111 protein-coding genes, 1 tRNA gene, 1 other RNA gene and 1 pseudogene (2 of these 114 cut by a window edge) are annotated in these 110,608 nt (G+C 64.1%); 53 read left to right on the top strand and 61 right to left on the bottom strand.

The genetic code is table 11. The annotated features are described in order from the left end of the window. The 5 genes in view from cobN to ACVWWD_RS24370 are tightly spaced (at most 2 nt apart) and all read left to right on the top strand, a layout consistent with a single transcriptional unit that may run on beyond the window. On the top strand, nt 1–924 hold the 3' portion of the coding sequence (gene cobN / locus ACVWWD_RS24350) for a cobaltochelatase subunit CobN (protein WP_457103457.1). It extends 2,442 nt beyond the left edge of the window; the window shows 924 of its 3,366 coding nt (coding positions 2,443–3,366); its start codon lies beyond the left edge, outside the window; the stop codon is at nt 922–924. Continuing rightward, nucleotides 921–2,318, top strand: a complete 1,398-nt coding sequence (gene cobG, locus ACVWWD_RS24355; protein WP_352553370.1) for a precorrin-3B synthase — start codon at nt 921–923, stop codon at nt 2,316–2,318. Before cobN ends, cobG begins: the two co-directional genes overlap by 4 nt. A 2-nt stretch (nt 2,319–2,320) precedes the next feature. Beyond that, nucleotides 2,321–2,953, top strand: a complete 633-nt coding sequence (locus tag ACVWWD_RS24360) for a precorrin-8X methylmutase (protein ID WP_352553372.1) — start codon at nt 2,321–2,323, stop codon at nt 2,951–2,953. Continuing rightward, a complete protein-coding gene (locus ACVWWD_RS24365; RefSeq protein WP_023769774.1) occupies nt 2,950–3,708 on the top strand; it encodes a precorrin-2 C(20)-methyltransferase in 759 nt (252 codons plus the stop codon). The genes ACVWWD_RS24360 and ACVWWD_RS24365 overlap by 4 nt, the downstream gene beginning before the upstream one ends. Further along, complete coding sequence (locus ACVWWD_RS24370) at nt 3,705–4,469, top strand: precorrin-3B C(17)-methyltransferase (RefSeq protein ID WP_352576594.1); 765 nt, start codon at nt 3,705–3,707, stop codon at nt 4,467–4,469. The genes ACVWWD_RS24365 and ACVWWD_RS24370 overlap by 4 nt, the downstream gene beginning before the upstream one ends. Here ACVWWD_RS24370 and ACVWWD_RS24375 read toward each other — a convergent pair. Beyond that, nucleotides 4,433–5,200 (bottom strand): cobalt-precorrin-6A reductase, encoded by a 768-nt coding sequence (locus ACVWWD_RS24375; protein WP_352553379.1) that lies wholly within the window; start codon nt 5,198–5,200, stop codon nt 4,433–4,435. The genes ACVWWD_RS24370 and ACVWWD_RS24375 overlap by 37 nt on opposite strands. A 1-nt stretch (nt 5,201) precedes the next feature. Here ACVWWD_RS24375 and ACVWWD_RS24380 point away from each other — a divergent pair, with 1 nt between their 5' ends. The 7 genes from ACVWWD_RS24380 to cobT are packed head-to-tail and all read left to right on the top strand — an operon-like array spanning nt 5,202 to nt 11,542. Continuing rightward, entirely contained in the window at nt 5,202–6,443 is a 1,242-nt protein-coding gene (locus ACVWWD_RS24380; protein ID WP_023769771.1) for a bifunctional cobalt-precorrin-7 (C(5))-methyltransferase/cobalt-precorrin-6B (C(15))-methyltransferase, read from the top strand. Continuing rightward, nucleotides 6,440–6,826 carry a cobalamin biosynthesis protein gene (locus tag ACVWWD_RS24385; protein WP_352551374.1) on the top strand — a complete coding sequence of 129 codons (387 nt, stop codon included), beginning with the start codon at nt 6,440–6,442 and terminating at the stop codon, nt 6,824–6,826. Before ACVWWD_RS24380 ends, ACVWWD_RS24385 begins: the two co-directional genes overlap by 4 nt. Then, nucleotides 6,823–7,587 carry a precorrin-4 C(11)-methyltransferase gene (cobM, locus tag ACVWWD_RS24390; RefSeq protein WP_457103458.1) on the top strand — a complete coding sequence of 255 codons (765 nt, stop codon included), beginning with the start codon at nt 6,823–6,825 and terminating at the stop codon, nt 7,585–7,587. Before ACVWWD_RS24385 ends, cobM begins: the two co-directional genes overlap by 4 nt. Then, nucleotides 7,584–8,402 (top strand): uroporphyrinogen-III C-methyltransferase, encoded by an 819-nt coding sequence (gene cobA / locus ACVWWD_RS24395; protein WP_023769768.1) that lies wholly within the window; start codon nt 7,584–7,586, stop codon nt 8,400–8,402. Before cobM ends, cobA begins: the two co-directional genes overlap by 4 nt. Beyond that, nucleotides 8,399–9,712 carry a cobyrinate a,c-diamide synthase gene (locus ACVWWD_RS24400; RefSeq protein ID WP_352551371.1) on the top strand — a complete coding sequence of 438 codons (1,314 nt, stop codon included), beginning with the start codon at nt 8,399–8,401 and terminating at the stop codon, nt 9,710–9,712. The genes cobA and ACVWWD_RS24400 overlap by 4 nt, the downstream gene beginning before the upstream one ends. Nucleotides 9,713–9,716: 4 nt before the next feature. After that, entirely contained in the window at nt 9,717–10,493 is a 777-nt protein-coding gene (gene cobS, locus ACVWWD_RS24405) for an adenosylcobinamide-GDP ribazoletransferase (protein ID WP_352551369.1), read from the top strand. A gap of 38 nt (nt 10,494–10,531) precedes the next feature. Then, complete coding sequence (gene cobT / locus ACVWWD_RS24410; protein ID WP_352551367.1) at nt 10,532–11,542, top strand: nicotinate-nucleotide--dimethylbenzimidazole phosphoribosyltransferase; 1,011 nt, start codon at nt 10,532–10,534, stop codon at nt 11,540–11,542. A 516-nt stretch (nt 11,543–12,058) separates the two neighbouring features. Here the strand turns inward: cobT and ACVWWD_RS24415 are convergent. After that, a tRNA-Lys gene (locus ACVWWD_RS24415) sits at nt 12,059–12,134 on the bottom strand. A 106-nt stretch (nt 12,135–12,240) separates the two neighbouring features. Continuing rightward, nucleotides 12,241–13,149, bottom strand: coding sequence for a PhzF family phenazine biosynthesis protein (locus ACVWWD_RS24420; RefSeq protein ID WP_352551365.1), 909 nt, complete (start codon nt 13,147–13,149; stop codon nt 12,241–12,243). 100 nt (nt 13,150–13,249) lie between these two features. Between ACVWWD_RS24420 and ACVWWD_RS24425 the strand changes: the two genes are divergently transcribed. From ACVWWD_RS24425 to ACVWWD_RS24440, 4 genes are all read left to right on the top strand, one after another. After that, complete coding sequence (locus ACVWWD_RS24425; protein ID WP_457103459.1) at nt 13,250–14,536, top strand: efflux RND transporter periplasmic adaptor subunit; 1,287 nt, start codon at nt 13,250–13,252, stop codon at nt 14,534–14,536. Nucleotides 14,537–14,540: 4 nt separating this feature from the next. Then, nucleotides 14,541–15,248 (top strand): ABC transporter ATP-binding protein, encoded by a 708-nt coding sequence (locus ACVWWD_RS24430; protein WP_023791982.1) that lies wholly within the window; start codon nt 14,541–14,543, stop codon nt 15,246–15,248. Continuing rightward, nucleotides 15,245–16,462 carry an ABC transporter permease gene (locus ACVWWD_RS24435; RefSeq protein ID WP_352551361.1) on the top strand — a complete coding sequence of 406 codons (1,218 nt, stop codon included), beginning with the start codon at nt 15,245–15,247 and terminating at the stop codon, nt 16,460–16,462. The genes ACVWWD_RS24430 and ACVWWD_RS24435 overlap by 4 nt, the downstream gene beginning before the upstream one ends. A 129-nt stretch (nt 16,463–16,591) precedes the next feature. Beyond that, nucleotides 16,592–16,831 carry a hypothetical protein gene (locus ACVWWD_RS24440; RefSeq protein WP_023769761.1) on the top strand — a complete coding sequence of 80 codons (240 nt, stop codon included), beginning with the start codon at nt 16,592–16,594 and terminating at the stop codon, nt 16,829–16,831. Here the strand turns inward: ACVWWD_RS24440 and ACVWWD_RS24445 are convergent. Both ACVWWD_RS24445 and ACVWWD_RS24450 read right to left on the bottom strand, forming a co-directional pair. Next, nucleotides 16,828–17,544, bottom strand: a complete 717-nt coding sequence (locus ACVWWD_RS24445; protein ID WP_457103460.1) for a hypothetical protein — start codon at nt 17,542–17,544, stop codon at nt 16,828–16,830. The two genes, ACVWWD_RS24440 and ACVWWD_RS24445, sit on opposite strands and share 4 nt — an antisense overlap. A 79-nt stretch (nt 17,545–17,623) precedes the next feature. After that, nucleotides 17,624–18,736, bottom strand: a complete 1,113-nt coding sequence (locus ACVWWD_RS24450) for an endonuclease/exonuclease/phosphatase family protein (protein WP_352551357.1) — start codon at nt 18,734–18,736, stop codon at nt 17,624–17,626. 191 nt (nt 18,737–18,927) lie between these two features. Here ACVWWD_RS24450 and ACVWWD_RS24455 point away from each other — a divergent pair, with 191 nt between their 5' ends. After that, complete coding sequence (locus tag ACVWWD_RS24455) at nt 18,928–19,509, top strand: BA14K family protein (protein ID WP_352551355.1); 582 nt, start codon at nt 18,928–18,930, stop codon at nt 19,507–19,509. A gap of 78 nt (nt 19,510–19,587) precedes the next feature. On the opposite strand, the gene ilvC is transcribed toward ACVWWD_RS24455, so the two are convergent. The 3 genes from ilvC to ACVWWD_RS24470 form a co-directional block, all read right to left on the bottom strand. Beyond that, nucleotides 19,588–20,607 carry a ketol-acid reductoisomerase gene (ilvC, locus tag ACVWWD_RS24460; RefSeq protein ID WP_013531065.1) on the bottom strand — a complete coding sequence of 340 codons (1,020 nt, stop codon included), beginning with the start codon at nt 20,605–20,607 and terminating at the stop codon, nt 19,588–19,590. A 24-nt stretch (nt 20,608–20,631) separates the two neighbouring features. Further along, nucleotides 20,632–21,285 (bottom strand): TetR/AcrR family transcriptional regulator, encoded by a 654-nt coding sequence (locus ACVWWD_RS24465; protein WP_457103461.1) that lies wholly within the window; start codon nt 21,283–21,285, stop codon nt 20,632–20,634. A gap of 148 nt (nt 21,286–21,433) precedes the next feature. Beyond that, nucleotides 21,434–21,892 carry a MarR family winged helix-turn-helix transcriptional regulator gene (locus ACVWWD_RS24470; RefSeq protein ID WP_352551350.1) on the bottom strand — a complete coding sequence of 153 codons (459 nt, stop codon included), beginning with the start codon at nt 21,890–21,892 and terminating at the stop codon, nt 21,434–21,436. Nucleotides 21,893–21,992: 100 nt separating this feature from the next. On the opposite strand from ACVWWD_RS24470, the gene ACVWWD_RS24475 reads away from it, so the two are divergent. Then, nucleotides 21,993–22,727: a glutathione S-transferase family protein gene (locus ACVWWD_RS24475; protein ID WP_352551348.1), complete on the top strand. Its 735-nt coding sequence runs from the start codon at nt 21,993–21,995 to the stop codon at nt 22,725–22,727. Here ACVWWD_RS24475 and ACVWWD_RS24480 read toward each other — a convergent pair. Then, entirely contained in the window at nt 22,675–23,940 is a 1,266-nt protein-coding gene (locus tag ACVWWD_RS24480; RefSeq protein ID WP_457103462.1) for an FAD-dependent oxidoreductase, read from the bottom strand. The two genes, ACVWWD_RS24475 and ACVWWD_RS24480, sit on opposite strands and share 53 nt — an antisense overlap. A gap of 41 nt (nt 23,941–23,981) precedes the next feature. Beyond that, complete coding sequence (locus ACVWWD_RS24485) at nt 23,982–24,404, bottom strand: winged helix-turn-helix transcriptional regulator (protein ID WP_023769753.1); 423 nt, start codon at nt 24,402–24,404, stop codon at nt 23,982–23,984. Between the two features lie 135 nt (nt 24,405–24,539). Here ACVWWD_RS24485 and ACVWWD_RS24490 point away from each other — a divergent pair, with 135 nt between their 5' ends. After that, nucleotides 24,540–25,430, top strand: coding sequence for an SDR family oxidoreductase (locus tag ACVWWD_RS24490; RefSeq protein WP_023782648.1), 891 nt, complete (start codon nt 24,540–24,542; stop codon nt 25,428–25,430). A gap of 34 nt (nt 25,431–25,464) precedes the next feature. On the opposite strand, the gene ACVWWD_RS24495 is transcribed toward ACVWWD_RS24490, so the two are convergent. The 4 genes from ACVWWD_RS24495 to ACVWWD_RS24510 all read right to left on the bottom strand — a co-directional run bounded on the left by ACVWWD_RS24495 (nt 25,465) and on the right by ACVWWD_RS24510 (nt 31,402). Continuing rightward, nucleotides 25,465–26,505 (bottom strand): SDR family oxidoreductase, encoded by a 1,041-nt coding sequence (locus ACVWWD_RS24495; protein WP_352551344.1) that lies wholly within the window; start codon nt 26,503–26,505, stop codon nt 25,465–25,467. Between the two features lie 31 nt (nt 26,506–26,536). Then, on the bottom strand, nt 26,537–28,456 hold the full coding sequence (locus tag ACVWWD_RS24500; protein WP_457103463.1) for a potassium transporter Kup: 1,920 nt from the start codon (nt 28,454–28,456) through the stop codon (nt 26,537–26,539). Nucleotides 28,457–28,649: 193 nt separating this feature from the next. After that, the gene (locus tag ACVWWD_RS24505) at nt 28,650–30,563 is read right to left on the bottom strand and encodes a potassium transporter Kup (RefSeq protein WP_352551340.1); all 1,914 of its coding nucleotides are present in this window, start codon (nt 30,561–30,563) and stop codon (nt 28,650–28,652) included. 98 nt (nt 30,564–30,661) lie between these two features. Continuing rightward, complete coding sequence (locus ACVWWD_RS24510; protein ID WP_352551376.1) at nt 30,662–31,402, bottom strand: pyridoxine 5'-phosphate synthase; 741 nt, start codon at nt 31,400–31,402, stop codon at nt 30,662–30,664. A 160-nt stretch (nt 31,403–31,562) separates the two neighbouring features. Between ACVWWD_RS24510 and ACVWWD_RS24515 the strand changes: the two genes are divergently transcribed. After that, nucleotides 31,563–31,991 carry a SpoIIAA family protein gene (locus ACVWWD_RS24515; protein WP_023769748.1) on the top strand — a complete coding sequence of 143 codons (429 nt, stop codon included), beginning with the start codon at nt 31,563–31,565 and terminating at the stop codon, nt 31,989–31,991. Between the two features lie 30 nt (nt 31,992–32,021). On the opposite strand, the gene ACVWWD_RS24520 is transcribed toward ACVWWD_RS24515, so the two are convergent. Then, complete coding sequence (locus ACVWWD_RS24520; protein ID WP_023769747.1) at nt 32,022–33,149, bottom strand: ATP-dependent DNA helicase; 1,128 nt, start codon at nt 33,147–33,149, stop codon at nt 32,022–32,024. A 208-nt stretch (nt 33,150–33,357) separates the two neighbouring features. Between ACVWWD_RS24520 and ACVWWD_RS24525 the strand changes: the two genes are divergently transcribed. Continuing rightward, nucleotides 33,358–33,681 (top strand): hypothetical protein, encoded by a 324-nt coding sequence (locus ACVWWD_RS24525; protein WP_023769746.1) that lies wholly within the window; start codon nt 33,358–33,360, stop codon nt 33,679–33,681. Between the two features lie 29 nt (nt 33,682–33,710). Here ACVWWD_RS24525 and ACVWWD_RS24530 read toward each other — a convergent pair whose 3' ends face one another. From ACVWWD_RS24530 to ACVWWD_RS24565, 8 genes are all read right to left on the bottom strand, one after another. Next, nucleotides 33,711–34,094: a nitrile hydratase accessory protein gene (locus ACVWWD_RS24530; protein WP_352551336.1), complete on the bottom strand. Its 384-nt coding sequence runs from the start codon at nt 34,092–34,094 to the stop codon at nt 33,711–33,713. After that, nucleotides 34,081–34,740, bottom strand: a complete 660-nt coding sequence (nthB, locus tag ACVWWD_RS24535; RefSeq protein WP_352551334.1) for a nitrile hydratase subunit beta — start codon at nt 34,738–34,740, stop codon at nt 34,081–34,083. Before nthB ends, ACVWWD_RS24530 begins: the two co-directional genes overlap by 14 nt. Next, complete coding sequence (nthA, locus tag ACVWWD_RS24540) at nt 34,737–35,342, bottom strand: nitrile hydratase subunit alpha (RefSeq protein ID WP_023769743.1); 606 nt, start codon at nt 35,340–35,342, stop codon at nt 34,737–34,739. The genes nthB and nthA overlap by 4 nt, the downstream gene beginning before the upstream one ends. 78 nt (nt 35,343–35,420) lie before the next feature. After that, nucleotides 35,421–38,582 (bottom strand): efflux RND transporter permease subunit, encoded by a 3,162-nt coding sequence (locus ACVWWD_RS24545; protein WP_352551332.1) that lies wholly within the window; start codon nt 38,580–38,582, stop codon nt 35,421–35,423. Beyond that, entirely contained in the window at nt 38,579–39,853 is a 1,275-nt protein-coding gene (locus ACVWWD_RS24550) for an efflux RND transporter periplasmic adaptor subunit (RefSeq protein WP_352551331.1), read from the bottom strand. Before ACVWWD_RS24550 ends, ACVWWD_RS24545 begins: the two co-directional genes overlap by 4 nt. 242 nt (nt 39,854–40,095) lie before the next feature. After that, nucleotides 40,096–40,692, bottom strand: a complete 597-nt coding sequence (locus tag ACVWWD_RS24555) for a LysE family translocator (protein WP_023769741.1) — start codon at nt 40,690–40,692, stop codon at nt 40,096–40,098. A 112-nt stretch (nt 40,693–40,804) separates the two neighbouring features. Then, the gene (gene ilvN, locus ACVWWD_RS24560) at nt 40,805–41,380 is read right to left on the bottom strand and encodes an acetolactate synthase small subunit (RefSeq protein ID WP_013894763.1); all 576 of its coding nucleotides are present in this window, start codon (nt 41,378–41,380) and stop codon (nt 40,805–40,807) included. A gap of 78 nt (nt 41,381–41,458) precedes the next feature. Continuing rightward, the gene (locus ACVWWD_RS24565) at nt 41,459–43,255 is read right to left on the bottom strand and encodes an acetolactate synthase 3 large subunit (RefSeq protein WP_352551328.1); all 1,797 of its coding nucleotides are present in this window, start codon (nt 43,253–43,255) and stop codon (nt 41,459–41,461) included. A gap of 446 nt (nt 43,256–43,701) precedes the next feature. Here ACVWWD_RS24565 and ACVWWD_RS24570 point away from each other — a divergent pair, with 446 nt between their 5' ends. Beyond that, complete coding sequence (locus tag ACVWWD_RS24570; RefSeq protein ID WP_352551326.1) at nt 43,702–45,510, top strand: NAD(P)/FAD-dependent oxidoreductase; 1,809 nt, start codon at nt 43,702–43,704, stop codon at nt 45,508–45,510. On the opposite strand, the gene ACVWWD_RS24575 is transcribed toward ACVWWD_RS24570, so the two are convergent. The 3 genes from ACVWWD_RS24575 to tmpA are packed head-to-tail and all read right to left on the bottom strand — an operon-like array spanning nt 45,498 to nt 47,461. Then, entirely contained in the window at nt 45,498–45,698 is a 201-nt protein-coding gene (locus tag ACVWWD_RS24575; RefSeq protein WP_023769738.1) for a hypothetical protein, read from the bottom strand. The two genes, ACVWWD_RS24570 and ACVWWD_RS24575, sit on opposite strands and share 13 nt — an antisense overlap. A gap of 30 nt (nt 45,699–45,728) precedes the next feature. Next, a complete protein-coding gene (gene tmpB, locus ACVWWD_RS24580; RefSeq protein WP_352551324.1) occupies nt 45,729–46,313 on the bottom strand; it encodes a (R)-1-hydroxy-2-trimethylaminoethylphosphonate oxygenase in 585 nt (194 codons plus the stop codon). Then, nucleotides 46,310–47,461 (bottom strand): 2-trimethylaminoethylphosphonate dioxygenase, encoded by a 1,152-nt coding sequence (gene tmpA, locus ACVWWD_RS24585; RefSeq protein ID WP_352551323.1) that lies wholly within the window; start codon nt 47,459–47,461, stop codon nt 46,310–46,312. The genes tmpB and tmpA overlap by 4 nt, the downstream gene beginning before the upstream one ends. Nucleotides 47,462–47,579: 118 nt before the next feature. Between tmpA and ACVWWD_RS24590 the strand changes: the two genes are divergently transcribed. Next, nucleotides 47,580–48,461, top strand: a complete 882-nt coding sequence (locus ACVWWD_RS24590; protein ID WP_457103464.1) for a LysR substrate-binding domain-containing protein — start codon at nt 47,580–47,582, stop codon at nt 48,459–48,461. An 11-nt stretch (nt 48,462–48,472) separates the two neighbouring features. Here ACVWWD_RS24590 and ACVWWD_RS24595 read toward each other — a convergent pair whose 3' ends face one another. From ACVWWD_RS24595 to ACVWWD_RS24605, 3 genes are read right to left on the bottom strand one after another with little or no spacing between them, the layout of a single operon-like run. Further along, nucleotides 48,473–49,003 (bottom strand): N-acetyltransferase family protein, encoded by a 531-nt coding sequence (locus ACVWWD_RS24595; protein ID WP_457103465.1) that lies wholly within the window; start codon nt 49,001–49,003, stop codon nt 48,473–48,475. Nucleotides 49,004–49,044: 41 nt separating this feature from the next. Then, entirely contained in the window at nt 49,045–49,353 is a 309-nt protein-coding gene (locus tag ACVWWD_RS24600) for a hypothetical protein (protein WP_023769733.1), read from the bottom strand. A 4-nt stretch (nt 49,354–49,357) separates the two neighbouring features. After that, the gene (locus ACVWWD_RS24605) at nt 49,358–49,921 is read right to left on the bottom strand and encodes a helix-turn-helix domain-containing protein (protein ID WP_023782662.1); all 564 of its coding nucleotides are present in this window, start codon (nt 49,919–49,921) and stop codon (nt 49,358–49,360) included. A 152-nt stretch (nt 49,922–50,073) separates the two neighbouring features. On the opposite strand from ACVWWD_RS24605, the gene ACVWWD_RS24610 reads away from it, so the two are divergent. After that, nucleotides 50,074–51,903 (top strand): ATP-binding protein, encoded by a 1,830-nt coding sequence (locus tag ACVWWD_RS24610; RefSeq protein WP_023769731.1) that lies wholly within the window; start codon nt 50,074–50,076, stop codon nt 51,901–51,903. Between the two features lie 287 nt (nt 51,904–52,190). On the opposite strand, the gene ACVWWD_RS24615 is transcribed toward ACVWWD_RS24610, so the two are convergent. Both ACVWWD_RS24615 and miaA read right to left on the bottom strand, forming a co-directional pair. Further along, nucleotides 52,191–52,985, bottom strand: coding sequence for a GGDEF domain-containing protein (locus tag ACVWWD_RS24615; protein WP_352548664.1), 795 nt, complete (start codon nt 52,983–52,985; stop codon nt 52,191–52,193). Nucleotides 52,986–53,091: 106 nt separating this feature from the next. After that, the gene (gene miaA / locus ACVWWD_RS24620) at nt 53,092–54,057 is read right to left on the bottom strand and encodes a tRNA (adenosine(37)-N6)-dimethylallyltransferase MiaA (protein ID WP_352548663.1); all 966 of its coding nucleotides are present in this window, start codon (nt 54,055–54,057) and stop codon (nt 53,092–53,094) included. Here miaA and serB point away from each other — a divergent pair. Both serB and ACVWWD_RS24630 read left to right on the top strand, forming a co-directional pair. Then, nucleotides 54,047–54,934, top strand: coding sequence for a phosphoserine phosphatase SerB (serB, locus tag ACVWWD_RS24625; protein WP_352548662.1), 888 nt, complete (start codon nt 54,047–54,049; stop codon nt 54,932–54,934). The genes miaA and serB overlap by 11 nt on opposite strands. Continuing rightward, on the top strand, nt 54,931–55,503 hold the full coding sequence (locus ACVWWD_RS24630; protein ID WP_352548661.1) for a GNAT family N-acetyltransferase: 573 nt from the start codon (nt 54,931–54,933) through the stop codon (nt 55,501–55,503). Before serB ends, ACVWWD_RS24630 begins: the two co-directional genes overlap by 4 nt. Before the next feature lie 30 nt (nt 55,504–55,533). Here the strand turns inward: ACVWWD_RS24630 and ACVWWD_RS24635 are convergent, their stop codons facing one another. From ACVWWD_RS24635 to ACVWWD_RS24660, 6 genes are all read right to left on the bottom strand, one after another. Further along, nucleotides 55,534–57,051 (bottom strand): DegQ family serine endoprotease, encoded by a 1,518-nt coding sequence (locus ACVWWD_RS24635; protein WP_352548659.1) that lies wholly within the window; start codon nt 57,049–57,051, stop codon nt 55,534–55,536. A gap of 144 nt (nt 57,052–57,195) precedes the next feature. Further along, complete coding sequence (locus tag ACVWWD_RS24640; protein WP_352548658.1) at nt 57,196–57,384, bottom strand: DUF2065 domain-containing protein; 189 nt, start codon at nt 57,382–57,384, stop codon at nt 57,196–57,198. A 6-nt stretch (nt 57,385–57,390) separates the two neighbouring features. After that, nucleotides 57,391–58,350 (bottom strand): protease modulator HflC, encoded by a 960-nt coding sequence (gene hflC, locus ACVWWD_RS24645; RefSeq protein WP_352548657.1) that lies wholly within the window; start codon nt 58,348–58,350, stop codon nt 57,391–57,393. Beyond that, nucleotides 58,350–59,465, bottom strand: a complete 1,116-nt coding sequence (gene hflK, locus ACVWWD_RS24650; protein WP_023769725.1) for an FtsH protease activity modulator HflK — start codon at nt 59,463–59,465, stop codon at nt 58,350–58,352. Before hflK ends, hflC begins: the two co-directional genes overlap by 1 nt. Before the next feature lie 155 nt (nt 59,466–59,620). Then, entirely contained in the window at nt 59,621–60,139 is a 519-nt protein-coding gene (locus ACVWWD_RS24655) for a dihydrofolate reductase (RefSeq protein ID WP_352548654.1), read from the bottom strand. Beyond that, nucleotides 60,139–61,152 (bottom strand): DUF4424 domain-containing protein, encoded by a 1,014-nt coding sequence (locus ACVWWD_RS24660; protein WP_352548653.1) that lies wholly within the window; start codon nt 61,150–61,152, stop codon nt 60,139–60,141. Before ACVWWD_RS24660 ends, ACVWWD_RS24655 begins: the two co-directional genes overlap by 1 nt. A gap of 198 nt (nt 61,153–61,350) precedes the next feature. On the opposite strand from ACVWWD_RS24660, the gene cobF reads away from it, so the two are divergent. Next, the gene (cobF, locus tag ACVWWD_RS24665; RefSeq protein ID WP_023769722.1) at nt 61,351–62,112 is read left to right on the top strand and encodes a precorrin-6A synthase (deacetylating); all 762 of its coding nucleotides are present in this window, start codon (nt 61,351–61,353) and stop codon (nt 62,110–62,112) included. Nucleotides 62,113–62,157: 45 nt separating this feature from the next. Here the strand turns inward: cobF and ACVWWD_RS24670 are convergent, their stop codons facing one another. From ACVWWD_RS24670 to modA, 4 genes are all read right to left on the bottom strand, one after another. Then, complete coding sequence (locus ACVWWD_RS24670; RefSeq protein ID WP_023769721.1) at nt 62,158–62,499, bottom strand: winged helix-turn-helix domain-containing protein; 342 nt, start codon at nt 62,497–62,499, stop codon at nt 62,158–62,160. 74 nt (nt 62,500–62,573) lie between these two features. Continuing rightward, nucleotides 62,574–63,686 carry a molybdenum ABC transporter ATP-binding protein gene (gene modC / locus ACVWWD_RS24675; RefSeq protein WP_352548650.1) on the bottom strand — a complete coding sequence of 371 codons (1,113 nt, stop codon included), beginning with the start codon at nt 63,684–63,686 and terminating at the stop codon, nt 62,574–62,576. Next, nucleotides 63,683–64,387: a molybdate ABC transporter permease subunit gene (gene modB, locus ACVWWD_RS24680; protein WP_457103466.1), complete on the bottom strand. Its 705-nt coding sequence runs from the start codon at nt 64,385–64,387 to the stop codon at nt 63,683–63,685. Before modB ends, modC begins: the two co-directional genes overlap by 4 nt. 41 nt (nt 64,388–64,428) lie before the next feature. After that, nucleotides 64,429–65,223 carry a molybdate ABC transporter substrate-binding protein gene (gene modA / locus ACVWWD_RS24685; RefSeq protein WP_023782670.1) on the bottom strand — a complete coding sequence of 265 codons (795 nt, stop codon included), beginning with the start codon at nt 65,221–65,223 and terminating at the stop codon, nt 64,429–64,431. A 153-nt stretch (nt 65,224–65,376) separates the two neighbouring features. On the opposite strand from modA, the gene ACVWWD_RS24690 reads away from it, so the two are divergent. Next, nucleotides 65,377–65,538 (top strand): TOBE domain-containing protein, encoded by a 162-nt coding sequence (locus ACVWWD_RS24690; RefSeq protein ID WP_031247587.1) that lies wholly within the window; start codon nt 65,377–65,379, stop codon nt 65,536–65,538. A 52-nt stretch (nt 65,539–65,590) separates the two neighbouring features. Here ACVWWD_RS24690 and ACVWWD_RS24695 read toward each other — a convergent pair whose 3' ends face one another. Together ACVWWD_RS24695 and ACVWWD_RS24700 are read right to left on the bottom strand one after the other, a co-directional pair. After that, nucleotides 65,591–66,385: a thymidylate synthase gene (locus ACVWWD_RS24695; RefSeq protein WP_023782671.1), complete on the bottom strand. Its 795-nt coding sequence runs from the start codon at nt 66,383–66,385 to the stop codon at nt 65,591–65,593. Nucleotides 66,386–66,557: 172 nt separating this feature from the next. Further along, nucleotides 66,558–66,869, bottom strand: coding sequence for a DUF2853 family protein (locus ACVWWD_RS24700; protein ID WP_015317265.1), 312 nt, complete (start codon nt 66,867–66,869; stop codon nt 66,558–66,560). Between the two features lie 168 nt (nt 66,870–67,037). On the opposite strand from ACVWWD_RS24700, the gene ssrA reads away from it, so the two are divergent. Both ssrA and ACVWWD_RS24710 read left to right on the top strand, forming a co-directional pair. Next, nucleotides 67,038–67,398, top strand: a transfer-messenger RNA (tmRNA) gene (ssrA, locus tag ACVWWD_RS24705). A 189-nt stretch (nt 67,399–67,587) separates the two neighbouring features. Next, entirely contained in the window at nt 67,588–68,025 is a 438-nt protein-coding gene (locus ACVWWD_RS24710; RefSeq protein WP_352548671.1) for a VOC family protein, read from the top strand. A 103-nt stretch (nt 68,026–68,128) separates the two neighbouring features. Here the strand turns inward: ACVWWD_RS24710 and ACVWWD_RS24715 are convergent, their stop codons facing one another. Continuing rightward, on the bottom strand, nt 68,129–69,334 hold the full coding sequence (locus ACVWWD_RS24715) for a multidrug effflux MFS transporter (RefSeq protein ID WP_023782672.1): 1,206 nt from the start codon (nt 69,332–69,334) through the stop codon (nt 68,129–68,131). A gap of 184 nt (nt 69,335–69,518) precedes the next feature. Here ACVWWD_RS24715 and ACVWWD_RS24720 point away from each other — a divergent pair, with 184 nt between their 5' ends. The 4 genes from ACVWWD_RS24720 to ACVWWD_RS24735 all read left to right on the top strand — a co-directional run bounded on the left by ACVWWD_RS24720 (nt 69,519) and on the right by ACVWWD_RS24735 (nt 71,320). After that, on the top strand, nt 69,519–70,208 hold the full coding sequence (locus ACVWWD_RS24720) for a TetR/AcrR family transcriptional regulator (RefSeq protein ID WP_352548647.1): 690 nt from the start codon (nt 69,519–69,521) through the stop codon (nt 70,206–70,208). Between the two features lie 146 nt (nt 70,209–70,354). Beyond that, a complete protein-coding gene (locus ACVWWD_RS24725; RefSeq protein WP_352548645.1) occupies nt 70,355–70,891 on the top strand; it encodes an SspB family protein in 537 nt (178 codons plus the stop codon). A 10-nt stretch (nt 70,892–70,901) separates the two neighbouring features. Continuing rightward, nucleotides 70,902–71,099 carry a DUF4169 family protein gene (locus ACVWWD_RS24730; protein ID WP_023769711.1) on the top strand — a complete coding sequence of 66 codons (198 nt, stop codon included), beginning with the start codon at nt 70,902–70,904 and terminating at the stop codon, nt 71,097–71,099. Then, nucleotides 71,096–71,320: a ribbon-helix-helix domain-containing protein gene (locus ACVWWD_RS24735; protein ID WP_015317259.1), complete on the top strand. Its 225-nt coding sequence runs from the start codon at nt 71,096–71,098 to the stop codon at nt 71,318–71,320. The genes ACVWWD_RS24730 and ACVWWD_RS24735 overlap by 4 nt, the downstream gene beginning before the upstream one ends. Nucleotides 71,321–71,322: 2 nt before the next feature. On the opposite strand, the gene ACVWWD_RS24740 is transcribed toward ACVWWD_RS24735, so the two are convergent. Continuing rightward, on the bottom strand, nt 71,323–73,119 hold the full coding sequence (locus ACVWWD_RS24740) for a chloride channel protein (protein ID WP_352548644.1): 1,797 nt from the start codon (nt 73,117–73,119) through the stop codon (nt 71,323–71,325). Between the two features lie 166 nt (nt 73,120–73,285). On the opposite strand from ACVWWD_RS24740, the gene ACVWWD_RS24745 reads away from it, so the two are divergent. The 3 genes from ACVWWD_RS24745 to ACVWWD_RS24755 all read left to right on the top strand — a co-directional run bounded on the left by ACVWWD_RS24745 (nt 73,286) and on the right by ACVWWD_RS24755 (nt 75,069). Beyond that, nucleotides 73,286–73,714: a MarR family winged helix-turn-helix transcriptional regulator gene (locus ACVWWD_RS24745; protein ID WP_031247585.1), complete on the top strand. Its 429-nt coding sequence runs from the start codon at nt 73,286–73,288 to the stop codon at nt 73,712–73,714. Nucleotides 73,715–73,821: 107 nt separating this feature from the next. After that, nucleotides 73,822–74,127 carry a hypothetical protein gene (locus tag ACVWWD_RS24750; RefSeq protein WP_023769707.1) on the top strand — a complete coding sequence of 102 codons (306 nt, stop codon included), beginning with the start codon at nt 73,822–73,824 and terminating at the stop codon, nt 74,125–74,127. Nucleotides 74,128–74,151: 24 nt separating this feature from the next. Then, nucleotides 74,152–75,069 (top strand): sigma-70 family RNA polymerase sigma factor, encoded by a 918-nt coding sequence (locus tag ACVWWD_RS24755; RefSeq protein ID WP_457103467.1) that lies wholly within the window; start codon nt 74,152–74,154, stop codon nt 75,067–75,069. Between the two features lie 9 nt (nt 75,070–75,078). Here ACVWWD_RS24755 and ACVWWD_RS24760 read toward each other — a convergent pair whose 3' ends face one another. After that, entirely contained in the window at nt 75,079–79,047 is a 3,969-nt protein-coding gene (locus ACVWWD_RS24760) for an AsmA family protein (protein ID WP_352548641.1), read from the bottom strand. 130 nt (nt 79,048–79,177) lie between these two features. Between ACVWWD_RS24760 and ACVWWD_RS24765 the strand changes: the two genes are divergently transcribed. Continuing rightward, complete coding sequence (locus ACVWWD_RS24765; RefSeq protein WP_352548638.1) at nt 79,178–80,164, top strand: Dyp-type peroxidase; 987 nt, start codon at nt 79,178–79,180, stop codon at nt 80,162–80,164. Between the two features lie 102 nt (nt 80,165–80,266). Here ACVWWD_RS24765 and ACVWWD_RS24770 read toward each other — a convergent pair whose 3' ends face one another. Further along, nucleotides 80,267–81,682 (bottom strand): FAD-binding oxidoreductase, encoded by a 1,416-nt coding sequence (locus ACVWWD_RS24770; RefSeq protein WP_352548636.1) that lies wholly within the window; start codon nt 81,680–81,682, stop codon nt 80,267–80,269. Nucleotides 81,683–81,845: 163 nt separating this feature from the next. Here ACVWWD_RS24770 and ACVWWD_RS24775 point away from each other — a divergent pair, with 163 nt between their 5' ends. Beyond that, nucleotides 81,846–82,325, top strand: a complete 480-nt coding sequence (locus ACVWWD_RS24775; protein WP_352548634.1) for a thioesterase family protein — start codon at nt 81,846–81,848, stop codon at nt 82,323–82,325. A gap of 236 nt (nt 82,326–82,561) precedes the next feature. Next, nucleotides 82,562–82,759, top strand: a complete 198-nt coding sequence (locus tag ACVWWD_RS24780; RefSeq protein ID WP_015317249.1) for a hypothetical protein — start codon at nt 82,562–82,564, stop codon at nt 82,757–82,759. Here ACVWWD_RS24780 and ACVWWD_RS24785 read toward each other — a convergent pair. Next, a complete protein-coding gene (locus ACVWWD_RS24785) occupies nt 82,756–83,235 on the bottom strand; it encodes an Lrp/AsnC family transcriptional regulator (RefSeq protein WP_023769701.1) in 480 nt (159 codons plus the stop codon). The genes ACVWWD_RS24780 and ACVWWD_RS24785 overlap by 4 nt on opposite strands. A gap of 89 nt (nt 83,236–83,324) precedes the next feature. On the opposite strand from ACVWWD_RS24785, the gene ACVWWD_RS24790 reads away from it, so the two are divergent. The 3 genes from ACVWWD_RS24790 (at nt 83,325) to ACVWWD_RS24800 (ending at nt 85,968) form a co-directional block, all read left to right on the top strand. After that, nucleotides 83,325–84,233 (top strand): EamA family transporter, encoded by a 909-nt coding sequence (locus ACVWWD_RS24790; RefSeq protein WP_023769700.1) that lies wholly within the window; start codon nt 83,325–83,327, stop codon nt 84,231–84,233. A gap of 185 nt (nt 84,234–84,418) precedes the next feature. Continuing rightward, nucleotides 84,419–85,525 (top strand): histidine kinase dimerization/phosphoacceptor domain -containing protein, encoded by a 1,107-nt coding sequence (locus tag ACVWWD_RS24795; RefSeq protein ID WP_352548631.1) that lies wholly within the window; start codon nt 84,419–84,421, stop codon nt 85,523–85,525. Further along, nucleotides 85,522–85,968, top strand: coding sequence for a response regulator (locus ACVWWD_RS24800; protein WP_023782682.1), 447 nt, complete (start codon nt 85,522–85,524; stop codon nt 85,966–85,968). Before ACVWWD_RS24795 ends, ACVWWD_RS24800 begins: the two co-directional genes overlap by 4 nt. 9 nt (nt 85,969–85,977) lie before the next feature. On the opposite strand, the pseudogene ACVWWD_RS24805 reads toward ACVWWD_RS24800, so the two are convergent. Further along, nucleotides 85,978–86,866 (bottom strand): annotated as a pseudogene (locus ACVWWD_RS24805) (dienelactone hydrolase family protein). 254 nt (nt 86,867–87,120) lie between these two features. On the opposite strand from ACVWWD_RS24805, the gene ACVWWD_RS24810 reads away from it, so the two are divergent. Together ACVWWD_RS24810 and ACVWWD_RS24815 are read left to right on the top strand one after the other, a co-directional pair. Then, nucleotides 87,121–87,282: a hypothetical protein gene (locus tag ACVWWD_RS24810; RefSeq protein ID WP_457103468.1), complete on the top strand. Its 162-nt coding sequence runs from the start codon at nt 87,121–87,123 to the stop codon at nt 87,280–87,282. Nucleotides 87,283–87,286: 4 nt separating this feature from the next. After that, the gene (locus tag ACVWWD_RS24815; protein ID WP_023782684.1) at nt 87,287–87,724 is read left to right on the top strand and encodes a hypothetical protein; all 438 of its coding nucleotides are present in this window, start codon (nt 87,287–87,289) and stop codon (nt 87,722–87,724) included. Nucleotides 87,725–87,755: 31 nt separating this feature from the next. Here the strand turns inward: ACVWWD_RS24815 and ACVWWD_RS24820 are convergent, their stop codons facing one another. Next, nucleotides 87,756–90,071, bottom strand: coding sequence for a glucose/quinate/shikimate family membrane-bound PQQ-dependent dehydrogenase (locus ACVWWD_RS24820; protein ID WP_352548624.1), 2,316 nt, complete (start codon nt 90,069–90,071; stop codon nt 87,756–87,758). Between the two features lie 256 nt (nt 90,072–90,327). On the opposite strand from ACVWWD_RS24820, the gene ACVWWD_RS24825 reads away from it, so the two are divergent. Beyond that, a complete protein-coding gene (locus tag ACVWWD_RS24825; protein WP_457103469.1) occupies nt 90,328–92,994 on the top strand; it encodes an ATP-dependent helicase in 2,667 nt (888 codons plus the stop codon). A gap of 31 nt (nt 92,995–93,025) precedes the next feature. Here the strand turns inward: ACVWWD_RS24825 and ACVWWD_RS24830 are convergent, their stop codons facing one another. The 3 genes from ACVWWD_RS24830 to ACVWWD_RS24840 form a co-directional block, all read right to left on the bottom strand. Continuing rightward, entirely contained in the window at nt 93,026–93,340 is a 315-nt protein-coding gene (locus tag ACVWWD_RS24830) for a ferritin family protein (RefSeq protein WP_015317239.1), read from the bottom strand. Nucleotides 93,341–93,462: 122 nt separating this feature from the next. Continuing rightward, entirely contained in the window at nt 93,463–95,019 is a 1,557-nt protein-coding gene (locus tag ACVWWD_RS24835) for a trimethylamine methyltransferase family protein (protein WP_457103470.1), read from the bottom strand. 13 nt (nt 95,020–95,032) lie between these two features. Continuing rightward, complete coding sequence (locus ACVWWD_RS24840) at nt 95,033–95,254, bottom strand: glycine cleavage T C-terminal barrel domain-containing protein (protein WP_352548618.1); 222 nt, start codon at nt 95,252–95,254, stop codon at nt 95,033–95,035. A gap of 281 nt (nt 95,255–95,535) precedes the next feature. Between ACVWWD_RS24840 and ACVWWD_RS24845 the strand changes: the two genes are divergently transcribed. Beyond that, nucleotides 95,536–97,005, top strand: coding sequence for an esterase-like activity of phytase family protein (locus ACVWWD_RS24845; RefSeq protein ID WP_457103471.1), 1,470 nt, complete (start codon nt 95,536–95,538; stop codon nt 97,003–97,005). Nucleotides 97,006–97,284: 279 nt separating this feature from the next. Then, a complete protein-coding gene (locus tag ACVWWD_RS24850; protein WP_352548614.1) occupies nt 97,285–98,757 on the top strand; it encodes an MATE family efflux transporter in 1,473 nt (490 codons plus the stop codon). 33 nt (nt 98,758–98,790) lie between these two features. Here the strand turns inward: ACVWWD_RS24850 and ACVWWD_RS24855 are convergent, their stop codons facing one another. After that, nucleotides 98,791–99,999, bottom strand: coding sequence for an MFS transporter (locus ACVWWD_RS24855; RefSeq protein ID WP_352548612.1), 1,209 nt, complete (start codon nt 99,997–99,999; stop codon nt 98,791–98,793). 499 nt (nt 100,000–100,498) lie between these two features. On the opposite strand from ACVWWD_RS24855, the gene ACVWWD_RS24860 reads away from it, so the two are divergent. Then, the gene (locus ACVWWD_RS24860; protein WP_023769686.1) at nt 100,499–101,074 is read left to right on the top strand and encodes a TMEM175 family protein; all 576 of its coding nucleotides are present in this window, start codon (nt 100,499–100,501) and stop codon (nt 101,072–101,074) included. Nucleotides 101,075–101,129: 55 nt separating this feature from the next. On the opposite strand, the gene ACVWWD_RS24865 is transcribed toward ACVWWD_RS24860, so the two are convergent. Next, nucleotides 101,130–101,411 (bottom strand): hypothetical protein, encoded by a 282-nt coding sequence (locus ACVWWD_RS24865; RefSeq protein ID WP_023769685.1) that lies wholly within the window; start codon nt 101,409–101,411, stop codon nt 101,130–101,132. A gap of 135 nt (nt 101,412–101,546) precedes the next feature. Here ACVWWD_RS24865 and ACVWWD_RS24870 point away from each other — a divergent pair, with 135 nt between their 5' ends. Continuing rightward, nucleotides 101,547–102,413, top strand: coding sequence for an SDR family NAD(P)-dependent oxidoreductase (locus ACVWWD_RS24870; RefSeq protein ID WP_457103472.1), 867 nt, complete (start codon nt 101,547–101,549; stop codon nt 102,411–102,413). A 77-nt stretch (nt 102,414–102,490) separates the two neighbouring features. Here the strand turns inward: ACVWWD_RS24870 and ACVWWD_RS24875 are convergent, their stop codons facing one another. The 3 genes from ACVWWD_RS24875 to ACVWWD_RS24885 form a co-directional block, all read right to left on the bottom strand. Beyond that, nucleotides 102,491–102,934 carry a low affinity iron permease family protein gene (locus ACVWWD_RS24875; protein WP_031240724.1) on the bottom strand — a complete coding sequence of 148 codons (444 nt, stop codon included), beginning with the start codon at nt 102,932–102,934 and terminating at the stop codon, nt 102,491–102,493. 402 nt (nt 102,935–103,336) lie between these two features. Beyond that, a complete protein-coding gene (locus ACVWWD_RS24880) occupies nt 103,337–103,978 on the bottom strand; it encodes a transferase hexapeptide repeat family protein (protein WP_352548606.1) in 642 nt (213 codons plus the stop codon). Nucleotides 103,979–104,430: 452 nt separating this feature from the next. Continuing rightward, nucleotides 104,431–104,925: a CreA family protein gene (locus ACVWWD_RS24885; protein ID WP_023782695.1), complete on the bottom strand. Its 495-nt coding sequence runs from the start codon at nt 104,923–104,925 to the stop codon at nt 104,431–104,433. Nucleotides 104,926–105,181: 256 nt separating this feature from the next. Here ACVWWD_RS24885 and ACVWWD_RS24890 point away from each other — a divergent pair, with 256 nt between their 5' ends. From ACVWWD_RS24890 to ACVWWD_RS24900, 3 genes are all read left to right on the top strand, one after another. Beyond that, complete coding sequence (locus ACVWWD_RS24890) at nt 105,182–105,760, top strand: SCO family protein (protein WP_023782696.1); 579 nt, start codon at nt 105,182–105,184, stop codon at nt 105,758–105,760. An 11-nt stretch (nt 105,761–105,771) separates the two neighbouring features. Continuing rightward, nucleotides 105,772–106,644: a 50S ribosomal protein L11 methyltransferase gene (locus ACVWWD_RS24895; protein WP_023782697.1), complete on the top strand. Its 873-nt coding sequence runs from the start codon at nt 105,772–105,774 to the stop codon at nt 106,642–106,644. Nucleotides 106,645–106,875: 231 nt separating this feature from the next. Next, complete coding sequence (locus ACVWWD_RS24900) at nt 106,876–108,720, top strand: aminopeptidase P family protein (protein WP_352548602.1); 1,845 nt, start codon at nt 106,876–106,878, stop codon at nt 108,718–108,720. 140 nt (nt 108,721–108,860) lie between these two features. Here the strand turns inward: ACVWWD_RS24900 and ACVWWD_RS24905 are convergent, their stop codons facing one another. The 3 genes from ACVWWD_RS24905 to ACVWWD_RS24915 all read right to left on the bottom strand — a co-directional run. After that, nucleotides 108,861–109,157, bottom strand: coding sequence for an AzlD family protein (locus ACVWWD_RS24905; RefSeq protein ID WP_352548600.1), 297 nt, complete (start codon nt 109,155–109,157; stop codon nt 108,861–108,863). Further along, nucleotides 109,154–109,882 (bottom strand): AzlC family ABC transporter permease, encoded by a 729-nt coding sequence (locus tag ACVWWD_RS24910; protein ID WP_352548599.1) that lies wholly within the window; start codon nt 109,880–109,882, stop codon nt 109,154–109,156. The genes ACVWWD_RS24905 and ACVWWD_RS24910 overlap by 4 nt, the downstream gene beginning before the upstream one ends. A gap of 111 nt (nt 109,883–109,993) precedes the next feature. Further along, a protein-coding gene (locus ACVWWD_RS24915) for a DUF2461 domain-containing protein (RefSeq protein ID WP_352548598.1) crosses the window boundary here: on the bottom strand, nt 109,994–110,608 show its 3' portion. The gene runs 81 nt beyond the window's last position; 615 of the gene's 696 nt are visible here — the last part of the coding sequence; the start codon falls outside the window, past its right edge; it ends in the stop codon at nt 109,994–109,996.

Here is a 110,608-nt window from a genome sequence, read left to right on the forward strand (position 1 = left end):
ATCACCGGCATCGAGGTGCTGCCCCCGGCTGCGCTCGGCCGCCCGCGTGTCGACGTCACCTGGCGCATATCAGGTCTGTTCCGCGACATGTTCCCGACCCAGATCGCGCTGATCGACGCCGCCGCCAGGGCCGTTGCCGCGCGCGACGAGGACGATTCGGAAAACCCGCTCGCCGCCAAAACCCGCGCCGACGGCAAGGTCAGCCCACGGATCTTCGGCACTTCGCCCGGCACGTACGGCGCCGGCGTCGAGGACATGCTGTCGAGCGGCTACTGGACGGCGCGGGAAGAGATCGGCCGCGCCTATCTCGACGCGACCTCGCATGCCTATGGCGGTGCCGGCGGCGAAGGCGTCTCGGCACCGGGAGCGTTTGAAGGCCGCATCGCCGAGGCCGATCTTCTCGTCCACACCGGCGATGACCCCGGCCGCGACATTCTCGAAGGCTCCGCCGACGTCGCCTTCATCGGCGGCTTCTCGGCCGCCTTGGCCGCACTCGGCAGGAACGCCGACGTCATCGTGCTCGACACCACGGATCCGCGGAAGCCGAAACCGCGATCGGTCGGCGAGGCGGTGTCGCGCGTGGTACGCGCCCGTGCCGTCAATTCACGTTTCATATCGGGCCAGATGCGGCACGGCCCGCGCGGCGCCTCCGAATTCGCCGAAACCGTCGACCGGCTGGTCGGCTTCGCCGAGACCACCCATGCCATTTCAGGCGCGCTGATCGAGGCTGTGCACGATGCCTATCTTGGCGACGCGGACGTCCGCGCCTTCATCCTGCGCGAAAATCCCGCAGCCGCCAAAGTCATTGCCGAGCGCTTCCTGTCGGCGCGCCGGCGCGGCCTCTGGCATCCCGTGCGCAATTCCATCGACGACGATCTCGCCGCGCTGATCGCCGAGGCCAACGCGCTCGGGGTCGCGGCATGAACGCCTTCTCGCGCCGTGGCGCCTGCCCTGCCTTGTCGGCGCCGATGCAGACAGGCGACGGCCTGCTGGTGCGGCTCAATCCGATCGCCGGAGGCACATCTTCCGGAGGCACATCTTCCGGAGGCCCGCCTTCCCGAGGGTTGTCGCCGAAGCTGTTGATCGCCCTTGCTGAGTCCGCCTCGCGGCACGGCAACGGCATCATGGAAGTGACGGCGCGCGGCAGCCTGCAGATCCGTGGCTTGACGACGGAAAGTGCCGCGTTGCTGGCAACGGAGGTCGATGCGCTGGGCATCGCGGTGCGCACCGGCGTACCGGTCGAGACCGGCCCGCTGGCGGGTATCGACCCACACGAGATCGCGGATCCCCGGCCAATGGCTGAGCGGATCACGGCGGCGATCGAAGGTGCAGGACTGGCGCCAAGGCTTGGGCCGAAGGTTTCGGTGGTCGTCGACGGCGGCGGGCAACTCACGCTGGATGCGGTGACGGCCGATGTCAGGTTGAAGGCGGTTGGGGTCAGCGCTGGCACTCTTTGGGCCATATCAGTTGCCGGTGACAGCCAAAGTGAGAAGCGACTTGCGACGGCTGACGAAGATGCGGCGCGCGACATTGCTGTCGCGGCGCTTCGGATGGTCGCCGAGAAAGGTCGGGACGCACACACACGGGATTTGTCGGAGCGGCAGTTGGCCGCTCTCGCAGGTTGGCACTCCACGCCGCCCCCCTCTGTCCTGCCGGAGATCGGCGGGACAGAGGAGGGCGCCGTGGAGCATAGTTGCCTGCCGGTTGGCCTCTTCGACTTGAACAACGGCCACGCCTTCGGCATCGGCCTCCCCTATGGCAGCATGCCGGCGGACAAGATCATCGGCCTCGCGCAAAGCTCCCTCGCCCTCGGCACGTCAGAAATCCGCCTCGCCCCCGGCCGCGCCTTGCTTTTCCTCGGTCAGCCGGCGAATGCGAATCAATCCCTTCACCACACCGCCGCCACCCTCGGCTTCGTCACCTCTCCCACCGACCCGCGCACGCGCATCGCGGCTTGCCCCGGCGCCCCGGCCTGCGCTTCCGGCCGGATCGCGACGCGCGACATCGCCGAGGCGATCGCCACCGAAAACGCCGACATCCTTGACTTCACGCTGCACGTCTCCGGCTGCGCCAAGGGCTGCGCCAATCCCGGCCCGGCAGCGCTCACAATAGTCGGCGGCGAAAATGGAGCCGGACTTGTCGTGAACGCGACGGCAAAGGCTCTTCCTGCCGGCTACAGGCCGGGCTATGACGCCGCGCGCGGCTTCAGCCGCGTCGCGGCGATGATCCGCGGTGCACGATATCAGGGCGAAACCGCCGCCGCTTGCCTGACAAGGGTTGGGACGGCTGGTCTTGCCCAGACGTATTTACAGGAATGAGCATGGCCGCCTACGACTATATTCACGACGGCACGGCGATCTACGAGCGTTCCTTCGCCATCATCCGCGCCGAGGCCGATCTCTCGCGCTTTTCCGAGGCCGAGGCGGATGTCGCCATCCGCATGATCCATGCCTGCGGCCAGGTCGAGGCGGCGAGTCATTTCGTTTTCTCTCCCGACTTTGTCAGCGCCGCGCGCAAAGCCCTGGCCGCCGGCGCGGCGATCTTCTGCGACGCCGAAATGGTCTCGCATGGCGTCACGCGCGCCCGGCTGCCGGCCGGGAATGAGGTGATCTGCACGCTGCGCGACCCGCGCACGCACGACATCGCCAGGGAGATCGGCAACACCCGCTCGGCGGCCGCCATCGACCTGTGGGGCGAGCGCATGGCCGGTTCGGTGGTCGCCATCGGCAACGCGCCGACCGCGCTCTTTTATCTCCTGGAGAAGCTGCGCGACGGCGCGCCCAGGCCGGCCGCCATCATAGGCATGCCGGTCGGCTTCGTCGGCGCTGCCGAATCCAAGGACGCACTGGCCGAGAATTCCTATGGCGTGCCCTATGCCATTGTGCGCGGCAGGCTCGGCGGCAGCGCCATGACCGCCGCCGCACTCAATTCACTGGCGAGGCCGGGCTTGTGAACGCGCTCCCCAAAGGCCGTCTCGTCGGCGTCGGCACCGGTCCCGGCGACCCAGAATTGTTGACGCTGAAGGCCGCGCGGGTGCTGGCCGAGGCCGATGTCGTGGCGTATTTCGCCAAGCGCGGCAACAACAGCAATGCACGCGCCATCGTCGAGGCGCGCTTCCGGCCTGACATGCTGGAACTGCCGCTGCTCTATCCCGTGACCACCGAGATCGACAAGGATCACGACGACTACCGGTCGCAGATCACCGGCTTCTACGAGGAGTCGGCGGAACAGGTCGCCGAGCACCTCGACGCTGGCAGGTTGGTTGCCGTGCTGTCCGAGGGTGATCCGCTGTTCTACGGCTCCTACATGCACCTGCATGTCCGCCTTGCCCATCGTTTCCACACCGAGGTCATCCCGGGCATCACCGCAATGTCCGGCTGCTGGTCGCAGACCGGTGTGCCGATCGTCCAAGGCGACGACGTGCTGACCGTGCTGCCCGGCACGATGAGCGAGTTCGAGCTGACGCGCCGCCTCGCCGACACCGATGCCGCCGTCATCATGAAGGTCGGCCGCAACCTGCCCAAGATCAGGCGCGCGCTTGAGGCGACCGGCAAGCTGACGCGCGCCGTCTATGTCGAGCGCGGCACCATGGCCGGCAGCGTCTCGATGAAACTTGCCGATAAGCCGGACGACAAGGCGCCCTACTTCGCCATCGTGCTGGTTGCCGGCTGGTCCGGTCGGGCAAGCGCGGCTGGAGCCCAGATATGAGCGGCCGTCTCACCGTCATCGGCCTCGGGCCCGGCAATGCCGACCAGGTCACGCCGCAAGCCACCCACGCTATCGCCGAGGCAAAATTCTTCTATGGCTACAAGCCCTACCTCGACCGGCTCGAGCTGCGCCCGGACCAGACCCGCGTCGCTTCCGACAACCGCGAGGAACTCGCCCGCTCCAAGGATGCCCTGACCAAGGCTGCCGAGGGCCACGACGTTGCCGTGGTGTCCGGCGGCGACCCCGGCGTCTTTGCCATGGCCGCAGCGGTCTGCGAGGCCATCGAGGCCGGCCCGGCCGAATGGCGCACGGTCGACGTCGCCGTCGTGCCTGGCGTCACCGCCATGCTCGCGGTCGCCGCCCGCATCGGCGCGCCGCTTGGCCACGACTTCTGCGCCATTTCGCTGTCCGACAATCTGAAGCCTTGGGATCTGATCGAACTGCGCCTCCTGGCGGCAGCCGGCGCCGGCTTCGTCATCGCGCTCTACAATCCGATCAGCAAGGCGCGCCCCTGGCAGCTTGGCCGCGCGTTCGAATGCCTGGCCGCCATCCTGCCCGGAACGACGCCGGTGATCTTCGGCCGCGCCGCCGGCCGGCCGGATGAACGCATCGAGGTCTATCTGCTGGCCGATGTCGACGCCGAAAAGGCCGACATGGCGACCTGCATCATCATCGGTTCGCCGGAGACTCGGATCATCAAGCGCGGCGAAAAGCCGGCGCTGGTCTACACGCCGCGCTCGGCCTCGGGCTCGACCAAATGACGCACCATCCCGGCCAGCGCTTCGACGGTTTCAGCCGAAGGCACATCCGGCAGGACGGGCCTGCGAACCATCATCACCTCGATGCCGAGCCCCCTGGCAGCGGCAATCTTCCCGTATGTCGCCGCGCCGCCGCTGTTCTTCGACACCACGACATCGATACGATGCTTTTCGAGCAACACGCGCTCGTCGGTCTCGCCAAACGGCCCGCGCGCCAGCAGATAGTCGGCATCGGGCACAACCAGCTTCGGCTCGACCGGATCGACGCTGCGGATGAGGTAGTGGTGCTGGGGTGCGGCCTCGAAGACGGCGACCTCCTGCCGGCCAAGCGCCAGAAACACGCGGCGCGGCACATCGCCAAGCGCCCGCGCCGCCCCGGCAACGCTGTCGATCTCAAGCCAGCGGTCACCCTGGGCAGCTTCCCAGCCTGGACGCCGCAAGGCAAGGATCGGCATGCCGGTGGCGCGTGCTGCTTGCGCGGCATTGGCGGAGATACGCGCCGCGTAGGGATGCGTGGCGTCGATCAGCAGACCAGTGCCTGCCTCCCTGAGATAAGCGGCCAAACCGTCGGCACCGCCGAACCCACCACTTCGCACGGGCACGCCTTGCGCGACGGGGTTTCCCGTACGGCCGGCCAGCGACAGCGTGACCGAGCAATCGGCGCGCGCCGCCAGTTTTCCGGCCAGTTGCCGGGCTTCGGTGGTGCCGCCGAGGATCAGAATACGGTGGGTCATCATGCCTGCTGAGGGTCCCCGCGCCGCCAAGCCCAACCCGAGATGGCTCACAATCATCGGCATCGGCGAGGACGGTTTAGCGGGTCTCGGCGACGAGGCCAAGCGGCGGATCGCCGAGGCGGAGTTCATCTTCGGCGGCAAGCGGCACCTGGCGCTCGTCGCTTCCTTCGCCAAGGGCAAGCCGCGTCCCTGGCCGGTTCCTTTCGATGCAGGGATGACCGATGTCCTGGCGCTTGCCGGCAGGAACGTCTGCGTGCTCGCCTCCGGTGACCCGTTCTTCCACGGGGTCGGCGCCACCCTCGCCCGCAAGGTCAAGCCGCGCGAGATGAATGTCATATCAGCGCCGTCCGCGATGTCGCTGGCCGCGGCGCGGCTTGGCTGGGCCCTGCAGGATATCGAGACCATCTCACTGCACGGCCACCCGATCGACCTCATCCGCCCGCTGCTGCAGCCCAACGCCCGCATCCTGGCGCTGACATCCGATGGCTTTGCTCCGGCGGCAATTGCCCGGCTGCTCGCCGAACTCGACTTCGGGGCTTCGCGCCTGACGGTGCTGGAGGCGTTGGGCGGGCCGAAGGAGACATTGCGCTCGGCTCGCGCCGATGCCTTCGACCTCCAAAACATCAATCCGCTCAATGTCCTGGCTATCGAAATTGATTCGGCCACGCAGGCGCGTGTGCTGCCGCTCACATCCGGCCTCGCCGACCATCTGTTCGAGCATGACGGCCAGATCACCAAGCGCGAAATCCGCGCTATCACCCTGTCGGCGCTGGCGCCGAGGCGCGGCGAATTGCTGTGGGATGTCGGCGCCGGCTCGGGCTCGATCGGCATCGAATGGATGCTCGCCCACCCTTCGCTGCGCGCCATCGCCATCGAGGCCGACCCGGCTCGCGCCGCCCGCATCGCCCATAACGCCGTCGCCTGCGGCGTTCCCGGCCTCGTCATTGTGGAAGGCAGCGCGCCCAAGGTCCTGGCCAGACTGGAGACACCTGATGCCATCTTCATCGGCGGCGGCGGCAGCGACGCCGGCGTCTTGAATGCCGCCATCAGAGCCTTGCGCGCAGGCGGCCGTCTTGTCGCCAACGCGGTGACGTTGGAAATGGAAGCCCTGCTCCTCGCCCAGCACACAAAGCGCGGCGGAGACCTCACCCGCATCGGCATCTCCCGCGCTTCGCCGGTCGGCTCCATGCAGGCATGGCGGCCGGCCATGCCCGTCACGCAATGGAGTTGGGTGAAGCCATGATGGTCGCGGGCATCGGCAGCCGAAGGGGCGTCACCGTCGAGGACGTGCTCGCGGCGATAGAAACAGCGCTCGAAGCGCATGGCCTGGCGATGTCGGCTCTTTCGGCACTGGCCACCGCGGCGCTCAAGAAGGATGAGGAAGCCATCGCCGCCGCAGGTCGCAAGCTGAACCTTCCCGTCATCATCGTTGATGACGCAGCCCTACAGGCCGCCTCGCCGGGGACGCTCACCAGCTCCAGCCTCTCGCGGGAGCTGGCGGGCACACCATCCGTCTCGGAAGCCTCGGCCCTTGCCGTCGCTGGCAAAGGCGCGACGCTGCTCGGTCCCCGCACCGTGCTCGGTCCGGTCACCTGCGCCATCGCCATCAGCGGAGACGCGCCATGACCGTCCATTTCATCGGCGCCGGGCCAGGTGCGGCCGACCTCATCACGCTGCGTGGCGCAAGGCTCTTGGCGCGTTGCCCGGTCTGTCTCCACGCCGGCTCCATCGTCGCGCCGGAATTGCTGCAGCATTGCGCGCCGGGAACGAAGCTGATCGATACCGCGCCGATGTCGCTCGACGAAATCGAGGCTGAATATGTGGCCGCCGACATGGCCGGCCATGATGTTGCCCGCCTGCATTCCGGCGACCTGTCGGTGTGGAGTGCCGTCGCCGAGCAGATCCGCCGGCTGGAAAAGCATGGCATCCCCTACACGCTGACGCCGGGCGTCGCTTCCTTCGCGGCCGCCGCCGCCGCACTTCGCCGCGAGCTGACCATCCCCGAAGTCGCGCAAAGTCTGGTGCTGACCCGCGTGTCAGGACGTGCGTCGAAAATGCCGCCCGGCGAAACGCTGGCCGGTTTCGGCCGCACCGGCGCCACGCTGGCCATCCACCTTGCCATCCACGCCATCGACCGCGTCGTCGCCGAGCTGACGCCGCACTATGGTAGCGATTGCCCGGTGGCGATCGTCTTCCGCGCCTCCTGGCCGGACGAGCGCGTGCTGACCGGCACGCTGGAAACGATCGAGGCGCTACTGGCCGCCGATCCAATGGAGCGCACGGCGCTCATATTCGTCGGCCGTTCGCTGGCGGCACAAGATTTCGGCGAGAGTTCATTGTACGACGCCCATTACCAGCGGCGTTTTCGCGGACGGGACGGATTGTGAGCGCCAGCACTGGAAATAACGGCGAAAACGCCACGCTCGAACAGGCGCTGGCACGGCTGAACTTCAAGCCGCGTCCGCTGGAGCCGGGCCATGTCTGGCTGGCCGGCGCCGGTCCCGGCGATCCCGGCTGCCTGACGCTGGAGGTGCTGGCGGCACTGGCCGAGGCGGATGCGCTGGTCTACGACGCGCTGGTTTCGCCCGATGTGGTTGCTATTGCCGGAAGCGCCGAGCTTTTCTTCGCGGGAAAACGCGGCGGCCAGCCATCGATGAAGCAGGACGACATCACCGCTCTGCTGGTGCGGCTGGCGCGCGAAGGCCGCCGCGTCGTCAGGCTGAAAGGCGGCGATCCCTATATTTTTGGCCGTGGCGGCGAAGAGGCGCTGGCGCTGGCGCGTCAAAACATCCCTTTCCGGGTGCTGCCCGGCCTGACCTCAGGTCTCAGCGCGCTCGCCGCGACCGGCATTCCAGCCACCATGCGCGGCATCAACAAGGCTGTCATTCTGGCGACCGGCCACGCCGCCGGCACCGATGACGATCTCGACTGGGCGGCGATCGCCCGCACCGGCCAGCCGGTCGTCGTCTATATGGGCATGGCAAATCTGCCTCTCATAGCAGCCGCCCTGCTCGACGGCGGACTGGCGCCATCGACACCGGCGGCCATAATCGTCGCCGCGACGACGCCGCGGGAAAGGACCGTCATAGCCACGCTCGCCACCATTGCCGGGGCAGCGGCGGCGGCCGGGCTCGCCTCGCCGGCATTGATCGTCGTCGGCGGCATCGTCGCCATGCGCGCGGCACTGGCGGGCGGGGCATGACGGCCCGGGCGATCATCATCGGCGCGCCGCGCTCCGGTTCGGGCAAGACCAGCGTCACCATCGGCATCCTGCGCGCACTCACCCGGCGCGGCCTGAAAGTGCGCGGCGCCAAATCCGGCCCTGACTATATCGATCCAGGCTTCCACACCGCCGCCACCGGCCTGTCCGGCGTCAATCTCGACAGCTGGGCGATGTCGCCGTCGCTGCTCAATGCGCTGGCCGCACAAGCAGCCGACGACACCGATTTCGTCATCCTCGAAAGCGCCATGGGCCTGTTCGACGGCATCCCGGCCTCGCCTGGCCGCACCGGTTCGGCTGCCGATCTGGCCCGGCTTTACGGCCTGCCGGTGCTGCTGGTGCTCGACGTCTCCGGCCAGTCGACGACGGCTGCGGCCGTCGCCAAAGGTTTCGCCACTTACGACCCTGATGTCCGCATGGCCGGGGTCGTGCTCAACCGGCTGGGCAGCGAGCGCCATCGCAAGCTGTCCGGCGACGCCATCGAGGCGATCGGCCTGCCTGTCGTCGGCGCCATTTTACGCGACCCCTCGCTTAATTTGCCCGAACGCCATCTCGGTCTCGTCCAGGCCGGCGAATATGAAGACCTGATGGCGCACCTCGACCGGCTCGCCGACATGGCGGAAAAGTCGCTCGACCTCGACGCGGTCATAGCGCTGGCAACACCTCTCGTCCCGGCGGTCGGCGATTTCGCCGACGCGCTGCGGCCGCCTGGCCAACGCATCGCGCTTGCCGAGGATGCCGCCTTCACCTTCCTCTACCCGCACGTCGCCGCCTATTGGCGCAAGGCCGGCGCGGAAATCGTCCCGTTCTCGCCGCTCGCCGACGAAGCGCCGGACGGGGATTGCGACGTCTGCTGGCTGCCCGGCGGCTATCCCGAGCTTCATGCCGGCAAACTCACCGCCGCCGTGAATTTCCATGCGGGGATGGCACGTTTCGCCACGACAAAGCCGATCCATGGCGAATGCGGTGGCTTCATGGTGCTTGGTGAAGCGCTGGAGGATGCATCAGGCGAAACGCATCCCATGCTCGGCCTGCTCGGCCATTCCACCAGCTTCGCCAGGCGCAAGATGAACCTTGGCTACCGCGAGGCACGGCTGCGCGCCGACTGTCCGCTGGGTTCGCAGGGCGCGCTGATCCGAGGTCACGAATTCCACTATGCGCAGATGACGGCCACCGGCAATGACGAGCCTTTGGCCGATCTCGCCGATGGCCAGGGCAATCCGCTCGGCGCCTCCGGCTACCGGCGCGGCCATGTCAGCGGCACCTTTTTTCATGCCATTGCGAGGAGCTAGGGCGATGAAGCTCCCGAAAATCACCCTGTCGCCCCGGCAAGTCCTCGACGACATCGCGCTCTGCCTGGTTTTTTTCACCCGCCTGCCGCTGCCAGTGTTCGATTTTCGTGGCCGGGGCCTCGCCGCCGCGATCTGGGCCGCCCCGATTGCCGGCCTTGTCGTCGGCTTGATCAGCGCCATCGTCTTTGCCACGGCGGAACGGTTTGGCCTTGCCATTGGCTCGTCGGCCGCCCTTGCCCTTGTTGCAACCGTGGCTACCACGGGCTGCCTGCATGAGGATGGATTGTCGGACGTCGCCGACGGCTTCGGCGGCGGCAAGTCGCGCGGGCGCAAGCTCGAGATCATGCGCGACAGCCGCATCGGCGCTTATGGCGCCGTGGCGCTGGCGCTATCGCTGCTGATCCGCTGGAGCGCGCTGTCGCAAGTGGTCGAACCCACACAGGCCCTGTTTGCTCTCGTCGCGGCGCACGCAGCCTCGCGTGGCGTGCTCGGCGCCTTCATGCATCTCTTGCCACCGGCGCGGTCCGACGGCCTATCGGCTGGCGCCGGCACCGTTTCGCTCGAAACGGCAATAGCCGGAGCCGTGCTCGGCGCGATTCCGCTGCTCCTGCTGGGGCTTGGCGGCGCCACTGCCGCGCTCATCCTGCTCGGCCTGTTCTTTGCCGCCTTCCACGCCCTTTGCCTCAACCAGATCGAGGGCCAGACCGGCGACACGGTTGGCGCCTTGCAACAGTTGAGCGAAATCGCGGTGCTTCTCATCGCTTCCGTCGCCCTTTCCTGACCCCCTTGACCTGATTCCCTTCCGGAGACCTTCCCCCCATGCCCTTCAAATCCCTCGATGAATTGCGCGCCGCCTGCCTCGATCTGCCCGCCGGCAGCGATACCGCTGCAAAGGCCGTTGCACACCGCCAGGACACGCTGACCAAACCGCAAGGCAGCCTCGGCAAGCTCGAAACGATCGCCGCCTGGCTGGCGCGCTGGCAAGGCCGCGACATGCCCAGGCTCGACCGGGTGAAAGTATTCGTCTTCGCCGGCAACCACGGCGTCACCGCGCAGGGCGTGTCGGCCTACCCCTCCGAAGTCACCGTGCAGATGGTGGCGAATTTTGCCGGCGGCGGTGCCGCCATCAACCAACTCGCCCGCATCGCCGGCGCCGAACTCGACGTCATCCCGCTCGATCTCGATCATCCAAGCGGCGATTTCACGCAAGTGGCGGCAATGGATGAGAAGGCCTTCCTCGCCGCTGTCTCGGCGGGCTATGACGCCATAACGAAAGACCTCGACCTGGTCTGCTTTGGCGAAATGGGCATCGGCAACACCACGCCGGCGGCCGCTATTTCGGCGGCGCTATTCGGCGGTGGGGCGGAAAAATGGACGGGGCGCGGCACCGGCGTCGACGATGCCGGCCTGAAGCGCAAGGTGGTCGCCATCGAAGCCGGCCTGAAGCGCCATGCCGCTGCCCTTGCCGACCCGTTGGGGGTCGCTGCCAGCCTCGGCGGACGCGAACTCGCCGCCATCTTCGGCGCCACGCTCGCCGCCCGTCACCTCGGCATACCCGTGCTGCTCGACGGCTTCGTCTGCACCGCCGCCGCCGCGCCGCTGGCGAAGCTGCACCCAACTGGCCTCGCCCACACGATTGCTGCTCACGTCTCAGCCGAATCGGGCCACCGCGGCCTGCTCGAAGCGCTCGCCCTGCCGCCGCTGCTCGATCTCGGCATGCGGCTAGGCGAAGGTTCCGGTGCATGCCTCGCCGTCAACATCGTCCGCTCGGCGCTGGAGTGCCACGCTCGCATGGCGAGCTTTGCCGAGGCGGGCGTGTCTGAGAAGTAGTCACCAGCGTCAACCGTGGATAAAAGCTTTTCCGGGCGGCGATCTTCCGTTTCTTGCAGTTATTCAGTAACTCTGGTGGATGAAAAACTTGATCCCCTCGCTGCTGCCGCCACTATCGCCGTGCTGCTTGCCGGTATAATTTGGCGTAGCGGGTTTTCGGGTGACGGACCCGGAGACATCCTCCTTGTCCTCTTCCTCATATTGGTCCGGTGGCTCATCAGGGACTTTTCACGAGGAAAGGCCAGCGTTGATGCTGGTCGTCAGAACGCGCACAACGGCATTGGTTTCCGTTTCGGCAAGTTTCTGAATCGCGTTTTTCGGTCGCGGCAATCGCGGTCTTTGACCAACTCGGCTGCCCAACTCGGCTGCCCCAACTCGGCTGCCCCAACTCGGCTGCAAAGTCCGACGGCTCGCCCCACAGGCGGCCCGGCTGCGAAGGCAGCCGAATAGTGACGAAACGAGCGCGGCTATTGAACCGGCTTATTCCAAGGTCTTTCCACCAAATCCAAGGATTTTTGGTGGGTGCGCACAGGATTGAACTGTGGACCCGCTGATTAAGAGTCAGCTGCTCTACCAACTGAGCTACGCACCCACTCGACCGGCAAAAACCGGCGTTGGCGGGCATATAGCCGCCGATACCGGTCCTGTCCAGCCCTGCTGGAATCATTTCCCGACAAATCGAGCGGGGCTTTCTCCAATCAGACGAAAAGCTTGCCTTCCGCCACCTTGATCGCATGCCCGCCAATGCGCGCGGACGCCAGTTTTCCGCCTTGCACTGTCAGTTCGAGGCGGATGCGCGACGGCCGGCCCATCTCCAGTCCCTGTTCGATCCATAGCTGCGAAACCCCGTCCGTCGGGCCGTCGAAATGCATGATGGCGCCGGCGAAGGCCGCCGCCGCCGAACCGGTCGCCGGGTCCTCGTAGGAAGGCGTGCCGGGAACGATCATGCGGACATGGAAAGCGCTTTCGTGGTTCACCGTTTCGCGGCAATAGACGTACGGGCTGGCGAAGGCCCATTCGCTCTTGCGCGGCGCCAGTTCGGACCACGCCTGGTTGTCCAGCCGGATGCGGCCCGCCGCTTCGAGATTGGCGACCGGAATAGTCACATAGGGCACGCCGGCCGACCAGAAGGCGACGCGGTGATTCTCGAAGCCGATCTCGTGCGGCGCCAGGCCAAGGGCAGCGCCGATCGCCTCCGGATCGGCCTCCAGCTTCAGCGGCTCCGGCAATTTCGCCAGGTCGAACTCGGCGAAGGTGGCGCCATCGTGCGTGCTGACCGCGCAACGCACCGGGCCGATGTTCTCTTCGAGCACGAAGATGCCGGCGCCGCCCTCGCCCGCCAGTTCGGCTAGCGCGATCGCCGAGCCCACCGTCGGATGGCCGGCGAACGGCATTTCATAGTCGGGCGTGAAGATGCGGATGCGGTTGCGGTGCTTGGGATTGTCCGGCGGCAACACGAAAACCGATTCGGACAGGTTGAACTCGCGCGCGATGGCCTGCATCGCGGCCGTGTCCAGACCCTTGCAATCCAACACCACCGCCAGCGGGTTGCCGGCCAGTCGCTCGGTCGTAAACACATCGTAAAGCAAGTAATTCCGGGTTTGCATCCTTGCCTCAATCCCAACATGGGCGAAATTTAATTTGATATTCGAACCGGTAAGCCTGATCTGTGCACAGACAGGGACATACGCATCATAGGGGTCCGACGTGGACCAGATTGTCAATCTGCCAAAGGCGGAATCGGATTCCGCCATCGAGACGGCGCTTGGGCTAGACCAGACCGGTCGACGCAGGACGCGCCGGCGTGGCTGGCTCTATGCGTTGCTGACCCTTGTCGTGCTTGCCGCCGGCCTTGGCCTCTATCAATGGTATGCGGGCACGCCGACCAGGACTGACTATACCACGGTGCCGGCCGCCAAGGCCGACCTCACCGTCCAGGTGTCGGCGACAGGCACGCTGCAGCCGCTCACCCAGGTCGACATATCAAGCCAGCTCTCAGGCATCATACGCTCGGTCGCCGTCAACGAGAACCAGCAGGTCAAGAAGGGCGACGTGCTGGCGGCCCTCGACACCGCCAAGCTGCAGGTCCAGATCGAACGCGCCGAAGCGTCCGCGAAGGGGGCGGCCGCCAATGTGGAGGACGCCAGGGTGACGCTCGCCGAGAACGAGAGTGCGCTTGTCCGCGCCGCGGCCCTGACCAAGCGCGGCATGGCAACCGACCAGTCGCTCGAGGCAGCGACCGCGGCGCGCGACCGTTCCAAGGCGGCGCTCGAAAGCGCCGAGGCCAATCTCGCCATCGCCAATGCCGATCTCAAGTCGCAGCAGACCGACCTTGCCAACAGCACCATCTACGCGCCGATCGACGGCATCGTGCTGACGCGTTCGGTCGACCCCGGCCAAACGGTCGCCTCCTCGCTGCAGGCGCCGGTCCTGTTCATCATCGCCGCCGATTTGAGGAACATGGAACTGGTAGCGGCGGTCGACGAAGCCGATATCGGCGCGGTCAAGTCGGGCCAGCATGCCCGCTTCACCGTCGATGCCTTCCCGGAGCGGCCGTTCGATGCCGAAATCCGCGACATCTCCTATGCCTCGGTCACCACGGACGGCGTCGTCACCTACAATGCGCGGCTCGAGGTCGACAACAATGAGCTTCTGCTGCGTCCCGGCATGACCGCCACCGTTTCTGTGGTCACGCGGGAAGCCAAGGGCGTGCTCACCGTGCCCTCGTCCGCTTTCCGCTATCGCCCGGCGCAGCAAGCGGCGCGCGGCTGGAGCCTGAGCGACCTGTTCACCGGCCGCATGGGCCGCGGCAATCGCCAGCGCCAGGCGGCGAAGGCCCCGACCGATGGGTCCCGTACGCTCTATGTGCTGGAGAACGGCCGCCCGCGCCCGGTCAACGTCAAGATCGGTTCGACCGATGGCGAACTGACCGAGATCACCTCCGGCCTGGAGGAAGGCGCGCAGATCATCACCGCTTCGCAGTCGCGGAGCTGAGCCAGTGGCCGCGGGCGCCCCCCTCATCACCTTCGACAAGGTTTGGAAAAGCTACGGCCAGGGCGAAGCCAAGGTGCATGCGCTGGCCGGAGTCGACCTTGCCATCCAGCGCGGTGAATTCGTCGCCATCATGGGACCATCGGGCTCCGGCAAGTCGACGGCGATGAACATCATCGGTTGCCTCGACACGCCGACGGCCGGGACCTATTCCTTCATGGGCGTCGATGCCGGCCGGCTCGACCGCAACCGCCGTGCCATGCTGCGCAACCTCTATGTCGGCTTCGTCTTCCAGGGCTACAATCTGTTGGCGCGCACCACCGCGGCCGAAAATGTCGAGCTGCCGCTGATCTATCGCGGCGTCGCCGCCCGCGAGCGCCGCGACCTTGCCATGCAGGCGCTGGCCGAGGTCGGCCTTGTCGGCCGGGAGCATCATACGCCAGCCGAATTGTCGGGCGGCCAACAGCAGCGCGTGGCGATCGCACGCGCCATCGTCACCAGGCCGACGCTGCTCGTCGCCGACGAGCCGACCGGCAATCTCGACACCGCACGCACGCATGAGATCATGGAGTTGCTGACGCGGCTCAACAAAGAGCTTGGCCTGACCGTCACCATGGTCACCCACGAAGCCGATGTCGCCGAATATGCCGAGCGCACCATCCGCTTCCTCGACGGCCATGTCGCTTCCGACACCATGAATATGGAGATGGCATGATCTGGGAAACCGTCCGCCTCTCGATGCGCTCGATCCGCCGCAACGTGCTGCGCTCGTTCCTGACCTTGCTCGGCATCGTCATCGGCGTCGCCGCCGTGATTGCCATGCTGACCATCGGCTCCGGCACCACGCAAAAGGTTAAGTCCGACATTTCCAAGCTCGGCAGCAATCTGCTGGTCGTCCGAGCCGGGCGCCCGGCCGGCCCCGGCGGTCCGGGCGGGCTCGACCAGGCGGTGCGGCCGCTGGCGGAAAAGGATCTGGCGGCGCTGGTTGCGCATCTCACCGGCGCCCGCGCCATCTCGCCGGCCGCGCAAAAGCAGGTGCGCGTCATCTTCGGCACCGAGAGCCTGACCTCTGGCGTCACCGGCACCGACAGCGCCTATCTCGACGCACGCGACTGGAAACTGGTGTCCGGCCGCCCCTTCAGCGATTCCGAAACCCGCTCGGGAACCGGCGTCTGCCTGATCGGCGAGACGGTGCGCCAGCAGTTCTTCGGCGCCGGCGATCCCGAGGGTGAGATCATCCGCGTCAACCGCACCTCCTGCAGGATCATCGGCCTGCTCGAGCCGAAAGGCTACACCGGCTTCGGCCAGGACCAGGACAATGTCGTGTTGATGCCGCTCGCCGCCTATCAGCGCCGCATCGCCGGCAATCGCGACATCGACAACATCTACATCGCCGCCGACGACCGCACGCCGACCAGCGAGTTGCAGCCGCGCGTCGAGGATATCCTGCGCGATGCGCGCCGTATCACGCCCGACCGCGAGAGCGATTTCGGCATCCGCGACATGACCCAGATCGCCGACGCCATGGCCAGCGCCACCACCACCATGACCGGCATGCTGGGCGCGGTCGCCGGCGTCAGCCTGCTGGTCGGCGGCATCGGCATCATGAACATCATGCTGGTGTCGGTCACCGAGCGCACGCGCGAGATCGGCATCCGGCTCGCCATCGGCGCGCACGAAAAGCACATCCTCATCCAGTTCCTGGTCGAGGCGACGGTGCTGTCGCTGCTTGGCGGCATCATCGGCATCCTGATTGGGCTGGCGCTGGCCGGCCTTGCCTCGGTGACGCTCACCATACCTTTCGCGCCAAGCCCGGCCGTCATTCTGCTTGCCGTCGGCTTCTCGGCGCTGATCGGCATGGTCTTCGGCTTCTTCCCGGCGCTGCGCGGCGCCAGGCTCGATCCTATCGACGCCTTGCGGCACGAATAGCGGCCGAGCCACTCCGCCGCGATCAACAGCTTTCCCCAAGCTTGCACGCTTGCCTGCACCGGCACCGACAGCACTGTCGCGCGCCGGTCGATGATGCTAAGGCAAGACATTTCCAGTCGAGGGACATGCATGAGCAAGAAGGCACGTCTAACCCTGGTGATGGTGATCATCGAGGCCGCCCTTGCAGGCATATGGTGGTACCTCGCCCGCTACGGCATGGCCAATCCCGATCGGGTCACATCGGATTTCCAGGCGGTCGTCGGCCAGACGATGGGCATGGCGATGGGTGGGCTACTGGGCATCGGTTTCATCTTGTTTTTCGTCGCCGCCCGCAACGACAGCAAGGCAGCGCAAGACAAGATGCGTTAGCCCTCGCGCGCGAAATGCCACTCGATCAGCGGCTTCATGTGCGGCGACAGGCCGTCCGGCAGGTCGCCGGCATGGCGGATGATCACCGGCCCCTCGATCTCCGGGTTGGCTTCGGTGGCGACGAAGGCCGAGATTCGTCGCGCGATCTCATCGGCGGGCGCGTCGACATGATAGCGGCGGAAGATGACGGTGCCGCTTGCCGTCGACAGGGCGTGCCAGCGCACACCACGCCTGGCGTTCGACAGGTTTAGGCCGGTCTCCTCGCGCACCTCCCGCATCATGTTGAAATCGACATCGACGAGACCGTCGCGGAAATCGATCGGCTCGAAGGAACCGGCGGCGAAATAGACCCGGCCGGCATTGACGGTTCGCGGTCCCATGCGGATCGCCACCAGCGCGTTGTCGCCGGCCACCAGCACGGCATGGGCATAGGCGTGTTCGGCGCCGGAATTCTCGCGCCGCTTCCGCCATAGCATGAAGGTCGAGTAGTTGACCGCATGGCAGCTGCCGATGAGGCTGCGGTCGCGATAGGCAAGTTCGGAAAGCAGCACCACAGTGCCGTCGAACAGCGCCGGATTGGCCTCGATCTCACTCTGCCAGTTCTCGGCAATCGCCGCCAGATTGTCGACAGCGAATGGATGCGGTGCGGCATCGAGACGGACGTCGATGGCGTCGACAGGCAGGATGACATTGCGCGGAAGATCGAAGCTCATGCGGATCAGGCCCCGATCCTGCCCATCAGGTCCATACTCCTCATCAGCCCCATACTCGTCATCAGGCCCATACTCGTCATCAAGCGATGTCCAGCGTGATCGCCACCGGGCAGTGATCCGAAGCCTTGGGCCGATCCCAGCCGGCGCGCGGGAAGCGCTCGACTTCCTGCCCCGCGGGAAAGATCGTGCGCCAGGGCTGGCCGTTGCGGATGATGTCGGGAACGGCGGTGGCGTTCTTCGCCGCCAGCCCCTTTGACAGCAGGATATAGTCGAGCTGGCACAGATGCCGCTCTTGCGGCCCGCGTGTGTGATAAAAGGTCCAGCGGTTCATTTCCGGCCGCCGCTCGACCACATTTTCACAGAAGCCGCCCGCCGTCAGCACATTGACGCAGGACAGGTTCTCGTCGACCACCTCGAAACGGTAGCCGTCGACCTCATCGCCGGCGACCTTCACCCGCTGGCGGTAATCGTTCATGTCGCCGCAGATCGCCCAGCGCTTGTCGGCCGCGTACTCCGCCCCGAAACGCTCCTCGATGATGCGCCGCACGGCCTTCGCCTCCGCGACGCGGACCGGCATCGTCGCCTCGCGTCCGTCGAGCCCGTTGCGGGGCGAGCCCATGGACTTGAAATGCACGAGATAGAGCGTCAACGGCACGCCGCCCACCGTGATGTCGACCTCCAGGCAGTCGCGCCGGTAGATGCGTTCATTGGGCTGGTTGCCGAGGGCCGCCAGCTCCGGCGTATGCAACCCGAACTGCTCGTAGGTGACATAGGCGTGGCTGGTCATGCGCACGAATTCGATCGGCTGTCCCTGCGCGGTCTCGTTGCGCATCATCACCGCGACATCGATGCCGCGCGAATCATTGCCCGACGTGGTGTATTTCTGGCGGTAGCCCTGCCCCACCATCTTGAACAGATAGCCGTACTCGAAGGCCTTCAAGGCCTCGATGTTGTCGACCTCCTGCATGCAGATGATGTCGGCACGGGCGGCGGCAATCGCCAACGCCGTCAGCTGCCGCGTGTCGTCGGATTGCGCGATGGCGCGCGCCTGTTCCAGCATCTTGTACTCGGCCTCGCTCTGGATATCGAAGAGCGCCAGCGTGCGATCCTCGTTGAGCTGGTTGCGAAAGCCGGAAAAATCGAACCTGTTCATCAGGTTCTCGACATTGAAGGTGGCAAGGCGCAGCGACATGCGCTGACCTTTGCCTGCAAGAGCGGCGGAAGACAAGATCGCGCGGGACCACAAGCAGGGATCCCTTGGTCCTGATGGCCTTCGCGCTGTGGTTGACGGAACCTTTCCGTTCATCCGCCGTTCAGACGCAAAGGTCCACGGTAAGCCCATTGCCAGGGTAGGCGTGGGGCCTGTTCTCTTGGAGAAGTGCAATGAACGCGCTCTTTTCTTCCACTGTCAAATCCGGGCTGATAGCGCTCGGTATTGTCTCCGGCATCACGGCGCCATCCGCTGCCGGGCCGATTCTGCAGCCGGATGTGTCGATCCCGGCCAGCACCTCCGCGCCCACGGTCACCCCGGTCCGCGAGGGCTGGGCTGGCGGCAACAACGGCGGCGATTGGAGATGGCGCCGGTCAGGCAATTGGAACGGCCGCCACTGGAATGGCGGAGATAACTGGAGCGGCCGCCACTGGAACGGTGGTGGCAACTGGAACGGCGGCGACAACTGGCGCTGGCGCCATGGCCGCCATCATTATCGTGGCGGGCGCTACTACGATGATGGCGCTGCCGCAGTCCTCGGTCTCGGCCTGGGGCTCGGCCTCGGCAGCATGTACAACAACTACAACAACTACGATTACTATGCGCCGGCGCCGCGCCGCTATTATCGCGCCGGCCGGCTGTCGAACGCCCATGTGCAATGGTGCTACAACCGCTACCGCTCGTATCGCGCCTACGACAACACGTTCCAACCCTATAACGGCCCGCGCCAGCAGTGCTGGTCGCCCTATAGCTGAGCTGCCTGCGGCCGATACCAGAAATGAAAACGGCGCCACGTGGCGCCGTTTTCATTATTGATCGCGAAGCGCGAATCCTCAGTTCTTGGCCTTGTCGACCAACTTGTTCTTGGAAATCCACGGCATCATGGCGCGCAGCTTGGCGCCGACTTCCTCGATCTGGTGGCTGTCGTTGTTGCGGCGGATGCCCTTGAAGCGCGACATGCCGGCGCGGTATTCCTGCATCCATTCCGAGGTGAACTTTCCCGTCTGGATGTCCTTCAGCACGCGCTTCATCTCGGCTTTGGTCTCGGCGGTGATGATGCGCGGACCCGACACATATTCGCCCCACTCGGCGGTGTTCGAGATCGAGTAGTTCATGTTGGCGATGCCGCCTTCATAGATCAGGTCGACGATCAGCTTGACCTCGTGCAGGCACTCGAAATAGGCCATTTCGGGCGCGTAGCCCGCTTCCACCAGCGTCTCGAAGCCGGCGCGGATCAGTTCGACCAGGCCGCCGCACAGCACGACCTGTTCGCCGAACAGGTCGGTCTCGCATTCCTCGCGGAAATTGGTCTCGATGATCCCCGAACGGCCGCCGCCGACGCCGCAGGCATAGGACAGCGCGAGATCGAGCGCGTTGCCTGAGGCGTCCTGATTGACGGCGACCAGGCACGGCACGCCGCCGCCCTTCTGGTATTCGCCGCGCACCGTGTGGCCCGGGCCCTTCGGCGCGATCATAACGACGTCGACGGTCGACTTCGGCTCGATGAGGCCGAAATGCACGTTGAGGCCATGCGCGAAGGCGATCGCGGCGCCGTCGCGGATGTTCGGCGCGATCTCGTTCTTGTAGATGTCGGCCTGCAATTCGTCGGGCGTCGCCATCATCATCAGGTCGGCCCATTTGGCGGCGTCGGCGACGCTCATCACCTTGAGCCCGTCGGCCTCGACCTTCTTGGCGGTCGCCGAGCCGGCCTTGAGACCGATTGCGATCTCCTTTGCGCCGGAATCCTTGAGGTTGAGCGCATGCGCCCTGCCCTGGCTGCCATAGCCGATGATGGCAACCTTCTTGCCCTTGATCAGGTTGAGATCGGCATCACGATCGTAATAGACACGCATTTTACTTCCTTCCCGTTTTGAAGATCAAAAGCCTTGAGGCCCGTTTTTTGCTCCGAAAAGAGCGAGAAACTGATGCGTCGCGCGGATGGCATCGCCGCCGATCGCCGCCTCAGTCAATTCCAGCCGGTCGCCGAGCAGCAGGCGGATCTGCACATCCCGGCCAACCAGCCCGAAAAAGGTACGGAAGGCCGTCTCGGCATCCGCAAATTCAAGCAGCCCGGCCTGCCGGCCGGCTTCCAGCACCGGCTTCAGCCGCTTGGCCAGTGCAAAGCGCCCATTCTCCAGCACGACGGCGCCGAGATTGTCCTTCCCCGAACCGGCATGGCCGACCGCCACCCTATTGAGCGCGATCGACGTATCGCTGGAGATCACCTTCAACCAGTCGGAGGCAAAGCGCTCCAGGCTCGCCATGAGCGAGGCAAGGTCAAGCCCCTTGCCGTCGACCGAAGCCACCCGCACTTTCGAGGCCTGCCACTGCACGGTCGCCGTCAAGAGCCCGTCGCGGTCGCCGAACCATTTGTAGAGGGTTTCCTTGGAACAGCTCGCGCGGCGCGCCACGGCGGTCATGGTCAGATGATCGCCCTCCTCGACCAGCAGCCGCAAAGCCGCATCCAGAACGGCCTGCTGCCGCTCCGTAAGCGCCTCGCTGTTGTCAATGTCGGGCACGCCTTGCAACACGCTCTTCCCTCGGCAGGACAAAGCAGGCGTGAATTCGACCTGCCGTACCGTACGTTACGGTTCGGCATATTGCGCAATCCGGTGAGCAGCGCAAGGGCAAAGAAGAAAAATCCGCCGATGTTCCGCGCAGCCGCGCAAATCCGGATGCTCAGTCCGTAGTAGGCGGATGACGCAGGCGGCCCAGAAGTGCCGAGATCATGCTCAGTTCATCCGGCGAGAGTTTGGCACCAACCAGTTCCTCGATCGACCTGCCGTAGATCGCCCACATGCGGCGGCGCGTCTCACGTCCCTTGGCCGAGACGCGGATGGTCTGGCCGCGGCCATCGTCGGCCACCGGCAGTTTCTCGACCAGCCCGTCGGCCTCGAGCCGGGCCAATAGCCGCGAGATGTTGTACTGCGCGAACAGGGTGCGTTCAATCAATTGAAACGGCCGCAACCCGCCCTCTCCGGCCTCCGCAAGCTCATGCAGCACGTCGTACCAGGCGAGCGGCGGCAGGCCGCCCTCCTTCAGCGCGTCTTCGGCCCGTTCCATTAGTTGGCGCGAAACCCGCATCAGGCGGGCCCAGGCCTTGATGGTTTCAGGCGAAGGCTTGGCTTTTTCCGTCATGGCTTACCATAGGCGATAGATGCAGATGCATCAAGCTTGACGTTCAATGCACATGCATCTACATAAATGCAATTGCATCGACCTCGAAAGGCACATTCCTATGGAACCCGCCGACACCCTCGTTCTCATCAGCCATTTGCTCTGCCCCTATGTCCAGCGCGCCGCGATCTCGCTGGCCGAGAAAGGTGTGCCCTTCGAGCGGATCGACATCGACCTTGCCGACAAACCGGACTGGTTCAAGGCGATCTCGCCGCTCGGCAAGGTGCCATTGCTGCGCGTACGGCAAAATGGCGACGAGACGATAATCTTCGAATCCGCGGTCATCCTCGAATTCCTCGAGGAAACGCAGGCCAATCCCCTCCACCCCGCCGACCCCTATGCACGCGCCCGGCACCGTGCCTGGATCGAGTATGGCTCAGCCATCCTCAACGCCGTCGGCCGGTTCTATTCAGCGCCGAGCGAGGCCGGCTTCCTCGCCGAATCCAGCGCGCTGTCGGCGATGTTCGACCGTATTGAGGCTGAACTGCCGGGCGGCTTGCCGAGTGGGCCATGGTTCGCTGGCAGGCGCTTTTCCCTCGTCGATGCCGTTTACGGTCCGGTCTTCCGCTACCTCGAAGCCTTCGATCGGATCGGCGATTTCGGCATTCTTGACGGCAAGCCGCTTGTCCAGGCCTGGCGCGGAGCGTTGAGTGACCGCCCGTCGATCAGGCAGGCCGTGGCGCCGGACTGTCCGCAGCGCCTGCATGCCTTCCTGCGGGCGAAGCCATCCTTTCTATCGAGCCTCATTCGGCAAGGCGATCCGGCCATCGCGCTTCGGCAAGCCCAGCCGGCGTGAACGGATCGATCACCGTGCCGGCGACCATCGCGGCCAGCAACCGCGGCGCCGGCGGGATCTTGGCGATCGTCGCCACCAGCCTGTCGCGGATGAAGGGCAGCGCCACCGAATCCGACTGGTAGAAGGGCGTGAACGCCAGCGACAGCGCCTGAAAGACCCGCACATGCCGGCGCCGGGCTCGCGCATAAGCTTCCAGCGCTGTCTCCAAGCCGTCCGCTCGCGCCAGCGCATAGTTAAGTGCCGCGGCGTCGAGCAGCGCCATGTTGGCGCCCTGGCCAAGCTGCGGGCTGGTGGAATGGGCGGCGTCGCCGATCACGGCCAGCCGCCGGCCAACCGGAAACTTCATCGTGTGATGGCCGTAGCGGGCCAGCGAGAGCTGGTCGAAACTGTCGATCTGACTGGTGAACGCCTCGGCCTGCGGCCACAGCCGCACCACCCTCTCCTTCCAGGTGTCGAGACCGCTGGCGCGCACCGCGTCGGCATCGGCCGGCTTCAGGCTCCAGAAGAACGCCGCCGTCTTCTCGGCGCCCGGCTGGGGCCGCCCGATCGGCAGCACGCCGATCATCACGTTGGCCTTGTCGTAGCGCTGCAGAAGCGCGTGCTCGTCGAAGCCCTCGCCGCGCCAGCCGAGCGATGCCCAGAACGCGCCATAGGTGAGTGGCCTTGGCTCGTCTTGATTGCCGATGCTCTGCCGCAGCTTGGAGCGCGCGCCGCTGGCGTCGACAATCAGATCGAACGGCCCTGCCTTTCGTCCATGACCTCTGATCAGGGTGACCCGCTCGCCGGTCTCCAGGGTCTCGATTTCGACGCCGGTCTCTATGGGGATCGCCTCGCGCCGGGCAGCGCGAAAGAGTACGCCGAACAGGGCGGCCCTGTGCACCGCCAGGCCGAAACGGTTGCCGCGCTCGGCATCGTAGCGGACATCGAGGACGGTGCGGCCGCTCGAGGCATCGACGCCATGCAACCGATCGATCCTGCTGCCCAGCGCCATGATGTCGTCGAGCAGGCCGAGTTCGGCGAGCACCGTCAGCCCAGTCGGCTGCAGGATCAGCCCGGAGCCTACCGGCCTCGGTTCCTCGAAGCGCTCGAAGATGGTGACGCGGTGGCCGGCGCGCTTGACATAGAGCGCCGCGGCGAGCCCGGCCGGACCGGCGCCGGCGATTGCGATATCGTAGGAAATGCCGCTGCCCCCAAGCCGAACTGGCCGGGACAATCCTTCAGCCGCCGGATGAAATCAAGTCGCGACGCCGAGCGCTACCCGGCTGGTAAAGCCTGCGTCGAATCGAAGGCAGTGCGCGCGCCGCGCACAGCATCATGGTTGTTTTCGGCCCACTGCAGCAGATACTGCAAAGCGTCGAACATCGATCGCCCAAGGTCGGTCAGGCTGTATTCGACACTGGGCGGCTTGGTCGCAAACACCTCGCGGCGCACATAGCCGTCGCGCTGCAGATCGTGGAGCGTCTGGGTCAACATGCGCTGTGAGATATCGGGAACCAGCCGCCGCAGCTCGCCGAAGCGATAAGGCTGCTCGGCCAGCGCTGCCGTCAGCAGCGAACTCCATTTGCCGTTGAGTCCCTGGATGACATCGCGGACCGGGCAATCGGCAATGTTTCCGCCGTCGGTCATCGCTTTGTAGACTTCGAGTTTGGATTTCAGATTGACGGTCCGGCTGTCCATGGCTGGTTCCCTGCGTGTGCCTACCTCCCCAAAAACTGCCTTCTTTACGGCATCGGGTCAATTCCTATTTTAGTGCTGGTCTCTTTTTGAGACCACCACCCGAACCGCCCTTCCGGCGCAATGTCAGGATTCCCCATGACCGCAACTCTTCTCGTCACCGGCGCGTCCGGCCAGCTCGGCCGCAGCGTCATCAACCATCTGCTGGACACGTTCGAGGTGCCGGCGGCCCGGATCATCGCCACGACCCGCACGCCCGCCAACCTTGCCGACCTGTCGGCGCGCGGCGTCACTGTTCGCGAGGCCAATTTCGACGATCGGGCCTCGCTTGCCAAAGCCTTCGCGGGCGCCGACCGGGCGCTCATCATCTCGACCAACGAACTCGCGATCCAGGGAAAGCGTCGCGAGCAGCAGCTTGCCGCCGTCGCGGCGGCCCGGCAGGCTGGTGTCGGCCACCTGCTTTACACCTCGTTGCCCAACACCGAACCTGGTTCCGCCGTGCTCTTTGCTCCCGACCACTACGACACCGAACAGGCGATCAAGGCCAGCGGCATTCCCTACACCATCTTCCGCAATGGCTGGTACGACGAGAACCTGTTCATGGCGATGCCCCAAATCCTCGCATCGGGCCAATGGTATACGTCGGCGGCCGACGGCGCTATTTCCTATGGCGCCCGTGACGACCTCGCCGCGGCCATAGCCGGGGGGCTGGCTTCGGATAACACCGAAAGCACGACTTACACGCTGACTGGCCCCAAGGCCTATACATCAGCCGAAGTTGCCGTGCTCGTCACCGAAGTCACAGGCAAGCCGATCCAGGTCGTCCAGCTCTCCGATGAAGCGCTGACCGAGGGCATGAAGGCAGCCGGACTTCCCGAGCCGATTGCCAGGCTCCTGGTGTCCTTCGACGCCGCCACGCGCGCCGGCGACCTTGGCATGGTAACGGACTCGGTAGAGACACTTTCCGGTCGGAAATCGGTACCGCTGAAGCAGTTCCTCGAGGCCAACAAGGCCGCACTGGCGGGTTGATATCAGCGCGGCGGGAAGTCTTTCTCCCGCCGCGCTATTTCAGGGTCTTGACCAGCCCGAGCCGGACCAGGCTTTCTGCGGTGGCGGCCAGCGCGTCTTCGCGCGAGCGCGGCGCCCAGCCGAGCATGCGCGCCGCCTTGGCGTTGGTGGCGTTCTTGACCTTGCCGAGTTCCGTCACGAGTTGCGCGGCTTCCGCGTTGAACAGCCCCACTACCCGCACCAACCAATCGGGAAGCTCCCGCGTAGTGACCCGCGAGGCGGCCGCGCCGAGCCGCGTTTTCACCGTCTGGGCGATCTCCCTCACGGTCATGAAATCGCCGGCAACGGCCAGGAAGCGCTCGCCACTGGCGGCGGGATTGGTCATTGCGCGCACATGCAGGTCCGCCACGTCGCGCGCGTCGACCACGCCGAAGGACAGGCGTGGCAACCCGGGCATCGCACCGTTCATCATGCGCTGAACAAATTCGGTGGAGGTAGAATGGTCGGCCCCGAGCACGGGTCCGAAAATGCCGACCGGATTGACGACGGCCAACTCCAACCTGCCGCCCTCGGCGGCGATGAAATCCCAGGCCGCGCGCTCGGCAAGCGTCTTCGATTTCACATAGGCGCTGACCTTGGCCGTCGGATCTGTCCAGCTCTCCTCGTTGAAAGGCCGGTCGCCGGGCGGCATCTTGCCATAGCCTATGGCGGCGAAGGACGAGGTCAGCACAAGGCGTTTGACGCCAGCGTCTCGCGCCGCCCTGAGTACGCGCAACGCGCCTTCGCGAGCCGGGATGATCAGGTCGTCCTCATGCTTCGGCACGCCGGGCGGAAATGGTGACGCGACATGCAGGACATAGTCGCAGCCGGCGACAGCGTCGGGCCAGCCCGCATCGCTCATGAGGTCGGCGATGGCAAAGGAAAGCCTGTCGCCCGGCTCGCCGCCGCCGGCCTTGAGCATGGCGATAACGTCGGCTTCACGCTTGGCGAAGCGCACCGTCGTGCGCACGCGATAGCCCGCCTTCAACAGGGCAAGAATACAGTGCGCCCCGAGGAAACCCGATCCGCCGGTGACAAGCACCAATTCGCCGCCCATGGCCGCCTCCCCGTTCAGGCGATCCAACTCGTCAGATCGCCACCTGCGTGCCGATTTCTACCACACGTCCGGTCGGGATCTGAAAATACTCCGTCGCATCGGCCGCCGAGCGCGCCAAGCCGATGAACAGCCTGTCCTGCCACACCGGCATGCCTGAATTGGGCGAGGCCTTGAGCGACCGCCGCGAAAGGAAGAAGGACGTCGTCATGATGTCGAACTTCCAGCCTTGCTTGCGGCAGATCGCCAGCGCTCGTGGAATGTTGGGCTGTTCCATGTAGCCGAAGGTCAGCGTCACCCGCATGAACAACTCGTTGACCGTCTCCATCTTGACGCGTTCGCTGTCGGGCACGACGGGCTGCGGCGCGGTCACCACCGAAAGGATGACGTTCTGCTCGTGCAGCACCTTGTAGTGCTTGAGGCTGTGCATCAGCGCGGTTGGCGCGCTGAGCGGATCGCTGGTCAGGAACACCGCGGTGCCGGACACCAGCTGCGGCTTCTTCTTCAACAGATTGCCGGCGAGGAAATCGAGCGGGATTTCGTTGCGCCGGGTCTTGTCGAAGAGATAGCGGCTGCCACGCACCCAGGTCCACATGCCCAACACGATCGTGAAGGCCACCACCAGCGACGCCCAGCCGCCTTCGAACACCTTGACGATGTTGGAGGCGAAGAAGCCGACGTCGATGAAAGCGAACAGTACGGTCAGCGGGACCGCGACCGACAGCTTCCATTTCCAGATACGGGTCATGACCACATAGAGCAGGACCGTCGTCACCAGCATGTTGCCGGTCACCGAGATGCCGTAGGCGGAGGCCAGCTTGCTGGACTCGCCGAAACCGACCACCAGCATCATCACCACCAGCGCCAGCAGCAGGTTGACGCGCGGCATGTAGATCTGGCCGGACTGCTTTTCCGACGTGTGCAGGATTTCGAGCCTTGGCAGCATGTTGAGCTGCACGGCCTGTCGGGTCAGCGAAAAAGCCCCTGAAATGACCGCTTGGCTGGCAATGACCGTCGCCGCCGTCGCCAGCACCACCATCGGGATCAGCACCCAACCCTCGTTCATTTCGAAGAACGGATGGCCGACCACGCCGTTCTTCGCCAGCACGAACGCGCCCTGCCCGGCATAATTCAACAGCAGGCAGGGGAACACGATCCATAGCCAGGCGAGCACGATGGGTTTGCGTCCGAAATGGCCGAGATCGGCGTAAAGCGCCTCGGCGCCGGTGACGGCAAGGAAGATGGCGCCGATGGTGACGAAAGCCACATCGGGCGAATGGATCAGGAAGGCGACGATATAGTGCGGGCTGACCGCCCACAGGATCTCCGGATCGGCGATGATGTGCTTGAGACCGGAAAGGCCGATGGCCAGGAACCATATCGCGGTCACCGGGCCGAAGACCAGCCCGACGCCACCGGTGCCGAAACGCTGAACCGCGAACACCATGGCGAGGATGACCAGCGTCAATGGCACGACATAGGGCTGGAAGGTGGGGGTGACGACATTCATGCCCTCGACCGCCGACAGCACCGAAATCGCCGGCGTGATGACGGCGTCGCCGAAAAACAGCGAGGCGCCGACGATGCCGATGCCGAGCATCAGCGCCGAGCGTTTCGGAAAACTGCCGCGCGCCAGCGCCATCAGCGACAGCACGCCGCCCTCGCCGCGATTGTCGGCACGCAGCACGAACATGATGTATTTGATGGTGACGATGATCGTCAGTGACCAGATGATCAGCGACAAAACGCCAAGAATGTCGCCACGGTCGGCAACTTGCCCGCCCGACGACGCGACCAGCGCCTCGCGGAACGCATAGATCGGGCTGGTGCCGATATCGCCATAGACCACGCCGAGCGCGCCCAGCATCAACACCTTGGCGCTGTGCTGTTCGATTTCGGGATGGCTCGATTGGTCGACGGGTTCTGCCTCACTACCAGCACTGGCAAGGGCCATGTACGACACTCCGATAAACGCGCGGTGCTCTACGCTTGCTGCAATGCAATATCAAGTGCCGTAACGTTATGGCACTCATGTCTGCAGCGCGCGGCTTCTTGTGGGCGACGTCGAGCGAATGCCGGTCGATGCGACATTCGCGGGCTCATGTCCGGATCCATGGAAAAACTGCGGGCCGGCGAGCACGTGTCTGTTAAATGGCGACCTGCGTGCCGATTTCAACGACGCGGCCGGTCGGGATCTGGAAATACTCCGTCGCATCGGCCGCCGAGCGCGCCAGTCCGATGAACAGCCTGTCCTGCCACACCGGCATGCCTGAATTGGGCGATGCCTTGAGCGACCGCCGCGAAAGGAAGAAGGACGTCGTCATGATGTCGAACTTCCAGCCTTGCTTGCGGCAGATCGCCAGCGCTCGTGGAATGTTGGGCTGTTCCATGTAGCCGAAGGTCAGCGTCACCCGCATGAACAACTCGTTGACCGTCTCCATCTTGACGCGTTCGCTGTCGGGCACGACGGGCTGCGGCGCGGTCACCACCGAAAGGATGACGTTCTGCTCGTGCAGCACCTTGTAGTGCTTGAGGCTGTGCATCAGCGCGGTTGGCGCGCTGAGCGGATCGCTGGTCAGGAACACCGCGGTGCCGGACACCAGCTGCGGCTTCTTCTTCAACAGATTGCCGGCGAGGAAATCGAGCGGGATTTCGTTGCGCCGGGTCTTGTCGAAGAGATAGCGGCTGCCGCGTATCCACGTCCACATGATCAGCCCCATTAGGCAGGCAACGGTGATCGAGACCCAGCCGCCTTCCACGATCTTCACGACATTGGCCAGGAAGAAGCCGCTGTCGATGATGCCGAACAGCAAGGTCAGCGCCAGGGCGAGCGCCAGCTTCCATTTCCACATCTTGCGCATCACCACGAACAGCAGGATCGTCGTCATCAGCATTTCGCCGGTCACCGAGATGCCGTAGGCGGACGCCAGCGAACTCGAACTGCCGAAACCGACCACCAGCAGCATCACGCCCATCGCGATGAGCAGGTTGACGCGCGGCATGTAGATCTGCCCGGACTGCATCTCCGACGTATGCTGCACCTCGATGCGCGGCAGAAGATTAAGCTGCACCGCCTGTCGGGTCAGCGAAAAAGCCCCTGAAATGACCGCTTGGCTGGCAATGACCGTCGCCGCCGTTGCAAGCCCCACCATCGGCATCAGCGCCCAGTCAGGCAGCATCTGGAAGAACGGGTTGGTCGGTTTTCCGTCATTGGCGAGCACAAAGGCGCCCTGCCCGAAATAGTTGAGCAGCAGGCAGGGGAAAACCACGGAAAACCATGCCAGCACGATCGGCTTGCGTCCGAAATGGCCGAGATCGACATAAAGCGCCTCGGCCCCGGTTACCGCCAGGAACACGGCGCCGACGGTGACAAAGGCGGCGGTCGGTGTGCTGGCCAGATAAGCGACCGCGTAATAGGGATTGATGGCAAGCAGGATCGATGGATCGTCCAGCAAGTGATAGACGCCGGCAACGCCGATGGCCAGGAACCACAGCGCCGTCACCGGCCCGAACACCGCCGCCACCTTTCCCGTGCCGAAGCGTTGCACGGAGAACAGGATGGCAAGGATGACCAGGGTGATCGGCACGACATAGGCGTCCAGCGTTGGGGTCACCACCGTGAGGCCTTCGACCGCCGACAGCACCGAGATGGCCGGCGTTATGATCGAATCGCCGAAAAACAGCGCCGCGCCGCAAAGACCGATCACCAGAATCAGTCGAGCGCCTTTGGGATAGGCGCTGCGTGCCAACGACATCAGTGACAGCGTGCCGCCTTCGCCCTTGTTGTCGGCACGAAGCACGAAGGCAACGTATTTGACGGTCACGATGATCGTCAGCGCCCAGACGATCAGCGACAGCACGCCAAGCACGTGAACGCGCGTATCGATGCCGGGCGAAGCGTGAAGCGCCTCGCGAAAGGCGTAGATCGGACTTGTGCCTATGTCGCCATAGACAACGCCGAGCGCGCCCAGCATGAGAACCTTGGTGCTGTGCTGCTCGACCCCGGCATGGCCCGATTGCTCGACGGTTTCAGCCTCGCTCCCGCTATTGGCAAGGGCCATCGACCACTCTCCGACAAGCGCGCGGTGCTTTATGCATGCTGCGATACGATATCAAATGCACGCGATGGCTGCCATACCAATACGAAGTATTACCACCCCTACCAGCCGCATGCCCTGAGGAACCGGCCCACTGTGCCGGCCATGCCATACTCCAACGCGTCGGCTGTCAACCCATGTCCGATCGACACTTCGGCCAATGCCGGAACACGCCTTGCCAGCGCGGGCAGATTGACCACCGTCAGATCGTGCCCGGCATTGACCTGGAGACCGGCGGCAAATGCCGCGTCAGCCGTTTTCCCCAATCGTTCCAATTCTTTGGCCGCCTTACCGGAATCGGAATGATAGCTGCCATAAGGACCGGTATAGAGTTCGATACGATCGGCGCCAGTGTCGCGCGCGGCCGCCATGCCGGCGGGATCGGCATCGGAAAACAGCGAGACCCTGAAACCGCCCTTCTTTAGACGTCTGACGATCGGCGTCAGAAACGCCGCATCGGCGATGAAGTTCCAGCCATGGTCGGAGGTCGCCTGGGAGGGATCGTCGGGCACAAGCGTCACCTGTTCGGGCTGATGTTTCTCCACCAGCGCCAGGAAATCCTCGCTTGGGTAGCCCTCGATGTTGAATTCCGCCCGTGGGAACTCGTCGTCGATCAGCGCCCTGATCTCGGGCAGGTCGGAATGCCTTGTATGACGTTCGTCGGGGCGCGGATGCACCGTCAGCCCATGCGCTCCGGCGGCAAGCGCGAGGCGGCCGACACCGATCACATCGGGCCACGGCAGGTCGCGCCGGTTGCGCAGCATGGCGATGGCGTTGAGGTTGACGGAAAGCTTGGCGGGCATGGTTTGGCGTCCGTGAAACAGGCGATCGAGGCGCGCCGCGCTCATTCGTTCCGGCACGGCGCATTTGAGACGGCGCATCTATAGCGTCTTTGACTGGAACAGATAGGGCCTTTCCGGTGTTCCAGAAGACCAACATACTCCACGAAAGGGAGGCACCACCTTGAATTTCCTCCAATCCGTGCCGGCGATCCGCCGCATCGAGACCAGCCGCGACGACCTCTTTGCCATCGACGTGGTCGGCCATGTCTCGGCCGCCGATGCCGAAAACCTGTTCGGTCTGCTGGAGGCGGCCTATTTGCTCCATCAGAAGATCGACGTGGCCGTGCGCATAGTCGATCACGAGGGCGTCGACTGGGCCGACATCTCGGACGAGACCATCAAGAAGGGTGCCATCCATGCATTGGAACATGTTGGCCGTTGCGCGGCGATCGGCGCACCTGACTGGACGCCGAACGCACGATACGCCTTGCCCGCTTCCTCGCCCGTCGAATTCAGGCATTTCAAGATCGAGGACGAGGCAGCTGCCTGGGAATGGCTCGGCGCGCGGCCGACGAGTGAGGAGGCGACCGCCGCTCCAGAAAGAGGATGAAAAGGTTCTCCCGGCCATCCGCCGAGCCTTCTACCTGACGATGGTCAGGCGTTCGGCGGCCCGGGTGATGGCTGTGTAAAGCCAGCGCTGGCGCGTTTCCTTGAAGGCCCAGCTCTCGTCGAACAGCACGATCTCGTTCCACTGCGAGCCCTGTGCCTTGTGCACCGTCAGCGCATAGCCATAGTCGAAATCGTCGAAGCGCTTCTTCTGCTGCCAAGGGATTTCGGCGTCCGGATCCTCGAACGCCGCCTTCAGCAACTTGATCTTGGCGACGCCGCGATCCGGATCGTCCTCCTCGGGCGAAACCAGAAGATTGATGCCGGGCTTGACCGTCTCGCGCGACGAGGTCATCACCTTCCACAGCGATCCGTTGAGCAGGCCCTTGGCTGGGTCGTTGCGCAGGCACACCAGCTTGTCGCCGGCTTGTGGGTAATCGGCATTGAAGCCCTTGAGCTCGCGCAGGCGCTGGTTGTAGCGCCGCCGCGTGCGGTTGGTGCCGACCAGCACCTGGTCCGCCCTCAGCACCAGTTCCTGATTGACGTCTTCCTTGCCGATCACCTTCGCTGTGCCATAGTCGCCGCGCATGAATTCGCGGCCCTCGCGCACATCGAGCGCCAGCCGCAGGATCGGATTGTCGCGCGCCTGCCGGTGGATTTCGGTCAGCAAGAAGTCCGGCTCATGATCGGTGAAGAAGCCGCCACCCGAGATCGGCGGCAACTGGCCGGGGTCGCCCAGCACCAGGATCGGCGTGCCGAAACTCATCAGGTCGCGGCCGAGCTGCTCGTCGACCATCGAACATTCATCGATGACGACCAGTTTCGCGCGCGAGATCGGGCTCTGCCGGTTGAGTGAGAAGGTTGGCGACATCGAGGTCTTGCCGGTGACCTCGTCGGCCACCGATTCCTCGCCCTTGGGCCTGTAGATCAGCGAATGGATGGTGCGGGCGTTGACCGCGCCCTTGGAGCGCAGCACCTGGGCGGCCTTGCCGGTGAAGGCTGCGAACTGCACCTGGCCGTCGACATGTTCGGCGAAATAGCGCGCCAGCGTCGTCTTGCCGGTGCCGGCATAGCCGAACAGCCGGAACAGCTGCGGCTTGCCGGTCTTCAGCCAGCGGGCGACCGCTTGCAGCGCCTCATCCTGTTGGGGTGAAAATTCCATCTGATCGTGTGACCGGATTCGCGAGAGAAAGACAAGATAGCCGCCATGCATCGACGCTACCGGCGCCGAACGCCCCTGCCACAGATTATCAAGCGAAGACAAGAACGTAAAGGGAACAAAAATCCATGTCTCGATTTGAAGCGACAGTGGGAACTAGAGGTTAAGGCGCCTAAGTTAGCAAGGCAGCACTACCAAGGATTGAGAGCACATGAAGTTGGTCATGGAAGGACAACCACTACTCGTCCACCTTGCGGTGTGGGCGTGTGTTGCCGTGTTTCTCGTCAGCTTTTTGGGAGTGCTTTGCGGTATCTATCTCGCCCTGACCAGGACGGAAGCGCTTGTAACCAAGGTCGATGAAAGAGCTCTGCCATATTGGGAGCGGGCTGCACGCAAGAACAGTCGAGTGAGCAGCATCTTGGTCCAAAGTGAATTTGAATACCTGCGCCGACTCATGTTCTCTGCAATAGCCGGTAGTCTCGCCTCCTTCGGCAGTCTTCTCCTTATTATCCGTGTTTTTGGTACGCGCACGTAGGTCCATTCGGGTCGCGGGCCACGGCGACCTTAATCGGTGTGGCCACCACCTACGGTCGGCCCGGGATCGTTCTCCAGCAGGATCGGCTTGCCATGCGGCGTGGCGTGCGCGGCGCGCTCCCAGGCCCGCGCCATCGCGTCGACATCGGGTTTGGCGGCCAGCGCCTTGGAGGCGAGCAGCCCTTCCAGCGCCGCCAGCCAATGCTCGTAATAATCGTGGCCGTCCGCCGCGGCATCTGGCTTCTTCACCTCGGCTGACAAGGCATCCGCCCATTCGTTCCACGAAAACAGGCCCTTACGGTGCAGCGCCATAGTCATGGCGAAGGCTTCGGCCTGCCATGGCTCGGCGAACACCGGTGCGTCGAAGCCGGCGGGCAAACTGGCGGCGGATCCCTTCGCTTCAGGCCGGCTCAAGATAACTCTCCCAGGCATCGATCGAGACGACAAGCGTCGGGTCGGCGCCCTCGCCCCAGATTTCCGTGCCGTCGAAAACGACGGTGTAGACCCATTGCGGATTCTCGCCCTGCCCATGCGCGTTGCTGTCGGGAAAGACGAAGCCGTCGCGCACTGCCTCGATGGTGCCCTGCTTGTCGCGCGCATAGCGCGGCAGCCTGGTGTGGCCGGTCGGGTTGAAGTTTTTCGTACGCACAGAATCCCCGGCCTTGAACCGCGGCGCTGTCTCCACCGGCCGATCGCAAGGACCGCCCTTGGCCAGCACAGCGGGAACGTTTTCCGCCTTCAGCACTCTTTTGGGCTTCGCCGCCGGATCGATCGCCTCGCCCGCCCCGAGGTCGCGCTCGCTGACGAAACCATGCCGCTTGAGCAAGATCTCAAGCGCCTTGATCCAGATCTGATAGTAGCTGGAGCCATAATAATCGGCCGGATGCAGCGATTCCCGCGCGTGCCGGCTCTCGTCGATGTTCCAGGCGCCCATGCCGCCGGCGCAGAGCGTCACGCCGAGCGCCCGCCTCTCCCATTCGGCATGGAAATACGGCTCATCCCGTTCGGGCGCGACCGGCCCGAAACCCATCTGTCCGCCGAGATCCTGCGGCCCGTTCATGCGGGGTGACTTGCCAGAGCCGTGCCGATCATGGCATCGCGGCTCACCAGCTCGGACAGCCGCTCCTCGCTCCAGCCTTCGGTGCCCTCCGGTCGCATCGGCACGACGAGATAGCGCAGTTCCGCTGTCGAATCCCAGACGCGTATCTTCGTCCCGGCCGGTAGCACCAGCCCGAACTCCTCGAGCACGCCGCGCGGATCGATCACCGCGCGCGACCTGTAGGGCGGCGCCTTGTACCACACCGGCGGAAGGCCAAGCACGGACCACGGATAACAGGAGCACAATGTGCAGACGACGAGGTTGTGGGTATCCCCGGTATTGAACACCGCCTGCATATGCTCGCCTTGCCGGCCGGTATAGCTCAGCGATTCGATCGCCGCCGTCGCGTCGCGCTTCAGCCACGCGGCAAAAGCGGGATCGCTCCAGGCCTTGGCCACTACCCGGGCGCCGTTGCGCGGACCGATCTTCGTCTCGTAGGTATCGACGATGACGTCGATCGCGGCCGGATCGATCAGCCCCTTGCGGGTCAGGATGGTTTCCAGCGCGCGCACCCGCGCGGCAAACGGATCGAGTTCGTTGTCGTGGTCATGATCGTGGGACATGACGGCAAACTAAAGTTCCGATCCGCCTGCCGCAAGTATTACGGCTTGGGCCAGCGGAACTCGGCGCGTGCCTGCCTGCTACTCGGCGGCAGTCTTCTGCGGCTCACCGGGGATGTCGTCATTTGTGCCGAACAGCGAGGGCTGGTCGCCCTCTTCGACTAGGTGCAAATCGGCCTTGCGCTTCGGCATGAGTCCGACCAGCCAGCCCGAGAAATTCTCCATGTAGACGTAGATTACCGGTGTCACGAACAGGGTCAGCGCCTGCGAGGCGAGCAGGCCGCCGACGACGGCAACGCCCAGCGGCTGGCGCAGTTCCGCGCTGGCGCCGGTGCCGAGCGCGATTGGGAACGTGCCCAACAGTGCTGCCAGCGTCGTCATCATGATCGGCCTGAACCGCATCAGGCAGGCTTTGTGGATGGAATCGGTGGCCGACATGCCCTCTCGTCGCAGTTCAAGCGCGACGTCGACCATCATGATGCCGTTCTTCTTCACGATGCCGATCAGCATCAGGATGCCGATCACCGCGATGACGGACAGATCCATGCCGGCGAAGCGCAAGGCGACAACCGCCCCGAGCACAGCCGACGGCAGGCCGGTCAGAATGGTGAGTGGGTGGATGAAGCTCTCATACAGAATGCCGAGCACGATATAGATGGTCAGGATGGCGCCGCCGACCAGCAGGCCCTGGTTGGCAAGCGAATCCTGGAAGGTCTTGGCGGTGCCGGCGAAGGTCGTCGAGATCGCCGTCGGCATGCCGATCTGCTCTTTCAGCGCATCGATGCGTTTCACGCTGTCGCCCAGCGCCACGCCCTGCGGAAGGTTATAGGAGATGGTCACCGCCGGAAGCTGACCGAGCTGGTTGACCGTCAAGGCGCCGGCCGTGCGGTCGACCCGGGCGAAGGCGCCGAGCGGCACCAGGCTGCCACTCGCCGTCCGCATCTGGATGGCAAGCATCCGCTCCGGCGACCATTCGATCTTGGGATCGAGTTCGGCGATGACTTCGTAACTGTCGGCCGAGCCGAAGATCGTTGAAACCTGGTCGGTGCCGAACCCGCCATAAAGCGCCGAGCGCAGCGTGTCGGTGTCGATGCCGAGTTGGGCGGCCTTGTCGCGGTCCACCACCAGCGTCGCCTGCAAGGCGTTGTTCTGCAGGTCGCTGGTGACGTCGGTGAAGGTCGTGCGGTCGGCCGCCATCGCGTCATTCAGTTTCTGCGCCCACTGATCTGTCAGGCCGGTGTCGAGGCCCTGAACCACGAGCTGGTAGGCACTGGCCGACGAGCGTGAGCCGAGCCGCAGATTCTGCACCGGCTGCATGTAGGTCTCGATGCCCGCCACGCCGGCCAGTTGCTTGCGCAGATCCGAAAGCACCTTCTCGATATCGGGACGCTGGTCCTTGCCCTTGAGCTGGACGAAGAGCTGTCCCTGGTTCAGCGCATTGTTACCGCTGCCGGCCGACCAGGCCACATGGTCGACATAGGGCGACTTCGAGAACACGCTCGCCACCTGCCCCTGCAGCTTGGCCATGGCGTCGAACGAAATGTCCTGGCGCGCGATGGTGGTCACTGAAATCTGGCCGATATCTTCTTGCGGGAAAAAACCCTTCGGCGAAACCTCGATCAGCCACACCGAGGCTGCCGCGGTGCCTATGAAGACGAGGAACACCAGGAAGGTGTGCCGCAGGCAGAAGCTCAGAATCCGGTCGTAGCCGCGCGTGATGAAATCGCGCTTGTGGCCGGAACCATGTGCCTCGCGGTCGGCCTTGCTGACTGACAGCAGCCGCGAGCACAGCATCGGCGTCAGTGTCAGCGACACGAACATGGAGGCCAGGATGGCGACGGTCACCACGACAGCGAACTCGTTGAAGATGCGCCCGATCACGCCGCCCATCAGAAGCACCGGGATGAACACCGCCACCAGCGAGATCGAGATCGAGATGATGGTGAAACCGATTTCGCGCGCGCCCTTCAGCGACGCGTCGAAGGCTGAAAGCCCATCCTCCTCCATGTGGCGGAAGATGTTTTCGAGCATCACAATGGCATCGTCGACGACGAGGCCGACGGCGAGCGTCAGGCCCATCAGCGATATGTTGTCGATGGAAAAGCCGAACAGGAACATCGCGCCGAGCGTGGCGATCAGCGAGATCGGCACCGCCACGGCCGGGATGATGGTCGCCGTCACGCGACGCAGGAACACGAAGATCACCATCACCACCAGCGCGATGGTCAAGAGCAGCGTGAACTGTACGTCGTCGACCGCCTGGCGGATCGAGCTTGAGCGGTCGTTGAGCAGCTTGATCTGGGCTGCGGCCGGCATCTGGTCCTGGAAGGACGGCAGCATCGCCTTGACCTTGTCGACGACGTCGACCGTGTTGGCGTCCGGCTGGCGCTGCACCGCCATGATGATCGCGCGGGTACCGTCATACCAGCTTGCGGTCGTGGTGGTCTGCACCGAATCGACGACACGGGTCACCTCGCCCAGCCGCACCGGGTGGCCGTTCTTGGTGGCGATGATGAGGTTTGAGAAACCGGCCGCGTCGGTAAGCTGCGTGTTGGCGGTGATGGTGAGCTGCTGCTTGTTGTTCTGCAGCACGCCGAGCGGCGTGTTGCTGTTGGCGGATGCGACCGCTGCCTGCAGCTGATCGATCGAGATGCCGCGCGCGGCAAGCGCGGTCGGATCGATCTGAATGCGCACCGCGTATTTCTGCTGGCCGAAGATCGAGACCTGCGCGACGCCGTCGATGGTCGACAGCGATGGCGAGATCACGTTTTCGGCGAAGGCATCGAGGTCGGTCAGCGGAACCGTGTCGCTGACCAGCGACATTAGCAGGATCGGCGCATCGGCCGGATTGACCTTGCGATAGCTCGGCGGCGCCGTCATCTGCGGCGGCAGCGATTTCTGCGTGCGCGCGATAGCCGCCTGGACGTCCGCGGCGGCCGCGTCGATGTCGCGGTTGAGCACGAACTGGATGGCGATCGAGGTCTGGCCGAGCGAATTGGTGGTCGAAATGGAATCGATGCCGGCGATGGTTGCGAACTGCTTGATCAGCGGCGTCGCCACCGACGTGGCCATGGTTTCCGGCGAGGCGCCAGGCAGCGAGGCCGAGACGTTGACGACAGGGAATTCGGCGCTGGGCAGTGCCGCCACCGGCAGGAATTTATAGGCAAACAGTCCGCCCAGCACGAGGGCGAACGACATCAGAAGGGTGGCGACTGGCCGGCGGATGCAGAATTCGGAGATCATTGGGCCGCCTCGCCGGCGCTGGTCGCCTCGGCCACCTTGGGCGCGGCCGCCTTGCCTTCATGCACCGCGGCGCCGTCCTTCAGCCTTGTCTGGCCCTCGGTGACAACCTTCTCGCCGCTTTTCAGCCCCTGGCTGATGGCGCTGTTTGCGCCTTCGGTCAGCGCCACCTGCACCGGCCGCATCTCCACGGTGTTGTCTGGCTTGACCACATAGACGAACGGCCCCTTCTGGCTGGGCTGCACCGCCACGGTCGGAACGGAGGTCATCCGCGGCATGATGCCGGCGTCGAGCACGACATTCACATACTGGCCAGGCCAAAGGGAAAGATCGGCATTGGGAATGCTTGCCCGCGTTGCGATCGTGCCCGATGCGGTGTCGACGCTGGAATCTACGAAATCGAGCGTGCCCTTGCCAATCGGCGTCGGGTCGCCGTTCTGGGTCAATGTCACGGCGTTCTGCCGTGGATTGGCAAGCGCCTTGTGAAGCAGTGCAAGGTTGCTTTCCGGCAGATTGAAGTTGACCTGCAGCGGGTCCATCTGGGTGATGGTCACCAGTGGCGTCGCCGTGCTGCTGTTCCCGTTGCTGACGGTGACGAGGTCGCCTACGGCGACATTCACGGCGCCCAGCCTGCCGTCGATCGGCGCGGTGATGCTGGCAAAGCCAAGCTGGACGTTGTCGGCGTCGATCGTCGCCTTGTCGGCCTCGACCGTCGCCGCCGCCGCCTTCTGCGCGGCAACGGCCTGATCGTAGGTCTGTTGCGTACCGGCCTGCTTGGCGACAAGGTCCTTGGCGCGCTGAAGATCGGAGTTCGAGCTGGCGAGCAGCGCCTGGTCCTTGGCAAGCGCCGCCTGGTCCTTGGCGAGTTGCGCCTTCAGCGCCCGGTCGTCAAGCGAGAACAGGAGGTCGCCAGCCTTCACCATCTGCCCGTCCTTGACGTCGATCGACACGATCTGGCTGGAGACGCGCGCGTTGATGTTGACCACGGCCGGAGAGGAAACGAACCCGATGGCATAGCGGCGGATCGGGAAATCCGCGGTTGTAGCCGTCGCCGAAACGATCGAGGTCGAACGGGCACTGTTGCCGCTACCCGCCGCCTTGTCCCCCGCCGGCTTGTCGGCCGCTGGCTTGTCGGCCGCCGGCTTGCCCGTCGCGGCGACCTGCTTTGCTCCGAGGAACTGCTGAGCCTTATTCAGCGCGTCCGGCGACAGATAAAGCCAGGCCGCGCCGACACAGGCGACCGCCAGCAATGAAAGAACGACTTTTCCACGCATCGACAAAAGACCTCTCCGTCCGACGCGCCGTAGCTAGGTGGTCGTATTCTAGCGCAATTCCGGCTCGTTGCCGCGATTTCGCCGAATAGATAGGACGCGGGTTTGTCGGAAAAGGGCCAAAACACGGCATTACGAAGATTTAATGTGCACTGCACAATAGCTGTGCAGCCGGCTATCGCTAAAAACCGGAGGTAGGGTGGGCTCCGAAAATAGCTTCGAGGGGGCAGATGGAGGCTTATGATCTAGCGCAGCATCGGCCAAAGCGTCGCCGCCAGCAGCACGCCCATGGCGATGTTGAACCATTTCAACCGCACCGGATCGGACAGGAAGCCGCGTAGCGCTGTGCCGAATCCGGCCCAGACCGAGACACTGGGGAGATTGACCACCGTGAAAGCCACGCCGATCAGAATGACGGACAAGAAAGGTCGTTCGGAATTGGTGTAGACGGCCATCGCGGTGATCGCCATCACCCAGGCCTTGGGGTTGACCCACTGGAAGGCCGCGGCATCGATAAAGCGCATCGGCCGCGCATCCGTGTCGCCCTTGCCGCTGAGCGAGCGCGACATGGCAATCTTCCAGGCGAGGTAGAGCAGATAGACGGCGCCGGCAATCTTAAGTCCGGTGTGCAGCGCGGGGAAGGCGGTTAGCACCGCCCCAAGCCCGAAGCCTACGGCAAGCAAGAGGACGAGAAAGCCGAAGCTGATCCCCAGCATGTGCGGCACGGTCCTGCCGATGCCGAAATTCACGCCGGAGGCCAGCAGCATGAGGTTGTTCGGCCCCGGCGTGATCGAGGTCACGAAGGCATAGACGAGCAGTGCGAGGAACGCGTCGAGTGACATGATATCCTCCCAGATACGTCAGCACTATTGTCTTTTCCGACGGTGCACAAAGGCCAGTGCCGACCGTTGGTCACGCCAGTCCCTACACTCATGGAAATTCAGACAGGTCGGCCTACATGCCCTGCGGGCCGCGGTTCATGGCCGCCACGCCGGTGCGGCAGATCTCGACCAGGCCGAGCGGCTTCATGATGGCGATGAACTGGTCGAGCTTGGATCCCTTGCCGGTGATTTCGAAGATGAAATGTTCGGTGTTGGCGTCGATGACGCTGGCGCGGAAAGCGTCCGCCAGGCGCAACGCCTCGACTCGAGCCTCGCCGGTGCCGGCAACCTTGACCAGCGCCAGTTCCCGCTCCAGCGGCCGCTCCTGTCCGAACTCGTGCGAACGAACGGTGAGATCGACCACGCGATGCACCGGCACGATACGCTCGAGCTGATGCTTGATCTGCTCCAGCACATGCGGTGTGCCGCGCGTCACGATGGTGATGCGCGACAGGTGCTTCTCATGCTCGGTCTCCGAGACGGTCAAGCTCTCGATATTGTAGCCGCGGCCGGAAAACAGGCCGATGACCCGGGCAAGCACGCCCGGTTCGTTGTCGACCAGCACGGATAGCGTGTGGTTTTCCGGCCTCTCCGTCTCCTTGGCGATGAAGTAGGCGGAACCGGTGGGTTGAAGGTGCTGTGCGTTCATGACATGAATCTCAAATTCTTGATCTAATTACCTGTTTTCGCACGGCTTCTTTTGACAAGCCCTGCCCCGGCTCGTCGTCTACACCAGTTCCCTGCCCTTGGCGTCGATTGCATTGGCCACGACCTCGTCGGTAGCCTCGTCCGGCAAGAGCATCTCGTTATGCGCCTTGCCTGACGGGATCATCGGGAAGCAGTTGGCGAGCGTCGCGACGCGGCAGTCGAACAGCACCGGCTTCCTGACCGAGATCATCTCCTTGATCGCGTCGTCCAGTTCGTCTGGCTTGTCGCAACGAATACCGTGGCCGCCATAGGCCTCGGCCAGCTTGACGAAATCGGGCATCGCTTCGGTGTAGGAATGCGACAACCGGTTGCCGTGCAGCAGCTGCTGCCACTGGCGCACCATGCCCATATACTGGTTGTTGAGGATGAAGATCTTGATCGGCGCGTCGTGCTGCACGGCGGCGCTCATCTCCTGCATGGTCATCTGCACCGAAGCATCGCCGGCAATGTCGACGACCAGCGCGTCGGGATGCGCGATCTGCACGCCGAGCGCGGCAGGCAGGCCGTAGCCCATCGTGCCCAGCCCACCCGAGGTCATCCAGCGGTTCGGCTTCTCGAAATGATAATGCTGCGCCGCCCACATCTGGTGCTGGCCGACCTCGGTGGTGATGTAGGTGTCCATGTCCTTGGTCAGCTCGTAGAGCCGCTGGATGGCGTATTGCGGCATGATCACGTCGTTGTTCATCTTGAAGGCGAGTGAATCGCGCCCGCGCCATTTGGCGATCTGCTCCCACCAGGGATAGAGCGCCTTCTTGTCGTGCTTGGCGGTTGCCCGCCACAGCCGCAGCATGTCTTCCAGCACGCGCCCGACATCCCCGATGATGGGCACTTCGGTGTGGACGTTCTTGTTGATCGAGGACGGATCGATATCGATGTGGATTTTGCGCGAGTTCGGTGAGAACGCATTCAGCCTGCCGGTGATACGGTCGTCGAAACGCGCGCCGATGCAGAGCATCACGTCGCAATCATGCATGGCCATGTTGGCTTCGTAGGTGCCGTGCATGCCGAGCATGCCCAGCCAGTTCTTGCCCGACGCCGGATAGGCGCCGAGCCCCATCAGCGTCGAGGTGATCGGGAAACCGGTGAGATCGACCAGTTCGCGCAAGAGATGGCTCGCTTCCGGGCCGGAATTGATGACACCGCCACCAGAATAGATCACTGGTTTCCTGGCGCCGGCCATCAGTTCGACCGCCGCCTTGATCTTATCCAGGTCGCCCTGGACCTTGGGCTGGTAACTGGTGCGCGGCGCGATCTGCGGCGGCACATAAAAGCCCTTGGCGAACTGCACGTCCTTCGGGATATCGACCACGACCGGACCGGGACGGCCGGTCGTCGCGACATGGAAGGCCTCGTGGATGGTCGCGGCGAGTTCGTTGACGTCCTTGACCAGCCAGTTGTGCTTGGTGCAGGGCCGCGTAATGCCGACCGTGTCGCATTCCTGGAACGCGTCGGAGCCGATGAGCGAGGTCGGCACCTGCCCGGTCAGGCAGACCAGCGGGATCGAATCCATCAGCGCATCCTGCAGCGGCGTCACCGCATTGGTGGCGCCGGGACCCGATGTCACCAGCATGACGCCTGCCTTGCCGGTCGACCGCGCATACCCCTCTGCCGCATGGCCGGCGCCCTGCTCGTGCCGCACGAGGATGTGCTCGACCTCTTCCTGCTGGAAGATCTCGTCATAGATCGGGAGAACGGCGCCGCCGGGATAACCGAAGACATGCTTGACGCCATTGTCCTTCAGCGCCTGCACCACCATTTCGGCGCCGGTCATTTCCCTACCTGCCATCTCGCGCCGCTCGTTCTGTCCATTGCTCATCGGTCTGGTCCCGTACTGTCCGCCATTGGGCGTTGCTGGTCGTTTAGTCGTGTTTCAGGCAATAAAAAAGGCCCCCGAGGGAGCCTGTGTCTGCGCATGGGGGGTTTTCGCCCGGCGGTTACACCGCCTTGCCCACGCGCCTTCCTACGAGAATGAGTGCCGTTTTCATGGTGGCGGACCATAATGGCGAAGTCGCGGGGTCGTCAATGGGGTACCGCACGAATTCACTCGCCTGTGAAATCGGCTCCGCCGCGCGCTACCATAGTACAGTTGAGCCCATCCCATCGACGCACCACTATGCCGGGCTGACGACGTGCCTGGGAGGAGACGCGTTGCCGGCGAATGGGAGTCCCATCCCCAGGGCAGGGAGGTCCTGGCCGGCCGCTTGCTGTTCCAGTGGAAGCCTGAACAGGCGTTCTTGGAAAACGACAACCGGAGGAGAGACCATGCTCGAGAGAACACCCACCACGAAGGCGCAGGCACTGCTCGACAAGCTTGGCAAGGCGCTGGAGACCGGCGACATCGACGCGGCGGTCAACTGTTTCCAGGCGGATTGCTACTGGCGCGACCTCGTCACCTTCACCTGGAATCTCAGGACGATGGAGGGCCAGGAGCAGATCCGCGACATGCTGAAAGCAACCCTGGCTGGAACCCTGCCGAGCGACTGGAAGGTGGCCGAAGGCGAGGAGGCGACCGAGGCGGACGGCGTCACCACCGCCTGGATCACCTTCGAGACCGAGGTGGCGCGCGGCTTCGGCCTGGTGCGGTTCAAGGGCGACCTGATCTGGACCTTGCTCACCAGCATGGCCGAGCTCAAGGGCCATGAGGAGAAGGCCGGTTTCAATCGGCCGCTCGGCGCCAAGCACGGTCACGGCAAGGACAGGAAATCCTGGCGCGAGGAGCGTGATGACGAGATCGCCGAACTCGGCCGCGGCAAGCAGCCTTATGTCGTGATCATCGGCGGTGGCCAGGGCGGCATTGCGCTCGGCGCGCGCCTGCGCCAGCTCGGCGTATCGGCCATCATCATCGAGAAGAACGAGCGTCCCGGCGATTCCTGGCGCAAGCGCTACAAGTCGCTCTGCCTGCACGATCCGGTCTGGTACGACCATCTGCCCTATATCGACTTCCCCAAGAATTGGCCGGTCTTCGCCCCGAAGGACAAGATCGGCGACTGGCTCGAGATGTACACGAAGGTGATGGAGCTGAACTACTGGTCCTCCACCTCGGCTAAATCCGCGAAATACGACGACGAGGCCAAGGAATGGATCGTCGTGGTCGAGCGTGACGGCGAAGAGATCGTGCTCAAGCCCAAGCAGTTGGTGTTGGCGACCGGCATGTCCGGCAAGGCGAACTGGCCGAAATACAAGGGCCAGGACATCTTCAAGGGCGAGCAGCAGCATTCCTCGACCCATCCCGGCCCCGATAAATATCGCGGCAAGAAGGTCGTGGTCATCGGCTCCAACAACTCCGCCCACGACATCTGCGCGGCTCTCTGGGAGGGAGGCGCGGACGTCACCATGGTGCAGCGCTCCTCCACCCATATTGTCAAGTCCGACACGTTGATGGATATCGGGCTCAGCGCACTCTATTCCGAGCAGGCGGTGGAGAACGGCATGACGACGCGCAAGGCCGACCTGATCTTTGCCTCGCTGCCCTATCGCATCCTGCACGAGTTCCAGATCCCGCTTTACCAGCAGATGAAGGAACGCGACGCGAAGTTCTACGAGGACCTGGAAAAAGCGGGCTTCCTGCTCGACTGGGGCGATGACGGCTCAGGCCTGTTCATGAAGTATCTGCGCCGGGGTTCGGGCTACTACATCGATGTCGGCGCCTGCGACTTGGTCATAGACGGCTCGATCAAGCTCAAGAGCGGACCAGGTGCGGCGGTGCGGGAATTGACCCAAACCGGCGTCAAATTCGCCGATGGCACCGAATTGCCGGCCGATCTCGTGATCTACGCCACAGGCTACGGCTCGATGAATGGATGGGCGGCGGACCTCATCTCGCAGGAGGTGGCCGACAAGATCGGCAAGGTCTGGGGCCTTGGATCCAACACCGCCAAGGATCCCGGCCCCTGGGAAGGCGAACAGCGCAACATGTGGAAGCCGACCCAGCAGGAGGCGCTGTGGTTCCATGGCGGCAACCTCCACCAGTCGCGCCACTATTCGCAATATCTGGCGCTGCAGCTGAAAGCCCGGCAAGTCGGCTTGCCGACGCCGGTCTACGGGCTGCAGCAGGTCTATCACAAGGGATAGTTCGCTTCTCCCGCATCGACACGGTGAACCTGTCTCGCCTCGGCGACATCGAACAAAGCGGCAGCGGCGAGTTCGCCGCCGGGGCTGGTCGGCGATGGCGTGAAAACGCCCTCGTCAGCCAAACGATCGCGGCAGGTCTCCGGCCGGTATGCCGCCACCGCGCTTTCACCGTCGAAGCAGAAGCACATTGGCTGTCTCCTCCCGGTGATCGGTTTCCATCAGGGCCGATTGGCGAAGTCGTTCACGACGCGCTGCAGCAACGGCACGTAATCGCGAAACGCCCGCGTCCGCATATTGGCGACCTTGCCGCCCTCGTCCCAGATGCGAACTCGCACCGCTTCTTCATGGAACGGGTTCTCGCGGAACGCAGCCACCTCGTCGGCACTCATCGGTCCGCCCTGCAGCGACAAGGTATGAACCGAAGCCGGCGACAGCCTGGAGAAATAGGTCGGGTCGGTGGCGCAGAGATAGCGCTTGGCGGCAACGTGCAGCCGGACGCAGTCGACAATAACAGGCGGGAAGAACGGCGCCAGCACCTCGCCGCCGGCCTCGTCATGGTGCTTGTCCTCGACATCCTCGGGCGAATAGGTGCCGAACTCGCTGGTGTAGTGGCCGATGTCGTGTAGCAGCGCGGCGGCCACCAGCACGTCTGGGGCTCCATCCTGTTCCGCCAACCAGGCCCCTTGCAGCATATGCTCGGACATCGTCACCGGCTCGCCAAGATAGGATTCGGCGCCGCGGCGCTCAAAAATGTCGGCGATGAATTCGACGATGGTGTCCGCGTTCAGATCCTGGCCGATCATTCCGCGGCCTCCTTGAAGCCGTGTTCGATCGCCGCGAGCGTCGACAACAGGCCGTCCTTGTCGGCGTAGCATCCCTGCAGCCAGCGCTTGCCGGTGCCGGAGAACGCCTTGCGGGCATGCATGACGCGGGTGTTGTCGACGATAAAGGCTTGGCCGGGCTCAAGCTTGAAGGTGACTTCGAAGGATGGATCCTCGATCAGCTCGGCGAAGCGGCGGTAGGCGGCATAATAAGCGCCCATCTCGGCGAACGGCACATCGACGGTCGGCGCCAGCGAACGGTTGTTGAAGCGGATGCAGATCAGTTCGCCGTCGGGTCCAAGCTCGATCATCGGTCGCTTCGCCTGCAGCCGCACGCCGGACGACCCAGCATATTCGAACCGCGCCGCATGGGAGCTCAGCAGCCGAAAACCTTCGGGATTTTCCGCTTGAAGGGCGGCCGCGACGGCAAAGCCATCAACGACGCTGGATTCACCGCCCTCCACCGTGTTCTCGATGCAGGACAGGATCTGCAGCGTCGGCACCGGATCGCGATAGGGGTTGTCGGTATGCGCCTGCAGGCCGAGATTGGTGTAGGCGAGATTGTTCGGGTTGACCTCGGCGCGCACTTCGAACCAGCGCCCGTAATTGGTCTCCCTGATATAGCCGAACAAGTCGGACACCTTGCACAGCGCCCCGGATTCGGCCGGCAGCCCGTCCATCACCGCAAAACCGTAAGTCCTCACCGCCGAAAGCCATTCGCGCAGGACGCCGCGGCCCTGCAAGGCGGCCGGATAGCTGGCGCGCGGCACCGAGTTCTGCATCGTCGCCCTGGTCCAGCGCTGGACAACATCGCCTGTCCAACCAAGCTGCCGTGTCTCGTCGCTATCATAGGCGTTCGCACGCAGCCATTGAGCGGGAAAGCTGACCGTTTTTCCCTCCGGTTCGAAGCTGATCTCCAGCGCTCCGGCCTTGACGGCGGCAGCGCCAATTCTCGTTTTCACCGGAATGTCGAGGATGGTGATCAGGCGCTGGCCGTTGCCGGCGCTGCGCGTCTTGTCGTCAAGCGCGTTGTCGCGCAGCCAGATGGCGTGAAAGCGGGTACGTTTGCCGTCTGTCCAACCAAGTTCGATTGTTCTGCCTTCATCGCCAACCAGCGCGTAGGTGAGCATGGAAATCCGTCCTGTCGCCTTGTTGCCCACGGTTCGTGCCGTGGTTTGGATTGCATGTTGACCTCCCAAGAGGCATAACTCCAATTATCATTTTTTGGTCTATGGTACCGGTTTACTAATGGCTCGGCGAACCATCCCTACCCTCCCTCCGCTCGACTGGCTGCGCAGTTTCGAGGCTGCGGCACGGCTGTCGAACTTCACCGCGGCGGCAGCCGAACTCGGCCTGACCCAGGCGGCCGTCAGCCAGCACATCCGGCTGCTCGAGGAAAGGCTGAAGACGCGTCTGTTTTCGCGGCTGGCGCGAGGGGTCGCGCTGGCGCCGGCAGGTGCCGCCTACCTGCCCCACATTCAGTCGGCCTTCGCCACCATTGGCAGCAGCACCACGGAACTGTTCGAACCGCGCGCCGTCCAGACCGTCTCGCTCCGGGTGCCGATCTCGTTTGCGCTGCTGGCGCTGGTTCCGGCGCTGCCCGATCTCGGCGAGGCGTTGCCACGCATCCAGCTCGATCTGGTGACGATCCATCGCCCGACCGACTATGATTTGCCGGGCTCGGCGCTCGACATCCGGTTCGGCAACGGATCCTTTCCCGGACGCGAGGCCGAGAGGCTGACCGCCGAGCGGCTTGTGCCAGTGGCAAACCCGGCCTTGGCCAGTGCCGCCGACTGGACGTCGCTGCCGCTGCTTCTGGTGGCCGGGGCGCGCGAGATGTGGGCGGAATGGTTCTCGGCGGCCGGATTGGCCGGCCATCCCCAGCGCTCGCACCGCTTCGACAGTTTCGTCGCCGCCATGCAGGCGGCGAGCGCCGGTGCCGGCGTGCTTCTGGGGTCGCGACCACTAATCGACGCGGCGCTCTACAGCGGAGCGTTGGTCCGGCTTTCCGATTTTGAGCTCCCCAGCACGTCAGGGCATTTTCTGACCAGGCGTTCGACCGCGCACCTGACAAGCGCCGAGCAGGATTTCCGCCAATGGCTGCTGAAGCGCCTCGCCGGGAAGGCATGAGGTGACTGGCGTTACCGCGACGCTGTGCCGATGCGCTTCCAATAGATCAGCGTGCCCGTCAGCCCGCCATGCGGCTTCAGCGCATAGTCCGGCACTTCGCCTGCCAAGGTAAAGCCGAGCTTCTCATAAAGCGCCGAAGCACCCTCCTCGGTCGCCGTATCCAGAACCAGCAGCGTGCGTCCCTTCTCCGCCGCGAGGCGTTCGGCGGCTAGCATCAGGCGCGTCCCGATACCCCTGCCCCGCTGCCCGACCGATGTCATCAACTTGGCGATCTCGGCCCGATGCGGCTGATTGGGCGGACAGTCGAGCAGCAAGGTAACGGTGCCGACCAGAGCGCCGCCGTCCCATGCCCCAATCACCGTTCGTTGCCCTCGTGCCGCCGCGGCCAGCGACGTCTCCCAGAACGCGCTGGCCGCATCCGACGCCAGCGGATGCATAAAGCTGACCGATCCGCCGGCGGCAACCGTTTCGACCAGCAGATCGGTCAGCTGTGCGAGTGTTTCCCGGCTTGCGGTCAACGGCCCGATTTCTACAATGTCCATACCTGGTCCTCTGGAAACGATTGATGGTCGACAGCGCCGCTTCAGTCGAGATGGCGCACACGCCGCCGCTTGCGCGCGGCCTTGATGGCGCCGATGCGTTCGGTGTCTTGTTCCTTGAGGTGCCGACCGCGCTCCAGGATCTCGAGCGTGTATTCCTCATAGGTCAGGCCCAGCCGTTCAGCCTTGTCCATCCGCATCAGCATGACTTCGCGGCTCGGCGCCTTCCATGCCTTGGCGTGCGCGGCCTGCCAGGCCAGGAAGATATAAGGATCGCCCTTGCCCCATGGCGGCCCCTTGTAGTCGTCAAGAGGCGGCCCCCCATTGTGGGAGCGCTTTGGCCGTCTTGGCATGACGTCAGCTCCTGACCAGGGCGACGAGATAATCGGCGCCCGGCTCCAGAGCATGAAAGGTGCAATCCGACGGCGCTCCGAGCGCCAGGCAGTCGCCCGGTTCGAGCCTGTGCACATGGTCACCCTCGGTGAATTCGAGTTTTCCCGAGATCAGCCAGATCTGCTGCTTGATGAAGACGTAGGAAGCCGCCGGCAAGCTGACCTTCGCGCCCGCCGGCAGATGGACCTTGATCAGTTCGAGCGGCATGTCGCAGGCCGGCGACAAATGCCGCCTGACATAGCCTGTGTCGGGGTCGCGCCACACCGGCTGGCCGGCCGCGCGCAACAACCCGCCGCCCTGCAATTCCGCCCGTGCGATGAGGGTCGAGAGCGTCATGCCGAAGGCCGCGGCTATGCGCACCAGAAGTGCCGCCGTCGGGCTGGTCATGCCACGCTCCATCGTGCTCAGCATTGCCTTGGAGACACCGGACCGTTCGGCGAGCTCCGCCAGCGACCAGTCCCGCATGGTCCTTTCGGTACGGATACGTCTGCCGATGGTTAGGGAAATGTCGTTCGCTATATCATCCATTCGTTCATTATAACGAAACCATGAGGGCGCGAATAGCTATCTCAAAGCAATTTTCACCAGGCCCTTAATCCTCTCTACACCATCCGACCTCATCCGACCTTAACCCCGTTCCTGTAGGGTTCGCCTCAAGGGAAATGGGGATTGGCCTGTCCATGTATGTCGAACGCGAAGCTTCAGTCGGAGAACCGACATCGCAGGAGCGCCGCACAGCCGACCAGAACGACAAGCGCATCCTGGGCAATGTCGTGCAATGCGACGGTGCGCGCGCCACCATCAGCGCCTATGCCGACGATGTCGACGGCGCGGTCACCGGCCTGTGGACGGTCGGCAAGATGATCTCGATCAACCTTGGCACGACGCGAACCGTCGGCCTGGTCTACGCGATCGGCAAGTCGGATCTGGCCTGGAACAATGACGGCCAGAACGCCATCGAGGTCAGCATCGAGCTGATCGGCGAAGTCCGTGACGGCGCCGAACCCGAGGCCAAACCTATCTTCGACCGCGGCATTACCGTATATCCGCATATCGGCGCCGTCGCGCACCGCATCCGCACCCGCGACCTGCAGGCAGTCTATGACCTGGCCGGCCGCCATTCCATCACCATCGGCTCGCTGGCGCAGGACGAGGCGATCGCCGCCAACATCGCCATCGATGACACGCTGGCGCGCCACTTCGCCATTGTCGGCACGACCGGCGTCGGTAAGTCGACAGCGGTTTCGCTGCTGCTGCGCAAGTCGATCGCGGCGCGACCGGACCTGCGCATCCTGATCCTCGATCCGCACAACGAGTTCGCGGCCTCGCTGCCGGAATATTGCGTCAGGGTCGATTCCAAGACGCTCGACCTGCCGTTCTGGATGTTCACGCTGGAGGAATTCGCCGAAGTGCTGTTTCGCGGACGCGAAACGGTGCCGGAAGAGATCGATGCCCTTCGCGACCTCATTCCGCTCGCCAAGAATCTCTATCGCAACCCCGGTTCAGGGGCCTACCTCAGGCGCGGCAGCGATGCGCTGACCGCCGATACGCCGGTGCCCTACCGCATCGCCGACCTGCTCAAGCAGATCGACGAGCGCATGGGCATGCTCGAAAGCAAGACCGATCGTCCGACCCTCAAATCGCTGAAGACACGCATCGAATCGGCGGCGGCCGATCCGCGCTACCGCTTCATGTTCAATTCGCGCCTGATCGAGGACACCATCCACGAGACGATCGGCAACATCTTCCGCGTGCCGCATCATGGCCGTCCGGTGACCTGCTTCGAGATGGCCGGCATGCCGTCGGAAGTGGTCAATTCCGTCTGCTCGGTGCTGGCGCGTCTGGCCTTCGACCTCGCTCTGTGGAGCGAAGGCAAGCTGCAGCTGCTGTTCCTATGCGAGGAAGCACACCGCTACATGCCCGCCGATGCGCGTCTCGGCTTCGCGCCGACCCGGCACGCGTTGTCGCGCATCGCCAAGGAAGGCCGCAAATATGGCTGCTATCTCGGCGTCGTCACCCAACGCCCCGGCGAGCTGGACCCGACCATTCTCTCGCAGTGCTCGACCTTCTTCGCCATGCGGCTCGCCAACGAGCAGGACCAGGCGATCATCCGCTCGGCGATCGCCGACTCTTCGGCCTCCACGCTCGCGTTCCTGTCCTCCATGGGCCAGCGCGAAGCGATCGCCTTCGGCGAAGGCGTGGCGACGACCATGCGGCTGAAATTCGAAAGACTGCCCGCTCACCTGCTTCCGGGCACGGCCAAGCGCGAGGAAGACGTGACGTCCAAGGCCGGCGAGGTCGACCTGGTGGCGATCGTGGAGCGGCTGCGCAACGTACCAAAGCCACAGAGCCAGGCGATGGCCTTCGCCGAGGTGGTCGATTCCGGCCGGCAAGCCGGCGACCCCGACTACCGCAAAGCGCCGGCGGCGCGCGTGCAGTCGGACGAAGATTTCGACACACGCTACGGCCTCAAACCCGCCACCTTCGGCCTGCGCCCGCAGAACGATTGAGCTGAGCGTCACACCTCTGCGAAAAGTCCTGAGAACCCGCGCAAGCGGCCTATCCCATGTTCGTCGGAAAGCTTGGGTAATCCCGTCGGGGAATTCGTCAGGCTGGGCCGATTGGTGTCGGCTTCGAAAACCGAAGCGGAGCGACCCTTGGTCGGTGAGCGCTGGCCTTCGCCGGCCGCAGCCTTAGTCTAAAGGCCACAACGTCTCATAAGTGCTTCGGCCGGCGAAGCCCGGAAGCGCGGAAGTCGGCGGCAGACGGCCAGCCTCACGAATTCAGTGATGGGATTTTAGGCGCAGACGCGGTTGCGGCCTTGCCTTTTGGCTTCGTAGAGCTGGCGGTCGGCGCGGCGATAGAATTCCTCCGCCGTTTCCTTGCGATCCCAGACGGCAAGCCCCACGCTGGTGGTAATCTTGAGCCGGACATTGTTGCCGGACAGGATCGACATGTTGGCGACCGCCTTGCGGATGCGCTCGGCGAATTTGGCCAGAAGGTCCGCCTCCATGTTGGGCGTGACCACGGCGAACTCCTCGCCACCCAGGCGCGCCACCACATCGTGGAAACGTGTCATGTCCCTGAGGCATCTTGCGACAGCCTTAAGCACCTCGTCGCCGACATCGTGGCCGTGCGTGTCGTTGACCTGCTTGAAATGGTCGAGATCGAGGATCATCAGCCCGACCGGTTTTTCGATGCGCCGGAACTCCTCGAGATATTCCTTCAGCGCGTCGTCGAAATAGCGCCGGTTCTGCATGCCGGTCAGGCCGTCGGTCAGGGCGGCATGCTCGAGCGTTTCGGAGCGGGCGCTGAGCGACACCGTCATGGCGCGCAGCTTGCCCTCTTCGGTCGCCTGTTTGCGGATCAGCGGATAGATGAAGAAGATGCCGAAAAACAGCGCGGTGGCGAGCAGTACGCCGGTCGCGAACAGGAGCTTGTTGAGGTATATGACCTTGTCCAGGCCGGAGGCCGGATGGAGTTCCGTCGCGAAGGATTGCAGTTGCCCATAGGCGTGCAGTGTCACCAGGCCAGCAGCCAGGATCACGAAGATAAAGACGAAAAAAGCGGATTCCGCTTTGTGGAAACGCATCTGCTCCCCGATGGAAAAGTACCCCATGACCTTATGGCATCGACCGACTTACGGAGCGTTAAATTCCGACAACTTCGGCGAGAACCCTTCCCTCAGGGGCAACTTTTTAAGTTGCATTAGCAACAAGTGTTTGGATCGTGGTTTCGAGATCGTCACCGGGGCGAAGTCTCTGCCATTCCGGCCCCAGCTGATGGCGGAACCAGGTAGCCTGGCGTTTGGCATATTGCCTTGTCGCGATCTTGGCGCGCTCGATCGCCTCGGGAAAGCTCGACTGCCCTGAGATCGCGGCCTGGAGCTCGCGAACCCCAATCGCTTTCATCGCCGGCAGGTCTGGATCCAGACGAAGGGCCGCAAGCTGCTTGACTTCCTCCAGCGCGCCCTTGTCCAGCATCTGGTCGAAACGCCTTTCGATGCGGTCAACCAATGCTGCCCGATCCGGCTCGACGACCAGGAAATGCGCGCTCGGCCTGTCGATGAGCGGCGGGCCACGCTCTGCCTGCCAGTCCAGGATCGACCGGCCGGAGGCGTCGAGCACCTCGAGCGCCCGCACGATGCGCTGGCTGTCGGTTGGTTTCAACTGCATGGCGACGCTCGAATCCTCGCGCAGCAGCAACGCATGCAGCTTGACCGCGCCTTGCTCCTTCAATTCGTAGCGCCAGCGGTCGCGTATCCGTTGCGGAATATCAGGCATTTCCGAGATGCCTTCCGCCAGCGCACGAAAGTACAGGCCGGTGCCACCGACGAAGATTGGCCGCCGCGAGAGCGTCCCGTCATCAATGAGTTTCATGACGTCGCGCAGCCAGGCGCCGGTCGAGTAGGCGGTGCCGGGATGGACATGCCCATAGAGAAAATGCGGCGCTCGTGCGAGCTCGGCCGCCTGCGGCCGAGCCGTCAGCACGTCGAGAACCGCATAGCCCTGCATGGAATCGGTGTTGACGATGACGCCGCCTGTGTGTTCGGCAAGTTCAAGCGCCAGCGCCGACTTGCCGCTGGCGGTCGGCCCGGCTATCAGGATCGCGTTCTTCACGCGGCCTTCGCCCGCATCCGTGCCGGAATTCTCGATGCCGCTCATTGCCACGCTTGTTTCCCGTCCCGCCGATCGCGCTCTGTCGCCATCGCTTGCGAATATGGCCTCACGGTCGGTGGGCGCAAGCGCTGTCGTGTGGCTGGCCGAAGGCATTGCCTGTGACATTGCCCTGCCGCCAGCGGCCCAGGCTGATGAAACGACCGCGAGCCTTCGTACCGCACTGGCCGCTGAGCCCGTCGACGTGATCGTCCAGCAGGCAGAAACACGCCGCAAGAAAATCCTTCTCGCCGACATGGATTCGACCATGATCGACCAGGAGTGCATCGACGAGCTGGCCGACGAGATCGGCGTCAAGGATCATGTCGCGGCGATCACCGCACGGTCGATGAACGGCGAGATCGCCTTCGAGCCGGCGCTGCGCGAGCGCGTGGCACTGCTCAAGGGGCTCGATGCCGCCGTCGTCGACCATATCGTCGCCAATCGGCTGACCTTGGCCTCGGGCGGCCGCGCGCTGGTCCAGACCATGCGCGCCAACGGCGCCTGGACGGCGCTCGTCTCGGGCGGTTTCGAGGTCTTCACCACGCGCATCGCTGCGATGCTTGGTTTTCAGGAAAACCGCGCCAACCGCCTTCTCGACCAGGACGGACGCTTCACCGGGCTGGTCGGCGAGCCGATCCTTGGCCGCGCCGCCAAGGCCGAGGCGCTGCTCGAAATCTGTGCGCGCCTTGGCCTGGCGCCGGCCGATGCCATCGCCGTCGGCGACGGCGCCAACGATCTCGACATGATCCGCCTGGCCGGAACCGGTGTCGCGCTGCATGCCAAGCCGACGGTGGCAGCGCAGGCCAAAGTCCGGATCGACCATGGCGACCTGACGGCGCTGCTTTATCTGCAGGGCTATCGGCAGGAAGAATTCGTCCAATGAAGACGATCCGTACCGAACGCCTGATCCTGCGCAATTGGGAGGATCGCGACCGCGAATTGTTCCATCGCATCAATTCCGATGATCGCGTGATGGAGTTCTTCCCGTTTCGCCGCGACCGTGCGGCCGCCGACGCCAAGATGGATGAGTTCCGCGCCTGGGTCGATGAGGACGGCTACGGCTTCGCGGCGGCCGAGATTGCCGCGACAGGCGAATGCATCGGTTTCGTCGGCCTCCTCGCGACCGATGATGTGCCATCGCTGCCGGCCGACACAATCGAGATCGGCTGGCGGTTGGCTCCCGAATACTGGGGCAAGGGCTATGTCACCGAGGCCTCGGAGGCATGGCTGGCCTACGGCTTCGAGACATTGGCCGTCGACGAGATCGTTTCCTTCGCCGTGGCGGAAAACCACCGCTCGACCGCCGTTATGAAACGCCTCGGCATGACAGCCGACCCATTGAGCGATTTCGACCACCCCAGCATTCCAGACAGCCATCCCGCGCTCAAGCGGCATGTGCTCTACCGGCTGTCGCGCGAGGACTGGCAGGCAAGAAAAAAGGCGGCCGTTTAGCCGCCTTTTTCAAATCGCCGTATTGAAATCTCAATCCATTCGGATCGTCACGAACCTGAGCTCACCGGTCTTCGACGCCAGCATCAAGAGCGCGTTCTTGCGGCCCTGCTCCTTCAGCGCACCGATCCGGTCCATGACGTCCTTGGGCGTGGCGACCGACTCCTGCGCGATCTCGGTGATCACCTCGCCCGGCTGGATACCGCGTTCGGCGGCGGCGGAGTCCTTGGCCACGTCGGTGATGACGACGCCGGAGACATCGCCGGCGATGCTGAACTTCTTGCGAGTCTCGTCGTTGAGTTCGCCGACCGTCATGCCAAGCACCGAGGCGGTCGAGACGGCCGGAGCCTTGTCAGCGCCCTTGTTCTGATCGGTATTGCCGTTCTCGCCGCTGGCCAGCTTCTCGCCATCCTCGAGCCGGCCGAGCGTCACCTTCACCGTCTGCTCGACACCCTTGCGCACGATCAGCACGTCGACTGCCTTGCCCACCGGGCTTTCGGCGACGACACGCGGCAGGTCGCGCATTTCATGGATGTCCTTGCCGTCGAACTTGATGATGACGTCGCCGGCCTGGATGGTGCCGTTGTCGACTGGTCCGCCCTTGATGACGCCGGCCACCAGCGCGCCCTTGGCGGTCGCCATGCCGAGGCTTTCCGCGATGTCGTCCGTCACCGGCTGGATGCGCACGCCGAGCCAGCCGCGCCGCGTCTCGCCATATTGGCGCAACTGCTCGACGACGCCCGACGCGAGCTGCGAGGGAATGGAGAAGCCGATGCCGATCGAGCCGCCGGACGGCGAAATAATCGCGGTGTTCATGCCGATGACCTCGCCGGCGCTGTTGAACAGCGGTCCGCCCGAATTGCCGCGGTTGATCGCCGCGTCGGTCTGGATGAAGTCGTCATAGGGGCCTGAATTGATGTCGCGGTTGCGCGCCGAGACGATGCCGACCGTAACCGTGCCGCCGAGGCCGAACGGATTGCCGACCGCCATCACCCAGTCGCCGACGCGCATCTTGGTGGAATCGCCGAATTTCACCGCTGTCAGCTTGTGGCCTTTCGGATGGACCTTCAGCACCGCGACGTCGGTCTTGGTGTCGGTGCCGACCAGCGTCGCCTTCAAGGTCACGCCATCGGAGAAATTGACCTCGATGTCGTCGGCATCGGCGATCACATGGTTGTTGGTGACGACGATGCCTTGTTCGGCGTCGATGACGAAACCCGAACCGAGCGACTGCACCTTCTGCGAGCCGCCATCCTTTTCGCCACCGCGGTTCTTGAAGAAATCGTCGAAGAAATCCTGGAACGGCGAGCCTTCGGGCAGTTGCGGCATCGGCACCGCACCCGGCCCTTCCGTCCCCTTCACCGTCTGCGAGGTGGAGATGTTGACCACCGCGCCAAGCACGCCTTGCGCCAGGTCGGCGACCGAGGCTGGTCCGTCGGCGGCGAATGTCGGGGTCATCAAGGATGGAACGGCGACGGCGCTCAGCACCAGCGCGGCCGCGCCGGCCATCAACGTCCGTCGAGCGGCGGCCAAAAGGGTGTTGGATGTCATCGAGAAGCCTCCCGGCATTTCTAAAAGAGAAAAGCGCTTCGACGAAAACGCCGTGTCGCGCCATGATGGCAAGAAATACGGCACGTTTGCGGCTATGACTATCGGCGGAGTGTAAATCGAGCGTTATTCCGCAAACCGCCACCTCTACACGCCCCGCACCAGCCAGACGACGCCGACACCAATGGCGATCGCCGCCAGCCCGCCGATCCGCAAAGCATTCTCCGGCATCGACAGCACTTCGCCCGTGAGCTTCTTCGCAAGGCGGGGGAAGCCGCCATAGACCAAGCCCTCTATGACAAGGACCAGGCCTATCGCCGCGAAGAAATCCTGCACCGGCCGTTACTGGCCGGTGCTGGGTTGTGTCGTCGGCGCGGCAGGTGCCACGGCCGGCGCCGGCGACGTCGGTTTCGCCGGTCCTTCCTTGCCGTCGGGATCGCGGAAGTAGCGGAAGAACTCCGAACTCGGCGACAGCACCATGGTCGTCCCGGTGTTGTCCAGCGCGGTGCCATAGGCATTCATCGACCGGTAGAAGTCGAAGAAGGCGGGATCGCGCTTGTAGGCGTCGGCGAAGGTGGCACTGCGCTGCGCTTCGCCCTCACCGCGCAGGATCTCCGACTCCTTCTGCGCTTCGGCAACGATCTCGACCACTTCACGATCGGCGCGCGCGGTGATGCGCTGTGCCGCTTCGTTGCCGCGTGCCCTCAGCCGCGCAGCCTCCGCCAGGCGTTCCGCCTTCATGCGATCGTAGGTCTGCTGTGAAACTTCGGCCGTCAGGTCGGTACGGCGGATGCGGACATCCTCGATCTGCAAGCCGAGAGACGTGGCGTCGGGCCTGAGCTGATCGCGCACTTCGCGCATCATCACGGCACGCTCTTCGGAAAGCGCGGCCTCGAAATCGCGCAAACCGTAGACGCGGCGCAGGGCAGCGTCGAGACGCGTCCTGAGCCGCGCTTCGGCCAGTTCGATCTGGCCGGACACGGCCGCCCGGAAGACGCGCGGATCCGAGATGCGATAGGCGATGAAGGCATCGACCTCATAGAACTTGCCGCCCGAGACCTGGACGCGGATGTTGTCGAGGTCGAAGCGCAGCACCCTGTTTTCGATCAGTTGCACCGTATCGGCGTCGAAGAACGAGAACGGCGCCTTGAAGTAGATGCCGGGCTCGCTCTTGACGTCGACGATCTCACCGAAGCGGAGCACCAGCGCCTGCTGGCGCGCATTGACCACGAAGACCGAGGAATAGATCAGGAAGAGGATGACCGCCGCCACGACGCCGAAGATGGGAAGACGGTTGGCCATCACTTGGTACCTCCCGTGTTCGCGGCGGGCGCGGCCGGTGCCGGCGGCTTCGGCTGCAATGCGGGCAGCGGCAGATAAGGCAAGACACCTTGTCCGTTGCCCTGCTCGACGATGACCTTGCTCGAGTCCTTCAGAACCCTCTCCATGGTTTCCAGATAAAGGCGTTTGCGCGTGACATCGGGGGCTTTGGCATATTCGTCGTAGACCGAAATGAAGCGCTGGGCCTCACCTGCGGCTTCCTGCACCACACGGTTTTTGTAGGCGGCCGCGTCTTCGCGGACCTGGGCCGCCTCGCCGCGTGCCTGGCCGAGCTTCTGGTTGGAATACTGATTGGCCTGCTCGACGAACTTGTCCTCGTCCTGCTCGGCGCGCTGCACCTCGTCGAACGCATCAGCCACCTCGCGTGGCGGCGCCGCATCCTCGATGGAGACGGCGTTGACGTTGAGACCGGCCTTGTAGCCGTCCAGCGTCGTCTGGATGATCTCGCGCACCGAGGCCGCAATGCCCTGGCGATCGTCGCGGAAAATGTCCTGCGCCGGCCGGCGGCCGACGGCTTCGCGCATGGCGCTCTCGGCAACCTGCCGCAGCATGCCATCCGGGTCGGAGACGTCGAACAGGTAAGCGCGGGGATCGGAGACCTGGTAGGCCACCGAAAACTGCACATTGACGATGTTCTGGTCGCCCGAGAGCATCAGCCCATTGCCGCTGGTGTTGCCGCCGCCAATGTCGACGAGCTGCTCAGAAATCTTCGCCGTCTCGACGGTCTCGAGAGGCCACCAGTGGAAATGCAGACCTGGCTGGGAAAGTTCGGCCTTCGGCTTGCCGAAGCGCAGTTCGACCGCGACCTCGTCGGGCTGCACGGTATAGACCGCCTGGAAGGCCCATAGAACGACCAGCACCGCGGCGATCAGGCCGAACACCGCCGGACTGGCGCCGCCGCCGCCGGGCAGCGCGCGCCGCAACCGATCCTGGCCACGGCGAATGATGTCTTCGAGGTCGGGAGGCGACCCCTGCGGGCCGCTCGGCCCCTTCGGTCCCTGCCCCCAGGGCCCCTGATTGTTACCGCCGCCACCCCACGGGCCGCCGCCGCCGCCACCTTTGTCGTTCCAGGGCATGAATGTCCTTTCGCTTGGAATTCCCTCAAGCGCCGCGGTTACGGCGCAAATCCAGTGTCGTTCTTCTATAGGGACGCCACGGCACGCTTTCAACGCGATGCGCCGCCGACTTCATCCGTTTTGGGCCGGTAGCGACCCTTTGTCGTCCTTTATCTTCAAACTATCTCGCGGCGGCGCTCATAAACCGTATAGCGCGTCGCATGGCTGTCCTTTTCTCCTGACGCAATCTCCTGCGAACTGACCACTTGCCATGTATTAAGGTCGATCGGCGGGAAATGCGCGTCGCCATCGACGGCGGCCAGCACATGGGTCACGTGCAGACGGTCGGCCAGTGGCAGCGCCTGGGCATAGATTTGGCCGCCGCCGATGATGCAGACCTCGTCGACGCCCGTAATGCGGCGTCCACGCACGGTCGCCAGCTGGATCGCGGCTTCCAGCGTATGCGCCACCTCGACGCCCTCGGCGCGCCAGGCCTCATCGCGCGTGACGACGATGTTCAGCCTGCCCGGCAGCGGCCGGCCGATGCCTTCATAGGTCTTACGGCCCATGATGATAGGCTTGCCCATCGTGTCGGCCTTGAACCGCTTGAGGTCGGTGGAGAGCCGCCACGGCAACCCGCCATCCCGCCCGATCACGCCGTTCTCGGCAATGGCGACATAGATCGCGACATGCATCAGTTTGCGTCCCCGCCATTGCTGTCCGACGGTACGAGCAGGAGGATGTCGATGTCGTGCTCGGGATAGAAATCGTTCGCCTTCATCTCGAAACGCGTCGGCCCGACCTTTTTGACGTTGTCGCCGCAGAACGAGACCAGGGCTTTCGGATTGCCCTTGTCGACGGTCAGCTTGAACTTGCCGATGGTGCCCGCCGCCCAGTTGCCCCCGGTGGTCAGGATATAGGCGATGCGGCTTTCGTAGAATTTGGGATAGCCGTCCGGATTGTCCTTCGCCGCCTTGCGCACCGCATTCTCGAATGTGTCGTCCATGCAGTAGCGGCTCTTGTAGGCGGCGTATGAGTTCTGGAACTGGCCTTCATTGAAGAAACTGACCGAGGATGTGCCGCCCACGCTGGGCTTGTAGCTGTGCGAGACGTGAACGTCCTTGTTGGCCGGAAAGGTCGCGCGCCACCAATAGGTCGAGCGCAATTGCCAGAACGGCGAATAGACCGGTTTTTGGCCACTGTCGGCTGCCGAATCCTCGATGATGATGCCGCGGTTGACCCAGTCGTCAGCCACCGCTTGCGGCAGCTTCGCCAGCGCCGCCCTGGCCGCGTCGCCGAACGGATTGAAGGGCACGTTTTGCGCCTTGAGGTCGGCGCCGATGTCGATGCCGAGCGCGAGCACCTTCTGCTCGAGTTGGGGCTTGGCCGCGACGCCGTCGATCGTGACCTCGAAGCCGAGGAAATTGTCGCTCTGGTTTTCCGGGATCGCCGGCATCTCCTCGGGATCGCCCGAAATGTCGGGCATCGGGAAGGCGACGATCGCCTCGACATCCTTGTCGATGTTGTTGTGGAAGACGTAGTCCACCGTCACCTTTTCGGGGGAGATGAAAAGATCCTCGCTTTGCATCGCCACGGCATCGCTGCGCGACAGGATCACGCCGCCGGTGCCAAGCTCGGCAACCGAATCATTGGCCATCGCGGGCGCGGCTGAAAGCGCCAACGCTAAAGCCAGAACAGATCGCAACATCGAAGCCCCCTCGGCTGGAATGCCTGGATGACCCTAGCCGTTTCAATGCGGCGTTTCAAAGCCCTTCCGCTTGCCGGGCGTGCGTGACCGGTTTGGACAGGCAGGCGGTCTGGACACGCACGCGGTCTGGACACGCACGCGGTCTGGACACGCAGGCGGTCTGGACTAACAGGTTCCGATGGGGCAGGAGTTCGCGCCATGCGCAAGCTTCTCGTCATCGGCATAGGCGCCGGCAATCCCGATCACATGACCGTCCAGGCCATAGCAAGCCTGAACAGGGCGGACGTCCTGTTTATTCCCGACAAGGGCACCGACAAGACCGACCTTGCCGACCTGCGGCGCGGGATCTGCGACCGCTTCGTCACCAACCCGGCCTCACGCCGGGTCGAGTTCGACGTGCCCGTGCGCGCCGAACCAACCTCTTCCTATCGCTCGACCGTCGACGACTGGCACGAAGCCATCGCCGCCATCTACGAGGGACTGATCCGCGACGAGATCTCCGGGGGGGGCTGCGGCGCCTTCCTGATCTGGGGCGATCCTTCGCTCTATGACAGCGCCCTGCGCATCCTCGAGCGCGTGCGCCTGAGGGGCAATGTTGCGTTCGACCTGGAAGTCATTCCCGGCATAACGGCTATCCAGGCGCTGGCAGCCAGCCACAAAACGGCGCTGAACCGCATCGGCGATCCCGTGCTGATCACCACCGGCCGCCGCCTGACCGAGGAAGGCATGCCGGACAATGCAGGCAGCGCCGTCGTCATGCTCGACGGCAAATGCGCCTTCAACACGCTGGCCGACCAGGACCTTTTCATCCAATGGGGCGCCTATCTCGGCACGCCCGACGAGATCATCATCTCCGGCCGCCTTGGCAATGTCGGCGCCGAAATCGAAAAGCGCCGCGACGAAGCCCGCCGGAAGAAAGGCTGGATCATGGATACGTATTTGCTGCGAAAGCCGGAGTAGTCAGTACGGATTAGGCTGCCTTCACTACTCATACTCACTACTCCCCTATCCCGCCTCAATCTCCGCCTGCAACGCATCCATATGCGTTGACGCGGCCGCACTCGCCGCGCGTTCGATGGCGCGAAAACGGCTGACCACGGCCAGGCCGACGGTCGTCAGTTGCGCGCCGCCGCCTTTGCGGCCGCCGGTCTGCGCGGCCACCAGCGGCTTTCCGAACACCCGGTTCATGTCCTCGACCAAGTCCCATGCGTGCTTGTAGGACATCTCCATGCCGCGCGCGGCGGCCGAGATCGAACCGAAGGTGGCGATGTGCTCCAGAAGCTCGATCTTGCCAGGACCGATCCGTCCGTCCGGATCGAGATTTATCCGCAAGCTCAGCGACGGCATTTTTGCTCCTCCGCGATCGCTTCAGCTTCGGCGACCGTTATTCCAAAACAATATAGCGCCGATCGCCGCCGCTGTCAGCCATCGACCTCGAGCGGCAGGCCGGCGCCGGTATTTCCCCGGTCGAAGCTCACGGTCTTGACCACCGCGAAGACCTTGCCGCCGAGCCGCAGCTCCAGCGCCTGCCGTGACTGTTCGGTGATGCGGGCGAGCACCGTTGCGCCATTGCAGTCGATGCCGATTTCGACCGTCGGCCCCTCGCCCGGACTGATCGCGACGATCGTGCCGGGCAGGATATTGAGGGCACTGAGGCCCGTCGGTTTCTCCGCGGCGATCATCACATCGCGAGCACGAATGCGGATACGCACGGGAGCCCCGGCCTTCATCGCAAGGCGCGGCACGCGGATCTCGCCGGCGGCCGAGCCGAGCACGGTCATCCCAAAAGCCTCGTCGTGACGCAGCACCTTCGTGTCCAGCACGGCACCACCCTCGCCGCGCTCTTCCACCGGCAACAGGTCGAGCCTTTGCATGACAGCGTCGGTCGGACCGCTGGCCGTGACCTTGCCCTGCGCCAACATCACCACGTCGCTCGCCAGCCGCGCCACCTCGGCGACCGAATGGCTGACATAGACGATGGGGATCTTCGTTTCGTCGCGCAGCCGCTCGATATAGGGCAGGATCTCGGCCTTGCGCGCTTCGTCGAGCGAGGCCAGCGGCTCGTCCATGAGCAGCAGTCTGGGGCTGGCCAGCAGCGCCCTGCCGATCGCCACGCGCTGTTTCTCGCCGCCCGAGAGTTTTGCCGGCCGTCGGCCAAGCAGCGGGCCGATGCCCAGCAAGTCCACAACGGCGTCCATATCCGCGTAGCGTTCCGCCGCCGGCGTGAACCAGCGGCCGTAGCGCAGATTGCTGATCACGCTCATATGCGGAAACAGGCGCGCATCCTGGAACACCATGCCGATGCGGCGTTTGTGCCTTGGCAGGAAAATGCCTGCACCAGTGTCGACCAGCACGCGGCCATCGACCTCAATGCGCCCCTTGTCCGGCCGGATCAGCCCGGCAATCATGTTGATCAGCGTCGTCTTGCCGGAACCGGACGGCCCAAACAGCGCCGTCAGCCGTCCGGCGCTCTCAAAGCGGGCCTCGACGGCGAAATCGCCAAGCCGGTGGCCGATGTCGACAAGGACGCTCATTCGATGTCCATCCGCCGCCCGACCCGCCGCGCCAGCACTTCCGATGCGACCAATGCCGCCATCGAGATGACGATCGAAATCAGCGTCAGCCGCAGGGCCCCTTCGTCGCCGCCCGGCACCTGGGTAAAAGTGTAGATCGCCGACGGCAGCGTCTGCGTCTCGCCAGGAATGTTGGAGACGAAAGTGATGGTCGCGCCGAACTCGCCCATCGCCTTGGCAAAGGACAGGATGGCGCCGGCGATCAGCCCGGGCAGGATCAGCGGCAGCGTGATGGTGCCGAACACCCACAGCGGGTTGGCGCCGAGCGTTCCCGCTGCCGCCTCCATCTTGCGATCCACCGCCTCGATCGACAGCCGGATCGCCCGCACCATCAGGGGGAAGCCCATGACACCGCAGGCCAGGGCGGCACCCGTCCAGCGAAACGAGAAGACGATACCGAAATGTTCGGCGAGAAAGGCACCGGCCGGGCCGCGTTTGCCGAACGTCAAAAGCAGGAGATAGCCGGTCACCACGGGCGGCAGGATCAGCGGCAGGTGCACCACCCCGTTGAGCAGCGTCTTGCCCCAGAATTGCCCCCGGGCAAGCAGCAGCGCGATCGCTATGCCCGGCGGCAGGCTGGCGAGCATCGCCACCGTCGCCACCTTGATGGACAGCCGGACCGCATTCCATTCGTCGGGAGTGAGGTCCAGCAGCCAGTTCATAGTGCGGTATCGGGCCTTTTCGAACTTAGGTGCTTGCCGACTCAGTTGCTCGGCGTGAGCACGGTAAATCCCTGTTCCCTAAAGAGCGCGCCGGCCTTGGCGGACTGCAGGCACTTTAGGAAGGCCGGCGTATCCTTGTCCTTCGAATCGGCGGTCTGGGCAACCGGATAGATGATCGGCGGATGTGTGTCCTCCGGGAAGGTGCCGACCACCTTGACCCCCTTTTCGGCGTGCGCGTCGGTGGCATAGACGATGCCGAGCGCGGCCTCACCAGTCGAAACCAGCTTCAGCGCCGCACGGACATTCTCGGCCTGCGCCACCTTGCCCTCGACCGAGGACCAGACGCCGAGCGATTCCAATGCCGCCTTGCCGTATTTGCCGGCCGGCACAGCCTTGAAGTCGCCCATGGCAAGCTTGCCGTCGCCGACCAGCTTGGCGAGGTCAAAGCCTTTCTCGATCTTGGTTTCGACCGTCGAATCCTTCGGCGCCACCAGCACGATCTCGTTGCCCAGCAACTTCACTTCTGTGTCGGGCTTGGTCAGCTTCTTGTCGGAGAGATATTTCATCCAGTCGAGATCGGCGGAGATGAAGATGTCGGCCGGCGCCCCGCCCTCGATCTGCTTGGCCAATGCCGAACTGGCGGCATAGGAAACGGTGGCGGCTTCGCCGACATCGGTCTCGCAGGCCTTGTTCACCGCATCGAGCGCATCCTTGAGACTGGCTGCCGCGAACACCACGATCTTGTCTTCCGCGTGCGCTGCCGGCGTTGCCGCCATCAGCGCCGCCGCAAGACCGCCAACGGCGATTGCACTCAACCCGAAACCTTTGCGCGCCATCGAAAACTCTCCTGGGTTCTAAAATCCGATCGGCTCGAAGCCTGCACACCGATATATCCGCATGGATATAACAAGGAAAGGGCCTGCCTACCGAAACTCCGTCTGGCGCTGCATGATTGCTCTGATAAGACCGCCGCCGCGAAAGGAACTCCAATGAAGATCAGCGCCCGCAATGTCCTCGAGGGAATGATCACCGAGATCGTCAAGGGAGCCACCACCTCGCATGTCCGCATCGACATCGGTGGCGCCATCGTCACCGCCTCGACCAACGAAGCCGTCGCCGACCTCAAGCCCGAAGAGGGCAAGCAGGCCTAAGCCGTGGCCAAGGCCGCGGACGCGATGGTGGCATCGACCGGAAGGCCGCCGCTCAGACCGCGATGGGCGCCTTGATCGACGCGTCGGCGACGTAGTTTTCCAGCCGGAAATCCTCGAAGCGAAAGGCGAAAAGGTCCTTCACCTCAGGATTGATCCACATCGTCGGCAGGGTCCTTGGCGTGCGCCGCAACTGTTCGCGCGCCTGCTCGAAATGGTTCGAGTAGAGATGCGCGTCGCCAAGCGTGTGGACGAAATCGCCCGGCTTAAGCCCGGTCACCTGCGCCACCATCAGCGTCAGCAGCGCGTAGGACGCGATGTTGAACGGCACGCCGAGGAAGATGTCGGCGGAACGCTGGTAGAGCTGGCAGGAAAGCCGGCCCTCGGACACGTAGAACTGGAACAGGCAGTGGCAAGGCGGCAGCGCCATGGCTTCCACCTCGGCGGGATTCCAGGCCGAGACGATCAGCCGCCGCGATTGAGGATTGCGGCGGATCTCCTTGAGAAGATTGGCGATCTGGTCGATCGAGCCGCCATGGCCGTCTGGCCAGGACCGCCACTGCCTGCCGTAGACGGGGCCGAGATCGCCATTCTCGTCGGCCCACTCATCCCAGATGGAAACGCCGTGGTCGGTCAGGTACTTGATGTTGGTGTCGCCGGCGAGGAACCATAGGAGTTCATGGATGATCGACTTCAGATGCAGCTTCTTGGTGGTGGTGACCGGAAAACCGCGCGCCAAATCGAAGCGCATCTGGTAGCCGAAGACGGAGCGCGTGCCGGTGCCGGTGCGGTCGCCGCGATCGGCGCCGTTGTCCAGCACATGCTGCAGGAGGTCGAGATACTGGCGCATCGGTTCTGGGCTCGATTCGGGATCTCGTCGATCATAGCGCATATAGGCGCTGACGCCACGCTTGTCTGAGATCGTCCCCATTCAGCAGGGAACGAAGCCTGCCCAGAATCCTCCCCGGCGAACCGGAAGCGCGGAAATCGCCAGCCGGCCGCCAGAATGAGTAACCAAGGTCTCAGAGGGAGCCGAGCTTGCCCAGGTCCTTGGCCACCAGATAGTAGAAGGTCACGCGGTTCTTGGTGTTGTCGGCATGCATTGCCTTGCAGGTCTTCTCGATTGCCGCGTCGGCCTTCGCCCCGTCGCTGACGCCGAGCTTCTTGGCCACCCAGCTCTCCTTGACCCGGGCCAATTCCTTCGGATCCGTGCAGGACACCAGCGAGGAATCGCGGTTCCTCAGCGCAATGCCCAGGTGCTTGACGATTTTTTCGACCGCATCGGCACTTGCCGCGGCGTCATATTTCTTCACATCCGCAAGATAGTCGGCCATCAGAATTCCCCTCGTCGGCGCCACGGATCCGATCGATGAGGGCTGTGGCGCGCATCGCAACTTGTGCGCTAGGTCGGCAACTCCTCACCGCCCGCGAAGCTTCGGTTGAGACCGCGCCCAAGTCAACCCTTGGCGTCGCGATTTGACACAGGGACAAAGCACCATTGCGGCCTTTCATTTCCGCGCGAGCCCCCCTATATTCGTTTTGTCGGCTTGACCGACTATGGCGATAAATGGGCGATGAAATAAGCCGTTCGGACCCGGGGGCGGTACCCGGCGCCTCCACCAAAAGCCGCTGTTGAGGACAGTGCGGTTTTTGCTGGGGGCGAAATAGGATCGACGAAGGTGTAAAGATCGTACTTTTGCCCGGCATTGTACCACCGTCATCGGGCTAAACTTATAGTTGCCAACGACAACTATGCGGAAGCACGTCTCGCTGCTTAATGCAGTGCGATAGCTTCAAATCAAGCCCTAGGGGTTCGCACTTCTAGGCGGGGTTCGGAGGTACCTGGCAACAGAAACCTCCACTTCTTTCTCTTCACCATCGTCACGCAACGGCAGGCTCGGCTCTGGCCGATTTCGCGTGGCCGCTTAGCCGCGAAACAGTCGCGCATCCCTTCATCAATGGACAAAAAAGTCTGACGGGTCCGGCCTTTCCTGTGCGTTGTTGGACCAGGCGATACCTTGTAAACTGAAACGCCCCTTGGAGATCGAAATCATGGCGCTCAAGCGGATGGACAATGTAGGAATCGTCGTCGAAGACCTCGGAGGGGCGATCGATTTCTTTCGCGAACTCGGCCTCGAGCTCGAAGGGCGGGCCACGGTCGAAGGAGAATGGGCCGGGCGCGTCACCGGACTGGGCGACCAGCATGTCGAGATTGCCATGATGCGCACGCCGGACGGCCACAGCCGGCTGGAGCTGTCCCGCTTCCTCGCGCCGCCTGTCGTCGCGGATCACCGGACCGCCCCGGTCAACGCCCTGGGCTATCTCCGCGTCATGTTCACCGTGGACGACATCGACGACACGCTTGAAAGGCTCCGCACGCGCGGCGCGCAACTCGTAGGCGAAGTTGTCGAGTACAAGGACGTGTATCGGCTCTGCTACATCCGTGGGCCTGAAGGGCTTCTCATCGGCCTCGCCCAGGAACTCAACTGAGCGTCAGCAACCAGAGCGCGGTCGTCAACGCGGAGGCAAACGCCGGCTTCGACACAAAGAGGGCCGGGATCGACCCGGCCGCTCCTGGTTCATTGAGGATTTCCTATTCCGCCGGCGCTTCGACCGCTTCGCGCGAACGGCCAAGCGTGACTTTCGCCAGGGCGAACGAGATCACCGCGCAGAGCGTGATGCCGGCGACCATCGGCAGCGGCGTGCCGTCGAAGAACACACCGGCGACGCCCATGGCGAGCGCGCCGATGGCGAAGTGCAGCGTGCCCATCAGCGCCGACGCCGTGCCGGCGATCTCGCCATGCTCTTCCATTGCCAGCACCGATGTGGTCGGGATGACCAAGCCGAGGAAGCCGTAGCCGACGAACAGCAGGGCCGCCATCACGTCAAGCCGGTCGACGCCCGTCGCCATGATCGCGAACAGCACAACCATCGTCGTCGCGTAGCCGGTCACCGCCACCCACACCACACGCTTCAGTCCGAACCGTTCGGAAAGCAGGCCCGTCAATTGCGACATGCCGATAAAGGCAACCGCGTTGATCGAGAAGAACACGCTGTAGACCGAAGGCGACAGCCCGTAATGGTCGATCAGGATGAAGGAGGAGCTCGACAGATAGACGAAGAAGCTCGCAATGCCGAAGCCGGCGATCGCCACCAAGCCGAGGAAATTACGGTCGCCCATCAGGAAGCGGTAGCCGGCAAGGGCTGTACCGAAGGAGGACCCGACGCGTTCTTCCACCGGCCGTGTCTCCTTGAGCGAGGTCGCGAGCAGGATGGTGGCAAGCACCGCCGCGCCGGTCACCGTCCAGAATACGGCGCGCCAGCCGAAATTCTCGATGATCTGGCTGCCGGTCAGCGGCGCCAGGATCGGCGACACCGAAAACACCAGCATCAGCAGCGACATCAGTTTGGCGGCCTCATTGCCGGTGTGCAGGTCGCGCACGATGGCGCGCGGAATGGCCATTCCGGCACTGGCGCCAAGCCCCTGCAGGAAGCGGAAGGCGATCAGCCACTCGATGGTCGGCGCCATTGCCGAGCCGATGCCGCCGGCCATGAACAGCGCCAGGCCGCCATAGAGCGGCAGCTTGCGGCCGACCATGTCGGAGATCGGCCCGACGACGATCTGGCCGAAGCCCATCGACAGGAAGAAGATCAAAAGGCTCATCTGCACGGCGGCGGTGCCGGCATGCAGATCGGTGCCGATCGACGGCAAAGCGGGCAGATACATGTCGATGGCGAACGGACCGATGGCGGACAACAGGCCGAGCACGACCGCGATGCGGAGGAATTTGGGATTCATGATAATGGCTTCTTTCGAATCTGGTTTCCGCCGCCAGGCGACGTCTGACCCTAGGACGTTCCATCCCGTGGGTTTCCTACTCCTAGAGCAAATTTATTCGTCTCCGGAGCGAAATCCCCTTATATCATGTCCACAAATTTAGACAGTCTTGTCTAAATGGTCAATCACCTCTATATGGATTTTCATGAGATCGGGCGTTTCTCCTGACACTTTCCCGCCACGCGGCCACGAGGCCAAGCGCCTGTCGATCGTCGACGCCGCTGCCGGCGTGTTCTGCCGCGAAGGTTTCGCCGGCGCCAATATCGACCTGATCGCGGTTGAGGCCGGCGTGTCGCGCCAGACGGTCTACAACCACCATGGCGACAAGGAAAAGCTGTTCATCGCGGTCGTGCGCGACCTGACCGAGCGCTGCAACGCCGGCATTTTCGCCACCATCGCCACCTTTCCCGATCAGCCTGGGGATCTCGAGGCCGACCTGATCGGTTTTGCCGTGCGCCTGAACCAGAACTGCATCTGCAACCGCGACGGAAAATTCCTGCGCAAGCTGATCCAGACCGAGGGCGAGCGCTATCCCGAGCTCTTTGCCGAATGGCGCGAACAGGGACCCGGCAGGACATGGCCGGCGATCGCCGCCCGCTTCGCCCGCCTCGCCTTTGGCGGCTATCTCGCGATCCACGATCCCGATGTCGCGGCGCGCCAGTTCCTCGGCCTCGTCAATGCCGAACTGCAGACCACCTTCATGCTCGGCGGCACGCCGAGCGAGGATGACGTGGTGCAATCGGCGACAAACGGAGTGCGCACCTTCCTGCGCGCTTTCGGCAAGCGCCCTTCCCCGACCAGCGTCAAAAGACACGCTGCGCTGGCTAACGCATAACATTTGGCGTTGCCGCCAAACCGCCTTGCCGATCAAATCATTCGCAATAGTCCTCGCTTCGGCGCGGCGGCGGTCTATATCAGGTTTACGCCGCGCCCAAGCTTGATTACAGCTATGCGGACGATTCAACGGAACCCGACCACCTCATGGCCGACGACCATATCCGCTACGACATTCTGGCCCAGGAGGCGTTGCGCGGCGTCATGCGCAAGGTCCTGTCAGAGGTCGCGCGCACCGGCCTCCCCGGCAACCATCATTTCTTCATCACCTTCCTGACCGGCGCGCCGGGCGTGCGCGTCTCGTCGCGGCTGCGCGAGCGCTATCCCGAGCAGATGACCATCGTCATCCAGTTCCAGTATTGGGACCTGAAGGTGACCGACACCGGTTTCGAGGTCGGTCTCTCCTTCTCCGACGTGCCGGAGAAACTGGAAATCCCGTTCTCGGCCGTGCGCGGCTTCTACGACCCCTCGGTCAATTTCGAGCTCGAATTCGACGTCAAGACCGATGCGCAGCCCGACGAAGAACCGGCAGCACCGGCGCCGGAGCCGCTGACCATCGTCTCCGAGAAGAAGCCGAAGGCCGAGAAGAAGGCCGCCGCCGAAGCGGAGAAGAAGGCAACCGCGGCGGATGCCGGCACCAAGGGCGCCGAAGTGGTCTCGCTCGACGCCTTCCGCAAGAAATAGCTCGCGGTCCGTGGCCGACATCGTCAATCTCCGCCAGGCTCGCAAGCAGAAGGCGCGGGACGACAAGGCACAAACGGCCAGCCGGAATCGCGCCTTGCACGGTCGCACCAAGGCCGAAAAGGAACGCGACCGCCTGATCGCCGACAAGAGCGAAAGGTTTGTCGCGGGCCATCACCGCGAAAAGCCCACCCAGCCTGACGATCAATGAGCGCCGTCGAAAAGCGCTCGGTGACCATTCGCGGCCATCGCACCAGCTATTCGCTCGAAAAGCCCTTCTATGACGATCTCGTCGCCATCGCGGCGACCAGGAAGCTGACACTCGCCGCCCTCGTCGCCGAAATCGACGAGACCCGGCCCCGTGACACCAACCTGTCCTCGGCGCTCAGGCTGCATGTCCTGGAATGGGCGAAGCGCGCGACGAGCGCCTGAACTTACGCACGCTCGGCCGCGTCCGCCTTTTTCCCGCGTCCGAAGCCGAGCAAGGTGGAGCGCTCTCGCTCCTCGGCCTGCTTGCGCGAGCGCACGCGCATCAGATCCTTCCAGCCGATATAGCCGACCAACCTTCCATCCTCACGCTCCACGACCGGCAGATGCGAGACATTGGCTGTCAGCAGCTTGTCCGACAGGCCTTCCAGATATTCGTCGGGATGGGCCAGCGTCACCTTGCTTCCGGCCAGCAGCTCGCCAAGCGTAGCCGTCCGGTGCTTGCCGGCACGGCGCCAGCGCAGGATCGCCGGCGGATCGATGAGGCCGAGCACCTGTCTGTTTTCATCGACCACGGGAAAACTCGGATGCCGGGTTTCCGGCGCGGTCAGGAAGGCGGCCGCACCATGCAGCGTCATCGTCGCCGGCACGCTCTCGACCTCTGACGTCATCACCTCGCGCACCCTGGTCAGCGCGAAGGGGTCGACGCGATATTCGCGAACCAGATGGTGCCCCCGCCTGGCGATCTTCTCGGTCAGGATCGAACGCTTCATCAGCAGCACGGTGACCGCGTGCGCGGCGGCACAAGCCGCGATCAGTGGCACCAGCACATGAGTGTTGCCGGTCAGCTCGACGGCGAAGAAAGTGGCTGTCAGCGGCGCCCGCATCGTGCCGCCCATGGTGGCGGCCATTGCCAGCAGTGCCCAGAAGCCCGGGTCCGCCGCCGGCAGGATGCCTGCAAGCACCGCCCCCATCGCGCCACCCATGATCAAAAGCGGCGCCAGCACGCCGCCCGAGGTTCCCGAGCCGAGCGCCACCGACCATATGATGGCCTTGACCGCCAGCAGCAGCAGCGCCGCCGTCGCGATCGTGCGGCCGTCCAGCATGTCGGCGATGTTGTCATAGCCGACGCCTAGCGCCCGTGGGTCGATCAAGCCGCCTATGCCGACCACCAGGCCGCCGAGCATTGGCCACCACATCCAGTGGATCGGCAGCTTCTGGAAGCCGTCCTCGCAGGCATAGACCATCTGGGTCAGCAGCCCGGACAACAGGCCGGCGCATATGCCGACCAGCACCCAGCCGCCAAGGCCGAGGAAGGAGATAGCCATGTTGCCCGCGAACGGAAAGATCGGCCCCGGCATGTGCAGCATGGTGCGCTCCACCTCGGCCACGATGGCCGCCACCGCCACGGGGATGAAGCTGCGTGGCGTCCATCCGAACAGCAGCAATTCGACCGCCAGCATGATGGCCGCGATCGGCGTGCCGAACACGGTGGTCATGCCGGCCGCCGCTCCCGCAACCAGCAATGTCTTGCGCTCGTTGTCCGAGACCGGCAGCATCTGCGCGATCAACGAGCCGATGGCGCCGCCGGTCATGATGATCGGACCCTCGGCGCCGAACGGCCCGCCGGAGCCGATCGAGATCGCCGACGACAGCGGCTTCAGGATCGCCACCTTGGCGTCCAGCCTGGAGCGTCCGAGCAGGATCGCCTCGATGGCCTCGGGAATGCCGTGGCCGCGGATCTTTTCGCTGCCATAGCGCGCCATCAGGCCGATGATCAGCGCGCCGATGACCGGAACGATGACGGCGGCAAGCCCGAGCGGCGTATCCTGCAGCTTCAGCTCGGCAAGCGAGAACTGGCCGAAATAGGCGATGTTGGTGGCGAACCTGATCAGCTTCAGAAGCGCCACGCCGGCAAACAGCCCGGCGGTCGCCACCACCACCGCTATCGCGGCGACGAGCAACACTCGGGCATCCGTGGTGAAATCCCGGAGGTGATCGGGATTGGAGTTATGGGTCTTCATGGTGGCTTTGCTTCCTGGCGGCGGCCGTGTCTCGGGTTCTGCGGCACGGTCGAAGTGGCCAGCCGGTTGTTGGTCGGATATGTATCGTAACACGATATATCTGTTCAAGCGGCTTTCGCTCGAAATTTCGTTTGAGCTTTCACCGGAAAACGAAGACATCTCCGATATGACGCAGCCCAAGACACCACGCCCCGCCATCAGGCAATCCGACTACCAGCGGTTGTCCGAGTTCCGCTACCTGATCCGCCGCTTCCTCGAATTCAGCCAGGTGCAGGCCGAGGACGCCGGTCTGACCCCGCGCCAGCACCAAGCGCTGCTGGCGATCAAGGGATATCCCGGCGGCGGGCCGGTGACGGTCGGCGACCTGGCGGAACGCCTGCGCATCCGTCACCACAGCGCCGTCGAACTGGTCAACCGTCTCGGCGAGGCAGGACTGGTCGCTCGCGACCAGGACAAGGACGACCACCGCCGTGTGCTGCTGCGGCTGACCGAGCGCGCCGACGGTTGCCTGGCCGAACTGTCGGCCGCGCATCTCGACGAGCTCTCGCGCATCGAACCCATGCTGCGGCGCCTGCTCGATCGGAGCCAGGACTGACGTCCAGCATCCGTGCGGGCCGATACCGAACTATTTTTTTCCGGAATCCGAATCCTTTGGCCTGGCCGCCGCGTCTTGGACACGCGACAGCCAAGGGAGCCGATGCGATGAAACGCCATTTGATACGCTACAAGACGAAACCGGAGCGGGCCGACGAGAACGAGCGCCTGGTCAAGGCAGTGTTCGAGGAACTGCGCGGCAAATCGCCGGAAGGCGTTCGCTACATGACCTGGCGCTCCGGCGACGGCACTTTCGTCCATCTCGTAGAGACCGAAACCGACGGGCATGCCGACCTCATCACAGGACTTGCCGCCTTCCAGGCCTTCCAAAGTGGCATCATGGATCGCTGCATCGACCCTCCGCAGCGTGACGTGATGACAGTGGTGGGCCACTATCGGATGCTGGACGAATAGAACCGTTTCGAGAATGGCCGGTGCATGAACAATCCAGGCGAAATCCCAGAGCCTTTCGACCGCTTGTTCGGCGAATTGCGCCCCAAACTGCATCGCTACTGCGCCCGGATGACGGGCTCGGTCGTCGATGGCGAGGACGTCGTGCAGGAGGCGCTGGCCAAGGCATTCGAGGCTCTGGCCGGCACCGCCCCGATCGCCAATCCCGAAGGCTGGCTGTTTCGCATTGCCCACAATGCGGCGCTCGACTTTTTGCGCCGCCGCGCCCGTGAGAGGACTTTCTCCGAGGAGGAGCCGGACATGATCGCCGACGCTGCGAATTCCATCGCCGACCGGCAGGCCGCGGCAGCCGGATTGCACAGTTTCATGCGCCTTCCCGTCGCGCAGCGAAGCAGCGTTATCATGATGGATGTCCTGGGCTATTCGCTGCGGGAGATCAGCACCATGCTCGACACCAGCATCCCCGCGATCAAGGCAGCGCTGCATCGTGGCCGTGGCCGGCTGCGTGAGCTCGCCGACGAACAGGACGATCGTCCTGTTCCCAGGCTGAGTGCATCGGAGCGCCTGTTGCTCGACGCCTATGTCGATCGCTTCAACGCCCGCGATTTCGATGCCGTGCGAGACATGCTGGCCGACGAAGTGCGGCTGGAACTGGTGGCCAGGGCAAGGCTCAGCGGCCGCAAGGAGGTGGCCACCTATTTCGGCAATTATTCCAGGGTGCGGGATTGGCATTTCCAGTCTGGTTTCGTCGAGGACCGTCCGGCAATCCTCGTGCGGGATCCCAAGGAGCCGACGGCAGCACCGGCATACTTCATCCTGCTGGGTTGGCAGGGCGGCAAGCTTGCCGCCATCCGCGACTTCCGCCACGCCAGATACGTCGCCGACGGCGCCGAAACGTTCGTCCTTGAGACGATTGCCCTGGCGGTGAGCAACCGAAAAGCCTAGCCCTGCGGCCTACTGCAGTGACTTCAGCAGATTGTCGACCGTGAACGGATTGGCCTTCGGCTTGGCCGGAGGCGGATTGTCGTTGGCGGGCACCTGCTCGGCCTTGGGCGCCTGTTGCGCCGCCTTGCGCTCGGCTTCGAGCCTGGCTTTTTCCTGCTCGGCCTGCGCCTTGGCCGCTTCGTCCGCTGCCTGCTGTTCCGCCGCTGCCTTGGCCTCCGCATCGGCCTTGGCTTTTGCATCCGCGTCGGCCTTCGCCTTGGCATCCGCTGCGGCCTGGGCCTGAGCTTCGGCCTGGGCCTGAGCGTCGGCCTCCGCTTTCGCCTTGGCGTCGGCCTCGGCCTTCAGGCGCGCCGCTTCCTCTTGTTGGCGCAGCTCCTCCGCGGCCTTGTCGCGGGCGTCCTGAAGGGCCGCGTAATAGCGCACTTCGCGTCGCAGCCGCTGTTTCTCCAGCAGCGCGGCCTGCATGGCCTCGACGCGCTGCTGTTCTTTTTCCAGCGCACGCTGGGTCAGGAATTGCGCCAGGGGCTCGCTGTCGAACTGCCGTTTCACGGCGCCGAACGGCCCCTCGGCGGTGAAATTCACGGCCGGCTCGGAGCCGACCAGCGCTTCGTCGCCGGGCCGATAGGTGACTGCGCCCTTGGCGGAAACCGTGCTGGCATTGAGATCCGCCGCGATGTCGGCCGACAAGGTCGCCGCCGGGTTTTCAAGGCTGATCGGCGGCGCCCTGAGCGTGCCGCCGGCTATCGTGAAGGCGACCTCGGCGTTCCCGGCGGCAAAACTGCCGTCGGCGGCGATGTCAGGCGCGAAGCCAGCCGTCTTGGCGGCGTCGATATCGCGTCCGATCGCATCCGCCTTGGCCAGGAATGCGCCGAACGCGTCAGGATTGACGCCAGCGATCCGCAAGTCCTTCAGCGTCGCCGTGCCGGATCCCGATAGAGCGGCGATCATAGCGTCGACGGATTTGCCGCTGGTCGACAGCGTCGTCGAGAAATCGCCGACGCCGCCGATGCCCGCATCCGGCAAGACGTTCGCCAGATCGGCACCCGCCAGTTTCATCTGTCCGGTGAAAAGCCCGGTACCGTCATTGTTCTTCAGCTCGAACAGGCCGGAGAGCGCGCCGGCGAGGAATTTGGCCTTGAGATCGGTGACCCGGATGCCTTCCGGGTCGAGCTTGAGCGAGAGTGCCGCGTCATAGGCGGTGGCGAGCGGGCCGACGGTCAGCGAAGCCGTGGTCAGGTCGAGATCGGCCGTGAACGGCAGGCTGGACTTCTGACTGAACGGCGCCGACGGCCACGCGCCGGATTTGTCATTCTTGTCGGCATTGTCACTCTTGCCGGCATTGTCACTCTTGCCGGACCCGTTCTTGTCCACGAGAAAAGCGGAATCGCCAAACAGCGCCACCGCCATCGGATCGAGGTCGAGTTCGTCGAGCGCCAGCGCTCCTGCCAGATGCGGCACGCCGTCCTTGCCGTCGACCCCCTGCTTGACATCGAGGTTGATGTCGCCCGACACCGCCGCCTCGTTGATGGCGCCGCTGAGCCCGGAGAGCACCAGCAGGCCGTTGCCGTAGTCGGCCTGCGCGGCCAGCGATGTCGACATGCCGGCGCCCATGCCGGGCAGGCCGATGCCTGTCGTCATCAGCCATGGCTCGATGTCGGAGGCGTCGAGATTGATCTTGCCCTTGGCCGTCGGGCCTTGCGGCGTGTCGGCGACCATCCCCTGGAAGCCGGCCTTGAAATCATTGCCGGCAAGGCTGAAGCTCGTCGCCAGACCGCCGGAAAGCGTGCCCTTGGCCTGAATATCGGTGCTTGCTTCACCCAGCATGCCGAGCGGCAGCGCCGGCACGCCATAGAGCGCGAGCAAGGCGGTTGCGTCCGGGTTCCGGGCATTGAAAGTCAGTGTCACTGGCGCGTCGGCAAGCCTGTCCACCGCGCCCTTCCCCGACAGCGACGCCGAAAAGGACGAGCCGCCGGCCTTGCCTTGCCCGCTCACCGCCAGGCCCGTGGTGCCGTCGCCATTGTCGGCGGCACTGGCCACGAGGTCGACGCGCGCGTCCTGGAACAAGTCGGGATAAGCCGCGGCGCGGTCTGCGAGCCCCTTCAGCACGGCATTGTCCGGATAGTGCCGTGCCGCGACATCGATCAGTGGTTTGAGGTCGACCGCGACCACTGAGGCGTCGAGCTTGCCGGTCGGGCTCGCCGGAAAATCCTTGATGCGGCCGGTGGCGCTGATCGAGGAACCGGCCAGCCCGCCGACAGACAGCCGGTCGATTTCGAGCAGTCCGCCGCGCAGCCTGAGCGCGGTATCGACCGTGTCGGCGGTCAAGCCGCCGGCGCTGACAGGGCCGGCCTTGATCTGGAAATCGAGGTCGCTGTCGGCAAAACGATTGGCGCCCTTGTCGCTGACGAAGATCGAGGCGAAGGCCGCCAGCCCATCGACATCGAGATCGCCGCCCTCGAGCCGCATCAGCACCGACGGCTTTGCGTCTTCAGGCTGGCTGGAATCGATGCGGCCGGAAAACTTCGCCTTGCCGAGTATCAGTTCGAGATCGCTGAAGGATTGATGATTTTCCGAGAGATCGACCTTGGCCTTGAAACCGGCGGCAGGCAGACGGCGGATCGCCTCGTCGACATCCTTCGACAGCCAGGCGGCAAAACCTGAAGGTTGCGCCACGGCCAGCAGCAACGAGCCGGTAAAGCCGAAACGGCCCTGCACGTTGAGCATGACCATGCCGTCGGCTTCCAGCCTGGTGCGGCCGGGCAAGGTCGCGGCCAGCGATTTCACCGACCACCCGTCACCGACCGGTTCGGCCGAAAGATGAACATCGCGCACCGTGGTGTCGCCGGCCACCACCGCCGGCAGCTTGACCTCGACCGTGCCGGGAATGGTCGGCTTCGGCAGATCGAGCAGCGCCTGCTCAAGCCCGGCGATGCGCTGATCCAGTGTCAGGCCTGTACCCGCCTGGGCACCCACCGCCTCGTCGAACTGAACCTGCGCGCCATTGGCCTCGATGGCGAAGCTCGGTTTCTGGCCGAGATCGACCGAGGCCTTGCCATCGGCGGTATAGGGATTGTCGAGCGGACCGGTCTCGAAACGGAATTCGTCGACGCCAAGCTTCTGATGGTCGAGCGAGAACTTGCCGTTTAGCCGGAAGCCCGGATCGGACTTGCCGGTGCTGACCTTCACCGTCTCGCCATCCGTGCCGCGCAACTCGGCTGAATTCTTGCCCGCACTATTCTTGTCCGCGCCCGAAATCTTGAACTGGCCGGAATAGACGGCGGCACCCTTGACGATGCCGGCATTGCCGTCGGTCTCGATGACCAGCGGATAGGCGTCGGGATCCGCCTTCACCCGTAACCGCATCTGCCCGGAGGGTTCGGCCTTGCCGGTCGACGCCGCGACAGTGGTCCGCAACCCGTCCAGCCGCAACGTGCCGTCCATGCGCCAGGGACCGGCCAGCGACTTGGCCGAAATGGTCGAGTTGATCTCCGAAAAGATGTGGCTGCGGCCGCCGGCGGCATGGCGCAGTTCGATCTGCCCTTCCGTCACCGTCAGTTTCTCGATCGTGACCTGGCCGGGGTCGAAGGGCGAAGACGGGCGCATCGCCCAATCGACGGTTCCGTCGGCGGCGATGTCGATGGTCGCCTTCGGCCGCACCAGCCGCATGTCGAAGATCAGCACCTCGCCGCGCAGGAAGGGTGCGAGTTCCGCGTCCATCGAAAACGTCTCGACGGTCATGGCCGGCCGGCCGTCGGGACCACCGGCAACGGCGACGTTGGAAAAGGTCACCGAGGGAAACGGCAGCAGCCTTGCCGTGGCGTCGCCCTGCACGGTCACCTTGCGGCCGAGGATTGCGCTTGCTTCGCGCTCGAACTCGGCGCGGTAGCCGGTCCAGTCGATAAAGTGCGGCACCACCAGCGCCGCAAGCAGCACCAGCACGAACAGGCCACCGAAGATCACGAACAGGCGTGCGAGCATCAGCTCCGAACAGGTTGATTGCAATTCTGCCGCACTCTACCCGCATCCGCGTGTCGATAAAGAGGCAATTCATCCCGTTGCGTCATGTCGGACGATCTGAAACAAGTCCGCTAAAAGCGGAGATTCTCGGATGTCGGGCAAGAACTGGGATCGCGTGCCGATCGATGCGCAGAGTGTCGATGCCCCGCTATCGCAGTCGGCGATTTTCCTTGTCGGCACCGTCGCCGGCGATCAGCCGGCTCTGGCCAGGGTTTGTTCCGTGCTCGGCGAACTCGACGATCTGGTCAAGACTGTCGGATTCCGCGATCTCGGCGGGCGCCTGTCCTGCATCGCCGGCATCGGGCGCGATCTCTGGGACCGGCTCAGCCCCGGCCGGCGGCCGCTGGAACTGAAGCCGTTCGCGCCGATCAAGGGCGCGGTCCATTCGGCGCCAGCGACACCGGGCGACCTGCTCTTTCACATCCGCGCCGAGCGGCCCGACATGTGCTTCGAATTCGAGCGTATCCTGCTTGACAGGCTTGGTCCCGGCGTCAGCGTCGTCGACGAAGTGATCGGCTTTCGCTATTTCGACGCCCGCGACCTGCTCGGCTTCGTCGACGGCACCGCCAACCCGGCCGGCCTCGATTTGCCCGCCTCGGCGCTGGTCGGTGACGAGGACGCCGATTTCGCCGGTGGCAGCTATGTCGTGGTCCAGAAATATCTGCACGACATGCAGGCCTGGGCGCGCATTCCCACGCCCGAGCAGGAGGCGATCATCGGCCGCACCAAGATCGACAACATCGAAATCGACGATGACGACGCGCCGCGCAAATCGCACAAGTCGCTGGCCACCGTAGTCGATGCCGATGGCAACGAACACGACATATTGCGCGACAACATGCCGTTCGGCAGGCCCGGGCGGAACGAATTCGGCACCTACTTCATCGGCTACAGCAGATATCTCTGGGTCACGGAGAAAATGCTGCAGCGCATGTATGTCGGCGACCCGCCCGGCGCCTACGACCGGCTGCTCGATGTCTCCACGCCGCACACCGGCACGACATTCTTCGCCCCGACCCGTCCCATGCTGCAGACGCTTGCGCAGGAGGTCCAGGAGCAGCTTCCCACTGCAGGGTAGAGCGGCGGTTGGCGGGCTCTAACCGCCCCCTTAGCGTGCGTCGCGCTTCGCCTGCACGACCTTGCCGCCTTGCGCGGTCAAGGCGCGCTCGTCGCGGTGCCCTTAGCCCGCGTCAGGCAGGATCTTGCCCGGATTCATGATGTTTTGCGGATCGAGCGCCTGCTTGATCGTGCGCATGATGTCGACGCCGTGACCGAGTTCGCTTCGCAGGAAGCCGATCTTGCCCTGCCCGATGCCGTGCTCGCCGGTGCAGGTGCCCTCCATGGCGATCGCCCGCATGTTGAGCCGCGCGACGAATTTTTCCGACAGCGCGATTTCCTTGGGATCGTTGACATCCATCAACACCAGCACGTGGAAATTGCCGTCTCCGGCATGGCCGACGATGGGCGCGATAAGTCCCATTTCGGCAATGTCGGCCTCGGTCTCCATGACGCATTCGGCAAAGCGCGAGATCGGTACGCAGACATCGGTCGACAGGCCCTTGGCGCCCGGCCGCAAGGTCAGTGACGCCCAGTAGGCGTCGTGCCTGGCCTTCCACAATTTGGTTCGTTCCTCGGCAACGCTGGTCCACAGGAACGGCCCGCCGCCATTGTCTTGCGCGATCATTCCGAAGGTCTCGGCCTGCTCGGCAACGCCTGCGTCGCTGCCATGAAACTCGACGAACAGGCACGGGCTCTCTGGATAATCGAGCTTGGAGTAGGTCTTCATCGCCAGCATCTGCAGCGCGTTGACCAATTCGATGCGCGCCACCGGAATGCCCATCTGGATCGTCGCGATGACGGCGTTGCAAGCCGCTTCGACGCTCGGGAACGGGCAGACGCCGCCCGAGATCGCCGGCGGAATACCTTGCAGCTTTAGGGTCAGCGCGGTGATGATACCGAGCGTGCCCTCGGAGCCGACTAGCAGCCGGGTCAAATCATAACCCGCCGAACTTTTCTTCGCCCGCTTGCCGGTCGTCACCGTCTCGCCGTCGGCCATGACGGCGGTCAGCGACAGCACGTTCTCGCGCATCGTGCCGTAGCGAACCGCATTGGTGCCGGAAGCCCGCGTCGCCGCCATGCCGCCGAGCGAGGCATTGGCACCCGGATCGATCGGAAAGAACAGGCCGGTGTCGCGCAGATGCCGGTTCAAATCCTCGCGCGTGACGCCGGGTTCCACCGTGCAGTCGAGATCCTGCGGATTGACCGAAAGAATGCGGTTCATGCGCGATGTGTCGACCGAGATGCCGCCGCCCGGCGCATTTGTGTGGCCTTCCAGGGAAGAACCGACGCCGAAGGCGATCACCGGCACGCGATGCGCCGCGCAGGCACGCACGATTTCCTGCACCTCGGCCGTCGTCTCCGGGAAAGCGACGCCGTCGGGCGCCTGCGTCGGAATATAGGTGGTCGTGTGCGCGTGCTGCGAGCGGATGGCCTGTCCGGTCTGGAAGCGCTCGCCCAGCCGCTGCTTGAGGATGCCGAGCACCGCCGCGATGCCTTCCTCGTTGCGTTCGACCGGATTGAGGTCGCTCAGAGCCATGAATTCCTCCGCGAATGGACCAGCGTCCACCCTTGTTATGCGAGTATGGATGCCTAAAGCAATTTCAGGAAAAGTGTGAAGCGGTTTTCCATCCGAAATTGCGTCAGAATGTAAAGACACTCACCGGCCACGCTCTGTCCAGCACCAGAACAAGGAAGTTTCGATGTCCATTCCTGCCCCCTTCGTCTCCAAGCCCATGGACATCGAGAAGGACTGGATCGACTATAACGGCCATCTCAACATGGCCTATTACAACGTGCTGTTCGACCGCTGCTCGGACGAGGCCTTCGGGGCGATGGGCATGGGTCTGGACTATGTGAAAGAGCGGCGGCTCACCATCTACACCGCCGAGGTCCATGTCTGCTACGTCAGGGAACTGCACCTGGACCACAAGGTCATGGTCTCCTTCCAGCTCATCGACCATGACGAGAAGCGGCTGCGGGCCTATCAGGAAATCCGCCATGTCGACGGCTGGCTCGCCGCTACGTCCGAAACCCTGTCGCTGCATGTCGACATGTCGGGGCCGAAGGTGGCGCCCTTCCCGGCCGACGTGCTGGCCAGGATCGAAGCCATGCGCGCCGCCCACTCCGTGCTCCCGATGCCCGAGCGCGCCGGCCGTTCGATCGGGATCAAGCGCAAATAGGGCGAAGCCCAAGGCGACCGGGTCTGGCCTCAAAGCCACACCCGCGATCCAAAATCGGCGGGTTCGAAATCGGCCGGGACGCGTGCTTGAAGCCACCTCGCACCCGCATTAACCTTACCGAGGATTTAACGGGAACAAGCCATTTGAGCCGTTGAACGACTCAGCGGAGCGGTCGAAAACGTCCGCACAAGGGTTGTTTAGCGGGCGGCGCGGCGAAGCCGGTTCGAGGAACGTGCATGAAAACCGACATCAAGGTCGAAGTGGATAGGCTGGCGGCTGATCCGCGCATATCGGACTACGATTTCTGGCGTTCGCTCAAGAATGTCGACAACGAGATCTTTCACATCGCCAACAACAACGAACCGATCCCGTTTGACATGATCCGCTGGCGCAGCATCCTTAAGCGCGCCCGCCTGAAGCGCGGCCACGCTTAGTGCCGTTGCCTGATCGCCGCCAGCGGCGAGCGCGCGATCACCGGCGACGACTGGATGATCGCCGTGTTGGTCATCGCATAGGGGATGATGCGGTCGATCACCCGTTCGAGCTCGGCGACCGAGCCGACATGCGCCAGCGCGATGAAACAATCCTCACCGGTCACTCGGTCGCATTGTGCGATCTCCGGCAACTCACGGATGATCTCGGCCACGACTGACAATTGCCCAGGCACCGGCCGGATGCGCAGCCACGCCGACAGGTTCAGACCGAGCGCCGCGGGGTTGATCCTGACGCAATAGGCTTCGATCACGCCGTTCTCCTGCAGCCGCTTGATGCGCTCCGCCACGCTTGGCGCCGACAGGCCGACCGAACGGGCCAGTTCCGCGGTGCTGATGCGCGCGTCCTCTTCCAGCAGGCGAAGGATCTTCATGTCGGCCGCGTCGAGATCGATGTTTTCGTTTCGAAGGCGTTTCATGAAAAAGTCCTTGCTTAGGTGAAACGAATGATTGGGAAATCTAGTCATCGTCCATATGAATAGGGAGGATTGGCTACGATACTGATCCCGTGGATGACCAGAGGCAAGCCCCGCATTCCAGCCCTGCCGCTGCCAGCCAGGCCCTAGCCGGGCTTGCGACAAGATTGCCGCCTCATATCTGGTTCGCCGTCAGCGCTGTCTTCCACTATCTCGGCCCGGCCTTCGCCGTGCTGCTTTTTGCGCATGTCGGCGTGCTCGGCATGGCGTGGCTGCGCATAGCCACCGCGGCCCTGGTCTTCGCGCCATTGACCCGCCCATGGCGAACCTTCGCCAGCGCAGATCCTCCGACGCGGCTCCTGCTCGTTGCCTTCGGTGCTTGCCTGGCGGTGATGAACTGTTCGTTCTACCTGGCGCTCGACCGCCTGCCGATCTCGCTGGTGGCCGCGATCGAATTCGTCGGCACCATCGGCGTCGCGCTCGCCGGCCTCAGAAGCACCCGCAATCTCACCGCTCTTGCCGTCGCCGTCACCGGCACCTTGCTGCTGATCGACGTCAAATGGTCAAGCGACCCGGTCGGGCTGGTCTGGGCGTTCCTCAACGGCGCGCTCTTTGTCGGCTACATCGTGCTTGGCCACCGTGTCGCCCGCGCGGGCACCGGCGACGGCATCGCTGGCCTGGGTGCGGCCATGGCGGTCGCTTTCGTCGTCGTGCTGCCCGTTGGCTTCACCCAGGCTCGGCCCGCCTTTTTGTCCCCGCCGCTGCTCGTCGCGGCCATCGGCGTCGGCATCTGCTCGTCGGTCATCCCGTATGTCTGCGACCAGCTCGCCATGGCGCGGTTGCCGCGCGCGAGTTTCGCGCTGATGCTGTCGCTGCTGCCGGTCACCGCAACTCTGATCGGCGTCGTCGTGCTGCGCCAGATACCCGGTCCGTCCGATTGCCTCGCCATCGCGCTGGTCGTGACCGGCGTCGCGCTTCACAGGCCGGCCTCGGCTGGCTAGCCGAAAAACGGCCTCCTCGCGGTCGGTTGCGGAAAGCCTCTATCGGTTCCCTGCCTGCGACGAACTGCGACAGACGCCCGTAATTGAAACCAAATTCGGCTTTGAGCCGTTGTCTCCCGCGAAAAATGGCTTGGAGTGACGCTATGGAACGGAAACGGACCAGGGAGCCGGCGGACGCATGGCACATGACCGACGACCTTCATGTCGAGCACGGCAAGGGCGACCCCTTCGCGGCGGCCATCCGCGCCACGCGCATGTCGATGATCATTACCGATCCGCGCCGGCAGGACAATCCGATCGTCTTTGCAAACGAAGCCTTCCTGCGCCTGACGGGTTATGAGCGCGACGAGGTTCTCGGCAGGAACTGCCGCTTCCTGCAGGGGCCGCAGAGCGACAAGGAAGCTATCGCTCAGATACGCGCCGCGATAGCCGATGAAACCGACATCAGCGTCGATATCCTGAATTACCGCAAGGACGGGTCGACCTTCTGGAACGCGCTCTACATAAGCCCGGTCTCCAACGACAAAGGCGAACTGCAGTTCTTCTTCGCCTCGCAACTCGATGTTTCGGACCGGAAGCTCTGGGAAAATCGTATCACCGCGGACAAGGAACGTTTTGAAAAGGCTGTCAAGGAACGCACGGCTGAGCTCGAAGCGGCGCTTGAGGCGCAGACCACGCTGCTGCATGAAGTCGATCATCGCGTGAAGAACAATCTGCAGATGATTTCCTCGCTTATCCTCATGCAGAGCCGCACCGTCTCCGACGCGAGCCTCAAGCGCTCGCTTGGCACGATGTTGGAGCGCATAGAAGCGCTCAGTACCGTGCACCGCCGGCTCTACCAGTCCAAGGATGTCAGCAAGTTCGATGTTTCCGACTTCGCCAAGGATCTCATCTCCGACCTGCTCACGGCTTCGGGACGTTCGGAAATCAATCCGACACTCGATCTCGAACCCGTCGTCGTCCCGGCCGAGAAGGCGACGCCGGTGGCACTGATGGTCAACGAACTCGTCACCAACGCGCTCAAGCATGCCTTCAAGGAAAGGCCCGACGGCACGAGATCGGGCAGTATCGGCATCAAGATGAGCCAGCCGGACGGCCATTTGAACATCGAGGTCTCGGATGACGGCGTCGGCATGGCGGGCGCCAATGGCGACGCCTCCTTCGGCATGCGGCTGATCAAGTCGCTTGCCCGCCAATTGCGTGCCGACATCGAGTGGCGCGATGCCGGTCCCGGCACTCGCGTTGTCATCTCGATGCCCAACGGACCACAGCACAAAGGGAACCTGTCATGATTGAACCACTCAAGGTCCTGATCGTCGAGGACGAGGCGCTGCTGGCCATGGAGTTGGAGAGCCTGGTCGAGGACGCCGGGCACAGCGTCGTCGGCTGGGCAACATCGCTCGCCGAAGCAAAGGACATGGTCGATACCACGCAGGCCGATATCGCCTTTGTCGACATCCATCTCACCGACGGCCCGACCGGCATCGACGTGGCCGAATATATTGGCGACAGGAAAAACTCGATGGTCATTTTCATGACCGCCAACCCGAAGCGCATCCCCGACCACTTTGCCGGCGCGATCGGCGTCATCGCCAAGCCCTACACGATGAACGGGCTGACCTCGGCCCTGCGCTATTTGCAGGAAGGCGTGCGGCGCCCGCCGCCGAAATCGGAGCGCCCGGCGGGCTTCACCCTGTCGCCTGCCTTCGAGACGATCTGGGCGCCGGCCGCCTGAAGGCGATGGTCATGCCAGCTTCTGCCTCAGGAAGGCGATCGTCCTGCCCCAAGCGAGGTCGGCGGCATTCTTGTCGTAGCGCGCCGCCGAGGTGTCGTTATTGAAGGCATGGTTGGCGCCTTCATAGACATAGACCGTGTATTCGACATGCGCGGCGTCGAGTTCCTTCTTGAACCCATCGATGCCGGCATTGGTGCGCTCGTCGAGACCGGCATAGTGCAGCAGCAACGCAGCCTTGATCTTCGAGACGTCGGCTGGCTTCGGCTGCATGCCGTAATAGGCAACGCTCGCGGCAAGGTCGGGCGCGTTGACGGCCAGCATATTGGCCGTGCCGCCGCCCCAGCAGAAGCCGATGGCGCCGACCTTGCCGTTGCCGTCCTTGTCGCCCTTGAGGAAGGCGACCGTCGCCATCGCCATTGGCCACGGTCTGCGCCGGATCGAGTTTCCCGAACATGTCGCGCGCCTTGTCCTCGTCAGTGGGCGTACCGCCGAGCGGCGACAGGAAGTCCGGCGCGAGCGCCACGAACCCTTCCAGGGCCACGCGCCGGGCGACGTCGCGGATATGCGGGTTGAGACCCCTGTTTTCATGGATGACGATGACCGTGCCGAGCTTGCCGGCCTGGTTCGCGGGTTTGACCAGATAGCCCTTCATCTCGCCGCCGCTGCCGGGATAGGTGATGTCCTTGCCCTTTACGCGGGCATCGGTCTCGGCCACGATCGCCGCCTGGGCCGAGTTCGCCGCCAGCATCGGCGCGATGGCGGCCGCCGCCGCGCCCGATCCGGCAAGCCTGGTCAGTTGCTCCATGAAGCGGCGGCGATCCAGCGTCAGATGCGTGTATTCGTCATAGGCATCGATCATTGCCTGGGTGATGACGGGTTTGGTGGTGACGTCGGCCATGGGCTTCCTCGATCTCGTCTCGACCGCGGTGTCCTGCCGGTCGCAAGATAGGGGCGAGCCTCTCATCGTCCAGTCACCGGACCGTGACATCTCGCTGCCTTCGCGGCCGCCGGTCAGCCGACTGAAGATCATCACGTTTTTGTCATCGGTGACAAATCTTGATGGCGCTGCCACAATAGTGGGGGAAACTGGCTAGCCGGCCGGCCCTTTGGCGGTCACGGTCCTATAGGCCCGATCTGAAAGGAACAATGCCGATGACCATGCCCTCGCCGATCCTGGCAACCGCCTTCGTGGCAGCAGTGACGGCCGTTCTGGCGATGCGCGCGGCTGTTGTCGCGGCAAGGCCGCAAGTCGATGGTCAGGGTCCGCAGCCGCAAGCGCCAGCCCGCGAACACGAAAACCCGAGGTTGAGGTGAAGTCATGGACGTCCAGGACATCGTGAACACCGTCTCGCAGAAGGCCGGTCTCGACCAGGCCACGACCGAAAAGGTCGTCGGCACCATTTTCTCGGTGCTCGAGCACGAGGCCGAGGGCACCAGCGCCTCCTCCTTCTTCGCCAAGATTCCGGGCGCCGATGCGCTGGCGCAGAAATATGACGTCATGGCCGCCGCCCCGGCCGGCGGTGGTGGCGGCTTCATGTCGTCGCTGCAGGGCGCGCTTGGCGGCGTTCTCGGCGAGAAGGCCGGCGCTCTGGTCAACGGCCTCGCCGCGCTCAAGGCCTCCGGCCTCGACTTGGCGCAGATCCAGAAGGCTGGCGAGACGCTTGTCCAGCAGGCCGAGGCGGCCGCCGGCCCCGATTTGACCAACCAAATGCTTGGCTCTGTGCCGAGCCTAAAGAGCCATCTGGGGCTCGGCTGATCGTCAGCTCGCCGAGCCCGGTAACGCCTGCCTACTTCGGCAGCGCGTAGGCCATCACATAGTCGCCCGGCTTGGTGCCCACCGAGCCGTGGCCGCCGGCGACGATGACCACGAACTGGCGTCCGTCCGCGACCGTGTAGGTCATCGGCGTCGATTGCCCTCCGGCCGGCAGCCGCGCCTGCCAGAGCTGCTTGCCCGACGTCAGGTCGTAGGCGCGCAAATAGTCGTCGACCGCGGCACCCAGGAAGGCGACACCGCCGGCGGTGATCATCGGCCCCCCAATGCCGGGCACCCCGACCTTAAACGGCAACGGCAGCGGCGTCATGTCGTAGACGGTGCCGTTGCGGTGCTTGTAGGCAATGGTGCCGGTGCGAAGATCGACGCCCGCGACATAGCCCCAGGGCGGCGCCTGGCACGGAATGCCGAGTGGCGACAGGAACGGTCCCATCACCACCGCATAGGGCGCGCCGTCATTGCGGTTCAACCCCTGCTCGCTGCCCTTGGTGTCGCCCGGCGGCGGCACGTCGGCGCGCGGCACCAGCCGCGACGTGAAGGCAAGATAGGTCGGCATCCCGAACATCACTTGCCGCACCGGATCGACCGCCACGCCACCCCAGTTGAACGTCCCGAAATTGCCGGGATAAACCAGCGATCCCTGCAGCGAGGGCGGCGTGTAGCGACCTTCATAGCGCAATTTGTGAAGCGCGATGCGGCACGCCAGCTGGTCGAACATGGTAATGCCCCACATATCGTGCTCGGTCAGTGGCGGCGGGTTGAAGGAAAGGTCGGACGCGGGCTGCGTCGGCGATGTGTGGTCACCCTCGATGGCGCCGCCGGGCGCCGGCACTTCCTTGACCGCAATGACCGGCTCGCCGGTGCGCCGGTCGAGCACATAGAGGTCTCCCTGCTTGGTCGGGCCGACCAGCGCGGGCACCACGGAGCCGTCGGCCTTGGTGATGTCGACCAGGCTCGGCTGCGCAGGCACGTCCATGTCCCATAGGTCATGGTGCACGGTCTGGCGCACCCATTTCAACTGCCCGGTGTTGAGGTCCAGCGCGGTGATCGAGGAAGAGAATTTCTCGACATTGGCGCTGCGGCCCATGCCGAGCTGGTCCGGCGTCTGGTTGCCGAGCGGCACATAGAGCAGGCCGAGCTTCTCGTCGGCGCTCGGTGTCGACCACATGTTGGGCGAGTTGGCGGTGTAGGTCTGGCCGGCCGCCAGCGGCGTCGTCTGGTCCGGATTGCCGGAATCCCAGTTCCACAGCAATTTGCCGCTGCTCGCATCATAGGCGCGGATGACGCCGGACGGCTCCTGCGTCGAATAATTGTCGTTGACAGCGCCGCCGACGATGATCTTGCCGCCGGCGATCAGCGGCGCCGAGGTCGAATAGTAGTAGCCCGACTTCGGATACGGCATGCCGGTCAACAAATTGAGCGTGCCGCCCTCGGCGAAGGCCGGGCAAACCTGCCCGTTGGCGGCATCCAGCGCGATCAGCCGCGCATCCGAGGTCGGCAGGTAGACGCGCGCCGCGCAGGGCTGGCCGGCGGCGCCCGCTGCATCGGCATAATGGGAGACGCCCCGGCAGGTCTGGTGCTGGCGGTCCTTGTCGAGCTTGATCTTGGGATCGTAGCGCCACTTCTCCTTGCCGGTCGCCGCATCGACGGCGATGGCGAAGTTGTGCGGCGTGCAGATATAGAGCGTGTCGCCCACTTTGAGCGGTGTCACCTGATAGGTGGTCTCGCCGACATCGTCGGGGCCCTTCACGTCGCCGGTGCGATAGGTCCAGGCCGGCTTCAGGTTGGCGACATTATCCGGCGTGATCTGGTCGAGCGGCGAATAGCGCTGGCCGAATGGCGTGCGCCCGTAATAATGCCATTCGCCCGCCGGCACATCGCCGCCGAGATTGGCGTTGGGGATCACCTTGTCGGTGTCGAGCACACCGCCGATATCCTTCGGGTCCGTGGTCATCGAATAGCCGGCCACCGCCAGCGATGCCAGCACGGCAAGGATCAAAGGCGCTCGCCCGTCCGGACCGGCAAGGCCGCGCCGCGCCCACGGCGTCAGCAGCCACAGCGCCACCAGCACGATGATGCCGCCGCGCGGGCCGAGCTCCCACCAGTCGAAGCCGGTTTCCCAGACCGCCCAGGCCAGCGTGCCGAGCACGATCGCCGCATAGAGCCAGAGCGCCGTGGAACGGCGCCGGTAGAGCAGCCAGGCGGCGACCAGGAAGGCGAGACCGACGACGATGTAATACCAACTGCCGCCCAGCGAAGCCAACCAGATGCCGCCGGCGCCAAGCGCCAGACCTATGAGGAAGACAATGATGGAGGTGATGGTGACAGCCAAGATGATACTCCTTCGACTGTTGCGCGCATGAGGCGGCCTGGGCCAACCCGGCATTGCGTGTTGCCCGTGCAACTTTCTCCCGACCGCGGCGCCTGTCAAGCGTAGGTCGTGGCCCGCGGGCAGCAACCTCGCTCCGCCTGGGATTGTTCCACAACGGCGGTTCCCGTATCGGTGAAGCGGCCGTATCAGGCACTTTGCCGGAACAAAACGTAGACAGTTCTGGTCTTTCGCTCCCGAATCACTACATTCGGGGGAGATGTCCGGCTTTTCCGAAGACATGCCCTTTTTCGATGAACCCAATGCGCGGCCCACGGCCCCGTCGGGCATTGCCGCGCGCGCCATGGCTGCCCGCCGCGGCCAAAACAATGCGCCCGACTATCTCAGGGGCTTGAATCCCGAGCAGCGGCTGGCCGTGGAGACCACTGAAGGCCCGGTTCTGGTGCTGGCCGGCGCCGGCACCGGCAAGACCCGTGTGCTGACCACCCGCATCGCCCATATCCTCACCACCAAGAAGGCCTGGCCGTCAGAGATCCTCGCCGTCACCTTCACCAACAAGGCGGCGCGAGAGATGAAACTGCGCATTGGCCTTTTGATAGGCGAACAAGTCGAGGGCATGCCCTGGCTCGGCACCTTCCACTCGATCGGCGTGAAGCTGCTGCGCCGCCACGCCGAGCTTGCCGGCCTGAGGTCCGACTTCACCATCCTCGACACCGACGACGTCGTGCGCTTGATCAAGCAGCTGATCCAGGCCGAGGGCCTGGACGACAAGCGCTGGCCCGCGAAGCAGTTCGCCCAGATGATCGACGGCTGGAAGAACAAGGGCCAGGGTCCGGCCGATATCGCCGAGGGCGATGCGCGCAGCTTCGCCAACGGCCAGGGCCGCGAGCTCTACAAGGCCTATCAGGAGCGGCTGCAGACGCTGAACGCCTGCGATTTCGGCGATCTGCTCTGCCACCCGATCCGCATCTTCCGCGCCAATCCCGATGTGCTGAAGGACTATCACCGGCGGTTCAAATACATCCTCGTCGACGAGTACCAGGACACCAACACCGCCCAATACATGTGGCTGCGCCTTTTGGCACAGCGGCCGGATGCAGGACGTAACAACTCGACGCCGACAGATGTGCGTACGGCCGAAGGCCGCAAGCCCGACCGGGCGTCCGAGCCGTTGCGAGGCCCCTCCCGCGACGCCGAAGGCGCGCGCGAAAACAAAGTCAACATCTGCTGCGTCGGCGATGACGACCAGTCGATCTATGGCTGGCGCGGCGCCGAGGTCGACAACATCCTGCGCTTCGACAAGGATTTTCCGGGCGCCACCATCATCCGGCTGGAGCGCAACTACCGCTCGACCGCGCACATACTGGGCGCCGCCTCCCATCTCATCGCCTACAATGAGGGCCGTTTCGGCAAGACGCTGTTCACCGACCGCAACGATCCCGAGGACGGCAAGGTCAACGTCCACGCCGCCTGGGATTCGGAGGAGGAAGCTCGCGCCATCGGCGAGACCATCGAGGCCTACCAGCGCCAGAAGCATAATTTGAACGACATGGCGATCCTGGTCCGCGCGTCCTTCCAGATGCGCGCCTTCGAGGACCGCTTCATCACGCTCGGCCTTAACTACCGCGTCATCGGCGGTCCGCGTTTTTACGAGCGCATGGAAATCCGCGACGCGCTGGCCTTCTTCCGCGTCGTCGCCAACAGCACCGACGACCTCGCCTTCGAGCGCATTGTCAATGTGCCCAAGCGTGGCTTGGGCGAAGCGACCATCCGCCAGATCCACGACACGGCGCGCGGCTTGCGCATCCCGATGCTGGAGGCGGCGGGTACACTCGCCGAAAGCGACGAGCTGAAGCCGAAACCGCGCGCCGCGCTGCGCGAGGTCGCGTCCAATTTCGAACGCTGGCAAAAGGCACTGGAAGCCACGCCGCACACCGAACTCGCCGAGACCATTCTCGAGGAGAGCGGCTACACCGACATGTGGAAGAACGACCGCTCGGCGGAAGCCCCCGGGCGGCTGGAGAACCTGAAGGAACTGATCCGTTCGATGGAGGAGTACGAGTCGCTGCGCTCCTTCCTCGAACATGTCGCGCTGGTCATGGATGCCGAGCAGAATGCCGGGCTCGATGCCGTTTCCATCATGACGCTGCACTCGGCCAAGGGCCTCGAATTCGAGACCGTCTTCCTGCCCGGCTGGGAGGAAGGTCTCTTTCCCCATCAGCGCGCGCTGGACGAAGGCGGCCGTTCGGGGCTGGAGGAAGAGCGGCGGCTCGCCTATGTCGGCCTGACGCGGGCGAAGAAGAACCTGCATATCTGGTTCGTCTCCAACCGCCTCATCCACGGGCTCTGGCAATCGACCATCCCGTCGCGCTTCCTCGAGGAACTGCCGGAAGCTCATGTCGAAGTCGCCGAAGCCGGCAACTCCTATGGCGGCTACGGCAATCCGTATGGCGGCGGCTCGTTCGCATCCGGCCGTGGCGGCGGCCAGGGGGCAGGAAGACAGAACCCGTATGGCGCCTCGCGCTTCGACGATATTGGCGGCAATTCGGGCGGCGGGGAAAAATCCGGCGCCTTCTCCAACACCTATTCGACGCCCGGCTGGCAGCGCGCGCAGGCCAACCGCACCGAGGCGACCGACCGCAACTGGGGCACGCGCTCGGGCCATCAGGTCGAACGCATCGGCTATGGTGAAACAGACTCCGGCTATGGCGCCGGCCGCACCAGCGTCAAGGGCCGCACCATCGACGGCGAGCTGGTCGCCAAATCCGTCTCCGACACGCCGTCCGCCTTCAGCGTGGGCGACCGCGTCTTCCACCAGAAATTCGGTAACGGCAACATTTCAGCCATCGAGGGCAACAAGCTGACCATCGACTTCGACAAGGCCGGCCAGAAGCGCGTGCTGGACGGGTTCGTGCTGCCAGTGTGAGGCTGCCAGCCTCGAAGGCTGACGTCCCGCCTCAATCCACCTTCTTCTCGCCCCGCTCCCCGGCCTTCACGATATCCCCTGTCGTAAACAGGATTTCCTTCAGTTCCACGCGCCAATCCGTTTTCTGGCGCAGCAGGAATTCTAGGTCCATGCCGAAATGCTTGAACTCCTCGCTCTGCGCGTTCTTCATGATCGCCTTGGCCTGCGGGTTCTTCTCGACCGACATGCGCTGTTCGTACCAGCTGATCGCTTCCGCCTCCTCGATCAGCGAGGTGATCATGCGGGCAAAGGTCCGCACTTCCTGCGACAGTTCTTCCGGCGGTTCGTGGTACTGGTCGAAACCCATGTCGTCCTCCCTCAACGGCTCGCGGATGGAGCCAGGCATTGGCCCGCATCCATGAATGCGCGGGACGCGCCGCGGGTTCCTGGATCACGGCCGCAATTCGGGATGATGGATCTGCAACTATCTCACGACACCGGCGCCGCGCCGCCCTCTTCCGTGCGCCGCGCGATGAACGCGTCGAGCACGCCTGACGTGGCGGCGGCCGCAGCCGGCGGCGTGAAATCGGCAAGGGTGCGCTTCCAGATGCCGGTGGCGCGTTCGGTCGCGGTCTTCGACCCGCTTTGCGTCCAGTTGCCGAAATTCGACCAGTCGGCCACCAGCGGCTCGTAGAAGGCGGTGCGGTAGCGCGCCATGGTGTGGCCGGCCGAGAAGAAGTGGCCTCCCGGCTGCACTTCGGCGATCGCCTCGAAGCCAATCGCGTCGTCGTCGCCAGGGGTCGCCGCACAAAGTTCCGCGACCGTCTGCAGCGCCTCGATGTCGGTGACCAGCTTTTCCAGGGAAACGCTCAAGCCCCCTTCCAGCCAGCCGGCCGCGTGGATGCAGACGGTGGCGCCCGCCAGCACCGAGCCCCACAGCGCGAACTGCGTCTCGTGCGCGGCCTGCGCATCCGAAACGTTGGCCGCGCTGCCGCCGCCCGAGCGCCAGGGCAGACCGGTGAAGCGCGCCAGCTGGCCCGCACCCAATGTCGCCTTCACGTGCTCCGGCGTGCCGAAGGCCGGTGCGCCCGATTTCATGTCGACATTGGAGGAGAAGGAACCGTAGACCACCGGCGCGCCCGGCCGCACGATCTGCGCCAGCGTCAGCCCGGCCAGCGCTTCGGCATGCTGCAAGGTCAGCGCGCCGGCCACGGTGATCGGCGCCATCGCGCCCGCTAGGCAGAACGGCGTGATGATCAGGACCTGGCCCGCCTTGGCGAAATCGATGATGCCTTGCGCCATCGGAATGTCGAGCTGGCGCGGCGAGTTGGTGTTGATGACGGTGTAGCAATGCGCGCCCGAGCGGAACTCGTCCTCGGACAGCCCCCGGGCCAGCCTGATCATCTCGAAACTGTCATCGACCTGCGGCGTGCCGCGCGCGAAAACGAACGGGAATTTGTCCGACAGGGTCAGCTGCGCCCGGTTGACTGCATAGTGGCGGAAACGATTGTCGATGTCCTGCGGTTCGATGCACGGCCCCAGCATGTGCAAGACGTCGAAATGCTGCACCAGCTTGATCAACTCCTCGAAGGCGACCAGCGTTCCGGGCCGCCTGCCGCGCTCGAGATCGGTGACATTGGGCGCGCCGGAGCCAGCCAGGAACGTCATCGAGCCCAGTTCAAGCGACAGGTCGCGAGCGCGCGCGCCGGCATAAGCGTGGATCGATCGCGGCGCCGAGGAGGCTAATGCTGCCGCCACCATGTCGCGGCCGATGCGCACCATGTCAGTGTCGGGGTCGACCAGGGCGCCGGCGCGGGCGAACACCTCGCGCGCCTCGGGCAGCAGCACCTTGATGCCCAGTTCCTCCAGCACGCGCAGCGCCGTGTCGTGGATCGACGCTACCTGGTCGTCGGAAAAGATCGGCTGCGGCAGGAATGGATTCTTCAGCGACCGGTAATTGGGCTTGCGACTTGATTCGCTGCCTGCCTCGCCCATGCGCCCGCGCCGGCGTTCCCGCCTCGTATCCCGTGCAGCGTCATCGACCATCAGAAACTCCTCCTCATTGCCGCACCGCCCTGCGTCGGGGATCGTAGATCGAGGCCGCGATGACCCGCGCCGTCCGTTCGACGCCGACAATGTGCACGCAAAGCGCCATCCCCTCCCCGGCGAAACCGTCGTCCACCAACGCCAGCGCGACGCTCTTGCCGATCGTGTAGGCAAATCCGCCCGAGGCGCCGACAACGCCACCCCCGATGACCACTGCGCGATAGCGCGGCTTCAAGGCTTCCCCTCCCGGTCCGGTCGAAGCCGGCACCATATTCGTACTAGACATAAGTGTCTAATACGCCAGACACGCTCCATGGGAGGTCACTAATCCCGCTCTCCAGCTTTTTTTATCCGCACATGGAGATACCGGCGGACCCGTATCGCGCACTGTCACGCAAGCATCATGTTGACGCCTTAGATCGCTTTCGGGGAGGCACGCGCGGCATCATCGATGCGGCACCTCTTTTGATTTTCCTTCGGCCGCTCCGGCGTGCTTCGTCATAAAGAGGATTGTCCATGAAACCCCTGCACCGATCCGCCTCGCTTGGCGTGGCGCTGGCCTTGTTCACCGCCCTCACCCCGGCGCTTGCCGATGGCGTGGCCTATATCAACAAGGGCCTCGTCGGCGTCGGCCGCATCCCAGCCGACCAGCGCGACAAGTTCGGCGAGACCTTCGGCTCGGGCTCGGGCATGGCGATCGACATTTCGGGCTGGACGCATGATGCCGGCATCTACAAGGGATCGCTCTGGCTCCTGCCCGACCGTGGCTACAATGTCGCCGGCACCACCGACTACCGGCCGCGCCTCAACACCATCGCCATCGAATTCACGCCTGCCGCGCCGGGCGCTGCTTCCGCGGCCGGCCAGGAGCAGACGGGCGTCAAGGCGACGCTTGCCGACAGCATGCTTCTGACCGACGACAAGGGCGCCGATGCCACCGGCCTCGATCCGCTGTCGGACGTACGCGCCGCGGCCGGCGACATGCCGATGCTGCCCGTCGCCACCAATGGCAAGCTCGCGCTCGACAATGAAGCCATCGTGCGGCTGCCGGACGGCTCGATGTTCATCTCCGACGAGTACGGGCCCAACATCTACAGGTTCTCCGCGCAAGGCCGCCTGATGTCGGCGACCCAGCCGCCCGCGGCCCTCGTGCCGATGCGCAAGGGAGCGCCGAACTCCTCCTCCGACAACCCCGGCCCGGGCGCCGCCGACCCTGATCCGAAGGATCCCGAAACCGGGCGCCAGAACAACCAGGGCCTCGAAGGCATGGCGATAACGCCGGACGGCAAGTTCCTGATCGCCGTGCTGCAGTCGGCGCCGAGGCAGGACGGCGGCGATTCACCCTCGACACGGCAGAACACGCGGGCGCTGGTCTACGATGCTTCCGACCTCGCCCATCTGAAGCTCGCGCATGAATATGTCGTGCCGCTGCCGGTGTTCCAGGATGCCAAGGGCAAGACCAAAATCGCCGCGCAGAGCGAGATCGTGGCGCTTTCGGACACATCCTTCCTGATGCTGGCGCGCGACAGCGGCAACGGCCAGGGCCTGAAGAAGGGTGACGCTTCGCTCTACCGCCAGATCAACATCGTCGACGTCTCCGGCGCGACGGACATCGCGGGCGCCGCCTTCGACGCGGCCGACAAGCCGGTCGCACCCAAGGGCGTGCTTGATCCCTCGGTGACGCCGGCCAAGCTGACGCCGTTCATCGACATCAACGACGCCACCGCGCTTGGCCACTTCGGCCTGCACAATGGCGGCGCGAAGGACCACAATGAGCTTTCGGAGAAGTGGGAAGCGATGTCGTTGGCCAGCGTTCTCGATCCGAAGCTGCCCGACGACTATTTCCTGTTCGTCGGCAACGACAATGACTTCCTCGCCCAGGACGGCTTCCAGGTCGGCGCCGCCTACAAGGCCGATGACGGCGCCGATGTCGACACCATGTTCCTGGTCTATCAGGTCACGCTGCCGGGTCTCGGCAAGAAGTAACGATCACTGCTCAAGCGGGCGCGCCTGGCGCGTCCGCTTGAGCACACCCCCGGTTATGCATAGGGTCTCGGGGAATGCGGCGCCAGTTTCAGGACCAATATCCCATTCCGCAAGACTTGAGAATGAGTGGATCAGAGCAAGCGGACTGCCGCCTTCAGCGCGCCGCCAGCGATCAAGCCTGGCCCGATCGAACGGTCACTGCTCCTCGGCGCAGGGTGCATCTCGGTCCGGCCTGAGATATCCTCGCGGGCCAGAGTCACACTTCCCAGGTTGCCCGCCATGGACGAAAAAAAGCCCGCACGCCGGCGTACCGGCGACCTGACCAGCGGCCCGATCCCACGCACGCTGCTGCTCTTCGCCTTGCCGGTGCTCGGCTCCAACGTGCTGCAATCGCTGAACGGCTCGGTCAATGCCGTCTGGGTGGGCCGCTTCCTCGGCGAGTCGGCGCTGACCGCGACGTCCAACGCCAACCTCGTCCTGTTCCTGATCCTCGGCACGGTGTTCGGCATCGGCATGGCGGCCACCATCCTGGTGGCGCAGGCGGTCGGCGCTCGCGACCTGGCCGAGGCGCGCCGCATCGTCGGCACCAGCGCCACCTTCTTCTTCCTCGTTTCGGTGGTGTTCGCGGTCTGCGGCTGGATCTGGGTCGACGCCATCCTGGGCGCGCTCGGCACGCCGGCCGACGCCTTGCCGCTCGCACGCTCCTACCTGCGCATTATTTTTGTCGCCGTGCCGATGATGAACCTTCTGTCCTTCGTCATGACCGTGCTGCGCGGAGCGGGCGATTCACGCACCCCCTTCATCTTCATGGCGCTGGCGGTCGTGCTCGACATCGTGCTCAATCCCCTGCTCATCCGTGGCATCGGCCCGTTTCCTGAACTCGGGATCGCCGGTTCCGCCACCTCGACGCTGATCGGCCAGACCGTGAGCGTCGTCGCCATCCTCGTCGTGCTCTATGCGCGCAAGCATCCGTTGCGGCTGGCCGGGGCCAATCTCGTCCTGCTGCGCCCGGATCCGGCGCTGTTGCGCATCGTCGTCTTCAAGGGCGTGCCGATGGGCCTGCAGATGATCGTCATCTCGGCGGCGGCCCTGACGGTGATGGGCATCGTCAATTCCTATGGCTCGCAGGTCGCCGCCGCCTACGGTATCGCCGCGCAGCTCTGGACTTACATCCAGATGCCGGCACTCGCCATCGGCGCCGCGGTCTCGTCCATGGCGGCGCAGAATGTCGGCGCAGGCCGGTGGGACCGGATCGGCCGCATCGCCGCCTCTGGCGTCGGTTTCAACCTTGTCCTGACCGGAGCCCTCGTCGCGCTGCTATGGGTCTTCGACCGTTCGATCCTGAGCCTGTTCCTGAGCAGCGACAGCGCGGCGATCGATATCGCCGCCCATATCAACACGGTCGCTTCCTGGTCGTTCATCCTGTTCGGCATCACCATCGTGCTGTTCGCCACGGTGCGCGCCACGGGTGCCGTGATGCCGCCGCTGATCATCCTGGTGATCTCGGTGCTCGTCGTGCGCACCGGCTTTGCCTATTACATGCGCGGCGTGATCGGCGAGGAAGCGCTGTGGTGGAGTTTTCCGGCCGGTTCGATCACGTCTCTGATCCTGGCAGCGATCTATTACCGCTTCGGCGGCTGGCGCGGCTTGCACATGATCGAGAACAGGCCGGCTGCCGGCGAACCGCCCGACACCGGGCTTGGCGTGCCGCGCCAGCGGGCGAACATGGCGCCTGAAACGCCGAACGGCTGATGCGATCTGCCTTGCCGGGCTGGCGCGGCGGTCTCAGCGCCTCTGTCTGAGCCCGAAGGCGAGCGCCACCAGCGCGAACGCGATGATCATGGCCGCGAAGGCCAGGCTCGCGACGACAGCACTGGCATAAGTCGACACGACGCCAATGCCGATGACAGGCAAGGCGTTGCCGACAAAGCAGCAGATGAAAAAACTGGACACGACCTCGGCGCGGCGATCCCGCGGCGCGATCTCGTTCACCACTTGCAGGCCGCCGCGATAGCCGAGCGCTGCCGCCACGCCGCAGCAGGCGGTCGCCGCGATCATCAGCGCCATCGAGGCCAGCATCTGTGCCGCCACCACAAGCACGGCGCTTGGGATCATCAAGGCCAGCGCGGCCAGCATCGCCTTGCTGCTCCCCATCCGCGCCAGCACCACGATACTGAGCGCCGCGACCATCGCCAGCTCGAAGAACAGCGCACCGGCCACGGCGTGGTTGGCCTCATGCAGTTGCTGCGCCAGGATGCTCGGCGCCACCGCCGCATAGAAGCCGACCAGCGCCATCGCGCCAAACCCGGTCACCGCCGGCGCCACGAAGCGCGAGCGGATCTGCGCCGGCACGGAAAGCCGCGGCCGCATGGAGACCTTGCCAAGGCCGCCTGGCTTCGTCACCGTTTCGCGCGTGCGCCAGACCAGGATCGTCACCACCGCGAGCGCCGCCAGGTAGACAATGAAGACCAGACGCAATGGCCACGGCTCAAATTGGGCAAGCAGCCCCGAAACAAGCGCCCCGAAACCCAGGCCGATAAAGTTGGTGCTGGTGGCGATGACGCTGGCGCGCGACTTGCCGGCCTCTGGAAGAAGCTCGGCGATCCACGCGGTTCCCGTCCCGGCGCCCACGCCGATGCCAAGCCCGCTCAGGACCCGCGCAACATCGAGCGACGCGACATTGCCGGCAAACAGGAACACAACCGCGCTGATGACGGCGACGATCATGGCTGCAAGCGCCGCCGGCCGGCGCCCGATGACATCCGAAACGCTGCCGAACACCAGCAGGGCGCCGAGATTGCCGACGACATAGACCGCGTAGATCAGCGTCAAGGTGATCTGCGAAAAGCCGAATTGCTGCTTGTAGACGATATAGAGGGGGGTCAGCACCGTGCTGCCGGCAAACAGCACCGCGATCATCGCCGCGACAGTCGGGATCGCGAGGACGTCGCTGCCGGCTTCGTTGTGAGTTTGCGCCAGATCGCGAAAGGCCATGGCCAACCTCGTCACCAGTTTCAGGGGTCGCGACGTTAACGCGTCCTCACCGCCGACGTTCCGGTCGACGACCATGCTCCTGACACCACGGTGGGCGTTGCCCGGCCAGGCAAGCCGATGATCGCAAAAGCGTATCCCGCGCCGGGCCCGGTACGTACGTTGAGGCTAGTCTTGGTGTGGGCGCCTTAGGCGCCGCGGCGGGATGTCCCGAAAGCGGCGGTCAGAATGGTCGCTACTGCAAGCAGACATCGAGATCTCATCAGTGCCTCCGTTCGAGCGCCGGCCGTTCGTCGGCCTCGGCCAGGACTGCATCGCAAGGGGAGAGGCCGGGCCGGGAAAAGTCAACAATTTGCCAAGGCCGATCACCACGTTCACTGGTTCCGGCGTGGAAGTTTCCCCTGATATAGCTGAGCAATTTTGTGTACGCCGTTTATCGGAGTGCCAACATCCGCTAACGATTTACTTTCTTTCGGCAATTCGTCGTGGACGGGTGGTGATCATGGGCAAGGGCAGGGTCGAGGCATTCACCGATGGCGTGGTGGCGATCATCATCACCATCATGGTGCTGGACCTGAAGGTACCGGAAGGCGAGGATTTTTCGGCGCTGCTGCCACAGTGGCCGGTCTTCCTGTGCTACGTGCTTTCATTCATCAATGTCGGCATCTACTGGAACAATTTGCACAACATGTTCCATACCGTGCAGCGTGTCGACGGCCGCGTGCTTTGGGCGAACCTGCATCTGCTGTTCTGGCTGTCCCTGATGCCGGTGACGACCGCCTTCATGGGCGAGAACCATTTCGCCGCGGTTCCGGTCGCGGTCTATGGTTTTGACCTTGTAATGTGTGCGACCGCCTACAGCATCCTGGTCATTGCGCTGCATCGGCAGCATGGGCCGGACACCGCATTCGCCAAGGCAATCGGCCGCGATCGCAAGGGAAGGATTTCGCTCGCCGTCTACATAGCGGCCGTTGGGCTAACCTTCCTCGACCGGTGGATCGGAGTGGCGCTCTATGTCGCCGTCGCCCTGATCTGGCTGGTGCCGGACACGCGCTTTGCGCGGGTGATCGAAAAATAGCCATCTGCCTGTCGCGATCCCGGAGGGCAAACCGCTTCACACTTCGTGGAATTGCTTAACCGCGCATCGCCTTCAGCTTTTCCGCCACCGAAGCGGCCAGATCGGCATAGCGCTCTTCCAGCCGCTCCGCCGCCTTGATGATCGAGAAATCATGGCCGAATTTTTCCAGCGCCATGCGCAGTTTCTCGACGAACTCGGCCTGTTTTTCGAGCGCCGAAAACAGAGTCTTCACCTGGGCTTCGCTGATATCGGGGTTTGCCAGCATCTGCGGCACCTCGCGCCCCATCTGGTCGCCGGTGGCGGTCTGCTCCTTCAGAATTGCAACCCAATCCGGCAATCGGAAATCTCCTTTTTGGCATCGCAGCATGCGCAGCCGCGACCGGACTGGTCAACCCGACACGCCCCGACGCAGGCTTGCGCAAGCCCATTCCGGCGCTAAGTTCGGCGCCATCAGAAAAGGAAACCATCGCCGATGATCGCCGACACCGAGATTCAGATCGCCCTTCCCGCCCTTGGCCAGGGCAATGCCGCCGTCATCACCGGCGCCGCCAGCGGCATCGGCCTTGCCGCGGCCAAACGGCTGGCGCTGATGGGCATGAAGATCGTGCTGGCCGACATCGGCGGGCCGCGCCTCGACGATGCCTGGCGGGCCGTCTCCGCGATAGCCGGCGACGACGCCGTGCTTGCCGTCGCATCGGACGTTTCGAAGGCCGGTGAGGTCGACCGTCTCGCCGACCGGGCGTTCGGGGCTTTCGGCGAGGTCTCGCTGCTGATGAACAATGCCGGCGTCGGCGATAACCCGGGAAAGCCCTGGGAAAACCGCGACGGCTGGAAACGGCTGCTCGACATCAATTTCTGGGGCATCGTGCATGGCGTCGAAGCCTTCGCGCCACGCATGCTGGCGTCGGCCAGGCCGGGCCTGATCGTCAACACCGGTTCCAAGCAAGGCATCACCACACCGCCCGGCAACCTCGCCTACAACGTTTCCAAGGCCGGCGTGAAGACCTTTACCGAAGGCTTGGCGCATGCGCTGCGCAATGAGCCCGCCGCCCGCCTGTCGGCGCATCTGCTCATCCCCGGCTTCACCTATACCGGCCTGACCGAAGGCGCGACGGAAAAGCCGGCGGGAGCGTGGACCGGAGAGCAGGTGATCGATTTCATGCTGGAATCGCTGGTCAGGGGCGACTTCTACATCCTGTGTCCCGACAATGAGGCGGCGCGGCCCATGGACGAAAAGCGCATGGCCTGGGCCATCGGCGACATCATCGAAAATCGGCCTGCCCTGTCGCGCTGGCACCCCGACCACAAGGATGCATTCGCGGCGTTCATGCAGCGATGAGCATGCCCGGAACATTGGCTACTGTGCGTATCACATAACTCGAACACCGGCGGAACTGTCGGAGATTGACCGCCGGTTCAGCCGCCGGCGCTTCGTGCCACCTCTTTTTTCGGTTTGCGTTTTGCCGCCACCACCTTCTTTGCGGCCATGGTCGCGACTTTGTCGTCATGCCGCCTCGCCGCGACCTCGCATTTGGCGCGGATCTCCTGGACCTCGGCTTCAGTCAGGTGCTCGATGCCGATGAAGGTGTTTTTGGCCTCGCTGACACGTATCAACTCGTCGAGCTTGGCCTGGATCGCGGCGCCGTCCCGATTCTGGGTGTTCTGGATGAGAAACACCATCAGGAAGGTGATGATCGTGGTTCCGGTGTTGATCACCAACTGCCAGGTGTCGGAAAAATTGAAGAACGGCCCGCTCACCGCCCAGACGATGACGATGAGGCAACACACCGCAAACGTCAGCGGTAGTCCGGTGAGATGGGCGATCTGGTTGGAGAATTTGGTGAAAAGCTTCTCGATCATGTGGTCCCTCAAAACAGCGCCGCGCCATGCGGTCCGCCGGAAGAAACAACCAGCAGCCATTTCGGGTTCCCGGCGGTAAAAAATACGACCCACGCAATTGAGTGCACGCAAAGCGCGCATCTGGTGCAAAACACACCTTACCGGTTTAAGATCATTGTAACCGGGCAGGTACAGCGCCTGCTCCTTCCGCTTCACAGCGGTTTACCTCCAGCCCCTTCCGCTGCGCCACCCCCGCATGGCGGAAGGGGTTTCATTCCGGAGAGCGCGGGGCATGGTTTCCCGCCGGCCAGCGCGGTTGCTCCACTTTCCCGCAGCTCATTGATTACAGCCAAGGCTTCTTGCCCGAATGGAATGCGCGGCCGTTGGAACAACGAAGCGAGCGGGACAGGCGTGGATGCCGGCCTAACCGGCGTCGTTTTCCCACCGATCGAGGAAGGCCTCGATCGGCATGGACTGGATGTCGGGAACCGCCCTGGCGAGTTTGTCGACCGGCCAGTCCCACCAGGCGAGAGCGTCGATCCGCGCCGCTGTGTCAGGCGCAAAGCGCGGCCTGAGCGGCTTCGCCGGCACGCCGGCGACGATCGTGTAGGATGGCACGTCCTGCGTCACCACCGCATTGGCGCCGATGACCGCGCCATTGCCGATGGCGATGCCGGGCATGACCACCGCGCCGTGGCCGATCCACACATCATGGCCGATGGTCACGGCCTTCGACCGCCGCCGCTCGCGGAACGCGGCATCGACGCCCAGCCAGCGGAAATATTCGTTCGGCCGATAGCTGACCTTATGCTGGGTCAGCCTTTCGATCGGGTGCTCGAGCGCGTTGATGCGGCTGTTTGCGGCGATCGAGCAGAATTTGCCGATCGTCGTATAGATCGCCTCGGCATGGCGCTCGAAGTAGGAGAAATCGCCGACTGTGACCTCGCGCAGCACGACGCGTTCGCCGATCGAAGCGTAGCGGCCGAGCTTGCACGCCTTCAGCTCCGCGGTCGGATGGATGCGCGGCTCGGAATCCTTCAGGACGAGGTTTTCGGAACGGTCCATGCGGGCGGCTTTACGCCGGGATGATTGGTACCGCAAGCCGGGTATCCGACGAGTCACTACTCCCGTTACAGCAGCTCAAGTTATAGCACCCAGCCGCTCAGTTGCGAGGCTGACGCACTCGTCGCAAATAAACGAGATCTTTTCAGCCATAAATCGCCTCTTTCCATCATTCTGGAAATCACACACCGAGCACACGATAGCCATTAGACCCGCTTTTGATTTCCAAAGCGCGTCCTTGAATGCAGGAGCAATGCATTTCTCGCAGGTGTATCTAGAAAGACCGGCAACGAATTTCCTGTCGTCGTCATTTTTCGCGCCGCAGAAGTCACATGAAATTGGCCGAGATCGGCTCCAGGGCGGCGGGGACATCACCAAATCTCCTCATGCATTTCGTGTAAAGAGCAGGCTTCTGTCTGCAACTCAATGGTGCCCTATCGGGACCAATCGCCCGCCTATTTCGGCTGGCCCTTGCTCCACACCACGTTCTGGCCGTAGAGCGGCACTGTCGTGACCGACATTTTCGCCGAGCCGTTCTGCACCTGGCGCGAATGCGAGAGATAGATCAACGTCTCGTTGGTCTTGTCGTAGATGCGGTTCACCACCTGCTTCTTCCAGATCAGGCTGATGCCTTGCTTGAAAACCTCCTCGCCGCCTTCGCTTGTATCAATATCCCCGATGGTGATCGGACCGGTCTGACGGCAGGAGATCGAGGAATCGCTGGGATCCTCGAACCAGTTGCCCTTGTGCAGGCGGTCGATGACGCTGCGATCGAAATAGGAAACGTGGCAGGTGACGCCCTCCACTTTCGGATCCTTGATCGCCTCGACGATGATGTCGTTGCCGATCCAGTCGACGCCGACCTTGCCGACTTCCTCGGCAATGGCGCTACCGGCGGCAAGCACGACACACGCGGCCAAAGCACCGCCGATCAGCTTTCGCCCAATCAAGCCTCGCCCGATCAATCCTGGCACAGTCAATCCCGGCAAAGAATCCTCCTGCGGTTCGAGTTGCCGGGGTCTCAGGTGGGGCCAAGGCCGACACATTGCAAGGCGCAAGATCCGATCGAACCGCAGGCATCCGCCACAGGCGGTTGCGTCAACGCGGCATCTTTGCGTGTACCCCGTCGAACCGCTAAGACTGTGGCCGGACAACGGGCGCATGGTTCTGGCCGGCGCACCGTGACATTACGGACGGACTTTTCTGATGATGCGTTCTATCCTGGTCGGCATTCTCGTTCTGATGGCGGCCGGCATCGGCTGGCTGACCTTCGACTGGTATCGCGGCCATTATGGCGGCGAACCGTTCGGCGCGGCGTTCACCCTGGTCGACCAGAAAGGTGCACCGATCACCGAGGCCGCCTTCCGGGGCCAGCCCAGCGTCGTCTTCTTCGGCTTCACCCACTGCCCCGAGGTCTGCCCGACCACGCTGTTCGAACTCTCCGGCTGGCTGAAGACGCTCGGCGACGACGGCAAGAACTTGCATGCCTATTTCGTCTCGGTCGATCCGGAGCGCGATACGCCGCCGGTGATGAACGCCTATGTCAGCAATTTCTCCGACCGCATCATCGGCATATCAGGCGACCCGGACAAGGTTCATGCCATGGCCAAGGCGTTCGGCATCTATTGGAAGAAGGTCGATACCGGCGACGGCGATTACACCATGGACCACACCGCCTCGGTGCTGCTGCTCAACGCCAAGGGCGACTTCGCGGGCACGATCGCCTATGGCGAGAATGCCAGCACCGCCGTGGAGAAGCTGAAGCGCCTCGCCGCGAAGGGCTGACAAGAATTCACATGACCCAGACGCGGCTCCATTTCACCACCGGAAAGATCGAGGCCGAGCGTATCTTCGCGGCGCTCGAAACGGCCTTCGAGGATGAAGGCCTGCCGATTGCCGTGCTGGAGGTCGACGAAGACGCCGACATCCACGAGGTCTCGCTCTACGCCGATGGCGACGTCGAGGCGGTCGAGGCGCGGCTGAACGATGTTCTCGCCGGCCTCGCTTTGTCGAGACCGGTCGAGCGCGAGGCGCTGCCCGACATCGACTGGGTGGCACGTTCCCTGGAAGGGTTGAAGCCGGTGCGCGCCGGCCGTTTCTTCGTCCACGGCGCGCATGACAGCAGGAAGCGCCACAGCGGCGAGCTCGCCATCGAGATCGAGGCCGGCCTTGCCTTCGGCACCGGCCACCACGGCACCACCGCGGGCTGCCTGGAAATGCTGGAGAAGGTGGTGCGGCGCGAGCATCCGCGTAACGCACTCGACCTCGGTACCGGCAGCGCGGTGCTGGCGATCGCCGTCGCCAAACTGGCCCATATTCCGGTGCTGGCCACCGACATCGATCCGGTTGCGGTCAAGGTTGCCGCCGCCAATGCCCGGCTGAACCACGTCAAAGGCCTTATCGAGACAGTGACCGCGCCTGGCTTTCACCACCCGATCTTTGCCAGGCGCGCACCCTTCGACCTCATCGTCGCCAACATATTGGCCCGGCCGCTGATGCGGCTGGCGCCGCAAATGGCCGGGCATATCGCACTTGGCGGCTCGATCGTGTTGTCAGGCATCCTCGACCGCCAGCGCGACGCGGTGATCTCGGCCTATGTCGGCCAGAATTTCCGCCACGTCAGTACCTTGCACCGCGAAGGCTGGGTGACGATCCATCTCAAGCATTGAGGCCGGCAAGGCGGTCGCCGGACCTCAACGGTCCCAATTGCTGGGACTCCGATGCGTGTCGCCAGGGCGGCATAGCCAAGAGAATGCCGGCGCGGTCCCCTTTCGTGCCATGGCTGGACCAGCCTCATTTGGTTGTCAGCCAGGCGATGCTGTTGCAATTTGCGCCTCCGGAAAATCGATTCCGCTTTCCAGGCCCATAGGCTACGGTCGCGGATACCAAGGAGGCCCACAATGTTCCAGACCTTCGATTCCGCGGGCGATCCGGCGGTCGGCAAGCCGCGCGTGGCGCTACTGCGCCAGTGGCTGGCCGCGAACGGCCTCGACGGCTTCATCGTTCCGCGCGCCGACGAGCACCAGGGCGAATACGTCGCCGACCGGTCGGCACGGCTGAAATGGCTGACCGGCTTCAGCGGCTCGGCCGGCGTCGCCATCGTGCTGCGCGACCGCGCCTTCGTCTTTGTCGACGGGCGCTACACGCTGCAGGTGCGTGGCGAAGTCGATCTCGGCATCTTTTCGATCGAAAGCCTGGTCGACAATCCGCCCGCTGTATGGCTCAAGGATAACATCGGCAAGGGGGCGCGGCTGGGGTTCGATCCCTGGCTGCACACGATCGGCGAAGTCAAGGCGCTGCAGGCGTCCGCCGACAAGACCGGCGCGGTGCTGGTGCCGCTCGAACGGAACCCCATCGACATCATCTGGAAGGATCAGCCCGCGGCACCCGTGACCCCGGTAGAGCTGCACCCGATCGGCTTTGCCGGCGAACTCGCCAAGGACAAGCTGGCGCGGCTGGCGACGTCGATCGGCAAGGACGGCGCCACCCATGCGGTGCTGACCGACCCCTCGTCCATCGCCTGGGCCTTCAACATTCGTGGCGGTGACGTGCCGCACACGCCGCTGGCGCTCGGCTTCGCCATCCTCGCCGCCGACGGGTCGCACCAGTTGTTCATGGACAGCAAGAAATTCTCGCGCCAGGTGGCGGCCTATCTCACCCAGCTTGCCGATCCGCACGAGCCCGGCGAATTCGAAGGCGCGATCGCGGCACTTGCGAAAAGCGGCGCGAAAATCGCGCTCGATCCGGTGCTGGCCGCCGACCGGTTGCGCATGCTGGTCGAGGACAATGGTGGCACGGTGATTGCCGCGCCCGACCCTGCCCGCATTCCGCGCGCCACCAAGAACCAGGCCGAGATCAACGGCTCGCGCGCCGCGCATCGCCGCGACGGCGCGGCGGTGGCCAAGCTGTTGTGCTGGCTGGAGCGCCAGAAACCCGGCTCGCTCGACGAGATCGCGGTTGTCACCAGGCTCGAAGAAACCCGTCGGCAGACCGGCGAGGAAACGCAGATGCCGCTGCGCGACGTCTCTTTCGACACCATTTCGGGCGCTGGCCCGAACGGTGCCATCATGCATTACCGCGTCTCGCGCGCCACCAGCCGCAAGCTGCAGGCTGGTGAGCTGTTCCTGCTCGATTCCGGCGCGCAATACCAGGACGGCACGACAGACATCACCCGCACCGTGCCGATCGGCCAGCCGACCGAAGAGATGCGCGAGCGCTTCACGTTGGTGCTGAAAGGGATGATCGGCATTTCCACGCTGCGCTTCCCCGCCGGCACGCGCGGCTCGGAGATCGACGCCGTCGCCCGCATGGCGCTGTGGAGGCATGGCTGCGACTTCGCCCATGGCACCGGCCACGGCGTCGGCTCATACCTGGCCGTGCATGAGGGTCCGCAGCGCATCGCCCGCACCGGCACCGAAAAGCTGCTAGAGGGCATGATGCTGTCGAACGAGCCCGGCTACTACAAGGAGGGCGCCTACGGCATTCGCATCGAAAACCTCATCCTGGTGACGCCGGCCGAACAGATCGAGGGCGGCGACATCGCCATGCACGGTTTCGAGACGCTGACGCTGGCCCCGATCGACGTGAGGCTGGTGCGATCGGATCTGCTGACCCGAGACGAATTGCACTGGCTCGACGCCTACCATGCCCGCGTGCTGGCCGAGATCGGTCCGATGCTCGACGGCGAAACGCTGGCCTGGCTGGAAAAGGCGACGGCACCGCTGCCGCACGACGCGAAGATTTGATTTTCTGAAGCGCTGAAGGGCGTGTCGAGGTTCAGGCCGGGCCGAGCCGAAAAAACGGTTGATGCCGAGAACCGGATTGGAGCACCGAAGCGCGGGTATCAGCCGTCTGCAGGCCGGAATCACCTGGATATCGATGCGCCCTACCCGACGAACTGGCGCGCTACGATCAACACCGCCGCGCCCACCAGAAACATCGCCATCAGCCCGCCACGCAGCGCTACCAGCGCCGAGACGACCAGCGCTGCCCACTCCGCCGGGCCCGCGCCGAGCGCGGCCGGCGCCACAAGCGTCGTCAGCACCGCCGCAGGCACGGCGTTGAGCCCGGCCTCGACACGCGGATGGATGTGGTCGAAGCGCGAGATGACCAGATGCCCGCCAATACGGGTGAGATAGGTGGCGATGGCGCCGGCGATGATGATCCAGAAGGTCGTGCTCATGGCCTTGTCTCCACACCACTGTGATGCGGCGGCAGGACGACGGCGAGCAACACGCCGGCGACGGCGCCGATCGAAACGTGCCAGGGCGAACCCACTGTCTTGTAGGCGATGGTCGAGGCGAAGGCGCTGGCGATGACCACTGGCAGCCACAGCGGCCGTTTGCGGAAGCCCATCACCAGGCCAAGGAAATAGATCGGCAGCAGGAAATCGATCCCCAGCGCATGGGGATCTGGAATAAGCTTTCCAAACAGCGCACCGAGCGCGCTTTCGATGGTCCAGAATACATACACCGGCAGCCCAAGTCCCAGATACCAGGCAAAGCCGACGGTCTGGCCTGACTGGGCCCTGGCCTCGGCGACGGCGAATTGCGGATCGGTGAGGATGAAGAAGCCGAGCGCCTGCTGCACCCCGGACCAGTGCGCGATGCGCCGGCCAATGCCGGCGGAATAGAGCACGTGACGGAAATTGACGGCGAAGATCGATAGCACGATCAGCCACGGCGCGACATGCTGGCCGAACAGTTCTATGCCGACCATCTGGCTGGCGCCGCCGAAGATCAGCGCGCTCATCAGGAAGGCTTCGAAAACGGAAAAGCCGTTGTCGACGGCAATCGCGCCGAACAGCAGCCCGAAGGGCGCCGCCGCCACCACGACCGGCATGGAGAGCCGTACGCCTTGCCAGAAGTCGCTTTTCGCGCCGGTCTCGGAAATTGCTTGCGCCGACATGTCTCTCCCCGGTCAGAGGGCTGATTTAGGAAGCACTGCCCTGGTTGTCACACGAATTCGCTTGAGCCAAACGATCAGCGGAAATGATCCTCGCGACCGTCGCGTGGGAACTCAGTCCCTCGCTGCCGTGCCCTCGACCGCTCTGCCCCAGTCGAGCAGCGGCTTGGCGCGCATGGTGAAGTCGACGAGTTCCTCGACCAGTTCCGGCCCGTGGATACCAGCTGGATCGATCGTGTGACGGACGGCGAAATGCCGGTTGCGGATGGCGCCGACGAGGTCTTTGTCAGATACGTGTTCGAAGCCGCGCGGCGTGCGTTTCATGCCGCCCTCGGCATCGAGTTCGAGGCCATTTTTGTTCAACGCCTTCACCATGGCGCGAAACCGCTCGGGCCATGTCTCGATGGCCCGACGCATCGACAACAGGAGCGCGGCCTCCGGCTGCCACCAGGCGACGCCGGCGTAGCATCCCTCCAGCCCGATATGGACATAGAAGACGCCCTGCACCGCCTTGCTGCCGTCCGGCGACAGGATCGCCGAGACATGTCTGTTGTAAGGCCGCTTGTCCTTGGCGAAGCGCACGTCGCGATTGATGCGAAACAACGACTTCTTGCGATCGCCGCGCAGGCCGAGGCCGGCTTCCGCAAATCGCCGCGTAAGCGTCTCGACGAGATCGCCCAGTGGATCGCGCAATTCCTTTTCGAACAGCTCGCGGTTCTCCAGGAACCA

The organism is Mesorhizobium sp. URHB0026 (assembly GCF_054059755.1).

Excerpts from the sequence above, each read along its gene's own strand:
- hflC (WP_352548657.1), bottom strand. The coding sequence starts at position 58,350 with ATGGCCAACCGTCTTCCCATCTTCGGCGTCGTGGCGGCGGTCATCCTC.
- ACVWWD_RS24765 (WP_352548638.1), top strand. The coding sequence starts at position 79,178 with ATGTCGGGCAAGAACTGGGATCGCGTGCCGATCGATGCGCAGAGTGTC.
- nthB (WP_352551334.1), bottom strand. The coding sequence starts at position 34,740 with ATGAACGGGCCGCAGGATCTCGGCGGACAGATGGGTTTCGGGCCGGTC.
- ACVWWD_RS24900 (WP_352548602.1), top strand. The coding sequence starts at position 106,876 with ATGTTCCAGACCTTCGATTCCGCGGGCGATCCGGCGGTCGGCAAGCCG.
- ACVWWD_RS24470 (WP_352551350.1), bottom strand. The coding sequence starts at position 21,892 with ATGACGGAAAAAGCCAAGCCTTCGCCTGAAACCATCAAGGCCTGGGCC.
- ACVWWD_RS24870 (WP_457103472.1), top strand. The coding sequence starts at position 101,547 with ATGATCGCCGACACCGAGATTCAGATCGCCCTTCCCGCCCTTGGCCAG.
- ACVWWD_RS24595 (WP_457103465.1), bottom strand. The coding sequence starts at position 49,003 with ATGGACATTGTAGAAATCGGGCCGTTGACCGCAAGCCGGGAAACACTC.
- cobF (WP_023769722.1), top strand. The coding sequence starts at position 61,351 with ATGCGCAAGCTTCTCGTCATCGGCATAGGCGCCGGCAATCCCGATCAC.
- ACVWWD_RS24850 (WP_352548614.1), top strand. The coding sequence starts at position 97,285 with ATGGACGAAAAAAAGCCCGCACGCCGGCGTACCGGCGACCTGACCAGC.
- ACVWWD_RS24590 (WP_457103464.1), top strand. The coding sequence starts at position 47,580 with ATGGCTCGGCGAACCATCCCTACCCTCCCTCCGCTCGACTGGCTGCGC.
- ACVWWD_RS24890 (WP_023782696.1), top strand. The coding sequence starts at position 105,182 with ATGATGCGTTCTATCCTGGTCGGCATTCTCGTTCTGATGGCGGCCGGC.
- ACVWWD_RS24545 (WP_352551332.1), bottom strand. The coding sequence starts at position 38,582 with ATGATCTCCGAATTCTGCATCCGCCGGCCAGTCGCCACCCTTCTGATG.
- ACVWWD_RS24520 (WP_023769747.1), bottom strand. The coding sequence starts at position 33,149 with ATGGAATTTTCACCCCAACAGGATGAGGCGCTGCAAGCGGTCGCCCGC.
- ACVWWD_RS24700 (WP_015317265.1), bottom strand. The coding sequence starts at position 66,869 with ATGGCCGACTATCTTGCGGATGTGAAGAAATATGACGCCGCGGCAAGT.
- ACVWWD_RS24570 (WP_352551326.1), top strand. The coding sequence starts at position 43,702 with ATGCTCGAGAGAACACCCACCACGAAGGCGCAGGCACTGCTCGACAAG.
- ACVWWD_RS24495 (WP_352551344.1), bottom strand. The coding sequence starts at position 26,505 with ATGGGCGGCGAATTGGTGCTTGTCACCGGCGGATCGGGTTTCCTCGGG.
- ACVWWD_RS24720 (WP_352548647.1), top strand. The coding sequence starts at position 69,519 with ATGAGATCGGGCGTTTCTCCTGACACTTTCCCGCCACGCGGCCACGAG.
- ACVWWD_RS24740 (WP_352548644.1), bottom strand. The coding sequence starts at position 73,119 with ATGAAGACCCATAACTCCAATCCCGATCACCTCCGGGATTTCACCACG.
- ACVWWD_RS24835 (WP_457103470.1), bottom strand. The coding sequence starts at position 95,019 with ATGGTCGATGACGCTGCACGGGATACGAGGCGGGAACGCCGGCGCGGG.
- ACVWWD_RS24660 (WP_352548653.1), bottom strand. The coding sequence starts at position 61,152 with ATGTTGCGATCTGTTCTGGCTTTAGCGTTGGCGCTTTCAGCCGCGCCC.
- ACVWWD_RS24655 (WP_352548654.1), bottom strand. The coding sequence starts at position 60,139 with ATGCATGTCGCGATCTATGTCGCCATTGCCGAGAACGGCGTGATCGGG.
- ACVWWD_RS24575 (WP_023769738.1), bottom strand. The coding sequence starts at position 45,698 with ATGTGCTTCTGCTTCGACGGTGAAAGCGCGGTGGCGGCATACCGGCCG.
- ACVWWD_RS24445 (WP_457103460.1), bottom strand. The coding sequence starts at position 17,544 with ATGAGCTTCGATCTTCCGCGCAATGTCATCCTGCCTGTCGACGCCATC.
- ACVWWD_RS24455 (WP_352551355.1), top strand. The coding sequence starts at position 18,928 with ATGAACGCGCTCTTTTCTTCCACTGTCAAATCCGGGCTGATAGCGCTC.
- ACVWWD_RS24770 (WP_352548636.1), bottom strand. The coding sequence starts at position 81,682 with ATGGCTCTGAGCGACCTCAATCCGGTCGAACGCAACGAGGAAGGCATC.
- ACVWWD_RS24795 (WP_352548631.1), top strand. The coding sequence starts at position 84,419 with ATGACCGACGACCTTCATGTCGAGCACGGCAAGGGCGACCCCTTCGCG.
- tmpB (WP_352551324.1), bottom strand. The coding sequence starts at position 46,313 with ATGATCGGCCAGGATCTGAACGCGGACACCATCGTCGAATTCATCGCC.
- ACVWWD_RS24360 (WP_352553372.1), top strand. The coding sequence starts at position 2,321 with ATGGCCGCCTACGACTATATTCACGACGGCACGGCGATCTACGAGCGT.
- ACVWWD_RS24615 (WP_352548664.1), bottom strand. The coding sequence starts at position 52,985 with ATGCGTTTCCACAAAGCGGAATCCGCTTTTTTCGTCTTTATCTTCGTG.
- ACVWWD_RS24830 (WP_015317239.1), bottom strand. The coding sequence starts at position 93,340 with ATGGGTTTCGACCAGTACCACGAACCGCCGGAAGAACTGTCGCAGGAA.
- ACVWWD_RS24510 (WP_352551376.1), bottom strand. The coding sequence starts at position 31,402 with ATGCCCGCCAAGCTTTCCGTCAACCTCAACGCCATCGCCATGCTGCGC.
- ACVWWD_RS24810 (WP_457103468.1), top strand. The coding sequence starts at position 87,121 with ATGACCATGCCCTCGCCGATCCTGGCAACCGCCTTCGTGGCAGCAGTG.
- ACVWWD_RS24910 (WP_352548599.1), bottom strand. The coding sequence starts at position 109,882 with ATGTCGGCGCAAGCAATTTCCGAGACCGGCGCGAAAAGCGACTTCTGG.
- ilvC (WP_013531065.1), bottom strand. The coding sequence starts at position 20,607 with ATGCGTGTCTATTACGATCGTGATGCCGATCTCAACCTGATCAAGGGC.
- modA (WP_023782670.1), bottom strand. The coding sequence starts at position 65,223 with ATGGCGCGCAAAGGTTTCGGGTTGAGTGCAATCGCCGTTGGCGGTCTT.
- ACVWWD_RS24875 (WP_031240724.1), bottom strand. The coding sequence starts at position 102,934 with ATGATCGAGAAGCTTTTCACCAAATTCTCCAACCAGATCGCCCATCTC.
- ACVWWD_RS24555 (WP_023769741.1), bottom strand. The coding sequence starts at position 40,692 with ATGTCACTCGACGCGTTCCTCGCACTGCTCGTCTATGCCTTCGTGACC.
- ACVWWD_RS24485 (WP_023769753.1), bottom strand. The coding sequence starts at position 24,404 with ATGGACAGCCGGACCGTCAATCTGAAATCCAAACTCGAAGTCTACAAA.
- ACVWWD_RS24880 (WP_352548606.1), bottom strand. The coding sequence starts at position 103,978 with ATGGACCGTTCCGAAAACCTCGTCCTGAAGGATTCCGAGCCGCGCATC.
- ACVWWD_RS24725 (WP_352548645.1), top strand. The coding sequence starts at position 70,355 with ATGGCCGACGACCATATCCGCTACGACATTCTGGCCCAGGAGGCGTTG.
- ACVWWD_RS24375 (WP_352553379.1), bottom strand. The coding sequence starts at position 5,200 with ATGACCCACCGTATTCTGATCCTCGGCGGCACCACCGAAGCCCGGCAA.
- cobT (WP_352551367.1), top strand. The coding sequence starts at position 10,532 with ATGCCCTTCAAATCCCTCGATGAATTGCGCGCCGCCTGCCTCGATCTG.
- ACVWWD_RS24400 (WP_352551371.1), top strand. The coding sequence starts at position 8,399 with ATGACGGCCCGGGCGATCATCATCGGCGCGCCGCGCTCCGGTTCGGGC.
- ACVWWD_RS24490 (WP_023782648.1), top strand. The coding sequence starts at position 24,540 with ATGACCGCAACTCTTCTCGTCACCGGCGCGTCCGGCCAGCTCGGCCGC.
- ACVWWD_RS24370 (WP_352576594.1), top strand. The coding sequence starts at position 3,705 with ATGAGCGGCCGTCTCACCGTCATCGGCCTCGGGCCCGGCAATGCCGAC.
- ACVWWD_RS24750 (WP_023769707.1), top strand. The coding sequence starts at position 73,822 with ATGAAACGCCATTTGATACGCTACAAGACGAAACCGGAGCGGGCCGAC.
- tmpA (WP_352551323.1), bottom strand. The coding sequence starts at position 47,461 with ATGCTCACCTACGCGCTGGTTGGCGATGAAGGCAGAACAATCGAACTT.
- ilvN (WP_013894763.1), bottom strand. The coding sequence starts at position 41,380 with ATGAACGCACAGCACCTTCAACCCACCGGTTCCGCCTACTTCATCGCC.
- ACVWWD_RS24635 (WP_352548659.1), bottom strand. The coding sequence starts at position 57,051 with ATGACATCCAACACCCTTTTGGCCGCCGCTCGACGGACGTTGATGGCC.
- ACVWWD_RS24905 (WP_352548600.1), bottom strand. The coding sequence starts at position 109,157 with ATGAGCACGACCTTCTGGATCATCATCGCCGGCGCCATCGCCACCTAT.
- ACVWWD_RS24760 (WP_352548641.1), bottom strand. The coding sequence starts at position 79,047 with ATGCTCGCACGCCTGTTCGTGATCTTCGGTGGCCTGTTCGTGCTGGTG.
- nthA (WP_023769743.1), bottom strand. The coding sequence starts at position 35,342 with ATGTCCCACGATCATGACCACGACAACGAACTCGATCCGTTTGCCGCG.
- ACVWWD_RS24860 (WP_023769686.1), top strand. The coding sequence starts at position 100,499 with ATGGGCAAGGGCAGGGTCGAGGCATTCACCGATGGCGTGGTGGCGATC.
- cobS (WP_352551369.1), top strand. The coding sequence starts at position 9,717 with ATGAAGCTCCCGAAAATCACCCTGTCGCCCCGGCAAGTCCTCGACGAC.
- ACVWWD_RS24630 (WP_352548661.1), top strand. The coding sequence starts at position 54,931 with ATGAAGACGATCCGTACCGAACGCCTGATCCTGCGCAATTGGGAGGAT.
- ACVWWD_RS24690 (WP_031247587.1), top strand. The coding sequence starts at position 65,377 with ATGAAGATCAGCGCCCGCAATGTCCTCGAGGGAATGATCACCGAGATC.
- ACVWWD_RS24435 (WP_352551361.1), top strand. The coding sequence starts at position 15,245 with ATGATCTGGGAAACCGTCCGCCTCTCGATGCGCTCGATCCGCCGCAAC.
- ACVWWD_RS24605 (WP_023782662.1), bottom strand. The coding sequence starts at position 49,921 with ATGGATGATATAGCGAACGACATTTCCCTAACCATCGGCAGACGTATC.
- miaA (WP_352548663.1), bottom strand. The coding sequence starts at position 54,057 with ATGAGCGGCATCGAGAATTCCGGCACGGATGCGGGCGAAGGCCGCGTG.
- ACVWWD_RS24525 (WP_023769746.1), top strand. The coding sequence starts at position 33,358 with ATGAAGTTGGTCATGGAAGGACAACCACTACTCGTCCACCTTGCGGTG.
- ACVWWD_RS24505 (WP_352551340.1), bottom strand. The coding sequence starts at position 30,563 with ATGGCCCTTGCCAATAGCGGGAGCGAGGCTGAAACCGTCGAGCAATCG.
- modC (WP_352548650.1), bottom strand. The coding sequence starts at position 63,686 with ATGAGCGTCCTTGTCGACATCGGCCACCGGCTTGGCGATTTCGCCGTC.
- ACVWWD_RS24450 (WP_352551357.1), bottom strand. The coding sequence starts at position 18,736 with ATGTCGCTGCGCCTTGCCACCTTCAATGTCGAGAACCTGATGAACAGG.
- ACVWWD_RS24895 (WP_023782697.1), top strand. The coding sequence starts at position 105,772 with ATGACCCAGACGCGGCTCCATTTCACCACCGGAAAGATCGAGGCCGAG.
- ACVWWD_RS24785 (WP_023769701.1), bottom strand. The coding sequence starts at position 83,235 with ATGAAACGCCTTCGAAACGAAAACATCGATCTCGACGCGGCCGACATG.
- ACVWWD_RS24800 (WP_023782682.1), top strand. The coding sequence starts at position 85,522 with ATGATTGAACCACTCAAGGTCCTGATCGTCGAGGACGAGGCGCTGCTG.
- ACVWWD_RS24825 (WP_457103469.1), top strand. The coding sequence starts at position 90,328 with ATGTCCGGCTTTTCCGAAGACATGCCCTTTTTCGATGAACCCAATGCG.
- ACVWWD_RS24600 (WP_023769733.1), bottom strand. The coding sequence starts at position 49,353 with ATGCCAAGACGGCCAAAGCGCTCCCACAATGGGGGGCCGCCTCTTGAC.
- ACVWWD_RS24420 (WP_352551365.1), bottom strand. The coding sequence starts at position 13,149 with ATGCAAACCCGGAATTACTTGCTTTACGATGTGTTTACGACCGAGCGA.
- ACVWWD_RS24735 (WP_015317259.1), top strand. The coding sequence starts at position 71,096 with ATGAGCGCCGTCGAAAAGCGCTCGGTGACCATTCGCGGCCATCGCACC.
- ACVWWD_RS24710 (WP_352548671.1), top strand. The coding sequence starts at position 67,588 with ATGGCGCTCAAGCGGATGGACAATGTAGGAATCGTCGTCGAAGACCTC.
- ACVWWD_RS24385 (WP_352551374.1), top strand. The coding sequence starts at position 6,440 with ATGATGGTCGCGGGCATCGGCAGCCGAAGGGGCGTCACCGTCGAGGAC.
- ACVWWD_RS24780 (WP_015317249.1), top strand. The coding sequence starts at position 82,562 with ATGAAAACCGACATCAAGGTCGAAGTGGATAGGCTGGCGGCTGATCCG.
- ACVWWD_RS24775 (WP_352548634.1), top strand. The coding sequence starts at position 81,846 with ATGTCCATTCCTGCCCCCTTCGTCTCCAAGCCCATGGACATCGAGAAG.
- ACVWWD_RS24565 (WP_352551328.1), bottom strand. The coding sequence starts at position 43,255 with ATGAGCAATGGACAGAACGAGCGGCGCGAGATGGCAGGTAGGGAAATG.
- cobG (WP_352553370.1), top strand. The coding sequence starts at position 921 with ATGAACGCCTTCTCGCGCCGTGGCGCCTGCCCTGCCTTGTCGGCGCCG.
- ACVWWD_RS24855 (WP_352548612.1), bottom strand. The coding sequence starts at position 99,999 with ATGGCCTTTCGCGATCTGGCGCAAACTCACAACGAAGCCGGCAGCGAC.
- hflK (WP_023769725.1), bottom strand. The coding sequence starts at position 59,465 with ATGCCCTGGAACGACAAAGGTGGCGGCGGCGGCGGCCCGTGGGGTGGC.
- ACVWWD_RS24380 (WP_023769771.1), top strand. The coding sequence starts at position 5,202 with ATGCCTGCTGAGGGTCCCCGCGCCGCCAAGCCCAACCCGAGATGGCTC.
- ACVWWD_RS24815 (WP_023782684.1), top strand. The coding sequence starts at position 87,287 with ATGGACGTCCAGGACATCGTGAACACCGTCTCGCAGAAGGCCGGTCTC.
- cobM (WP_457103458.1), top strand. The coding sequence starts at position 6,823 with ATGACCGTCCATTTCATCGGCGCCGGGCCAGGTGCGGCCGACCTCATC.
- ACVWWD_RS24845 (WP_457103471.1), top strand. The coding sequence starts at position 95,536 with ATGAAACCCCTGCACCGATCCGCCTCGCTTGGCGTGGCGCTGGCCTTG.
- modB (WP_457103466.1), bottom strand. The coding sequence starts at position 64,387 with ATGAACTGGCTGCTGGACCTCACTCCCGACGAATGGAATGCGGTCCGG.
- serB (WP_352548662.1), top strand. The coding sequence starts at position 54,047 with ATGCCGCTCATTGCCACGCTTGTTTCCCGTCCCGCCGATCGCGCTCTG.
- ACVWWD_RS24550 (WP_352551331.1), bottom strand. The coding sequence starts at position 39,853 with ATGCGTGGAAAAGTCGTTCTTTCATTGCTGGCGGTCGCCTGTGTCGGC.
- ACVWWD_RS24670 (WP_023769721.1), bottom strand. The coding sequence starts at position 62,499 with ATGCCGTCGCTGAGCTTGCGGATAAATCTCGATCCGGACGGACGGATC.
- ACVWWD_RS24745 (WP_031247585.1), top strand. The coding sequence starts at position 73,286 with ATGACGCAGCCCAAGACACCACGCCCCGCCATCAGGCAATCCGACTAC.
- ACVWWD_RS24440 (WP_023769761.1), top strand. The coding sequence starts at position 16,592 with ATGAGCAAGAAGGCACGTCTAACCCTGGTGATGGTGATCATCGAGGCC.
- ACVWWD_RS24755 (WP_457103467.1), top strand. The coding sequence starts at position 74,152 with ATGAACAATCCAGGCGAAATCCCAGAGCCTTTCGACCGCTTGTTCGGC.
- ACVWWD_RS24610 (WP_023769731.1), top strand. The coding sequence starts at position 50,074 with ATGTATGTCGAACGCGAAGCTTCAGTCGGAGAACCGACATCGCAGGAG.
- ACVWWD_RS24695 (WP_023782671.1), bottom strand. The coding sequence starts at position 66,385 with ATGCGCCAGTATCTCGACCTCCTGCAGCATGTGCTGGACAACGGCGCC.
- ACVWWD_RS24500 (WP_457103463.1), bottom strand. The coding sequence starts at position 28,456 with ATGGCCCTTGCCAGTGCTGGTAGTGAGGCAGAACCCGTCGACCAATCG.
- ACVWWD_RS24715 (WP_023782672.1), bottom strand. The coding sequence starts at position 69,334 with ATGAATCCCAAATTCCTCCGCATCGCGGTCGTGCTCGGCCTGTTGTCC.
- ACVWWD_RS24475 (WP_352551348.1), top strand. The coding sequence starts at position 21,993 with ATGGAACCCGCCGACACCCTCGTTCTCATCAGCCATTTGCTCTGCCCC.